A 96,184-nucleotide genomic window follows, 5' to 3' on the forward strand; every position below is an offset into this window, starting at 1 on the left:
GTAAGCTTCGCGAGCTGATGTGGTCGGAAGAGTACAAAGAAAAGAGCGAACTGCTCAGAACCATCCCCGGAGTAGGTCCGCTTACTGCCATGCTATTCCTGTTAGAAGTGGGTGATGTCTGTCGCTTTAAGTCTTTTGATGCCCTGAACCGCTTTGTAGGGCTGTGCCCAGACAGCCATAGCAGCGGAGAGACTGAAAGGCATACCGGTATCTCCACCAGAAGACATAAAACGCTCAGAAGTGCCCTGATAGAAAGTGCATGGCAACTGTTGCGCAGAGACATGGCTATGTTCAATTATTATAAACAACTGACCAAACGAATGAAGTCACAAAAAGCAATTATCCACATCACCAGAAAACTGCTCAGAAGGATGCGGGCGGTGATGTTAAGCCACAAAGTATATGTGAGCGGCACAGAGGGTGATGTTACCCGTGAGCAGATCAATGCACCGCAGCTACCTGCTGCTAAGCGTAAAGGCAGACCATCAAAGCAAAGCGCCACCGCGGGTATCACCGTGTGAGCTAACGGATTTTTGAGCAGCAGTACATGATGGAGCACCATCGGAAAATCCATTAGCTCCCCCAGTGAGCAAAAAAGAAATACAGAGTCATGCTTTTCACCAGTAAAGTAGAGTAACATACATTATAGCTATGGACTGCTCAACACATGGTGCATTTCGGATGCCAACAGCAAGTCTGCAGCCATAGCCTTTTATACAACCATTGATATAAACTTGCAGATTTACTGCTAATAGTAGCCTGCTCTAATTTATAAATGAAAAGAAAAAATCATTGTCAATGAAATGAAATAATCAACCATATAATTACTTTACTTCCTATGCAGCTAAATGCTTTACATAGTAGCTAAATGCTTTACATAGTAACCATGTGTTAGGCGCGATCCCATTCAAATACTCCTGCTTACAACCGATAAGTGTTCAAAACCTGCCGTAGTGCAATCTTACGCCACATCATTGCAAACGGAGCGAAGCAATGCTTCCCATCAGTTTGCAGCAGCTTACAGTCGCTTTCAATGGTGTGTTGGTTCTTTCATCCAGCCAGGGCAGCGCACCTGTTATTTTCATTACTTACCCCTTTAAGTTTTCGGCTTTTTATAACTTGTTCTAAATCGCAATTGGAAAAACTGTTGAACATTAAGGGTATATGTACCACAAACTTTGTAACCGGTTTTTATATGGATATTTGTATTATAAGCCTTAAAATAAAGCATCTGTCATGTACGAATTATTCTTCCAGAATTTTAATAAGAAAGTTCCCCTTACGCAGGAAGAAGAAGTATATATAAAGAACTATCTCTTACCAAAAAAACTGCGTAAAAAGCAGTACCTGCTGCAGGAAGGAGATGTATGTAAAACAATTGCTTTTATTGAAAAGGGAGCGCTTCGGGAATACTCTGTTGACGACAGTGGCAACGAACACATTATTCAGTTTGGCTTAGAAGGCTGGGTCATTTCAGACTTATATAGCTTTCTTACCGGAGAGCCGGCTACTTACAACATAGACGCGATAGAAGAGGCTGAACTGGCACTAATCAGCAAATCAGCACACGAAGAGTTGTTGCTAAAACTACCCAAATATGAAACATTTACCCGGTTAAATATCACTGGTGCGTATTTGGCAATGCAGAGGAGATTAACCTCCATTATTAGTACATCTTTAGAAGAACGTTATACATATTTTACTTCCCTTTACCCGAATATTGTGCAACGTGTACCACAGCACATGGTAGCCTCTTACATGGGTCTTACTCCAGAAACATTAAGCCGCATTCGGCGGCGGATTTCATCTAATAAGTAACTGTACTTACGTACCGAAAGGTTATGTATCAGGCTCAATCTTTTAAGGTTTTTTCAGGACAAGTATTTCAGTGTATAACTCGTCCAAAAAGCAGTTAAACAAAAAGTAAGAAAAACCAACAACTTTATTTCAGGTCAAATTCCTTTTTGAAGCGCTGTAACGGCTTGCACTTCACCACAGAAGACAGCAAAAATACTGCGTAAGTACAGTAAGCAACATACTTCATCTGAATAAAGCCTTGACTAAAATCAATGCTTTTTCTTGCTTGCACGCAATGGAACAGGGTGCACCTGCATCGTAGCTTTGCCATATCATAAAAACAAACAAAATGAAAATAAAGCAAATAATAACAATAATAGGAGCCACAGGCAACATGGGCTCAGCTATTTCAAAAAGTCTTTCAAAGGGTAATTACAGGCTGCTGCTATGCGCCAATGACCGGGATAAAGTTGAAGCATTGGCTCAGGACATTAAGAATGATAATCCTTCAGCCGATGTAGAAAGTATTGATTGTTCTGTTAATGCCAGTTATGAAGCTGATGTAATTATAGTTGCCGTTCCGTACGAGGCAGAGAAAGATGTGGCACAGAAGATTAAGGAAATGGCAAATCAAAAAATAGTTATTTCTATTGCTAATCCTTTAAACAGCACGTACAACGGATTGGTAACAGCACCAGATACAAGCGCCGCAGAAGTATTGCAAAAACTACTTCCCAATTCAAAAGTGGTAAAAGCATTCAATACAACTTTTGCCGCCGACTTTTCTACCCCTGTAATAGATGGCAAACAAGTAGATGCCTTTATTGCAGGTAATGATGAAGAAGCATTACAAACGGTTTCAGAACTGGTTAGTACGGCAGGTTTCAACCCGATCGTGGCAGGTGACTTATCATTCAGCAGAACACTTGAGAATATGCAGTTATTGCTTATTACTTTAGGTATGAAGTATAACTACAATTGGTTAGCAGGCTGGAAAATCTTACATAATTAATCAACTTATAAACACACGAAATAAATAAAGGAATGAAAAAATTATTAGCAACAAATCCGCAAAATAATACAGCATTAATAGCACGTCTTGCATTAGGCATCGTACTGTTTCCTCATGGTGCTCAAAAGCTATTGGGATGGTTTGGCGGTTATGGCTTTGATGGTACAATGGGTTTTTTAACAGGCGGTGCAGGATTACCTTATATCATTGCCTTACTGGTTATTCTGATAGAGTTCTTTGGTGCGTTATTCTTAATATTCGGTTTTGCAACCCGGTTAGCAGCAACAGGTGTAATTGGCAGCTTTACAGGAGTGGTGGCAACATCACACCTGAACAATGGGTTCTTTATGAACTGGTATGAGCAAGCAGGGCAGGGAGAAGGTCTTGAGTATTTCGTCTTACTTTTTGGTCTGGCAATAATTGCTCTGATTGCAGGCGGTGGCAGAGCAAGTGTAGATGCAGCAATCACTACCAAGAGTGTAGAAAAAAATCGGGCAAGTACTAACCAGGCTTTGGCATGAAAAGAAAGCAATTTATAAAAACATTCATAACAGGAGCAGCAAGTATGACAGCGTTAACAGCATTCAGAAGTTTTACTGGTGACCTAAAAGAACAGGAGCAGGTTATGCCTGTCCTGTTTATTGGTCATGGTTCACCAATGAATGGAATAGAAGATACAGCTTTTAGCCGCAGATGGACACAGATGGCAAAGGAAATCCCAACACCGAAAGCAGTATTGGTTGTATCCGCTCATTGGTTTACAAAAGGTACTAAGATTACTGCAATGGAATTTCCAAAAACCATTCATGATTTCGGCGGCTTTCCAAAAGAACTTTTTGAAGTGCAATACCCTGCACCGGGCTATCCGCTATTAGCAAAAAAGACAGCAGATTTATTGCATTCGGCTCATGTAGAGTTAGACCATGATTGGGGCTTAGACCACGGCACATGGACGATTGTAAGGCACATGTATCCCGATGCAGACATTCCTGTTTTGCAGTTAAGCATTGATTATACCAAAGGTCCGCAATACCATTATGACTTAGCAAAAGAATTGTATTCATTAAGAAAGAAAGGAGTACTGATTATTGGTAGTGGCAACATGGTGCACAATCTGCGTATGGCAGCATGGAACAGATTGAATGAAGAACAATACGGTTACGATTGGGCTTTACAGATGAATGATAAGTTTAAACAGCTAATTAGTAATGGCGATTACAAACCTTTGATAAATTATGAAAGCATGGGCAGAGAGGCAATGCTTGCCATTCCTACCCCGGAACACTACCTGCCGTTAATGTACACTCTAGGTTTAAAAGGTGATAAGGATGCTACATCATTTTTCAATGATAAAACTGTTGCAGGTTCACTGACCATGACCTCCGTAAAACTTGGATAATCGATTGCTGTTGAACAACCTGATATTTCTGCTGATACTATTTATGATAAACTCAGATAAGGACACTACAATGATATATTCAACGATTAAGGATGAAACTTCCGTACAAAATAATGAGCCCTCTCTTCAATATCTCATTAGAGAACCAAAGACGAATACAACAACTAAGAAAGCGATTGTATTGTTGCATGGCGTTGGAAGTAATGAGCACGATTTATTTAGCCTTGCAGACCAATTGCCTGATGAATATTTTATTATATCGCCTCAAGGTCAGTTTGCATTAGGTGCAGGGAGATATGCATGGTACCAGGTGGATTTTTCAACCGGTAAGCCTGTCATTAATGCGGAGCAGGAAGTATCTAGCAGAAAAGTCTTAATTGCCTTCATCAGTCAGCTAAAAAAGCAATACAATCTGGATGAAGTTTATTTGGGTGGCTTTAGTCAGGGCGCAATCATGAGTTACAGTATCGGATTAACACATCCCCAAAAAGTTGAGGGAATTATCTTATTAAGCGGCAGGTTGCTTAATGAAATAACACCGTTGATTAATAAAGAGGAGGACCTTCAACAACTGAAAGTATTTATGGCACATGGCATACAGGACAATATCCTACCCATCACTTATGCAAGAGAAGCAAAGACATACTTACAAACATTAAATGTTCAATTAAGCTATCATGAATACAACACCGGACATCAAATTAATAGTGCTATAATAAAAGACTTGAATGACTGGCTCAAATAACCGAAGGAAATTTTAATTACCATAAAACACAATAAAATAAAACAGAAACCTTTGGCTTTATCTTCCCGGCTGAGAATGTCAAGGCTTTTTGTAAAACGCCACGCTCCTGCTCCAACTTCCGGATACGTTTGAGCAGTGCCTGCTGACATTCCACGCTGCTTCCATTATGCCCTTACCAACTGTAACCGGCTGTTGGCTAATATTAGTAATTTCTTTGCTCCTGTTTATTAGCGCATTTCCTTTCTCCCTTTGTTAGAGTAGTAAAGATTTGAGGTTAATTGTGGATAGGTACATTAAAAAGTATAACGACAATATTGTTAGTATTTTTTAATCTGAAGCTTGTTTGGTTACCCTTCACTTTATTATCCTTTAAAATTAATTCTCCAACCGGTTCCACCAGGTTTTTTTTAGTATTAAAGTTATAATAACGAGTGTAATCGCTACTAATATCAAGGGCAGTTTTGACCATAATATAAGATACATGGGGAGTAATGCTAAACAACATTGACCAATTACGCCAATTACTACATTAAACATATCCAGCTTAAAGTCTTTATTCTTTGAATAAGAAGGGTTTTCAATCTTGACCAATTGGTAAACCGGCTGCCAGAATCCCCAGGGGCGAACAGTTGTATAAAAGGATTTTAATAAGCTTATTTCTGCAGGTGGCGCGGTATAAGTGCCTGCAATGCAACCTATGAGCGAAATAAAAAAGAGCAGCGGCCAATTGTATAAATCTAACTGAAAGAATACACCAGGAAACCACTCTTTACAATAAGGGAAAATCAATGCCGCTGCAATACCACTGGCCATGCCCCAAAAAAAACCATTAGCATTAAAGCGCCACCAGATCCACTTTAGCACATTAGCAGCTATATAACCACCATACAATGCATTGGCAATCCACTGCAAGGAAGTGTTTATGTTTTTTACAAAAAAGCCCAGGCAGATACTGGTTACAACAATCAGCGCACCAATGAGATAGTTCATGGTAATGACCTTTTTTGTTGGTGCCCCGGGGTTAATAAACTTAAGGTAAATATCGTTAATGATGTAAGCCTGTGCTGCATTCAGAGTGCCTGAAAATGTGCCCATAAAGGCACCTAATAAACTGGTTAATACTATCCCCAAAATGCCTACCGGCAGTAAATTGTTGATGGTTGCCGGTAAAATTTTTTCAAAGTCGGTACCTGTGGGTGTAGCAAGATTTAGTTGTTGATAATATAGCAAAGCCAATACGGTGACTCCCGTAATCATTGCATAACGGATAGGATATAAAAAGAGCGACATAAAGCCGGTCATTTTACTGGCTTCTTTGGGTGAGCGGGTGGATAATACTTTTTGCATATCATAGTTGGGCGTCGGTCCGGTTAAAGAAGCAATGATGCCTTTAAAAGTCATCATCATAAAAAAGATGCTGAAAAAAGAAAATCCATCCTCCCTTATTTTTTTATTAACATCCGGAATAATATACGACCAGTCTAACTGAAGCTTTTTGCCAAAGAAAGGACTGCTCCAGCCATCTGGTACCGGCAGTGTATTTCCATGCAAATGCAGCATTGCTATAATAGCTATAGCTATACAGGCAATAATCATAATAATGTACTTTACTACATCTCCGATAACAATGCCATGCATGCCACCCAATACAGAATAAAAAGCAGCAAATAGAGTAAATACAGTGCCATAGAAATGAGGCACATACAGCGGCTGAACAGTAAATGGAATAAACGGCTGAACGATACGCCAGGGAATGAATATTTCTACAAATTTTCCCAAACCAACAAAACCGTACGCTAAAAACCCAAAGCAGCTTAATAAGGCAAAAGCTACCACAATGTGGTGTGATGCTTTTACACCTTTACCCGAAGTGCCAAAGCGCGTTGCCAGCCATTCAGCACCAGTAGTGGCATTGCTTCTGCGTAGCCACTTGCTTAAAAACATCATCATGAATATGGTGTTGAAAGATGGCCACAACCAGGGTATCCAGATACTTTTCACACCATACACAAAACACAACGTTACCATCCACATGGTGCCGCTAATATCAAACATATCCGAAGCATTGCTCAAACTTAACAGGTACCAGGGAAGCGACTTCCCCCCTAACAAATAATTTTCTTTACTGATGCTTGCCTTTTTACGTAATAACCATCCGATGAGGAGTGTACCAATAAGATAGGTGACAACGATAGCAATATCAATCCATTGTAATTTCATGTATTTGCAGGTAACCCGTAAGTTGTTGGTTGTATGTTGATAATTGATAAACGTAATGCTTAAACAGAATCTCTGATAATGAACTCAGTGGCTATTACTTTAGTCATTTCTATTTTTTCTCCGTTTCCTGTTATCTGGTGCATTAGAAATTGCATGGCTGTTTCGGCTATTTCCTGTACGTTTTGCTTTACAGCCGTAATAGCAGGTTTATATAGTTTAAATAAATCATGATCATCAAAGCAAATAACGGCTATGTCATCCGGGATTTTCATACCTAATTGATTGATGCTGCCTAAGCCATGTATGCATAAATAGTTGGTGGTAAAAAAGATAGCGTCCAACTCAGCATTGCTTTTTATAAAGTCGGCTATCAACTGTGTAGCTTCGTGATGGAGTGCCGTATAAGGCACTTTATAAATGAATGAAGGATTCACCGGAATGTTATGCTTGATCAATGTTTGTGTGTAAGCCGATTCGCGCTGTTGCGGATGCATGAGCGGGAAATCAGAAGTTATCAAACCAATATTGCGGTGTCCTTTTGCAATAAAATATTCCAGTGCTTCCGAAGCGCCGGCAATATTATCTGATAGTACATAAGGCGCCGGAAGCGTAGGGAAATAACGGTCTATTAAAACCACAGGTTGTTTTGCCTTCAATAAGTCACTTATCCCATTTTCCATGCCTGCAGTCGGGCTAATTAAATAACCATCCACCTGCCTTTGAAAAAGAAGGTTAACCAGCTCATTGCCTCTTACCGTATTGTTTTCGGTACTGCAATACAACACTCTGTAGCCATACTTTTCGGCTTCATCTTCTATTGCTTTTGCAATACTGGCAAAGAATGCGTTTGATATATCTTCGATAATCAATCCAAGAATTTTAGAACTGCCGGTTCGCAAGCTAACGGCTACCTGATTGGGCTTGTAGCCATTTTCTCGCGCCAGAATTCTGATTTTTTCTGCAACTGCATCACTGATGCGCCCTTGTTTGGCTTTATCATTTAAAACAAGAGAAACCGTAGAGGGCGCTACACCAGCCAGCTTCGCTATATCTTTAATAGAAATCTCTTTCATTTAAAATCCTTACTGATAAAAATAGATGTTATAGATTTAATTTTTTGTGTGCTAAAAATGAAATTTAAACATATCAAAACTGCACAGCATTTTTGTTATTATTTTGATACAGAGCAAATAGCGGTTATTCATCAATAAAGTTACTTAAGAGGAAAATGATTTGCCTGCATTTGCTATTATTTAGTGGCGTAATTTTTCTTATAAATTATTGTTCGGATTATTAGAGGGTTTGTTATAATAAATTTGAATGGTTTCATTGCTGATTAAGTGTTTGTTCAAATGATCATTAATGCCAGTACAACGTTTTTTACAACGATGAGCCGAAGTTCTATCTACTTATCACTTTTCTCCGGCAAAACCTCTAGCGGATAAGAGAATTGTTTAAATAAAAGATGTTTTACAATTGCCTTAATTAACAATCATAGATAGCCAGGATTTAGTAGGTTTAAATGAATATTCTGTACGAAATAAAAATTATGCGAATGATTTTTTACACTTGTATTTTTAAGAAAACTATGAGAAAATACTGTTTTACAACCATTATTACGGTAGCTCTTTTGTGCACTGCACAAGCATTTGCCGCTACTGTAGATACGGCATTAACGTATAGTGCAGCTATGAAGAAAAATATCAAAGCGGTGGTTGTATTGCCGGATAAGTATTCTAAACAATCAATGTATCCGGTAGTTTATTTATTGCACGGGTACAGCGGTAACTATGCCGATTGGATAACAAAAGTTCCGGCAATTAAAAACCTATCCGACCAATATAACCTGATTATTGTTTGTCCGGACGGAAACTTTGGGAGTTGGTATTATGACAGCCCGGTAGATTCTGCCTGGCGTTATGAAACGTATGTATCTAAAGAGTTGGTCAATTATATAGATGAACATTATGCTACTCAAAAAGACCGTAAAGGCAGGGCAATCACCGGCTTAAGCATGGGCGGCCACGGTGCATTTTATCTTGCTTTTCGCCACCAGGATGTATTTGGTGCGGCCGGCAGCATGAGTGGCGGTGTGGATATTCGTCCGTTTCCTTTAAACTGGGACTTGAGCAAGCGGTTGGGGAGTTATAAAGATCATCCCGAAAACTGGGAAAAAAATACAGATATTAACCTGGTTTATTTACTGACGCCCGGTTCTTTGGCTATCACTTTTGACTGCGGCACCGAAGACTTTTTTTATGGCGTAAACAAAGCATTGCATGAGAAATTGTTAGAACGGAATATTCCGCACGATTTCACTACGCGTCCTGGCGGACATACGTGGGAGTATTGGGCGAATTCTATTCCTTATCAAATACTGTTCTTCAATAATTATTTTCATCCTGCAGTGAAGAACAAGCAGTAAAATCGGGCGTAGGTATCATTGGGTTTGTTAGTCCGAGATTTTAATGCGGTGTTATTAATTAAGCTCCATAGGAGCAATACGTTGGAGGAAATTATTGTACGCATTGCTCCTATGGAGCTTCGGTTTGTATTTATCATAAATTGATGCTACTAACATAACGCTCCTGTGGAGCTCTTTATCATCCCGTATTTACCTTTGTAAAATAATGTTGTTTATCTATTTAGTACATTGTTACATAGACTATCTTGAGTTTAGTTGGAAAGAAATATTGTAGTTCTCGCCAACACTTGTCAGCCAAGCCGTTCATCCAAAATAAAAATCCATCTTAGAGTAGGTGGTGCGAAGGCAAGGACGGATGCGCGGAGCGATCATGCCGTCCTTAATTTTTTGGTTCTTTTTAATCAAGCAAAAAGTAACAAACAACAACTGCCGTAAGCAGCCATACTTTCAAAATCTTCAATGTGTATACTTGATAATAAAATAATGAAACTTATCTAACACTGTATTTAATATGAGCATGTTTATGTATGTTAATGCTTCGCATTCACGAGTCTTATTGTTCTGATGCCGAAAAGCGGAATGGCGAGCCGGACGTTTGTTTTACCCGAAGCAAATATTTGTTGTAGCTGCTCTTTTACATCGCCATTCAATTCAACCAATTCTGCCTTATCAGCCTTACAGTCAAAGCTGATATCGTGAGCCTTGTTGTCACCTTGGGCATTATATAATCTTACCAGCAAATCATTGTTTTCGTAAGTCATTGACGTGATTTGCCAGCCGGCTGTACCGGCATCAACAAACGATTGGTGAGTGCCGGCTGGTTCATTGGTAAGTGTTGCGAATAAGGGCGTATTCCATTGCTCAGCCAGCCTATTTATAGCTGCTTTATTCCATGTGCCGGTATGAGGTATGAATGCATAATGCATGTTGGTGGCGCTATCGGTTGTATAATTTCTTCCCCAAAGCCCTACGCCGGCATATTGCACCGTTAAACCCAATGGAAAATCAGCCCCATGTATATAGCTCGTGGTATGATCGGTGAGTAAGGTAAAGCCGTATTTGCCGGCTTCATCCGTTACATCCACCCAGTTTAAAATGATATTATTTTTAATACTGTCCCAGCGGTTGAAGAAGGTATTGTTCAGCTTACTTTCCGTTACATCAAAAGGTGCATCTTTATATACTTTTTGATGCTGCAAGGCAAGTGGAAAAAGGGCTATCAGCTTGCTCGTATCATTATAAAAAGCTTTATGCAAATCAGTTGCTTCATAGCCCGAATCCTGCCTGTAATTTTCCCCAACACGAAGATTGCTGTCGTAATCAATATGCAATTGGCAATCGATGATGGATTCCCCTTGTGTTAATTGAATTGTTTGGATGTATTGATGGGAAGCAAGTGTTCCTTTTACCTGTAGTGTAACACGTAAAGGACCATTTTCAACAACAGAAACCGCCACTTTATTGTTCACACTCGAAAGTAAACCACCGCCTTTATAAAAATTGCCTCTTAATGTATTAAAGCCCTGGCTGGTAGTATCTACAAACTCTTTGTTGCCCAACTGCTTTGCAATCAGGCTGGTAATAGCACCGCCTTTCGCCGGGTCAACAACAATTTTATACAAATCAGTTTCTAACCGGTAAGTACCATCTTTTAATTGCTGCGCTTTTACTCTGTTTTTTATATTGTTTTGAATAGCAGCAGGATTATAAACTGCATAACCCATAGCCGGAACTTTTACTTTGAGCAAGCGTTGCTTTGTACCATTGTTACCTGTTACAACTTGTCCCTTAAACTTTTTATTGAGTACCGTGGTTACGGGAACACTTACTACTTCCTCCCTGTCGAAGCCCATTGTGTTATACACTGCTATTGAAGCAGATTGCTGAGATTGTTTAGTGGTTAATACCTTGGCTGACTGTTGTATAATATCAGCGCTTTTGCTATTAGTATATTCGGTCCATTGTTTCACATGGTCTGCCCATGTTTGCCCGGGTTTACCATTATACGGCACGATCCAGCAGTCGTGGTGCTGCGACAACAAGAGTGTGCGCCAGGCTGCATCAAGACTATCTTTCGGGTAAACTTTATCTGCATACAGTTTTGCAAGTGAAGCCATCTTTTCTGCCGAAATAATTTTATGCTCCGATGCTCGTACCTGTTGTGCAATGCGTTGCAATACCTGCGATCCCCAAACCAGACTTACCTGTACATCTTCCTGCGATAAGCGCCAGTTGTCACCAGTGTTTTTATTCGCAATGTTGGTGAAATAGTTGCGCCATGTGGTGTATGCAGTTCCCTTTTGTTGCGCATCGCCCAGCCATCTGCCATTGCGCCACCCGGCATCCTGCAGGCACATGCCAATGGGATGTTGAATGCCTTGTTGCAGTGCTGCATTAATATACTGCTTGGAGTTGTTCCAAGCGGTCGTTTGCCAGGTAGAATGGGGCTCCAGCGCTTCACTGGCATAGCGCGGCACAGTGGTTATAGTGGTGCCATCCGGACCAACCCAATTAACTGTTTCACCACCATACGCGCGGGTATAACCGCCCCAGCAGGTATTCGGATTTTTTAATACTGCATTTTTAAAACCAAATGATTTCAAAATTTGGGGTAGCGCGCTTGTGAAGCAAGGCTCTTCGGATGAATAAGTGGTAAAAACAGCAGTGGGAAAATGTTGTTTCAGCTTTTGCATGCCGTATTGAAACTGGCGAATAATGCTTTCGCCGCTTATTGGAAACAAATAGCTTTGCGCATAAGAAGGATTAGTGTATTCTATCCTGCCATCAACCGATTGATTTTCGAATACTTTCTTAAAAGCTTCATAACCCTGCGGGTCCTTTACCTGTACCGTATCCCAGGTTTCAGGCTCTATCTCCAGGTTAATCTTCCAATTTGGGTATTTGTTCAATGTGTCTGCCATAAACTGCGTAACCCATAATGGATAATGCCCGTAAATACCGCCATGAAAGCCATCTGCAAACCAGGTGGATTGTGCTGTTGCAGTTATATTTTTAAAACAAAAGATTAGCGCTATAATAATATAAAAGTTGAGTTTCAAAGTTTTCAATTTCATTATCTTTTCAGCTTTAGGTAAATGTAATAAAGGGGCAAGACTGCCCCTTCCTTCAATTGCTTGTTTATTCTGAACTCAATAGTGAATAACCATTAGACAATATGATGTACGCTTGTGGTTAATCAATTTGCTTTATTGAAATAAGGTGTGCAGTTGGCTGTGCCATTTTGTACATTTCATCGCGCATCTCATTCATTTGCTCCTGAATCTTTTCTCTTGTTTCCGGGGATCTTACTTCTGCATAAACATCTTTTTTACTGGCTACAAAAAAGTCTTTTTTAGCAGCACTCATTACAGAATCTAATGATGCCTGGCTATCATTAAAGAGCATGCCTTTACCATTGAGATAATCATAATTAATCCAATAGTAAGCGCGCATTTTATCTTCCAGCTCTTTTCTTTTTAATTGTAAATCCATGATGGCTTTTGCCTGCTGGTATTGCGGTGTATTGGGGAGTATGGCAAGGTTAATTCCATCGTTCAACTGCTGCGCAGTACATTGTGATATTGCTTTGCCATCTATGCTAATGCTATAGTGATTGCCTTTCAACCCTTTTACGGTAAGCATTTCCTGATCAAATTCTTTGATGAAAGGAATAACATCCAATGCATCGCTTTGTTTTTGCGAATTGCCCCATACTCTGGCTACCGTATCAATAGGAAACGGAAGTGATTTTGCGAGGTATGTAAATGAAATAGCATTGTTTGCCGTAGATACATTAGATATGGTACAATTGCCGGATTGCAATACTTTGTTTTTGGCGGCATCAATACGCACATCTGCAATGGGCTGATTATTCAACCCCTGTGCTTTCAAAAACAGATAAGCCATCACAAAATGCCCGGCATTACCCGGGTGAATTCTGTCTGGCCCGGTAAGAGTAAATGTAGAATCTTCTTTTTGTTTTTGCTGTTCCATGGCTGTCATTGGATAGAACAAATCCACATACGCCCAGCCATCTTTTATAGCCGCTGCTTTCTGGAAAGCAACAATCTCTTCCATTGTTTTCCATTTGCCCGGAAAATAATTTTTCTCATTTTTTACGGTTTCATCGTATGGCGAGGAAGTCATCATAATCTTCCGGATATCGGGCAATGCATTCAGCTTTTGTTCTATCATTTTAAAGCTGTTGTAAGAAGTATCCACGGCTGCTTTTCGCACGCTATCCACTTTGTCTTTGTGCATGCCATATTCAAAATACTTGCTGTCATTCATACCAAATGAAACTACCAATACATCTGGCTTTTTTGCCAGCAAATCGCCCTCTAAGCGGGTATAAATTTGCTTAGCCACATCGCCGCCAATGCCGCCATTCATCACTTCCATTTTGCGGTCGGGAAAATGCGTGATGTAATACAGCCATACATAGTTGGGATAAAATCCGGCTTCAGTAATGCTGTTGCCGGCAAATACAACACGGTCGCCATTCTTAAATGGCGCAGGTGCCTTTTGTGCAATGGCTGATAAGCCTGTGAGCAGCAGCAACAGGACAAAATTTCTTTTCATCATATTTAATTCAGATAACTCCAATTAATATGTGCAGATATACTGCATTTACCTCTATTCGCATTTAATAAATATTGTTTTAAATAACACGAGCATACTGCTTATTAAAAATTATTCATTTCAGTAGCGGTGATATGTTTAATAAGTGACATGTTAATTGGTTTAAAAGCATTAGGGCAAATACCTATTAAAAACAGCTATGCTTATTTTAATCATTGAAGTGGTGTGCAGAAAACAAACTTAAGATGTTCGGGAGCATTGCTGGGATAATTTCCATATAGTCAAATAATTAATGTTTGAGAACTTACATATAAGGCAATCAATTACTAACTATTAACCACCAGGCATTCTATGAAAAGATTTGTACTGCTTCTGCTTTTTGTTATTACCTGCATGCAATCTTTTGCCTACACCAGTCAGGGCAACTGGCGCTGGCGTAATAATAACGGCTCCGAAACAACAGCCACCTGGCGGGCAGACCAGAATCAAAGTATCCGTATTAATTCTATTGATAACATCATACGGCTGCGCATCCAGGTAAATAATAATACCGGCAATACAAAAGGTATAAATAGTAACCTGCAATATGCTTCTGCACCGGATGGGCCCTGGCGGTATATTACCAACTTCGAGGGCAATAATGCATTCAGGTTTAGCAATACCAATGCAAAGGTGACCGACCAGTCACCTACTACGCAACAACTATCAGGCTCATCCAACACCTTTATTCAGGGGAAACTGTTTGTGAAAACGAATGAACTGGATGTATCGATGACGGATGCAACCACTACGGAGTTTGAATATAGCCTGCAGCCAACTGATAATATTGAGCCGAATACAACCTATTATTTTCGTATTCCCGGCAACGATTACCCGGTGGCTTTGCCCGCACTAAAAACAACAGCTACCGTCAAAACCCAGCCTAAACTGCTAACCAACGGCAGCTTCGAAGAGCATGCAAAGGACTGGACTTTTAAAGTGTTATCCCCTGCAGCGGCTACAACATCCCTGGCCGACAGCATCCATAAGGATGGTATCCATTCATTGATTGTAAACGTAACCCAAACGGGTACTGCTACTGCTGTAAGACTTACCCACAAAGCGATTCCGTTGAATGTAGGACATACCTACATGGTGCGCTTCTGGGCGTATGCAACTAAAAATTCGGCTAAGTTGCAACTGGCTTTGAAGGGGAAAAAAACGCTGCCATACAGTTTTAAATTGTACACCGGCTGGCAGGAATACACATTTGCATTTAAAGCCGCTGATTCCAAAGCAGCCTTACATTTTTTGTTTCAGACAGCTACCTCGTATGTCATTGATAAAGTGGAGATACTCGATGAAAATAATGAAGAAGTAGATGTGTCCATGAACTATATGTGGCAGAATAACCGTCCTGAAAGTGAATATAGCTGGTTATCTGCCGATGGGGAAAACTCGGAGCAGTTGCCCGATGGCAGAACCGTTTGGACGTTCTCTGATGGCTGGTATGGTTACAACGATACTACTACCAATTCTATGAGCACACACCAGTTGCTGCGCAATACATTTGTAACGCAAAGCAAACCAAGACCAAATGGAGCACTGCATACCATTATTGGCGGCACTCTTGACCAGCCACAGGCATTGATGATACCGCCTGATAAAAGAGGTCATGATAATTTCTTCTGGCCCCGCGATATGACGGTTGAAAATGATTCGCTGAAAGTGTTATTGCCGGAAGTTATCCAATGGCACGAAAATGATCCTTTAACCGACGGACATCGCCAGGCAGTGGGCGTTTTTTCATTGCCTGATCTTAAACTGCAAAGCATTAAATGGATGCCCTGGTTAGACTCTGTCACCACCAATTACATCGCACTGTGCAAAGGGGATGATGGTTATACCTATGCTTACGGAAGCCGCCAGATAACCAGTACCGAAAATCATGCGGTGGTAGCACGCTTTCCTACCGGTCAATTATCTGCTACAACGCCCTGGCAGTTTTTAACGAACGATGGCTGGAGCAACGATCCTGCTAATAGCAAAGAAATTGCAGATGTTCAGTTATATAGCGTAGCAAGGCTGGGTTATCACAACTATATGTCCTTATTCTTAAATCCGCTAAGCGATAAAATTGAAGTGTTGTATGCCGAAAGTCCGGTTGGTCCCTGGGTGGGCAGAAGCATTGTTGGACAAATAGAAGGACAGCAGGATATTCTTTCTTATTTTGGTTTGCTGCACGAAGAAACAGCAAATAATGGCGTTTATACCTTCTCTTATTCCAATATCGGCAACATTGGGCAAATGCTGGATGATAAAACAGTTTATTGGCCTTCGTATTTGAAAGCAGATTTAAAGAGTTTATCACCCTTCAATAACAATGTAGCACCTGTTGATAAACTGGAATTTACGGCAAATCATAAAGGAAAGAGGGCACTGCTGCAATGGAAATGGGAAACCGTAGTAAATACCAATCGGTTTGAAATTGAAAGAAGTGCAGACGGCAGAAAAGACTGGACAACCATTGCAGTAGTAAGCGCAAAGGACAGAGCCAGCGCAGCAAACTATGAGTTGTTTGATAACAAGCCTTTTGATGGCAAAAATTATTATCGTTTGAAAAGGGTTGATATTACGGGCAACTCAGCCTTATCACCGGTCAAGCTGGTTACAGTGCAGTCCGCTGCTGTGGCTACCATTTTTCCCAATCCAACACATGGCGCTGTGAATGTTATTATCAACAGCAAGGTAAAGGATAATATAACGGCTGTTCTTACGGATATGAAAGGGACGGTTGTTCATCAGGAAATCATCCCGGTAACGGCGCATAGCAGCCAGTATGTGTTACATATTAATCAAAACCTTGCTCATGGCTTATATAGTCTTCAGTTAAAAGGGAAGGAACTGGATATTCAACTGAAAGTAGCGATACAATAAATTGCGAATAAAAGGATATTATGATTTTAAAAGTGTGGTTAATGATTGCTAAAATTAACCGGGTTGAAAAGCGGAAAATTCAAAAGCAATGCTGTAAATGGGTGGCTTTTGCCTGCTTGTTATTCATTATAAAAGATAATGGTGTAGCACAGACGGGTTCTTTAGCTAATTATGTTAATCCGTTCATCGGTGCCAGCACCAGTGCTGGTAAAGCCGGCATTTATCACGGCTTAGGCAAAACATTTCCGGGTGCTACTACGCCTTATGGAATGGTGCAGGTAAGCCCGAATACGATTACCGGCGGCGACAACGGCTCCGGCTATAGTTATGAGCACACAAGCATTGAAGGTTTCGCTTTTACACAAATGAGTGGCATTGGTTGGTATGGAGATTTAGGTAATTTTTTAGTGATGCCCACCACCGGCGCATTAAAAACTTCTTCCGGTAAGTTAAACGACGCACCGCGCACCGGCTATCGTTCACGGTATGATAAAAACAGCGAAAAAGCATCTGCCGGTTATTATTCCGTGAATCTTACAGATTATAACATTAAAGCAGAAATGACAGCAGCGCCACACAGTGGTATGTTACGTTTTACTTTTCCACAAAATGACCAATCACGCGTACAAATAGATTTAGCCAGGAGAGTGGGCGGTACCTCCACATCGCAATATGTAAAAGTGGTAGATAACCATACCATTGAAGGCTGGATGAGATGTACGCCTGATGGGGGCGGCTGGGGCAATGGTGATGGCCATGCAGACTATACCGTTTATTTCTATGTACAGTTCAGTAAGCCTTTCGTAAATACAGGTGTCTGGAGTGCCGATATACCCGCCACTGCCAGCCGCAAACTGGAAGCTGTAGAAAGTGCTTATTATCAGCAGTGGACAGCCAACGCGCAGGTATTAAAAAATGTAAAGGAAAAAGAAGGGAAACACTTAGGCTTCTATACCGAGTTTGGAACAAAAAAGGGCGAGCAGGTATTGATGAAAGCCGGGATTTCTTTTGTAAGTATAAACGGTGCTAAAAAGAATTTAGAAGCTGAAATTAAAGACTGGAACTTTGAACAGGTCCATAACCATGCTGTTGCTTTATGGAATAGCGCATTAAATAAAATACAAATTGCAGGTGCTACACCCGGGCAGGATACCGTATTTTATACCGCCCTATATCATACCATGATTGACCCGCGTGTAGTAACCGATGTTGATGGTAATTATACCGGAGGTGATAAAAAAATACATCAGGCAACGGGCTTTCAAAAGCGTACTATTTTTAGCGGCTGGGATGTGTTTCGCAGCCAGTTTCCACTGCAAACAATCATTAATCCTGCATTGGTAAATGACATGATTAATTCGCTTGTAACACTGGCAGATGAAAGTGGCAATCATTACCTTGAAAGATGGGAATTGCTGAATGCATACAGCGGTTGCATGTTGGGTAATCCTGCTGTAGTGGTATTGGCAGATGCTTATATGAAAGGCATTCGGGATTATGATGTTAACAAAGCATATCAATATGCTGTGAATACCAATGAAAAGTTTGGTAACGGCACCTTAGGTTATACCACCGATGTTTCCATCGCGAAAACATTGGAATATGCATTTGACGACTGGTGCTTATCACAAATGGCAGATGCCTTAGGAAAAAAAGAAGATGCCAAAAAATATGAAGCACGTAGTAAAGATTATAAAAATATCTGGGACTCTACACATCACTGGTTTCGTCCGCGCAAAGCAGATGGCAGTTGGGAACCGTGGCCCCAGGAAGGCAGGCTGGCAGACTGGTATGGCACGTTTGAAACCAATCCTTATCAGCAAGGTTGGTTTGTGCCACATGATGTGGATGGCATGGTGCAACTGATGGGCGGTAAAGAAAAAGTAATTGCAGATTTAGAATCTTTCTTTGATAAAACACCCAGGTCCTTTAGCTGGAATGCGTATTACAACCATGCCAATGAGCCGGTGCACCATGTACCGTTTTTATTCAATCGTTTGGGCGCTCCCTGGCTTACGCAAAAGTGGACACGTATCATTTGCGACAGTGCTTATCATAATTCAGTAGAAGGGTTGGTGGGCAATGAAGATGTAGGGCAAATGTCTGCGTGGTATGTACTTGCCTCTGTTGGTTTGCATCCGGTGTGCCCCGGCAGTACACGTTATGAAATTACCAGTCCTTTATTTGCTGCATCCAAATTGAAAGTGGTAAAGGATAAACAACAAAATACATTTACGGTGATTGCTAAAAATAATTCGCCCCGGAATATCTATATACAAGGTGCAACATTAAACGGAAAGCCTTATCCGTATTGCTATATAGACTATAACGATATTGCTGCCGGCGGCACCCTGGAATTAACAATGGGAGATCAACCCAACAAAAGCTGGGGCGTAAATTGATTCAATCATTTTTTTAGTTTTTTCTTATAATTTTTTTGCAAAAACGATTTTTCAACTACTTTTAGCACATAAAACGATTGATATATGCCCGAAACGATGTCCAGCTATTCTCATTATACCGAAGAAGAATTGCTGAAGCTTGCCAAGCAAAAAAATGACCAAAAAGCTTTTGATGAAATTTATTACCGATGCAAACCTGCCCTGATAGATAATGCTTACAAAAAACTGCAATCACGCGAGAGTGCTGAAGATCTGGTGCATGATATTTTCTTAAGCTTATATACCAAAACCGAAGTGCTCGAATTCACCGTTTCTTTAAAAGCTTATCTCCATACGGCGTTAAAATACAAGGTGCAAAATGAACTGCGCAACAAAATGGTACGGGAAAGGCATAAGCGGTTTCTTTTTTTTAGCCCCAATTGCAAAAACGATTTTGCATCTAATCTGGAATATTCGGAATGTAAAAAGAGAGTAGATTCTACCATTGCTTCCCTGCCGTATAAATGCCGCCAGGTATTTATGATGAGCCGGGAATATGACTACTCTTATAAGGATATTTCGGGCAATTTGGGAATCTCCGTCAGCACCGTTGAAAAGCATATATCCAAAGCATTAAAAGTGCTTCGGGATAATGTGCTGTAACAATGAAATATAATCAGTTGCAAACTCATTTTTTGCCTACTTAGCCGCCGCTTCCTTTTACTCATCATTGCCATATTTACATCATGAAATATCAAGTCAAATACAGCCTTCTTCTTGTCTGTTTAATTATCAACACAGCGCTTATATACGCTCAGCAACCCAATCTGGTAAAGTATGTAAACACCTTACAAGGTACCAACTCTAAGTTTGAGTTAAGCTGGGGCAATACCTATCCAACAGTTGCGCTTCCTTTTGGTATGAATACCTGGAGTGCACAAACCGGCAGGAATGGCGATGGCTGGAAGTACCAGTATTTCTTGGATTCCATTCGCGGCTTTCAGCAGGTACATCAATGCAGTTCCTGGACAAATGATTACAATGTTTTTTCCCTAATGCCGGTAACTGGTAAACTGGTAGTGAGTGATGTAGAAAGATCAGCCAGATTCAGTCATCAAAACGAGATTGCGAAACCCAATTATTATAGCGTAAAATTTAATAATGGCATTACCACCGAAATAGCACCTACAGAGCGCAGTGCACACCTGCGATTCTCTTTTCCTAAGAAACAGAATGCTTATGTTGTTTTGGATGGCTATACCAAAATGAGTAGTGTAAAAATCATCCCGGAAGAAAGAAAGATTGTGGGCTGGGTATATAATGGCTACTTTGTGGACAGCAGTTTGAAAAGCTATTTTGTTGTACAATTCGATCAGCCTATTGTTGCTTATGGCACCTGGGAAAATGTAAACAACGCCACCACTGCCAATAATCAGCAAGATGAGGGAAAAGGCATTGGCGCTTATATTCAATTCAAGCCCGGCAGTATTGTTCAGGCAAAAGTTACTTCCTCTTACATCAGTCCCGAACAAGCGCAAACTGCTTTGGATAATGAGTTGGGTAAATACAAAACGCTGGATGAAACCAAAGCTGCTGCTTACACAATATGGAATGACGTATTGAACAAAATTTTAGTAGAAGGCGGCACGGAAGAAGAAAAAGCTACTTTTTATTCTTGCCTCTTCAGAGCCTCGCTTTTTTCCAGAATGTTTTATGAAATAGATAAAAGCGGCAAGCCTTATTACCGCAGTCCTTACGACAGTAAAGTGCATGAGGGTTATATGTACACTGACAATGGCTTTTGGGATACTTTCCGTGGTGAACTTCCACTTCATAATATCTTATATCCTACCATGCAGGGTCGTTATATGCAAGCCCTGCTTGCTGCACAACAACAATGCGGCTGGTTGCCTTCCTGGTCTTTCCCACGCGAAACAGGCGGTATGCTGGGCAATCATGCGATCTCCATATTAACCGATGCCTGGGTAAAAGGCATCAGAACGTTTAGTCCGGATAGTGCGTTGAAGGCTTATTTACATGAAGCCACCAACAAAGGTCCGTGGGGTGGCGCTAATGGTCGCGCCGGCTGGAAAGACTATTATTCGCTGGGTTATGTGGCTTTTCCGCAAAGCTCCGGCTCTACTTCGCAAACCTTGGAATATGCGTATGACGACTGGTGTGGCTATCACCTGGCAGACCTTACCAACAACTCTTTTTATAAAGAAGTTTTTAGCAGGCAGCTATACAATTATAAAAATGTGTATGATAGTGTAACCGGCTTTATGCGTGGTCGTGGCGAAGATGGGAAATGGACAGCAGATTTTGACCCCTATAAATGGGGCGGGCCTTACACCGAAGGCAATGCATGGCATTGGCAATGGTCGGTTTTTCACGATATAGAAGGGCTGATGAAACTGATGGGTGGTGAAGAAAAATTCTCCCAAAAATTAGATGCTGTTTGGACTGAGCCTAATACCGTAAATGTTGGCTACTATGGCAGTATGATTCATGAGATGAAAGAAATGCAGCTCATTAATATGGGGCAGTATGCACATGGCAACCAACCCATCCAGCACATGATTTATCTGTATGATTATTGCCGTCAGCCATGGAAAACACAGCAGCATATTCGCGAAGTAATGGATAAAATTTACAACGCTACACCGAACGGTTTGCCCGGCGATGATGACCAGGGACAAACATCGAGCTGGTATGTGTTGAGTGCAATGGGCTTTTATAGTGTTTGCCCCGGTACCGATCAGTACGCAATAGGTAGTCCGGTGTTTAATAAAATAACGCTCACATTAGAGAATGGCAATAAGTTCATCATCGAAGCGACTCACAACAGCAAAAGCAATGTGTATATTCAATCTGCTTCACTAAATGGAAAAGAGTACACTCACAACTATATTACACATGCTGATATAACTAGTGGCGGCACACTGCATTTTGAAATGAGTAACACACCAAATAAAGAAAGAGGTATCGGGGATGAAGACAAGCCATTCTCTTTATCAAAATAATTTATAAAAATTAATAGGGGTTGTATCTCCTCTTAGTGACAACCTGTAGTACCGGCTACTGATACATACACGAATATCAAACCATTTTATAAACTGCTGTTATATGAAAAAAGTATTCTTTAGTGCTGCCATTATTGCCTGCTTTTTTGCTGCATGCACAAAGGAAAACTTTCTTGATCAGACTACTACTACAGATCTTAATGAAGAGACTGTGTTTAGTGATAGTGCACGGTCAATGGATTTCTTAGCTAATATCTATTCTGGTATTGGTTTTAGTTCCGATTTATCCCGTTTCAATGGCGCAGCCGGTTTAGATGCCTGCTCCGATGAAGCAGAAGGTCCGTTGTCTGCCAGTATTACTACTTACAACCAGTTTGCAACAGGTGCTGTAAGTGCTTATAGTATTGCTACTGATGCATGGAGTACATCTTACACACAAATACGGGCGGTTAACCAGTTTTTACATCATTTACCAACCATTCCTTTCAACGATTTATTGCGTAAAAGAACACAGGGAGAAGCCCTTTTTTTACGTGCATGGTATTACGATATTTTATTAAAACATTATGGTGGTATTCCATTGGTTGGTGATACTATTTATACCACAAAAGATAAGATAAGTACAGTAAGAAATACGTATGAAGAATGCGTCAATTATATCACTGCGCAATGCGATGCAGCGGCAGCACTGTTACCTACCAGTTACAGCGGTTTGGATTATGGCAGAATCACCAAAGGTGCCTGCCTGGCATTAAAAGCCCGTGTATTGTTGTATGCTGCCAGCCCGCTGTTTAACGGCGGTGGTAATACAGAAGACGCATCCTTAAAAGCGATTGTCGGTTATCCTGTTTACAATGCCAATCGCTGGAAGCTCGCAGCCGATGCCGCCAGGGCGGTAATGGATTTGGGTGCTTATAGTTTACATCAAAATGCGTCTAAGCCGGGCTATGGTTTTTACGAATTATTTCAGCTACGCAAAAACGAAGAATACATTTTAGCCCGCATGAATCCTAATAATAAAGACCTGGAAAATCTGTGGCGTCCGCCATCCCGTGGTGGCAGCACAACGAGTGGTTCTTTTCCGTATCAGAATCTGGTAGATGCTTTTGAAATGGGTAATGGTAAAGCCATCAGCGATCCCGAATCTGGTTATGATCCTGCAAATCCATACGCCAACAGAGATCCGCGCCTGAATTATACCGTTACGCATAATTTATCCAGTATTTATGTGGCCTATGGCGATTTATCGCCGGTTTATACCTATGATGGCGAGCCAAATGGTGATGGCTTTGGGGTGGGCACGCCAACCGGTTATTATGGTAATAAGATGTGCAGTGATGATGTGGTGCCTAATTATTTTTTTCATGATTCGCCACGTTGTTTACCCTTAATGCGCTTTGCAGATATTCTATTGATGTATGCCGAAGCAATGAATGAATGGGGCGGACCAACGCAGGAAGTATATGAAGCGGTAGAAGCTATTCGCCAGCGTGCCGGATTGAATCCCTATCAGTTGCCAACCGGCTTGTCACAGGATGCAATGCGCAACGTAATTCAGCATGAAAGAAGAGTAGAGTTTGCTTTTGAAACGCAGCGTTTTTGGGATGTGCGCCGCTGGAAAATTGCAGAGCAAACCGATACACAAATGATGACCGGCATGCGTGTAAAAAGGAATGCGGACGGTACTTATACTTACATGGTTGTGGACGTGCGTAAACACAGTTTCAGACCGGCAATGTATCTGTGGCCCATTCCGCAAAGTGAGACCGCAAAATCAACTGACTTAGTGCAAAACCCTGGTTATTAATCAAATCTTTTCCGATAAATAAAAGCTTATGAAAGCGGCTGTACAATATCTGCTCCTGTTGCTATTCAGCATTATCTTTTTTACATCGTGCAAAACAACAAAAGATGTACTGGTAGAACCACAAAAAGACCTGAATGGTACCTGGAAAATTGTAATGGTGACACGCAATACAGTTGACATTACCGAGTATATAGACTCTTCTGGTTTTCGCCTTACACTGGCAAATGATAATACGTACACGTTGCAAAGCAATAATATCCCATTCGTGGTAAACAGCAATGGCAAATGGTCGGTTGATGATCCGCAATATCCTTACAATCTTTCTTTCAATCCAACAGACAGTAGCAGCACATTCACCGGCAGTATCGGCACGCCTGCATCTAAAGGATTGCGCAATCTCGAGGTAACCTTCAGCCCCGGCTGCCGTGCCAATAGTTATGTATATACGTTCGAAAAAATTCAGTGATAAAAATTGATGTATGCAGGTATCTACACCAAAGAATAAAAAATCATTCAGGCATAAAATATATTTCGCGCTGTTCATCGTTTTTGCAGGGCTTGTTATTGCAGCCTGTGTATCTACTATAACCATCTTAAGCCAGGATTCATTAGTAACGCCGGGCGATACGGCTCATATGGTTATTAATCTTCAATGGGCTGCTACCAACTACGACCGTAATGACCGGCAAGTTGTAGGCATTTGCGTTCCTAAGGGCTGGAATGCTGCGCAGAATACCACGATGACTTATAAAAGCGATGTAGGCGATGGTAAGATGGTATTGATACCTGATGGTATTACCGATCCGGCAACCGGTTTATCTTATCCAGCCGCTTTTACAAAGAAGTTTGGAATTGGTCCTAATTACATCAATGATATGGAATGGGTTGCCTTTTGGTCTGATGTAAAATTGAGTGTAGCCAATCAGTCAACCGTTAATGGACAAATCTATATCAACATCAAAACAAGCACGGATAACCTAAGCTTTAAACCGGGCTATGCCATGTGCGAAGATGAGGACGGATTATCTGATGCTAACTCTGGTTATTATACCAGTTTATTTGGCGATTGTATGCTGGTGGCTACACCTGATGCAGATGACATACAGGACTTTTGTAATCCGCAGATTGGTGTTGCCGATCCTGCCAGTGCTACCGATAATGATATTGTTACCATCACTTACAACGGCAGTTTAGATACTTCCAGCCTATCGCACGCGACTGACATTTATTTCTGCGCTAAAGGTTATACTGCCACCGGCGAAGTGATAGATCTATGTCAGCAAACAGATGCTACAAAGCTTACACTTTCCGGCTTGCAGCAATGGCGCATAGATTTTTGGCCGAAGAAATTATTCAACCTGCAGCAAGGGCAAAGTCTTTCAAAGATTGAATACTATTTCACAAATAAAGAAGGGACTATTAAAACAGGATATGGTAATACCGCCGATCCTTTTAAATACATTTTTAAATGTAAATGATGCTTTGATATAAGGCTTATTTACTGCTGCTTACTTAACTACTTATACATATACAAAGGTTTGCTGTATGAAAAGATATTTAGTATTGCTTTTCTTAATTTCTATCACTGCTTTGCCTGCTTTTTGCCAGCAAATTACAATATCCGGGACAGTGCTGGATGAGTATGGACATCCTTTAGGAGGCGCTTCCATCAAAACAAAAAACAGCACTGCATTAGCTATCTCTGATGCGAATGGTCAGTTTCAGATGGATGCTGCTAAAGGAGATATATTAGTAATTTCATATCCGGATTTTAAGGAAAGTGAAGTAAAAGTTGCCAACCCGGTTGCAGCCTTATCCATAAGACTTACAAAACGCGATATTTCTCTAAGAGATACCGTGAATGTGTTGTATGAAACAAAAGATGCCAATAAAATATTGGGTGCTGTTTCTACTATCTATACCAATCAACTTACTACCACACCTTCACCAACTTATGCATATGCATTAGCCGGACGATTGCCGGGCTTGTACACCCAACAAACCAGAGGCTGGACAGCTACCAATAGTAATGCTTTAGTATCTCAGGATGTAGATGGCTTGTATTATCCGGCTGCAGGAACTATTGGTGCAAAAGGACCGAATGACAATATGGAAATCATGTTGAGATTGCGTGGTCAGGCACCGGTAACCATGATTGATGGCGTGCAAAGAGATATCTATACTATTGACCCGGAAAATATTGAATCGGTATCCCTTTTAAAAGATGCTTTGTCAACCATTCTTTTAGGTCAGCGCAGTTCAAGAGGTGTGCTATTGGTCACTACCAAAAAGCCGATAGCCGGTACGCCGCATGTATCCTTATCTGCACAAACCGGCATACAAACACCGCTTTCTTTACCCGATCCTTTGCCCGCTTATCAATATGCTTATCTGTATAATGAAGCGCAAACCAATGAAGGCAATCCATTAGCTTATACTTACCAGGATTTTGAAGCATACCGCAATGGTACCGATCCATACGGGCATCCTGATGTTGACTGGTTTAATACCATTCTGAAAAAGAATTCATTAATTAACCGCTATAGCCTGAATGTAACTGGCGGTGGCACTGCTGCACGCTATGCAGTGGGATTGAGCTATCTGGATCAGCAAGGTTTGTTTAAAGGCAGCAACCCGGCGTATGAAACTAATGCAACCATCAAGCGTTATTCCATCAATTCAACCATTGATGTGAATGTAACAAAAGAGTTTACCACCAAGCTGCAAATCTATGCCCGGGTGCAGGATGGCAACCAGCCGGGCGGCACAACGGATGGCATCATCAGCGGCATGTACAATACGCCCGGCAATGCTTATCCGGTATTCAATCCCAATGGTTCTTTTGGTGGCACACAGGCTTATTCCAGCAACCTGTATGCGCGGCTTACCAACTCCGGTTATCTGCAGGACTACACCAGGGACATCTTAGCCAACCTTGAATTGAATTACAATTTTGATAGTTTCATAAAGGGCTTATGGGCAAAGGCACAAACCAACCTTTCTGTGTATTCCTCCAACTCGGTAAACCGTACTGCCGGCGTGCCTTCTTATAAGTTATCTATTGATGCATCGGGCGATTCTATTTATAATCGGTATGGCGCTATATCCGACCAGACAAATGTGTTCAATCTTACTTATAGTGCGCAATATTGGTACCTGCAAACTGCGTTGGGCTATACAAGACAGTTTGGAAAACACAACATTAATGCAAAGCTGTTTTACGACCAGCACCAAAGTATATTCAACTACGACCTTCCCGAAACCAATCATAATATTGCGGCAACAGCTGCTTATAATTTTGGCGGAAAATACTTTGCAGAAGCAGCTATTAATTACAGCGGCAACGATCGCTATCCGCCCGGTCATCAGTTTGGCTGGTTTTATGCCGCCGGTTTAGGCTGGAATATTACGCAGGAGAATTTTATTAAAAACAACAGCAGTCTTAACTGGATTAATAATTTGAAACTGCGTGCCACTTACGGCAAAACAGGCAATGATAATGTAGGCTATTTTAGCTGGCGCGAATCTTTCCGGATAGATATTGTAAACCCAACTTATCCCATCAGCACCAGCCGCGCATCACAAGGGGTGGCACAGCAAACCATTCTTGCTAACCCCAACATTACATGGGAAAAAGCTGATAAGTTTAATGTAGGATTGGATGTTGCTTTGTTCAATAATCATTTCCATTTTACAGGCGATTATTACATTAACCGGTATTACGATTTGCTGCAGTTGCGTGGCAAGCAACCTGCTTTAATCGGGTTGGCGTATCCGCTCGAGAACTTAGGGATCAGCCGTTACGCAGGTGCTGAGTTTTCGGCTACGTACCAAAATAATTACCGCAATTTTCATTACTACCTAACCGGTAATGCTACTCTGGAGCAAACAAAGGTGTTGTTTAGCGATGAGATACAACAAAAATATGATTGGAACAAACGTACCGGGGCGCCTGTGGGAATGCAGTTTGGCTATGTGGCAGAAGGCTTGATACAAACTCAAAAAGAGGCAGAAAGCAGTGCGCATATTGCCGGTTATACGTTGCAGCCAGGCGATATCAAGTACAAAGATTTGAATGGAGATGGCACTATTAACCAATACGATCAAACAGCAATAGGAGAGCAAAAGCCTTTGTTTTATTATGGTGTAAATGCAGGTATTTCCTTTAAAGGATTTGATGCAAATATTTTACTCCAAGGCGTTGCTAACAGAACGTATTTATTGAATGATTATTCTTTCAGCTCCGGTTCGCAACAGGCTTACACGTACATTGTTGGACGCTGGACACCCGAAACTGCTGCCACCGCTACCTATCCAAGGTTAACACCGGGCATTAATATGAATAACGATGTTGCCAGTACCTTCTGGATGAAGAATGGAGAGTACTTCCGTATTAAGAATGCTGAAGTGGGTTATACGCTGCCATACCAGTTTACCAATCATATCAAAATATCGTCGGTACGCTTTTTTGTAAATGGGCTGAATCTCTTTACCCATGCTGCTTTCGACAGGGTGGACCCCGAAGTGTATGGACAGGTGTATCCTATTCAACGGGTTATCAATTTTGGTGTGAACGTGAAGTTTTAAAAACATAAAAAAGCACTTATACCATTATCCGTAGCAGTCTTTTAATAAAAGTAATTATGAATAAATTTTGCTTACTGTTTTTACTGGGAGTTACCGGCGTTGTACTGTTGGGCTCCTGTAAAAAATACTATGAAAGCGTGCCGGTAGAAGCGGTAACCAGCGATTATATCTGGGATACAAAAGACTCAAATGGCGTGTATGCCAGTGAGTTTCTTTTCTCCATTTATGCATCTTTACCTGATGGGCAAAACCGCATCAGCAGAGACTTTTTAGATGCCGGTAGCGACGATGCGGTTACCTCGCAAACAAGTGCAGCACCCATTACCTTGCTGGCAACAAACGGTATTACTATTTTTAATAACCCCGATGACTTATGGACAAACAGTTATGCATCCATCCGCAAGGCAACAGATTTTTTGAACAACTTCAGTAAAGTACCTTTAAAAAATACTTATGAAAGACGTTCCTGGTTTGGTGAAGCCCGGGTGATGAGAGCCTTCTTTTATTTTGAATTGGTAAAACGGTATGGCGGTGTGCCTATTGTTGGCGATTCGGTAAAGACATTGAAAGACGATGTGCAGATCCCGCGCAGTTCTTTTGAGCGTTGTATTAATTATATCGTAAGTGAATGCAACCAGGCAATCGACAGCCTTCGTGATGATCCGGTGAGTGCCGGCAATTATGGCCGCTGGACAAAAGATGGCGCTCGGGCTTTAAAGGCGCATGTGTTGTTATATGCAGCCAGTCCTTTGTATAATGGTGGTAATGTTGGTGACTCATTAAATGGCTATGCCAGCTATGATGCCAACCGCTGGAAACTGGCGGCAGATGCTGCCAAAGCCATTATGGATGAAGGACGTTACCAGTTGGAAACTGATTTTAAAAATATCTTTCTTGCTCAGCAAAGTGTAGAAGTAATTTTTGCCAAAACAAACACGCAGAACTATTTTTTAGAATCGCGAAACGGACCCATTAATTTTTCTACTGCGCCGGCTACCGGCAATACCAGCCCCACGCAGGAACTGGTAGATGCCTATGGCATGAGCAATGGCTTACCTATTAGCGATCCGGCTTCGGGCTATAATCCGCAAGATCCTTACAGCAATCGTGATCCCAGGTTGACTTACACGGTTTTGTACAATGGTGCCCAATGGCTCGGCACGCAGTTGCAAACATTTAATGGAGGTGTAAACCGTCCCGGAGGTACTACCACGCAAACGCAAACCGGCTATTACATGCGTAAGTTTCTGGGCAACTTTGAAAATGCCACCACTTATGAAAATCATTATACCGATTGGGTGTATTACCGCTATGGCGAAGTGCTGCTTAATTATGCAGAAGCCATGAATGAATTTGCTGGTCCTACAGAAGATGTATTTAATGCGGTAGAGGCAATAAGGCAACGTGCCGGTTTAAATCCATATGCATTAGACCACAGTATTTCGCAGGATTCTTTACGTACCATTATCCGTAATGAACGGCACAAAGAAATGGCTTTTGAAGAGCAGCGGTATTGGGATATAAGAAGATGGAAAATTGCAGGCGAAATATATAACAGTGCACCGTTGCATGGCATTAGTATTACCAAAACACCCACTGGTTTTTTATACAATATTGTTCCTGTACTCACCACCGCATTCGACGAAAGTAAAATGTACTTCTATCCAATACCATACAGCGAGGTAGTAAGCAATATAAACATGCGTCAAAACCCCGGTTGGGATTAAAATATTCAAAATCAGAGCAACGAACTATGAAGCAATTTTTAATTATACTGCAAGTGTTGTTGTGTTGGGCATTTACAACCAATGCACAAACAATCACAGGTACTGTTTCGGATGCCAATGGTCCGCTTTCTGCGGCTTCGGTAGTGGAAAAAGGTATTAAAACCAATGGTACGATAACCGATGAAAACGGCAATTTTAAACTTGCACTAAAAGGTACTTCCCGCACATTAACGGTAAGCAGTGTAGGGCATGCTACACAGGATGTAAAAGTGGGTAATCAAACAAATATCAATATTATTCTGCAACCCGATGAACAAGGTTTGAATGCAGTAGTGGTAGTAGGCTATGGTACCAAAAAACGTGTAACAAATACCGGTGCGGTAAGTGCTATTTCGGGCGACGCTATTCGTCGGGTTCCTACTTCCAGCGTGCAGAATACGCTGCAGGGAAAATTGCCTGGTTTCTTCTCGGTTCAGCGTGGTGGCCAGCCGGGCAGAGATGCTTCCGACTTTTTTATTCGTGGTGTGAGTTCATTAAACCCCGATGGTAACAAACCATTGATTATTGTGGATGATATTCAATATACCTATGAGCAGTTGGCACAGATCAATGTGAATGAAATAGAAAGCATTTCTATTTTAAAAGATGCTTCTACTACTGCCGTGTATGGTATTAAAGGTGCCAACGGCGTACTGATTGTAAAAACGCGCAGAGGTGCATCGGGCATACCGCAGGTGAATGTGCGCGTAGAGGCAGGTGCCAATTCGCCTACCCGGAAACCCAAATTTTTGAATGCATATCAGTCTGCTACTTTGGTAAATGAAGCGCTGAGGAATGATGGATTGCAGCCACAGTTCTCACAATATGAACTGGATATGTACCAATCGCATCAACAGCCTTATTTATACCCTGATGTAAACTGGTATGATGTAGTGTTTAAAGATTTTTCGATGCAGGCAAATACCAATGTAGATATATCTGGCGGTACCGATAATGTAAAGTATTTCATCTCTGCCGGAGCATTTACCCAAAACGGCAACCTGCATCATTTTGCCGATGCCCGTAATGAAAGTGTCAACAATCAATACTTTTATCACCGCTACAATTTCAGAAGCAACCTGGACATTCAGGCAACGAAATCTTTAAAGCTCCGCTTTGATGTATCGGGGCGTTTTGGCCAGATCAATAATCCGCTGGTGTATAGCAATACCACTGCCACAAGTATCATGTCTGAAATTTATAATTATGGTATTATTACACCATTTGCAGCGCCGGTATTAAATCCCGATGGCAGTTATGCCTATGCCTTTGGTCCCAATCTTACCAATGTGCCCACCATCAATGCACGCCTGGCTACGATGGGGTACACCCGTAACAGCAGAACCGATTTCAATACGCTCTTTGATGCTACTCAAAGGCTTGATTTTATTACCAAAGGATTATCGGTACAGGTGCGCTTTGCTTATGCAGGTACGAATGATATTACACGCACACAATCGCGCCGTTATACGCCGCCGGCTTATCATTATGATTCTTCCGGTACTTACACGCTCGATAAAAATGGCAAATACAATTTAGCGCCGTTTGCATTGAGCGGCAGCAATGATTTGTACGACAGGCGTATCAATATTCAGGGCTTTATTAATTACGACAGGACACTTGGTAGTAACCATTTTTATGCTTTAGGGCTCTTTAACCAGGAGAATTATACTACCAAAGTCTTTGGTGCTTACCGGTTGGATGTACCTCAAAAGTTAAGAGGATATACACTCAAGTTAGGGTACGATTATAAGAGCAAATATTTGGTTGATTTTAATGCCGGTTACAATGGCTCCGACCGCTTTGGCAGCGGGCATCGTTACGGCTTTTTCCCCGCAGGAAGTATCGGCTGGAACTTAGCCGGTGAAGATTTTTTCAAGAATGCATTCCCTATGTTCCAATTGTTTAAGATAAGGGCTTCTTACGGTTTGGTAGGTTCTGATGCCGTAGTTGATAACCGTTATTTGTATCAACAAATTTATGCAAGAGGTGGTTATTACTTTTTTGGAACAACGGCCAACACGGTGCAGGGACTTTATGAAGGCAGCTTAGGCAACTCCAATGTTACCTGGGAAAAGTCAAGAAAAAAGGACCTTGGTTTAGACATCAATATGCTGCAGGATAAACTATCCATTACTGCCGATTATTTTAATGAATACCGTTACGACCAGTTATTTTATCCTGGCTCAATTCCCAATATTATAGGCGTTGGTTTTGCCCGTGAAAACCTTGCTTCTGTACGCAATCACGGTTATGAAGGTTCTATCCGTTTTCAAAGCAAAATAGGTAATGTGGGATATGATATTACCGGTGTATTCTCTTATGCTAAAAACAAGATTGTGTACGAGGATGAGCCATCACCTGCTTACCCCTGGCTTGCCCGCACCGGTCATCCTATTAATCAGCCATTTGGTTATACTGCTATAGGTTTTTATGAGAGTGAAGAAGACATAGAAAAAAGTCCGAAACCCAATATTGACCCAAGCGCTATTAAACCCGGTGATTTAAAGTATGCCGATTTGAATGGAGATGGAGTAATTGATGAGCGTGACCAGGGACCAATTGGCAAACCTAATATCCCTAACACCAGCGCCGGCGTTACGTTTGGCGTGCATTACAAAGGGCTGGATGTAAGTATTTTATTCCAGGGTGCATTCAATTATAGCTTTGCTATTCAGGGTATTGGCATTCAGCCATTCCAGAGCCAGTGGCAGCCTATTCATGAATTGCGCTGGACAGCAGAAAACGCAGCTAACGCTAAATTCCCAAGATTGAGTTCCAGTGCTTCTTACGAAAGCAGTCCAACTGCTTATCCTTCGAGCTTCTGGTTGATTAATGCCATGTATGTCCGCATGAAAACCGTAGAAATAGGTTATCAGTTTCCAAAGCAGGCATTGCCTTTTAAAATCAATAGTGCACGATTGTATTTCAGTGGGTATAACTTATTTACCTGGACAAACTTCAAGTTGTACCAGCAAGACCCCGAAGTGGCATCCAATACCGCAGGTGATGCTTACCTGAATCAGCGGGTAATGAATATTGGCTTACAGGTTGGTTTTTAAGGTTTGAATAAAAATAAGCACACGAAAGCCTTGCCTTGTGCAAGGCTTTTTTATTTAAGAGATTCTTTAAATTTATAAGAATGTGAATCCATTAAGGCTCAATGAGCAGTGTTGCACTAAACACATTATATAGCTCTGTGTTCCTCTATCACAAACTCTAGCAACACTGTAGTTCAATTATTTATGAAACAGTCTCTAAGGTTTATTTTTGCTATACGGCTGATAGCAGAAAATACATAACACAAGTTAACCTGCAAAAATTATCACTTTATTTTTTGCTGCTTATTTGCATTGAGATAAGGCGCAATAAAATAAAGTGCTATGCCTGCAATAAATAAAAACACGGATAATATTTCTGCTTGTGTGGGATGAAAACCAGCCATAGAATAGCGGATATTTACCCTGATTTTTTCAATAAAAAAACGTTCGATGCCGCAGAGCATCAGGTAAAAGGCGGAAGTGCGGCCTGCCAGTGTTATATTCCTGCGAATCAATAATAACAGACCAAATAACAATAAGCCTGCTATCAATTCATACAGCGGTGTTGGATATACCGGAACTGCCAAATGATAGCAGTAATTATCCCAGGTGCAATCTTTCATATACACCCCAATATTTGCTACGTTGTGCGGATAATCATAAGCCCAAAGCCAATCCGGCAACCAGTGAAAAGGCTTGGGGTGTACATTGGTAATTCCCCAATCACCATCACCACCTATCTGGCAACCTAAACGTCCTAAAGCATAGCTAAGTAATAATGATGGAGCCAATGCATCTGCCATGCGCATGCGTTGAACGCCCCAGCTATAATGATACCACCACATGGCAAATGTGGCAACAATCAGTCCACCCAAAAAAGCAAATCCTTCCGAAGAAAAAAGATTATTCAGTGGTGCTTTTATAAACCAGTTCCAGTTCTCGGCAATGCCAAACAGCTTGGCGCCTATTACACCGGCAATGCCAGCTACGATGATGCCTTTTGCAACACATTCGTGTGGCCAAACTTTTATTTTATGTACTTCAGGTTGGGATAGCTCTTCCTGCTTACCATAGTACCACGTAATAATTACCCAAAAAGAACCAGCGATTAAACCACCCCAAAAACTGCCCTGCCACGAAAAGATATATGCAGATGTATTGACAACACTATTATGTTGCAAGAGCAAATACAGCAATTTATAACCTGCTACAAAACCGAGCATAAAATGTAGTAACAAGCGGCTGACAGGAGCAGCTTTACCTACAGTAATCGTAACCAAACGATAGGTTAACTCGCCTCTTTTTTCTTTGCGCTTTAGTTCATACCGCCACATCCATGCGCCAGGAATGAAAGCGATGGCAATAAAAAAGCCTACCGAATTAACCGCTTTTAAAACCGGGATGCTGATCCCGAATACATCTTTACACGCATAATACAGATTAGGATACATACCACAGTTTCTGAAAAGAAGATAATTTGGTTCTAATGACGCTCGATGAATAAAGAAACGACTTTATCAAAGCATACTACGGCTTGCTATATAATTCTTTAATAAGGCCTAAGATAATTGTTTGTACTACATCGGTATTGAAGTAAATCACAGTGTAGCAGTATAATAACCATAAGCGTTAGAAACATGCTGTATGGTAAGCCAGCATTTCGTCATTGCGAGCGCATGCGAAGCAATCTGTGCTATACTTTTAATCAATATAGATTGGCTTACTTAGAACTGAATAATTATCCCTTTCAGCAGGCTGACTTCGATTGTACCTCTATCCACAGATTGCTTCGCATGCGCTCGCAATGACGCATTTATGTTCAGAACACTTATGGTATAATAGCCTCTCAGTATTCCGATGTGTTCTTCATGTCTCTGTGGTTCAAAAAAATTTATTCTGTATAGCTGAATGTTTTACCACTAGTTATACCTTTCCAGTCATCAGTGCGGAAAGGTAATGCAGGCAAGCCTTCTTTATTATACAAGTCCAATTCATCGGGATTATTTGCCCAGGCATACCGCACAGCTATAGGTGTCTTTACTTTATCACTGTACACTACTACAGTATTATCATTGCGTATATACGCCTTTGCCCAATGAAACACACTATCTGCACCGGCAATGCTAAAGCCATGTACATAACCGTATTTATCTTTTGTGAGTATAGTGTCATCAAAATAAACAATAATACTATCACCGGATTTTTCCATGCTTTTATACACCGGACTTACATGCGTGGTGTCTTTTCCATAAGCCACTTTCAAGGCAGCCAACCCTAAGCGTTTACCAACATCCTGTTTATTTTTTGGATGAATATCGTTGGCCTCGCCAATGTCTATTGCTGTTGCTATACCTGTGTTGGGCAATGCTAAAGCCGAAGCCTGTGCTTCGCGCAAAGCAGCCCAGTCCTCACCTGGTCCGGCATTGTAGTTGGCCAATTGTACAAAGAGAAATGGAAGATCACCCTGGTTGAAATGCTTGCGCCAGTCCTGTATCATTGCCGGAAAAAGTTGTTTATATTCTTCAGCACGACTGCTGTTGCCTTCGCCCTGGTACCAGATAAAACCTTTAATGGCAAGCGGCGTAATCGGAGCAATATTGCCGTTATACAAAATGGTTGGCGAGCCAAAAATGTATGCATTGGGTACAAGTGGTTTTTTAAAGCTGGCAGCATTAATTTTTTCGCCGGGTTTATACAACCATTTCCCTGCCCAGCGCTGATCCCAAAACATATTGTACATGCCGCCATTATTGCCTGCATCAAATACGCGCACCACCAGCACATTGCCGGTTGGTTTTAACACAGAATCAGGTACACTGTAGCCACGCAGGTTTTGGTTACCGTATGTTTCGCCTACTTTTATGCCATTTACCCAGGCAATATCATAATCATCTGCCGGGCCTATGCCGAAGTGAAAATTGCCTTTAAAATCGGGCGGCAAATCAAAGGTTTTTCTGAACCATACCGAGCCATCATAATCCGGTAAACCTTTATCTTCCCAATAGCCGGGAAGGTTCATGGTTTGCCAATCGCTGGTATCTGTATCGGGCTTGTACCATTGTTGCTCCAGCCCTGGATCATTTACTAAATAATATTGTTTTTCCCAGGCAGGCTTTCCCCTTTCAAAATCCTGTTGTATTTGTTTGAAACTCTTACCTGGCGCGAGATAAGTATTATAATAAGCATCAAATTGTGGAAACTGGTGTACCGCTTCATTGCTCATCCATTCCTCCACAGCCGTTGCGCCGAGGTTATCGCTGATTAAACCAATGGGCACACCGATATGCTCCTGCACATAACGCCCAAAGAAGAAGCCTACCGCAGAAAAATTTTGGATGGTTTCTACAGAAGCGAATTTCCATTCGCCACCTTTAATGGTGTCTTGTGGTACATAATCGGTAGCAATACCTACTGTAAAAAGACGAATATTCGGATTATTATCTCTTGCAGAATCCATTTCTTTTTGCGCCAGTTCCCGTACAGGAAACTGCATATTGCTTTGCCCGCCGCAAACCCATACATCACCAAATAAAACGTTGTTTAGCACAACCGTATTCTTGCCCGAAATACTTATCTGGTAAGGACCACCGGCAGGTTGCGCGGGTAATATTATCTTCCATTTGCCATCTTTGCCAGCAGTCGTTTTGTAAGTACTGTTGTTGAATAACAGCAAAATTTTTTCGCCCTTTGTTGCTGTTCCCCATATAGGGCATGGTTTATCGCGCTGCAATACCATGTTGCTTTGAAATAAAGAAAACAGCGTGATATTGGCTTTTGTTATACCGGTAAATCCTAAGGAGAGCAGCAGGTAAAGTACTTTGTAAGATATTTTCATTGATTAATCATCTGTTTTTATTTGTTGTCACGCAAAAGTTCTTTCCCCTCAATTACGATCAGAAGCTGTATAAAGTAATGAAGTAAGTGATTCCCTTCTGTTTATCAGTTCCGATTGTGTGAGTTCAATACTTATAATTTTTAAATTCACCATTCATTAGTCCTATATCAAACTCATCTTACCGAAACTAATTTCTTAAATGCCAAAACATAAAGACATGAGTTGTTTGAAAACAATACATTTGACGCCAAGTTATAATTAATAACCAGTATAACAAGAAAAGTCAAAATGGCATTGATAACGATTACCATGAGAAAGATAACAGACTACTGTAGAAGCGGGTGTGCATTCTTAATGAGCATCCTCCTTATAACAAGCTGCAACAATGCAAAACAGGAAACCACTACAAGTACCCTTACCGACACCACAGCGGCAATGCTGCAATTACCACCAGGCTTTGCTGCTACTATTGTCGCCGATTCGTTGGGCGCATTACGCCACCTTGCCGTAAATAAAAAAGGGGACATTTATGTAAAGCTCAGTGTATTAAAAAACGGGAAGGGTATTTATTTTTTAAGTGATACCAACGGTGATGGAAAGATAGACAAGAGCACTGGCTTTGGTAATTACCCGGGCACCGGTATCCGCATCATAGGCAATGAATTGTATGCATCTTCTAATACCAGTGTGTATAAATATGAACTAAATGACAAGGGCGAAGTAGTAGATACCGGCCGTGCAGAAACAATAGTGCAAGGGCTTATAGATAAAGGCAGAGACAATGCAAAGGCAATAACGCTTGATGCTAATAACCACCTGTATGTTGCCATTGGATCTTATGACGAAACTTGCACCGATGCTGCAGGGCATGGTGTTTTGAATTGTCCACTGCTCGATTCGGTAGGTGGCATCTGGCAATTCAGTACCAACAAGCTTGCCCAGAGTTATGCTGATGCGGTCCATTATGCAAAAGGGTTGAAAAATGTAGTGGGATTGGATTGGAACAAAGCCACCAATACTTTATTTGCAACCCAGCATGGGCGCGGCGGACTGCACGATAAATTTCCAAAACTGTACACGCCGGAACAAGACAAAGCACTGCCTGCCGAAACTTTGTATGAGCTGAATAGAGGGGATAATGCCGGCTGGCCGTATGTGTACTACGATCCTTTTCAGCACAAAAAAATAGTAGCTCCCGAATACGGTGGCGACGGGAAAAAATCGGTTGATGATAAATACATTGATCCTGTTGCCGTTTTTCCGGCACATCTGGGGCCCAACGACCTGCTGTTTTACACAGGAAGCATGTTTCCGGAGAAATATAAAAACGGAGCTTTCATTGTTTTTCACAGCCAGTCGCAGCCATTAAAAAAAGGCTATCTGGTGGCGTTTGTACCTTTTAAAGATGGCAAGCCGGCGGGCGAATGGGAGATATTTGCTGATAATTTTACAGGCGTGGATCTGAGCAATCCCAATGGGTCTTACCAACACCGCCCTATTGGTATTGCGCAGGGACCTGATGGCGCTTTGTACGTAGCAGATGACCTGAAAGGCACCATCTTTAAAATTACTTATTCTGGTGATAAGAAATAGTGTTGAAGGTTGGTGAGAATAATAAATGCGTATAATTGTTTTGCTATTTTTCTCCGGTGCTGCGTAGTAACGCATACTGTCTTATCTGCTATGTTTTGCAAGGTATGGAGGTGTTAATGTGTATTCATTCATCCAATCAACTACAGAACAGTAACACATAAGAGATGTTTTATCTATGCTTGCAAAAAGAATTGTCCGATACGTACATACACGCACCGGACAATTCTTTTTGCAAGCAGAAAAGCGAAATTTCCTTTAATTAATTACTACTTACGGATAATTTGATTCTTTAAAGAATAACTGATAAACAGAATATCTTTTTGCGTGTCCCGGTCAATGTTGTGTTTTTGTAAGGTCTTCATAATATCATCTATCGCAGCAATATATTCCGTTTCGCTAATGTTCATGCCCTTGTGGGTTTCTACCATATCCCTCCCGGTATATTTTTCCATACCACCACTGCCGGCGCATAAGAACTGCACCAGCATTTCCTTCACATGATGCATTCGTTCAGGCGTATCTCTGTAAGGTAGAAAACGTGCTTTAATCACCGGATTATTCATGTGTGCTTCCACAATATCCTCTACCAGACGGCGAATACCTTCGGCTTCACCAAGTCTTTCGTACAAGGAAAGTGATTGTTCGGTTAAGATTTCCATATGGCTATTTTAAGGTGAAGAAATAATATTCAACAACATACAGGCTTTAAGCATAAAGAAGCAATGCTCACATGGTAGCCTTAGCATGTTTCACTCCGTGTCATCAATATCAGCCTTTGTTTATCCAGCTTGTGTTGTAAGATGCCGTTTTGTATTTCAAAATTACATTTGCAAGCTTAAGTAGAATGCAACTTTTGGTTCAAATAGTAGCAATTATGATTCACCCGAAAACAAACTATGCAACCAGGATAGCATAATGCGATGGCAATACACCAAACCTTTTTTGAAAGCACTTTGAAAAATAAGATGAACTTGTAAATCCTGTGGCATAAGCAACTTCAGCAATATGGCGCTCTCCCTTTTCCATTAAATGCAATGCCTGCTGCAAACGGAATTCTTTGATAAAATCGTTAGGTGCAAGCGAAGTTAGCGACACCATTTTTCGATATAATTGAGACTTGCTTGTGTGCATAGCTTTGGTTAACAAACGAATATTCAGTTCCGAATGGTGATATTGTTGTTCCATGAACGCTATTAACCTATTTAAAAACGTCTCATCTGTTGCACTTATCACTTTTACAGGCAACCTGCTTTTTGATAAGCTAAGCCCTTCGTCTCTGCACCAATCTTTTACCGATGACGTAACCAGGATATTGCCATCGTTGGCTGCCACGCTCAATCTTTTTGCAACCTTTAGCGCCTCACCAAATAAATCTTTGTTCTTTGTAACCGGCATACCTGCATTCAAAACAATCTGCAGTTGTAGTGCATTCGCTGATATGTCGTGCATGGCAATACTTTTCTGCACTTCAACGGCGCTGGTAATAGCTTTGGTTGGAGACACAAAAGAAAATAAAAAGCAACTACCCGTATGCTCTACCCCGGTGCCATCAAATCGCCCGGTTGTTATTCTTAACTGATTAGTCGCAATGTTTATCACTTTATTGGCATTAGCATCATTGCATTTTTCCAATACTACAGCAGCGCCTTTTAATGTCACCAGCATTAAGGTTCTAAACGCGGATTCCTGAATAGCAGGTAAGCCGGAACTATTATCTGCCTTTGCAATTTCCGGGTCTGTAACCCTGCCCAGAAACGATTCTACCAAGTGTGGATTTACTTCAATAATTTGATGGGGTACCAAGCCATGTGCATGGTTGTGCATTGCTTCTACCGAAGCTTCGTCCGGCGCTTCTACGAGGCAAAAAGCTGTTCTTCTACGCTCATCAAACCAATAGGTTAGGGCGCGGCATCCGTACTGATCTTGTATTTGCAAATCTTTTGCATGCGCTTCGGCAACATCCTTAGCTGTTACTTGTGGCAAATTGTGGCGGTCCATGTAGATAGGCATACAACCAGGTTTTGGGATTACTGCATGACTGTTTTGCTTTTGTATTTGGTGTTAAAGCGCGTACAATATATTCCTCTTTTGATAATAAGTAAAGTGCTAAGTATATAGCAATATACGAAAAATAAAATACCTGCTACTAACCACAAGATTTGGGCAACTGCCCGTATATAAATTAATAAAATAAAGCGCTTAACTAACAACTTACCCACTGCTGTACTTAGTCTTGTTTCACACAGGATAGTTTTATTGGAGAAGCATCAAGAAAGGCTTCAAATAAACCTTCATTAGGCATAAGGTATGTGCTGTGTTAATTTACCAATGAACTCAGCGAACTCTTCCAAATTTTGCCTGCTTTTCCGTAGAGTGTGAAGCCTCATTTATTATTAATTGCTCCAAGCACTCTCCGTGTCTCCATCACCGCACCCCAACTATTCCCCATTCTTCTTTCCCCATCCATACCAATCTTCCATTTGCTTAATTAATGCATCCATTTGTGCAGGTAAATTCGTTGGATCAAAATCTTCTTCGTAATACATTTCACCGGTGGCGTCTTCTGCAGAAATGGTGTTGGCATTCACATTAAAAGGTCCGGCACAGGCAAGTGAATAACTTGCATCATCTTCTTCGCCGTAAGTAACTTTGTAAAAGTAAAAACGGGCCTCCTTTCCTTTAAAATTAATCACTTTTTGCGTGAGATAAGTAAGATTGGATGGTTCATCATCATCGGAAGCAGCAGTGTACACATAACTCTCTGCAAAGTCTTTTTGTGTAAGATAGGCCTTTGGGTACAGCGCTTCTTTTTTATACGCACGCAAGGTGTCGTATAGTGCAGTGCGGGTTCCTTTTTCTGCTGCCAGATTTTGCAATGTGGATGGGTTAAGCACCTGTTTATTATGCAGGAGCTTGCAGGCCGCACTCATTTGCAGGTAAGGACTCTTCTTTAGTAAAGTCCAACTTTGCAGTGCCGCATTGGTAGCGGTATTATTTATATATCCCAACACATCCAACAACGCATAATCGGAATAATCATACGAGTCAGGATCACTCTTGATATTCTTATAATGTTGCTGCGCAAACCGGAGGATGCTTTGTTGATAAGGTTCTGTTACAGTAATATCCATCAGGCCGCTATCCAGCAATGGTCTTGCAATGCGGAGAATGGATGGCGCCATCACCGTATCATCCAGCAAAGGCAATAAATCGGCAAATATAGATGCCGTAAGCTGTAATGAATCTGTAAATGCACTCACAAATGAATAATCCGGTTGTTGCTTTGGTGGCTGCTGCAGCAGTGCCGTTTTTATATCCTGGTAATGTTCTTTTGTAGGAAAATGGAGCAGGATACCGAGCAATACGTTTTTGTCGTTCTCCGCAGCAGACAAATAATGATCCTTTGCAAAATAGTAAGATGAACTATCATCCATATTTATAATGGCGCGCTGCAATGCTTCTTTGGTGGTACCATATCCTTCTTCATCATCGGCATATTGCTTCAGCAGCGCTTCGTGCAGCAAAGGCAGTTCTTCTTTTGAAAAAGGAACGGTATTCAAAAAATCCTTTGCAGTAGCGCGGGTAGCGGAGTCTTTACTGGATAAATCGTGCAATAATAAGGTTGCTTTTGAATTAAAAAGCTGATCGTTGGGAGCTGCTTTCGCAAACCTGAAATCTTCAAAAAACTTGTTAGTATTATTGTTATAAATTTCGGATAAAGGTTGAATGGTAACCAGGTTATACAATTTGTTATCATTCAACAACAACCGCTTTCTTCTTACATTGGCAGCGCCTTCCTGCTGCACTACCATCTCCATGCCGCGAACGCCGCCGTTGCTTATAAATTTTTCAGAAAGGATGGTATCGTTATAATGAATATTGGTGTGTCCCAGCTTTTTCAGCAAAGTGGTGTCATCCTTTTGCCAGTAATATTTACTGAAGGGTTCTGTCGTTACCGTGTAACCATCCGCACGGAACTTATCAAAACTTTCATATTTGTACGTGGTATTGATGTCTGATGAATCGGAGACATCATCAGTTGTAAATTCACCTGGCGCCCAGGTTGAAAACAAGGTGTCGCCGGTGGTATATTGCTTCCATTCGGGTACCGTATAATCCAGCATTTTAAAAGAACCGAAGAACCTGTCCACAACGGGATTGTCTTTTTTAGGATCATACATCGCGACCAATGCATACCATCGGTTACCCCTGAATTCATAACGCGCTTTCATCATCACCGGTGCCTGTACCAGCATTCCCCCCATCTCCATTACCCGGTGCCCGTCTTTAAAATAAGTAGTATCAATACTCAGCTTCGAGAATTTATCTTTCTGCGATTCCTTCATACTTGCAAGCATTACGCTGTCATTCGGTATAAAGAAGCCCGGCGCAGCCTCATTGACACCAAAGAAAAGGTAGTCGCCGCTTTTAGGGTCAACTACTGTTTTCAGATCCCTGCTAATGGATTTGTCATCACTTGCAGATGCAAGATCATCGGTAGATTTTGGCTGCGCAGGAACATCTATGGAATATGCTTTTTCGGCATTGGTATAAGTAATATATTTTGTATCGTCTGTTTTGTTGTTATTCTCGGTTATTACATAAGAATGTAAAAATTGGTTGATAGCGTTTGCAACAGCCGTATCCTTCTTCATAGCCACAGCAATCGCCATATACATAACACCGTCTTTGTACAGCAGGTAGCCCCGGCTATACTTATCTTTATCCAAAATGAATTCTCGTCCCGATACATTACTCACAGTAACAGGCTTGCCTTTGTTGTAATCGCTTGTACCAAAATAATAAGAAGCCATCACGCCCATAACACTGTCTGCCATCTCTTTGGAATAAGGCGTTTGTAAAGCGGTGGTCATATACATGGTACTGTTGAAAACATCAAAGTACATTTTCATGTTCATTATGCCATAGAGCGTCATATTGCCGGCTTTGCCGGGCATAGAGGCTACATACAATCCGGCTTCATCTTTCACATCATACCACGGCAATGCTATTTCGGGCACTTTGTAAGCAGCCGGTTTGATTTTTTTTGATGAAAAAACCGGCGTTACCATAAATCCCTTTTTTGTAAGTAATGCTATCAAACCATCGCTGCCAGGCAGATGCGCCGCGCCTACCGCAAACACCATACTGCGCTCATGGCTTAAGCTATCCATACGCATTGCCATTTTTCTATTGCGTACCGTAAGCAGTTTATCCCTATATGCACTGTCATCAAAGTACGACAAGCGTTCTATAGCATTTAAATCATTCTTTACGTAAAAATTAATGAGCTGCTCGGTACCAGAAGTAGCTTTTGCTTTTCCTCCACTTTTACCATCATTTACTGCCAGCTCTTCAATATCCGATTCATCTACAGCGTAATTTATCAGGTTTTCCTGGTCTTGCATATCCTCCACGCCACCTGTCCATTTACCCTGGCGCCGCGCCACATCAAAGAGGTAAGCATCCAAAAAGGTCTGCATTTTGCCGGTTTTGTAGCTTTCTTCAATCCATTTATTTTTTTCTTTTAGTACATCGGCCGTTGTAATATCATCTTCATCTTTATTGAACTTTTTGGCTAATACTTTAGCATATTTTTTAAATTCCTTATCGCTCATCATGTCTTTCAAACGCTGACTTGCCAGAATGCTTTTCTTAGCTTCATCTATGATAAAAGGCGTAAAGTCATCGGGATTTATCTCGATGGCAAAACCTTCGGTATTTTCAATAGCTTTATACAGGGAATCTCCGAGGTTAAAAATCCGCTCATCGGTAAGGTGCATGGTACCATACAGGTAAGAAGGCTTTTGCAAACCATTACCACTTATTTTCCACAATAGCGTGGATGGTAATTGCTGCGCAAACAGGAAATTGCCGAAAAAAAGGGCTACAAATGCAACGATAATATGTACTTTTCTCATAAGAGGGTTTAAGCCGGACAAAAATAGTTGCTGCTAAAACATAATGCGATTAATTAAATATGAAAAAGAGCTTTAATGCAATTAAGAAATGAGAACAGTACTATGATGATTATTGCAAGCGAGTTATACTATAGAAGCGGCGAGCAGGAAGCCGGGAATATAGGATGCCGCTTAGTTAAAAACGATATACATATATTTTGTTCGGCAGAACACGAATACTGTTCGGAAGATTTTTTAGTGCTGATTAAATGAGTAAAGTATTGAAGAGTGATTACTTACATACACATTCTATCTTCCTTTTTTCTCCCCGACTTGTCGGGACAGGCATTGAAAGAAAAAGGTACAAAAAAGTTATGAATGTATTAATGTTTTTTCAATGGTATCCAAGACAACGCTTCGCTTAATTATTTCGGATAGTAAATATTTTCAATAGACTCAATGAACCACTCCGTGGGTTCAAGGACGGCATGATCGCTCCGCGCTAACGCCTCCACTTACTCTAAGATGGATTTCTAAGACTTAGACGATGATTTATCTGCCAGCAAATCTTCGAACAGTATTACAGTATTTGGCAGAACACCAACTGATAGATAAATATTGTTACTGCATTCTCCCTCTCTCCCAAAGCTTTGACCATAGCAAATGTTGGTGTAGGTTTGTAAAAATTATGAAAAACATGATGAAGTACCTTTTTACTGTTTTAGCAGCAACTACTTTATTGCTTACCAATGTTGTCGCGCAGGTTACTATGCCTCAGCCAAGTCCTACCCAATTTATACGACAGGATTTTGGAATGGGCACCATCGAGCTTACATACAGCCGGCCTTCTATTAGAGGTCGCCAGTTGTTTGAGGCAAATAGTGTGTTAGCACCTTTGGGTAAGCCGTGGAGAACAGGGGCCAATGCTGCTACCAAAATCCGTTTTACCGATAATGTAACTATTGGCGGCAAAACCCTCGATACGGGCAACTATGTTATTTATACCGTTCCAGGCAAAGGGCAATGGGATGTTGTTTTTAGTAAAGGCACAGCCTATCCTGGTCAGCAAGGTTTTACAGAAAGTGATGATGTAGCGCGGGTGAAAGCGCCCGTAACCACTATTAACGACAAAGTGGAAACCTTTACCATGCAATTTGGAAACCTGCGCAATGAAAGCTGCGAGTTGCAACTGCTATGGGGAAATGCGGCTGTAAAAGTGCCCATTACCACCAATATCAAAGATCGTTTGCGTGCACAAATTGAGGCCGCGTTGCAGAGTGATAACAAACCTTATCAGCAGGCAGCCAACTTTTATTATGAGTGGGATAAAGACTATACCAAAGCTTTGGAGAATGTAAACAAGGGTATTGAACAAAATCCAAAAGCATTCTGGCTGTACCTGCTGAAAGCAAGAATTCAAAAAACAGCAGGTGATAAAACCGGAGCCGTAGCCAGTGCCAATAAGACTATTGAGGTAGCCACGGAAGCTAACAATGACGATTATGTAAGGATGGCAAAAGAATTAATTGCTGGCAAATAATTTCCTTTTCTTATTCTCCGCAATGTTCTTCAGCACAGCTATTTAAGAGAAGGATATATTGCAGAGAAAAGAAAAGATGATTTTCAACACCCGCGCGTTTCCTGCACTGCCAATGATGTGCAATGAAGACCGCGGGTGTTGATTCTTTCACCCGTTTGCCCAATCAAAATTTCCTAATTAGTCTACCTCCTGCCCTATCCTCCAATTACTTGTGTACACTTTTATTATTGTACTTAATAAAAAACAATTTCGCCTGCAATACTTTCCTGTACAGATTCTTCCTTAAAGTTGAAAATCAAATCCAGCAGAATACGGGCTGCTTCTTCGCCCTGACGAAATGGAAATTGCTCAACGGAGACAACAGGCTTATTATCGAGATATTTGCAAAAAGGAAGATTTGCATAACTGGCAAAAGTGATGTCTTTATTTAGTTGCAGGTCGGTTTGTGTTTTAATGAATTGAATAGCATCCAACACTACCCAATCGTTAAAGACAACAATGGCGGTAGGTCTTTGCTTTTGCGATAGTAGTTTACTTACGGCATTCCAGGTTTGCTCTTTAGAAAAATCGGTTTCCACAATGTAAGCAGGATTCACTTTTAATCTCTTTTTTGCCATGCCATTAATAAAGCCTTTCATCCGTTCTGCATTAGCTGTTATTGATTGCGGCCCCAGCAACAGCGCAATCTTTCTGTGGTGCAGTTTATACAACACATCAATCAGTTTAATGGAAATATGGTAAAGGTCGCAGGTAACTTTATTAATATGTTGCTCATTGGGAACACGGTCAAAAAAAACAACCGGAATGTTATACTCCTTCAAAACATCAAAATGGCTGACCTGTTTGGTTTCTTTTGAAATGGATACGAGCAAACCATCTATTCGCCGGCGTGTAAAGGATTCTAATAATTGCTGCTCTCTTTCTATACTATCATGACTTTGTGCAACAAATACACTGAACTTATTTTCAAATGCAATCTGCTCAATACCGCTTACTGCCTTTGCAAAAAAATCTTCCGACAAAGTGGGAACGATAACACCAATGGTATAAGTTCTTCTTTCTTTAAAATAAATAGCCGTTTGTATAGGTTCATATTTCAGTTGTTTGGCAAGTTCTTTTACCGCATTCTTGGTGCGCAAACCAATGCTGGGATGATCGTGCAATGCCCTGGATACAGTGGATGCAGACACTTTTAATTGCTTTGCAATTTCCTTTATGGTAGGCAGGTTTTTCATAAACTATTATTATTCTCCTATCAACGCAAACGATTGCCATTATAATTTCGGGAATTTCATCTTACTTTTCGCTTTTATCACAGTACTATTTCGGCCTTATTCTATGATTTTGACTGTCTGCGAAAAATTCAATTTACCTGATATACAATCTGTAAAGCCGCTGGTGAGCGGGCTCATAAACAGCAGTTATAAAATTAGTTTAAATAACGGCAACTCCTATTTTCTGCAAAGAATAAATACAGGCATTTTTAAAAACCCGGCTGCTTTACAAAAAAACTATCAGCTTATACAGCAACATTTAACGTTTAACGGCGCAATGAAATTGCCAGAGCTGGTAAAAACTGCTACCGGCAATCTTTTGTATGACAACCATGGCGAGGTCTGGCGCTGCTTTGAATTTGTGAAAAATACCTATAGCCCCACTGCTGTTCACACACCCGAAAAAGCGTATGAAGTAGCACATTGTTTTGGTTCGTTTACTGCTGTTCTTCAAAGCTTCGATAGTACAAAATTAGAAGTCATTATCCCACATTTCCACGACCTGGATTTTCGTTACCAGCAATTTAAAACAGCTTTGCAAAATGCTCCGACAGAACGGATTGTGCAAGCAAAAGATTTAATACAACGCATAGAAGATTATGCTTCGCTGGTAAAGAAATTTATGATTATTAATGGCGATAAAAAAGCATTTCCCTTGCACATCATGCATCACGATTGCAAGATATCAAACATCCTTTTTGATGTGGATACAAATGCCATTCGTTGCCCTATAGACTTAGATACAACACAAGCCGGATTTTTCTTTTCTGATATGGGCGATATGGTTCGTACCATTGTCTCAAGTTTAGATGAAAATGATACTCGTTTTTCTGAGCTTGCCATTCGTACCGATTTTTTAAAGGCTGTAACGGAAGGCTATATGGATGCGATGGCGCCTTTTTTAACAGCAGAAGAAAGGAGCAATATTCCTTATGCAGGCAGTATTATGACTTATATGCAGGCAATGCGTTTCTTAACCGATCATCTAAATGGAAACATTTATTACAAGACAACTTATCCCGAACAAAACAAAGACAGAACAATCAACCAGTTGCGTTTACTTGATCTATTGCAGGAACATATAACAGGTAAAAAATATACTGTTGCTTAACAACGGGCGTGCCGGTATTATAAAAACTGTGCAGCTACTTTTTCAACACCTGTAGTGCGATTGAAATAATGGTTTTCCATATCCATTTTTAGTTTGTTTAATAGAGCTTCCTGCTTCTTTCTTTTTGCTGCGTCAACCGGAGTTTGCTTTAGCCTGGCTTCCAATTTCAACTGTTTGTTTAGCCGGTAATAATGTTCTATTTCGTGCAGCGGCAAAGCCTGAGATAATGCACCTGCATAATCCAGTGTGTAACCGAGTTGCTGCAAAGTGTCGCCGGCAACTCTTTCGAACAAAGCAATTTCACCGGCCGATAATTCTTTACGGTATTTATTGTAGTTATCAGCTAATACCTGTCGCTCCACGTTCTGCCACATGGCACCCGAGGAGGCTGTGCTTTTTGCTTCTTCAGAACGATAGTACAACAGGCAGTTGGCATCATATTCAGCACCGATAAATGCACCTATTTTACGCAACTCTTCTTCAGGATTTGCAATCAGTTGCTCATAACAAACCGATACACATCGTTCATTGCCTACATACTGTTGTAGTGCTATACACTTATCCTGCTCTTCTTTCCATTGCTTTGCAATATTATAAATGTGCTTTTCACCAACAACTGCTTTTTTAAAGGAGCAGGCAACATCTCTGCCATCGCGGTACAGGAAAATGTAAAGCGGTTGCAAAGAAGCTTCCAGTTCTTGGGCATAATGGATATTAGACATGCTCTTGCATATCCAGATACTTGCATTTTTGTCCCTCGCTTTTTCCTCATACATTACCCGTGCAATTTCAATGATTGTAGGCGCTTCACACCGTTGCACAATCCTGTCAACGTCCAACGCTGCATGCTGCCAGGGAACGGGGTTGCAAGCCACCAACTGACAAACATCTGTGACCAACTTTCTGAAATTAGGGGTATATAATAAATTGCCATACAGCGGCAGCAGTGGAACAAAACGTTCTAAGATATGCGGCGGGTGCGGCGCAGAAACCTGTGGCAATTGATTAAGCATCAGGCGCAATAAATTAGAGCCTGAACGCTGTGTGCCAATCATCTGAACGGCAGTTAATCTCATACACTGAATAGTAAAAAACTTTATTTACAAAATAGAAATTAAGAATAATTATACAAAAGCGCTATTTTAGCAAAAGGCCTGCTGCGCCTGCATTTCAGCACATCTTTAATGCAACTTTTTTATAAATATTATCTTTTCTAATACAAGATATATTTTCTCCTTATTATAAAACTTACGCAATCGTTTCCGTAAAAAAATAAACATATAACCGTTTAAGTTTAGCAAATTATTTTCTTTCTGCTAAACGAACCACACACATGAAAATGCTCAGACTATTGCTTTTGATAGCAACCTGCTTTCTGTTTTTTGATTCCATGGGGCAAGGTAATTCCCGGCTCATTTCAGGTGATATCACCGACTCTTCCGGCACTAAAATGCCGGGTGTTACAGTAAGCGTAAAGGGAACAACTATTGCCACAGTTACTGATGATGCCGGCCATTTTTCTATAAATGTCCCCAACAAAAGCAATACGTTGGTAGTTAGTTCTGTTGGTTATGCGCCACAGGAAGTTGCTATCGGCTCACAAACATCGTTGTCCATTACTTTACAAACTTCTACCAACAAGTTGGACGAAGTGGTAGTAGTGGGCTATGGCACCACAAAAAAGCGGGATGTTACCGGCGCCATTGCATCGGTAAGCAGTGATAACTTAACACTGGGGGGCGTAGTTGCTAATGTGGGGCAGGCATTGCAGGGACGTGCTGCCGGCGTGCAGGTGCAGCAAACAAATTTTGCTCCCGGCGCTCCTTTATCTATCGTTGTTCGTGGTGGAAATTCAATTAATACCACCAATGCACCTTTGTATGTGGTGGACGGATTTATTACGGATAACGGCAATATGATTAACCCCAATGATATTGCAGATATACAGATATTAAAAGATGCATCTGCGGCCGCCATTTATGGCGCGCGTGGTGCAAACGGTGTAGTGTTGATTACTACCAAGAAAGGTGCCGCCGGCAAAGTAACTATCGAAGGCAATATTTCTCATGGTACGCAATACCTCACCTATAAACCCGATTTAATTAATGGTGCTCAATACACCGAGGTAATGAACGCCATTGCTGTAGAAGATGGCAATCCGCCGCCATTTCCCTCCTCTTTTCCAACCACCAATACAGACTGGTGGAATTTAGCCACACAAAATGCTTCGGTAGATAACCAAGGTGTAAGCATTAGCAGCGGTGATAAAAATTCAAAACTATATACCTCTTTTAATCATCTTAAACAAACCGGCGTACTAAAACATACCGGCTACGAAAGGTATTCCGGCAGAATTGGTGCAGAGAAATCAATAGGTACCAAAATAAAAATGGGTGGTAATTTTTATGGCGCTTTCAGTAGCTCTACATTGCAATCCTATACAGGTGATATTACCGCACCTTTATTTGGTATTATGACAGCACCCACCAATATTCCCGTGTATAATGCAGATGGTTCTTACTACAAATATTTAGGTAAAAACAACGCACTCGCCAGCTTGCTGGAACCCACCAATAACTCGAGTAATAAGCTCGTAAATGCTAATATCTACTTAGATTATGATGTTGTAAAGAACCTTACTTATCACATAGATGGTGGTGCTGAGTTTTCGCAAACAACAGCCGGCCAGTACACGCCGAGGACATTGGTTGCTGGTGCTGCGAGCAATGGTATTGCTTCTGAACAAATGTTTAATTCTTCGCGCTGGCTGGTGCAGCAATATCTTACCTATAAATACAATAAAGGCGATCATTCCCTAACTGTTGTGGGTGGTTATTCCAATCAGCGTGACAGTTATGAAAGTTTACGTGGCGATAACAAAGGGTTTTCCACTGATAACTTTTTATATTACAACTTAGGTGCAGGTTCTTTGCCAACCAACCCTGCCAGCAGCAAAACAGAGCCATTGAAAGCTACCTCTTTCTTTGGCAGAATCAATTATGGTTTTCAGGATAAGATATTGGCAACCTTTACATTCAGAGAAGATGGTTCTTCCAAATTTCCGGGTGGCAATCGCTGGGGTGCATTTCCTTCCGGTGCTATTGCCTATCGGTTGTCCGATGAAAAATTCATCAAAAATCTTAATACTTTTTCCAGCCTGAAAGTAAGATTAGGTTATGGATTAACAGGTAATGACCGGGTAAATCCTTATCAATATTTAACTACTTTTTCCAACTACAGCACCGTGCTCGATGGAAGCGGTGTATTGCAGGTAGGCATCGAACCTTCTGTTTTATCAAATAACAGTTTAAGATGGGAAAGTACAGCGCAGTGGAATTTAGGCATTGATATGGGCTTTGTACAAGACCGTGTTACCGCTACCATTGATTTATACAGTAAGAAAACAACCGATCTGTTATTGAATGTGCCCATTGGTCAATGGTGGGGCTTTAGCACGCAGTTAATTAATGCCGGCTCTATCCAAAACCAGGGCATTGAATTGGGTATCAACACCAGCAATATTACCTCAAAAGATTTCTCCTGGAACAGTACTTTCAATATTGCATACAACAAACAAAAATGTATTGCTTTAGCACCCGGCGTCCCTGTTATCAGCACCAATACTGCCAATCCCAGCGGCGTGGTATCAGGACGTGAATTTACCCGTTTGGAACCCGGACATGAGCTGGGTGAGTTGTATGGCTTTGTATATCTCGGCGTCATTAAAACCGGTGAAAAATATGATGCAGAGCCTAATGCAAAACCCGGTGATCCAAAATATGCCGATTTGAATGGTGATGGTGTTATTACACCCGACGACAGGAAATATCTTGGCAATACCAATCCGCATTATACGGCTGGTTTTAGCAACCGCTTTACTTATAAGGGTTTTGATCTGAATATCTTTATTCAAAGCAGCTTTGGTTATAGCTTATATAACATGAACCGCCTGGTATTAGAGTCCACTACAGGTAAAGATATTCTGAACCGTTTTGTACCCGGCACTCACGAAAACACCGATGTGCCGAGAGAAGGTTACTTCTTAAGTGCGTATGGCAGTTATGTAAATTCCCGCTTTGTAGAGAATGCTTCTTACATCCGTTTAAAGCAGGTTTCCCTGGCGTATAATCTGCCGCAATCGCTGCTAAGACATCTGCGCATTGTGGAGAATTTACAGGTATTTGCCAATGTACAAAACCTCTTAACTATTACCAATTATTCAGGTACTGACCCCGAAGTAAATGTGCATACAGCGGCTAATAATTCGCCCAATACTACAACATTTAGCTCTATCAATAACCTTGGCGGCGGTTTGGATTTCGGTGTATTCCCTGCTTTCAAAACATTTGAATTTGGTGCAAGATTGAGCATTCATTAATCAATCATCATTGCTTCTTACGATAAAGAAATAATAATATGAGAAATATAAAATTGTTATGGATAGTTGTTGCAGCCGCTATTATCGGCTCCTGCAATAAAACATTAGATCCGAATGTGTACAGCAGTCTTACCAACACCAATGCTTTCAGCACCCTATCGGATGCAATGGCGGCTGTAAATGCGGTGTATGCGCGTTTAAAAGGTCCTGTTGTTGGAGATAATTTTGATTACTGGACAGTGCGTCACTTTGCACTTACCGATCTTACAACAGATGTGGGACATTGTAGCTATGGTGGCGACCCTGGACAGTTATCTTTAGCACAATGGAATTCCAGTAATGGCTTGCTGGCAGAAGACTGGCGGCAGATTTACAAGCTGATTGCTGATGCAAATAATGCTTTGTATAATCTGGGTAATATGACGGTTTTAACCGATGAACAAAAGAACCAGTTCTTTGCTGAAATTAAATTTCTGCGCAGCATTGCTTACATGGATTTAACGGATGCGTGGGGACCAGTACCCATGCTTACAGAAACAGATGTTGCCAATGCCACCTCTGCCTCTTACACCAGCCAGCCAAAGCCAGCTTCTGTTGCGAGCATTGATTCTTTGATGATTGCAGATCTCACTTTTGCGGCTGCCAACCTGCCCATCAATTATGAGAACAATGCCATCTATAACAGCAACGATTTTGGTCGTGCTACCAAAGGTGCAGCGCTTACTTTGTTGGGTAAATTATACCTGCGTGAACATGAATGGCAGAAGGCAGCAGATTATATGAAACAGGTGATGGATATGAATGTATATGCCTTGTATCCAAGCTATTTAGGGTTATTTACTGAAGCCAATAAATGGTGCGAAGAAAACATTTTCTCCGTGCTTTCTGATGCTAATGTAAATGGTACGGAGCTGATGAATCACTTTGGTCCGCAAAACCACCCGGTGGTGCAAAACAGATGGCAGTATTACGCGGTATCATGGGATTTTTATAACTCTTTTGAAGAGCAGGACGAACGCAAGCTTTGCTTCTATCCGCGTTATACCGGCGTTGATGGATTGATCTATGCAGAACCGCCATCGCTGGGTGCACCGCCTCCCGAGGGTTATAGCTATATGCCGGATATAGCTACAAAAAAGTATGCTGATTCTACCGGCTCGGTTACGTTGTATTATGATGGTCATAGTGTAGATATTTTGCGCTATGCAGATGTACTTTTAAGTCGTGCCGAAGCATTAAACGAACTGAACGGGCCAAGCGAAGAAGTGATCAATCTGATCAATCAGGTGAAAGGTCGTTCCAAGGCTGATCTGCTCAGTGGCACTTACACTCAGGAAGGAATAAGAGATATTCTGTTGCAGGAACGTGGCTGGGAATTTTTCTATGAAGGCAAGCGCCGTGCCGACCTTATTCGTTTTGGTAAATACGATACGATTGTAAATGCGTACCTTACACGCATTGGACAAACACCGGCTATTGTAATGCCAAAGAACAGGTATTTTCCATATCCTGAAAATCAGGTTACCATCAATTCGAATTTAGATAATTCCGACCGATAAAAACCATTTTGTAAAGGATATGCAGGCATCTTTGTTTGCATATCCTTTTATTTTATAAATATTATGTTCACTAAGCTTTCTTTCTTCCACTTTTTAGTCACTTTGGTTGTATTGATACTCGCATCCTGCAACAACTCAGCAAGTATTATCAAAGACATTAACATTGGCTTGCACAACAACAATAAGCTGCTCATACAAATTGATGTAAATACCATTAAACCGGCGCAGGTATATGCACAATATTGGGCAGATAGCGCAGAACATGAAAAGCTAACGTCGGACACTTCAAAAGCTGCTTTATCCAATTCGCTTGTTTTTACCAATATTCTACCCAATACCAAATACAGCTTTCAGTTATTTACATTAGATAATGGTAAGAAAGGCGAAAGCAAAACCTATCATTTTCAATCTGAACAATTGCCAATATGGCTGCAGGATCAGTTTAAAGCTACTGCGCCAATGCCGCAATTGCTTCCAAAGGTTTTTACAAATGGTTTCCTGGTGATGAACAAGCGCGAGTCGCCCGGCTTTACTTACATTGTTGATACCAAAGGCAGGCTGCGCTGGTATAACATGGCAGACAATATTGGTGTAAAAGTTACTCATTTTACCAAAGACAACACCATACTTTCCATACTCGGCACTAACGATGATCCAACGAGTTATGGAAGAGCCATTTTAGAGGTGAATTTGAAAGGAGATACGCTGGTACATCTCCAAAAAGGGCAGGGTGATTTTCAATATACCATTCACCATGAAATTATAAAAAATGATAAAAATCAACTGGTTACTTTATATGTTGATAAAAGAGTGATGGACCTGCGTGCTGTTGGTGGCAATGTAAAAGATACCGTTGCCGGCGATGGTATTTTGGTAATGAATAATAATGGTAAAAAAGTATGGCAATGGAGCGTATTTGATGCCGTTGATCCATTAAAAGATCCGAAGATTTTAAAGGATAAAGGGGATTGGATGCATGCCAACAGTCTGAGCTTTGATACGGATGGCAATTACCTCATGTCCTTCTATAACAATGGTCAAATATGGAAGATTAATGCAACAACCGGTGAAGTAATATGGAAGTTTGGTAAGGGTGGTACTTTTACGATGCCTGCCGATTGCCAGTTTTCGATGGCACATGCCGCGCACATCAATCAAAATGGCGACCTGATGTTTTTTAATAACGGCATTGACAAACATCAATCTGAAGTATATGCTGTAAAGCTGAATGAGGCGGCGAAAACAGCACAAACGGATATTCATATACAACTTCCGCAGGAAATATATAACGACCGCATGGGAAGCGCGTATATGGTAAATGATACAACAATTCTGGTATGCTGTTCCAAGCACCACATCGCTGTATTAACAAATAAAAAAGGCGTGCTGCTGTGGTCTTTGGATACAGCTATTCCACCTTACCGCGTTGAGTTTGTGGATGGCGAAACATTGCGTAAGTGGCTGTTACCTTAGCAGCATAATATACCGGATTAGTGCATTTGTAGTCATCAGGCTTTTATGTCCGATGAATGTGGCAACAACGATTAGTAATTAAATTCAAACAAACGATTGCACCAATAATCATAAGCATTATAGTGATAGATTCGCTTTCTACGATTGCATTGCCAAACGGTTGCCAATTGAATATACAGCTTTGTAAAAAACAGATAATGAAATATTGCTTTTCTATTCTCGCTTTTATACTCAGTAGCGCTTTACAGGCGCAGGATGTAAGCCTGGCGCTGCAAAAGAACTCACCATTGGATGCTACTGAAAAGACTGCGCAGTGGCAGGCACTTGAAAGTCCTGTTCAGGTGGGCTTTGTTAATAGCAATGTACGCTATAGTCAGGAGCGGGTGCCGCAAACCCTTCCGCAAAGCAGCTATACATTAGCAGCCTGGAAAGGCGAGAAAGTACATACGCAACTGGCGGTGTGGAGCAATAAAGACATTGCAACGGTAACTGTAACTGTTAGTGATTTAAAGTCGGGGAATAAGCAGATGATTCCAAAAGGAAATATCACCACTGGTTTTGTGGGTTATGTAATGACTGATGAATATAAAGACGGCTGTGGATACCGCAAGCCACAGGACTTCGATTCGTCGCTCGTTGCAGACCCTATTAATACGTTGGTCCAATCTGTTGTTTTGAACAAGAATACTGTACAGCCAGTATGGATAGGTGTGCAGGTGCCAGCTACTACGCCTGCCGGTGTGTACGATGGTACAGTAACCGTTAAGGCAGATAAAAATTATGTGCTCAACCTGTCGGTAAAGGTGTTGGATAAAGTGCTGCCACCACCTGCGCAGTGGGCATTTAATCTCGACCTCTGGCAACATCCTGCCGCCATTGCACGGGTGCACCATGTACCACTGTGGAGTGATGCACACTTTGCCTTAATGAAAAAATATTATACCCTGCTGGCCAGTGCCGGTCAAAAGAATATTACCGCCAGCATTGTCAACGAGCCCTGGGGGCACCAGACGTATGATGATTTTCCCAGCCTTATACAATGGATAAAAAAGAAAGACGGCAGTTGGCAGTACGATTATAGTTTGTTTGATAAATACATTGCCTTTGTAATGAGTTGCGGCATTAATCAGCGCATCAACTGTTACAGCATGGTACCCTGGAAAATTGCTTTCCGTTATTACGATGAAAGCATTGGTAAAGACACAGTTTTTACCGGCGATATTGGCACACCGGCTTACAATGAATTCTGGAAAATGATGCTAACCGATTTTACCAAACACCTGAAAGAAAAAGGCTGGTTTGGTAAAACAGCCATTGCTATGGACGAGCGGCCCATGCCCGCCATGCAGTCTGTTATTCAATTATTGAAAAAAATAGATAAAGATTGGAAGATTGCGTTAGCGGGCGATTATCATCCTGAAATTGAAAGTGATGTATATGACTACTGTATTGCTTCCCGCCTGCAGTTTCCGGCCAATACATTGCAACTGCGGCAGCAACAGGGCAAACTCAGTGCCTGGTACACCTGCTGCACCGAAAAATATCCCAATGGTTTTACATTTTCACCCGCAGCAGAGCATGTGTGGATCGGCTGGTACACGGCTGCAAAAAATATGGATGGCTACCTGCGCTGGGCGTACAACAGTTGGACAAAAGATCCGTTGCACGACAGCCGTTTTACTGCCTGGCCTGCCGGTGATACGTATCAGGTATATCCCGGTCCTATGACCTCTATCCGTTTTGAAAAGTTGATTGAAGGGGTACAGGATTTTGAAAAAATCCGCATGCTGAAGGAAAGGTATAAAAAAGAGGGAAATGGGGCAAAATTGAAGGAACTGGAAGAAGCGCTTGCCGCTTTTGATATTGAGGTATTACAGCACCGCACCGCCGAGGAAATGGTGTTGAAGGCAAAGGATCTGCTGAACAGATAGGCTCTTTTGTTTTTTATCTGATGCATGACGGATATAATAGGACATGGCTACGGTCCTTGCATGTATTTCGGTAGTCTTTTGGAATCTGTTTGATAATAAGATAATGTGTGAATCCTTAAAGCACAAGGAACACCAACCTTCCGGTCGGCAGACAGCGGTTCACAAAGATTAATAAAGAATACTTTGTGCAACTTGATTACTTTGAGTCTTTGTGATTCCTGTTCTGAAAGAATGTAAACTGTTTGGCTTTAAATTGTTATTTTATTGATTTAGACGGAGCACAACAAAAGAATAATAGAAGAATTATAATGAGAAAATTTGTTTGTCTTTTTGTAGTCATCTGTGTAGCACAAACATTGTTTGCACAGGAAACAAAATATACCATTGCAACAGAAAAAGAAAAATGGAATACCGATTCTTTAGGCAATCACCGGGCAGTAGTAATGGTAAATAGCAACGTACCTGTTGCAAAGGCATCCATTATTTGGCGCCGGAGAGATGATAACCCACAAGACAAACGCATTATTGTAGAAGACGCACAAACCCACCAAAAAGTAACCAATGTAAAAACGGGTAACATCACCAATTTAAGTGGCGATATTTATTTTCAACCGGTATCTGGCAAAGGCATTTACTACGTGTATTACATGCCTTATAAGAATGAAGGGCGCTCCAACTATCCAAAAGGCGTTTATCTAAAACCAGAAAATACAGCCGATGGCAACTGGTTGCAAGGAATAAACAGTTCCATCAAACCCAATGCAACAGTACAGGAAATTCAGGCTATTGATAGCCTGAATAGCTTTTACCCGATGGAAGTGATTGCTATTGGAAAAGAAACGGCTGCATTAACAGCAAAGAGTAAAAACAAAGATTATATCGTATTTCCCGAAGACAGAATCTATCCAATTAAAATGATGGATTATCTGCCTTACAAATGGGTACAAAAAGGGCTTAGTAATACCTTTAAAGGAACAGCAGATAAAGGCGAAAATTATTCTTTTCAGTTGGGCATTTATGCACTAAAAAATATCAATAATGTAAGCATTAGTTTCAGCAATCTGCAAGGTGCAAACGGACAGTCTATTCCGGCTGCTGCTATTAGTTGTTTAAACAACACAGGCATTAAATACGATGGCACTCCGTTTACCAATACAGTACATGTTGGTGCCGATAGCGTGCAGGCAATGTGGTGTTTGGTAGATATTCCGAAAAAAATTCCTGCAGGCGTGTATAAAGGGGAGGCAACGATTAACACCAACAGCGCTCCACAAACAATAAACATCGAAATCGCCATCAGCAACAAAGAAGCTTTTAATGGCAATATTGCCGAGCCGTGGAAAGGAACAAGGTTGAAGTGGCTTAATTCTGCGATGGCGCAGGAAAACAAGGTAATTGCGCCTTATACACCGTTGAAAGTAAACAACCATACCATTAGTTTATTAGGTAGAAAAATAGCAATAAATAATGATGGTTTTCCGGCACAGATACAAACCTTTTTTACTTCTGAAATGACGGAGTATAAAGATTCGCCTAATAACCTTCTTACAGAGCCAATACACTTTCATTTTACAACGGCTTCTGGCAGTAATATGCAACTGCAAAGCAAAGGATTGCAGTTTACGGAACAAACGGAAGGCACTGTAACCTGGAAAGCAACAAGCAGCAATGACACGTTGCAGATGGATGTTGCCGCTTCTATGGAATTTGATGGTTTCATCAGTTATACGGTGAAGCTGACTGCCTTGCAGAACGTATCTTTCAAAGACATCACTATGCACATCCCCTTTACCAAAGAAGTTGCTAAATACATGATGGGCTTGGGTGAGAAAGGTGGTTATAGAAAAGATAGTTTTGAATGGAAATGGGATGTTGCACACAAGAACCAGGATGGTGCCTGGATAGGTAATGTAAACGCCGGCTTGCAATATTCGCTGCGCGATGAGAAATATGTGCGTCCGCTCAACACCAACTTCTATTTGCAGAAGCCTTTATTATTGCCAACATCTTGGGGCAATGATAACAAAGGCGGCATTACCATTGGTGAAAAGGGAGCTTCCATATTAGCCAATAATTATAGTGGTGAACGCACGGTGCAAAAAGGTGATACGCTGTATTACAACTTCACCTTACTCATCACGCCGTTTCATACCATCAACACCGATTTTCAGTGGGCAAACCGTTTTTACCATAAGTATAATGCCATTGATTCTATCAAAGCTACCGGCGCAACCGTTATCAATATTCACCATGCCACACCTATTAATCCGTGGATTAATTATCCGTTTATTGCATGGCAAAAAATGAAGGCGTATATCGACAGTGCGCACCAAAATGGCTTAAAAGTAAAGATATATAACACGGTACGCGAGCTGTCTAATCATGCCTATGAAACCTTCCCGATGCGCAGCCTGGGACATGAAATTTATTCACCCGGCAAAGGTGGTGGTTATAGCTGGCTGCAGGAGCATATAGACAGCGATTATATAGCAGCCTGGTTTGTGCCGGATCTTAAAGATGCAGCTATTGTAAACAGCGGTATGAGCCGCTGGCACAACTATTATGTGGAAGGTATGAACTGGCTGGTGCAGAACGTAGGTATTGATGGTATTTACCTGGATGATGTTGCCTTTGACCGCGTTACCATGAAGCGCATCAAACGCGTGTTAACAGCAGATAATCATCCCGGTATTATTGATTTACATTCTGCCAATCAATACAACAAAAATGATGGATTTAATAACAGTGCCAACCTGTATATGGAGCATTTCCCTTATCTTAATCGCTTATGGTTCGGCGAATACTTTGACTATGAAAATAATAGCCCCGATTTCTTCTTAACCGAAGTGAGCGGCATCCCATTCGGCTTGATGGGCGAGATGCTGCAGGGCGGTGGTAATCCCTGGCGCGGCATGATTTACGGCATGACCAACCGTATGCCCTGGAGTGATAATGCCGACCCGCGCCCGATATGGAAAGTGTGGGATGACTTTGGTATGCAGGGCACAAAAATGCTTGGCTACTGGAGTGATAACTGCCCGGTGAAAACAAGCAATGATAAGGTGCTGGCAACGGTGTATAAGAAAGAAGGGAAGGCACTAATTTCTATTGCAAGCTGGGCGGATAGTGATACAACAGTGCAATTAAAAATTGACTGGAAAGCCTTAGGCATAGATGCATCTAAAGCAACGATTACTGCACCGGAAATAAAGAACTTTCAGCAGGGAAAAACATTTGGATTGAATGATGCTATTACGGTTGCAAAGAACAAAGGCTGGCTGTTGATTATTCAGTAAAAACGATTCTGCGTATGAAAAAACTATGGATGTTGCTTATTCTGCTTGCGCATTTTGGAAGTGCAACATCGCAGTATAGTGTTACAGTAAAGGAATATCTGAAAACATTTCCTACTTATCCGTTTTCCGATCCCAATCCTATACCGTTGCTCACACAAGTATATCCTTATTTCCGTTTTGATGGCTTTACCGATAAAGCAGTAAACAAGCAATGGAAAGTAGTAGAAATAGAAAATGCATACATCAAAATCTTAATTCTTCCCGAGATTGGTGGCAAGATTTGGGCAGCCATAGATAAGAAAACGAGCAAGCCTTTTTTGTATTACAATCATGCGGTAAAGTTTAGAGATGTTGCGATGCGTGGTCCCTGGACAAGCGGTGGTCTGGAATCTAATTTTGGCATTATTGGTCATACGCCCAACTGTGCAACGCCGGTGGATTATACCGTACAACATGAGGAAGATGGAAGCATTACCTGTACTATTGGCGCATTGGATTTATTAACGCGCAGCAACTGGCGCATGGAGATTAATGTACCAAAAGATAAAGCTTTTTTTACTACACAGGCTTTCTGGTACAACACAACCCCTGCTGAGCAGCCTTATTATCACTGGATGAATGCTGCCGCAAAAGCAAGCAACGATTTAGAGTTTATTTATCCCGGAAATAAATATCTGGGGCACAATGGCGAGTATGCATCCTGGCCCGTAAACAAGCAAAATGGTAAACGAATTTCGTGGTATAAAGAGAATGATTTTGGCGGCTACAAATCATATCATGTGTTTGGCAAATACACCAACTTTTTTGGTACGTATTATCATGATGAAGACATGGGGATGGCAAGGTACAGCACGCATGATGATAAAGCCGGTAAAAAGATCTGGATCTGGGGTTTATCGGGGCAGGGAATGATATGGGAAAAAGAGCTGACCGATACAGATGGGCAGTATGTAGAAGTGCAGTCAGGAAGGCTCTTTAACCAAAATGCAGAAGGCAGCAGTTATACGCCATTTAAGCACATTGCTTTTGAGCCGTATGCAAGCGATAGCTGGAAGGAATATTGGTATCCGGTAAATGGAACCAAAGGCTTTGTAGAGGCCAATCAATATGGTGCTTTCAACATGAAATACGAAGATGGCTGGCTGAAGCTGTATTACTTTCCGGTGCAGGCCTTACAAGATACTTTGGTGGTGAAAGAAAACGATAAAATTGCTTATAAAAAAGCATTGCATTTATTGCCCGAACAAGTGTTTAAAGATTCAATACAAGTTGCTGCAGATATAAATAAACTAACAGTAACAATAGGTATTGACAAGCTGCAATACAACGCTGATTCATCTGCAAATGCATTAAGCCGCCCGGTTGAAACCCCTACAAATTTCAACTGGAATAATGCGTATGGATTATACTTGTTAGGCAGCGAGTTGATGAATGAAAAGTTATATGCAAAAGCCGAAGAAAACCTGACCGCTTCATTGCAACAAGATTCTAATTTCTTACCAGCGTTAGTGAAGATGTCAGAATTAATGTATCGCAATATGCGGTATAAAGAAGCATTGCAATTAGCAACCCGTGCATTAAGCATCAACTCGGTGGCTGGCGATGCAAATTATTATTATGGATTGGTTAATGAGCAATCAGGAAATGTAGTTGATGCAAAAGATGGATTTGATATTGCAGCTTTAGACCCGGCTTACCGAAGTGCAGCTTACACCGAGCTGGCTTCTATTTATCATAAAGAAAAGACCGATGACAAGGCTTTGCATTATCTACAAAAAGCACTCGTTTATAATGCGCATAATATCGCTGCTTTGCAATTGCAGGCGGTTATATACAGGCAGCAACATAACCGGAATGATGCACAAAAAGTATTAGCTATCATACTGCAATTAGATCCACTAAGTCACTTTGCATTATTTGAAAAATACCAATGGAATAAAACTGAAAACAATAAGCAGGAATTTATACAATCCATCAAAAATGAATTGCCGGCAGAGACCTATGCAGAGCTGGCAATTTGGTATCATAAACAAGGTTGTATTGAGGAAGCAAAGCAATTATTTACGCTCTCCTTGCCATCGCCCGAAAGTGTGTACTGGCTGGCTTATCTGAATGGTGAAAAAGTAGATGTAAGTAAAATGGATGTATCCTTTTATTTTCCTTTCCGTTCTGAAACAGCAGGTGTGATAGCAACACTGATGAAACAACAAGAGGATTGGTTATTGAAGTATCACTTAGCGCTGATTTATCATGACAGAAATAGAATTGCGGAATGTAAACAACTATTGATGACTTGTGGAAATGATCCGCAATTTGCACCTTTTTATGCGGTAAGAGCCGCAATAGAGCGTGATAGCAATACAACGAGTGCAGCAACTGATCTGCAAACGGCACTATCGTTAAGTAAAGACTGGAGATACTATAAATTGTTAGCAGAGCATTATTTAGCAACTGCTCAAAACGATAAAGCACTGGCTGTTATTGAACCCTATGCAAAAGCACATCCAGGCAATTACATCATTGGTTTATTATACACCAAAGCTTTATTGTTTAATAACCGCCTGAGAGAAGCTGATAAAATAATATCCAAACTAAATATACTACCCTTTGAAGGGGCAACGGAAAGCCATGATGTTTACCGCGAAGTAAAGCTGCGGGAAGCGATGGATGCATTGATAAGTAAAGATTATAAAAAGAGTATTTCTTTTATTCAGCAGGCGCTGTTATATCCCGAAAACCTGGGTGTTGGAAAGCCTTATGAAGAAGACATAGACCACCGTTTGGAGAATTGGCTATTGTACCTCAACCATACTGCCCTTAATAATAAAACGGCTGCTGAAAAAGATTTACAAAACATCATCCATTTTGCAGTTTCGGATAATAACGAAAGAAATATTCAATCTTCTAATGCATTGGTGACCGTTTGGGCTTACGAAAAAATGAATGAAAAAGAAAAAGGCAATGAGTGGCTGAGTAATGAGATAGCACAACAATCAAATGACAAAGGGCTGTCCTGGGTAAAAGCCATGCTGGAGCATGGTACTACATCGGGCAATATACCACCGGGCAGTAATGAGCGGGTTTTGTATTACCTGATGAATAAAATAAAGTAAGTTTAACCTTTTAAGCCTGCTTACTTTTGACTATGCAAAGAGTCATTACGCTCCTCGAAATTATTACTGTCGTTTTGTTTACAGTACAGAGTGCCGCTGCACAAACCAATAAGCAATTGGCACAAACAATATTGCATGATAAAAAGCTGGATACGGTGCTGGCTAAGGCCAAAGAGGTATTAAGTAAAGGATTCAATGCAGGTGATGGTTATCCGCAGGTTTGGATACGCGATTTTAATACGTTTATTGAAACCTCCTGTGAGGTATATAGCCTGGATAGCATTCGTAAAAACCTGCTCACATTTTTGTATTTACAACAACCCAATGGCGAAATTGTAGATGGTTATGTGTTGAAAGGTCATGTAACCTGGGGTGATCCTAATATGTACTATTCAAGTATTGACACTACACATGTTGGTTTTAAAAACACGGTAGAAACCGACCAGGAAACATCGCTGATACAAGCTATTGGAAAATATATCAGCATTACAAAAGACACATCCATACTGTATGAAAAGATTGGTGGTAAAACAGCATTGGAACGCTTAGGCTTATCTATTGAATTCTTATTGAAGAACCGCTATTCGAACAAATACAATTTGCTTACCGGCGCTACCACTCAGGATTGGGGCGATGTTCAGATAGAAGGCGGTGCGGTAGTGGACATTGATAGTCTTACGCATTGGTCGGTAGATGTGTATGACAATGCCATGTTGATCATTGCTTTGAATAATATGATACGTTTTGCAAAAAAGGAAGGCGACAAACAGCAATGGACAGCTCTAAAAGAACGTACAGCAACCAACGCCAGGAAGTATTTGTGGGACGCTTCAAAACACAAGTTCATTCCACATCTATATGTAGATGGCTCCCCTTTTCCTAAATCCTTTGATGAAAATAAAATCTATTTTCATGGTGGTACGGCTGTAGCCATTGAAGCAGGTTTACTATCAAAAAAAGAAATAGCGGAAGTGAATGCGGATATGCTGAAAAATGTAAAGCTTTCCGGCGCACCATCTATCGGTTTAACGTTATATCCGCCTTATCCCGAAAACATTTACCCGGGTTCCCATTCCAATAAAGAGTACAACTACCAGAATGGTGGCGACTGGTCGTGGTTTGGTGGCAGAATGATACAGCAACTGGTTACCAACGGCTACGTGCAGGAGGCTTATGATGAAGTGCAGCCTATAATTGACCGCGTACTTAAAAATGAACGATTTTATGAGTGGTATGACAGAGATGGTAAGCCCCGCGGTTCTGATAATTTTAAAGGTTCAGCAGGTGTATTGGCAAAAGCAATAGTAATGTTGAGAGATTGGGCAAAGGAGCATCAATAAGTTTATTGGAAAACTTTGCTTTAATATGTTGGCTTGTGAACTATAGATTGCCCTTTGCAACATATTTTAAAATTGCCTATTGCTATTTACTAAGTCACTATTAAATCTTGCTAATTTATTCATACAGATCTTTATAAAACATCAAATTGGCAAGCCCATCAATAGCCATTTGTACTAATGAAAAACATACGGCTTGTATCCTTTTATCAGTTCAAATTTTTAGAGTGCCTTACTGGGGAGGTTCACATCATTCTAAACTAAACTGGTTAGTCTTATTTTATTTTGAGTTTTTGGTTGGTGGAAATATTATAGATGCTCATCTCACTTTTGTAAACTGAACAAGCAAGCTTCAGCTAAAATCCACCCTAGGCTAAGTGGTGGCGTTGGCCCGGACGGACGTGCGGAGCGATCATGCCGTCCTTGACCTTTTTGGTTACTTTTTGTGTCAATGCCTGCCCCGACTTGTCGGGGACAAAAAGTGACAAACAAGAACTGTATGTGGGAGATTTCACTTTTATATCCGGTAGTACATACACCCGTTAAAAACAAAATAAATTTATATAACACTATACTTTAACAGGCTGCATATATCCTTATAAGTTATTTACTTATTAAGATCCAGGACCGAAAACTACTCTTCTATCGCAGGCATTAAAAACGTACTCACTTCGGGTGTGTGATGTTCTTTTTTCATAATATTCTGCATCTTCTTTACAATATCAGGATGTTCATTTGCAACATCCTGTTGCTCCTGTATGTCTTTGCTTAAATCATACAACTGCATAGTGGTGTTATTATCCTTTTTTATGTTCAGAATTACCCCTTTCCAATTACCCATTCTTACAGCCTGCTGGCCACCATATTCAGGATATTCAAAGTATAAATAGGGGTGTTGCTGTTCTTGTTTTTTGCCTGTTATTTCGGGCAAAATACTAATGCCATCAATCCCTTTTGGAGCCGCTATATGCAGTAAATCACAAAATGTAGGCATCATGTCTATCGTTGCAGAAATCATATCGGAAGTGGAGCCTGCTTTTACTTTTCCAGGCCACGATACAATAAAAGGTTCACGTATGCCGCCTTCATGCACAAAGCCTTTGCCCCAGCCTGTTTCAGATTTAAACGGACCACCACTATTGAAGAATGGCCCATCTACGCCAACACCGCCAAACGATGGACCGTTATCGCTGCAAAACATAATGATAGTGTTCTCATACACCCCTTTCTTTTTCAGCTCCTGTACCAACTGTCCTACCTGTTCATCCAATGTGGAGATCATTGCTGCATAAGTCGCGCGTGGATAACGGCAGGGAAAATAACTGCCACCTAAATAAGGTTGTTCATCCCCAAACTTTTGATGATAATAATCTACCCATTTTTCGGGTGCCTGTAACGAAACGTGTGGTAATGGTGATGGATAATATAAAAAGAAAGGCTTGTCACTATTTTTATCTATAAAGTTCAAAGCCGCTTTTATTAAGAAATCGGGCGCATAATCTTTCTGTTGATATACTTCATAATTCTTTTCATCCAGCGGGTCTAAATTTTTGGGAAATGTGATTTGCGGATCCACAATTTTATTATTCAGCGGCACGCGGTTTTCATTCTCCCACAAATGCCCGCTATAATAAGTATGATCCTGCCGCTGGCAAATGAAACCATAGAAATAATCGAAACCTTGCTTGTTAGGCGTACCATTGGTGAATGGTGAGCCAAGTCCCCATTTACCAATCAAGCCTGTTGTGTAACCCTGGCCTTTCAACACCTCTGCTATCGTTAGTGTTGAATCAGGAATGGGTCGTTGTCCTTCCAAAAAAGGATTGGACTCCATCGTTTTAAAGTTCCATACATCGCCGCGCTCTTCCCATTCATCGTTGCCACGTATATAGGCTTTGCCGGAGTGAATGCCCGTCATTAATAAATAGCGCGATGGTGCACAAACCGGAAAAGCATAATGCTGCGTAAAGCGCATGCCGCTTTTTGCAAGCGCATCAATATTAGGTGTTTCTATCTTTTGCTGACCGTAGCAACCTACATCACCATAACCCATGTCATCGGCAAAAATGTATATAATGTTGGGCTTGCTGTTGCTGGCTGTTTGGGAAAAACTGGTAATGGCAATGGTCCACAATAGAATGAATGAGAAAGCTATTTTCATAATAAGTAATGCTATAATTATTGTTGTGGCAAATGTGCAAAATCAATTACCGGTTTGTTGCCTGATGCCTTGCGTGTAAATGATTGGTTAGGTTTTACAAAGCCATTAAAAAATCCATCGTTACGCAAAAAGAAATAATCGCCATCAGCACCGCCGGCATAATCTTTCCGGTAGCCACCTTTGGCAGTTGCATCGGCAGTAAAGATCGCATTGGTTAATTCGTGCCATTCGCCTTTACCATTTCTTATCCATTGATTTTTATAAAAGCCCGTTCTTGTTTCATTACCGGTTTCGGGTATAAAATTTTCGAGAAATGAATAGAGATGTGTAAGATAAGTAACCGTTTGTGGCCGCTTAAAAGCAGCAATTAAATACCACTCATTTGCACTTATATCTTTAAAGTAAGCCGTGTAAGTGGTAGTATGATGAGTTGAATCGGGCTGCGCACCCAAGAGGAATGCATAGGTTTTGCCAGCCTGCCAGTTAAAGCGCATAAAACTTTGTCCTCCGGAGCCTTCATTGCCAAAATCCTGCGCATGTACAGCAGTACCTTTTTTTGATAACACGATGCGCATACTATCCGGTATGTCCTTTGGATTTTCTGTTTCAAAAGGACTCCATACAGAAAATAAAACACGGCGTTCTGTATTGCTGTTTACCTGCATTCCAAAATAGCCTTCACCAAAGCCATCTGCCATAAAATAAGAGCCTACTTTATCGTTGCCTGCGGGTACTGTAATTTCATTATAAAACCAATGCACGTCACTCTTTAATTCATCCGGCGGCGGATAACGTAAATGCACCGAAGGACCCCTGCGACCAAAATGAAAGGAACTGCCCTTTTTTACATACACCAGCGTGCTATCCGGCTTGTCGTGCTGAAGAATTAAGTCAGAAATATTGGCAAATACAGCCCCGGCTTTGCTAATACCTTTCAAATCAACTTTTATATAACCGGGTTTTGAAACTACCAGTTTGCCTATATCAACAACATCAAAATCTTTATTTGCAATATGCTTATTAAAAATACGATTCCCCGATACAATGCTTATATCGCTTGCACCTTCGGGCACTTGCAATCGCAAAGCAAGATTAAAAGTTTGCGGCACATCGGTTCGAAAGTAAATGCTTGCCATAGAGGAGGCGTCAGACCAATTTATTAAGCCGCTATCGCTTATTACTGCCGGTTCATTTACCCACGCATTACCGCCGAGCGGAATAGTATCTGTATATATCTGTTGAGATAATACCGGCCTGCTGAAAAACACTATTACTAAAATGAAAATAATACCCGTAAATCTTTTTTCGCAATACATCATGGTACTTATATATCAACTGGCTTTAAAAAGAGCAAGCAAATAAGTAATTTTATTAAAGCCCCCATCACTCTATTTCAAAATTTAGCGCTTTTGGGTAAAGTACAACAGTTGTATTATTGCAGTGATTGTTCTCCGGCTAAAAGAAGATAAGCATGATGGCTTCACAAATTGATCTCTTGTTTAAAGAACCAAAATGCTAACCACCTTAAATGTACATAGCCGTTAAGCAAAACTTTTAATACGCATTTTCTTCCCCTATAATGATATTCCAAAAGGTTAAAACCATAATCTTAATATCGAACCAAAGAGACCAGTTTTCCATGTATTCAATATCGTATTCCACCCTTTTTTCCATAAGCATCAGATTAATTATTTCTCCCCTGTAGCCATTTACCTGCGCCCAGCCGGTAATACCGGGTTTTAGATAAAGCCGCCCCATGTAATGTTTTATTTGCTTGCTATATTCCTCGGTATGGCGCAGCATGTGCGGGCGTGGACCCACTATACTCATTTCGCCTTTCCATACATTTATAAATTGCGGAAATTCATCGAGACTTGTTTTACGGAGAAAAGCACCCACCTTGGTTATCCTGCTGTCTTTGTAAGTAGCTTGCTTACTATCGCTCTCCGCATTTACCCTCATGCTGCGAAATTTAAGACACACAAAAGAGTCGTTATCTCTGCCCGAGCGCAACTGTTTGAAGAAGACAGGACCTTTGCTCTCGAGTTTTATAAGTATGCCTATCACAGGGATAAGCCAGGATAAAACAAAAAAGATAACTAAGCTGCTTATGATGATATCTGCCGCCCGCTTGGTTATATAATTTATTGGCCGCCGTAATGGCTCATTATACCGCTGCCATACAGGCATTCCATTAATGTATCTAACATGGCACAACGGTCCTTCGGGCAAAGCTTCCAAATCTATAAAATTCACGCGGATGCAATGTTTTTCTGCTTCCTGAATGATTTCTTTTACGTCTAATGTATATGCAGAGGAAGCACTGATGTATAGTTCTTTTACCCCTTTTTCTTTTGTAAAATCGATAAACGAAAAAATAGATGTCGTACTATTTATATTTTGTACAGGCAGCCCTGGCTCATAATTATCAAAGTATTTGATATGAGAAAATTTATTTTTATGGTGCAGGTGGTTGGCCATCTGCAGGCTCTTCTCATTGGTTCCTATAATGCCAATACTATGGTGGTGACCGGATGCTTTATAAAGTAAAGCAATAATGTCGTTGCAAAACTTTTGTAACCCCTGTAAAAGAAGGGTCCATACAACCAGCAGCGCTAAAAAAACCGGCAGCGAAATAAGTTGAACAACGAAGATGATACTCAACGTTATAGAGCCCGCACACATCAGCATTATGAGGATGCGTTTTCTGCCTATAACTGAACGCTTTTTGTTAGGAGATTTTGCAGCAGGCCTTAACGCCAAATAAAAGGAAAGCACATAAAAAAGAAGGAAAAAAAGTAGAATAAAAGAAAAATTGAAGCCGGGAATTATATAATAAAATGCTCCCCCTATAGCTATAACAAAAAGATTGATGATTACAATCCTATTTAGAGAGACATACCTTCTCATGAGGTTTTTCATGAAAATTCTTATTAAGGGATAAAGGAAATATTCAACTTTTCAGAGCTTAAATGTAACAACAACAAACCAGTTATTAAAAAAAATTTAAAAAGTGTTTTTAAATACTGCTTTAACCACCTTATAAATATAAATTCTCACCTATAAACCTTGAATATAGCTTAAAAAATTATAATAAAAAAACTTGTTTTTTTAATCTCTTTTTATATCTTGCCTTTACATATAAAATCTGTGAACAGATGATTGTTTGAGGCGTTTACTATAGCTCTTAACCATGAATACTCCCAAGACTAATCATTTCTTTTTTAGGAAGGCTCTTAAAAGAAATGCACCATTAAAGAGCAAAATAACTGCTTACCATTCAATTGCATTTAGATTTTAAGTGAAAACCGGACTGTGTGGTGTGTTATTTTTATTAAAGTAAATAAGTGTCACTAACAACCAAAGAAAATTATATAACAAATTTCAACCTTGCATTAGTTTTCCTCGTATATAATAAATTAAAACACCTTGAATCACCAACTTTCTAAACCTCCTTTGACATGAAACCGAAACCTAAAGTTGCTATTGTAACAAATATTGCGTGGAACATTTATAATTTCAGAAGAGGGTTGGCAAATGCAATAAAGGAGGCTGGATATGAACCTATTTTAATGGCTGCCGATGATGAATATGCAGAAAAACTTAAAAGAGAAGGCTGGCACTTTATTCCTCTCAAAAATATGGAACGGGCTGGAATGAACCCGCTGGCAGATGTAAAGCTGATGCTTGACTTTATAAAGATTTATAAAGAAAATGACATTAAATGCGCTTTACACTACAATTCAAAACCTTTGATTTACGCAAGTTTATCTGCCTCTTTTTTAAAGATACCTTACCTTCCTACGATTACCGGGCTGGCAGGTCCTTTTTCGGGCAACAGAACCATTACAAGCAAAATAGTTACGCTGCTGTATAGGTATTCATTGAGAAACAGCTATAAAGTGTTGTTTCAAAATAATGAAGACCTGCGTTTCTTTTTAGACAAAAAAATTACTCAGTATGAAAAGACGATAGTAGTGCCAGGCTCAGGAGTCAATCTGGATGAGTATCAGTCAGCCCCCTTTAGCTTTCCGCCAGGTGATAAAATTGTTTTTTTAATGCTTGCACGCCTTTCAAGAGCAAAGGGTGTGGAGTATTATGTACATGCAGCAAGAGCAGTAAAAAAGAGATTTCCCAATGCCATTTTCAGGCTGGCAGGTCCGTTTGAATGTGATGAGCTGGCAATTAGCAGGCAGGAGGTGGACGGCTGGCAGCGCGAGGGAGCAATAGAATACGTAGGTGTTTCTGATGGTGTAAAAAAAGAAATCAGCGAGGCGCACGTTATTGTGTATCCATCGTATTATCGGGAGGGTATTCCAAAAGCACTTATCGAATCAGCAGCTATGTCTCGCCCAATCATTACCACAGATAATGTTGGATGCAGAGAAGTGGTACAGCATGGTGTAAACGGCTTTCTTGTTCCAATAAAAAATACGGAGGCCTTAGCAAAAGCATGTGAACGTTTTATATTGCTGAGCGAAGAAGAGAAAATTAAATTTAGTACAGCCTCCAGGAAAATCTCACAGCAATTTGATGAGAAAAAAGTGCTGCCGGAATATATATCGCTTATAGATAGCTGCCTGAATAAAGGCAATATAAGCGTTTCTGTTTTGAATTATGATCCGGTAGCCTTAACAGAAGTTCAATAACCCAATTTTTTATACAATTTTCCGGCAATAATCTTAAAAATCAACCGGTGATATACTGACAACCCTATCTTTTTAGAATTATACGATTTCTTAAATCTAATTTCTTTCTCCAACCGGAGCCTGTTGCCACCAACATTATGTTTCGGGCGAAAAGGAAGCCCGTTTTGTATCATCGCTATCACTTCAGATAAATCTGTATCTACAAACGCTCCTATTTTTTGTAAAACGCTTTCGGGCTGTGCAACAAGGTCTTCATACTTGATTTGTATATACCTATTTGCCGGCATTTTCGCTCCCAAACGTTGTGCAATAGCGTTTCCTAAAAACCAGCCTACCGAAGAACGCGCAGCTGCAAACCGGTCATTTTTGCCATAGCCTTCCAGTGCCCAGTTACGTCCTTTTTCTACGTACGATTCTACCACACTTAAACCGTTTTTTACTAAATGAATTACATACACATCAAAGCCGGTGTATTGATGCAAAGCATAAAAACGGCCAGCCATATCCCTGGAAGTTTTTGATGAATCAACGACTATATCTTTGCCTGAAGTTGTAAAAATGTAATCGTATAAAGCGGTTTGAATCAAGGTGTATTTCTGAATAATATCTGGAGCAATTTTCCCGTTTGTGAGTGCAGTAATATACTTGCGGTTTTCAACATGTTGTACTATTTCCCTTGCTCCTTGCAAGCTTAATCCCTGCGGTAGTTTTAAGTCTTTCCAAAAACTGCAATCTTTATAAACTGCTCCGCAAGTACAGGTACGTGTACCATTCAGCCAGTCTTCAAATAAATAAAACAGCTCACCAGTACCAAATATTTTAGTATGGCTACCCAACAAAATGTCCAGAATAGTGGAACCGCTTCTGCTGTATCCGGCTATATAAATGATTTTCCTTTTCACGATTATCGCACCTTAAGGTATTGATCTATGTATTGTTTGGCAGTACTTTCAATATCAAATAATTCAGCAGCTCTTTTAAAACTTTTTTCTCCTAATGCATCAATCGAAATTTGATCATAAGAAGCAAATTTTAAAATTGCTTTTTTTATTTCGTCAGGCGATTTGGGATGCACAAAGTAACCCACCTCCTCACCCACTACTTCGCGCAGGGTAACGATATCTGAGCATACCACCGGGCACTTTGCTACCATTGCTTCTACCACCGCATTACAAAAGCCCTCCCACAGGGAGAGCATTACAAAAAAATCAGCCGCATTTATTAATTTGAATACTTCTTCGCGCGGTAATATCCCTAAAAACTGTACTTTATTAAACTTGTCCCAGCTATTTTTTACCGCCAGCAAATCTTCGTACAAATTACCAGCGCCCGCTATCAGCAACCGGATATTTTGATTTTCGTACGAAGCAGCAGTAAACCCTTTTATTAAGTTTTCAATATTCTTCTGCTTTATCAATCGCGCAGCACAAACAAATAAGCGTTCCTTTGGAGCAACGCCGTATTTTTCTCTTAGCTGCCGGCGGTTTTCGTCGGTTGAAAAAGCTATAATTTTATTGATATTAATGCCATTATAAATTGGGATTGCTTTTTTTCCTGCTACCAGTTTCTCCAGTGAATTAAACGAATCTTTTGTACTCACCGAATTGCATATTACTATATCGGCTAAAGACAAAATTGGTATGTTCAAAATTTTTTGATGCCATTTTGCAAAACGATGGTCGTTGTGCTCTGTTTTAACCACCAGTTTTACTTTATTATACCTGGCAGCCAGCATAGCAATAAGTGCAGAAAAGTTGTGATGCACATGCAAAATATCCGGCTTGGTTTCCTTTATCAACTTATTTACTTTGCTAAATGCCCCTTTAATACTGGACTTAGGAATATTGAGATCTATTACATTTTTCGCAAAGCTCAACGGCTCGCCAGGTACTGCTCCATAAAAAGATACGATGTGCAAATTTATTCTGTCGCTTTTGCGCATATAGGTAGCCAGTTCCAAAGGAATGGAGGTGGTCGTATTTTCGCTGGTTATGTATAAAACCGTCAAACTATCTTTCATAGGTGTAGAGCCGTTGAAGAAAATGGCACTTATGTTTAAAGGGTAGTTATAAACCGATTGGTGTTTCCTGAACATTCGGGAATTCGCTCGTTAGTTCTTGTTTTCTTTTTTCTTTTACTTTTTTGTGAAACCGCAGTTCCTTGTTTAAGCCTAATATCATGCCGCAGGGAAGGATAACATATAACCAGGACAACGCTTTGCCTGCCAAAAAGAAATTAACAACAGATCCTAAAAAGAATAAAGCTATTGCAATACGTGCATAAAGGGCAATATGCGGAATCCTGTTTTTAGATAGTTTCCATAATTCAATAAAAATGAGCACCAGCGGCACCATAAAAAGAATGATTCCTATAATTCCATTTTCCGTTAGTATTTTCAAGTAAAAATTATGTGCATCATGCGATATGAACCCATGCGTATCCCTGATGATATAATCTTTGAACTCGTCAATTCCTATCCCCGTAATCGGATACTTCATAAAAAGCTGAATTCCATAATTAAACATGAAAATACGTTCTTCATCACTTTTGGATGCATAGGAGTCGTTGCCACCGGAGAATACGCTACCAATATCGGACAGGGAAGATAGCTGGCGATCTAAATAACGGAATTCCGGCAGGCTTACCAGCAACAAACCAGTAATAATAGCAACAACACCCACGATTGTAAAAAAAGTAACTATTCCATTGATGTTTTTTTTGCTTAAACTCGACTTGACCTGGAGGTAAGTGAAAAAACCGCCTCCAATTACAAACCCTGCCCATCCTTTTCGTTCGCCCGAAAGTAACAGCATCACCAAACCTAAAAAGACAAACCCCAGTTGCAACAGCGTTTTTTTATTACTGCTAAACAAGCGTATTACAGCCAGTAAAGCAAAGAATGCAAAGCTATGTTTGGGCGAATCTAAATCTTTATAATTGGCAAACCTCCCACCTGCAATATTATACATCATACTATAAAAGGCTATGCATCCTGTACCCCAAAAAAGTATATCAATAAATTCCTTTCGTTTTTGGGGCTCATTGGTAGCTTCTGCTATCAAGTGCATTAGAAAAAGATATTCTACCAGTTGGATCGTCTCCTTAATGATACTGCCGAATGTAACTTTGGTAATACCATTAACCAGAAGATATACTATTAAAATATACAAACCGGAAGTAGCAGGATTGTTGGAGATTTTCAATTTGCCTGTAGATAAAATCATTAATGCGACCAATCCCACAAGGAAAAAATCTATTATCCGCAGGCGGACAAAGGAAAGCTCATAATCAATGTCGAAAAACAAGGTTAAAATAAAAAAAGCCAACACATGGTGGAATCTGATTTTCATGAGCTTTTATAGGGTTAAGATATGCTCTTAATAAATATTTTAATATTAAAATATACGAACTATTGCCAGCAGGAAGCGTTTATTTTGTTTTAACGACATATCCTAATGGCTTTTTTCTCTGATCGAATACCCGAATGGATTTGGACAACCTGTCATTTAAGGCTGCTTTGTTCAGCGTATTCTCAGCCGATTGCATTTCAGCAGAAGCGGGATTACTTACATTTTTAAACTCGCAGTCAGTAACAGTAATTGCATTTCTCGATCTTTTAATTGCCGTAGTGCCGGTATTAAAATGACACTTACTCACCAAAGCAGCGGCATTTACAGCCACATCAAATAGCTGGAAGCTTGAGCCAGTAACGTATTTTGCTTTTACTCCATCTTCTTTTGTCCTTCCTTTAAAGATGCAATCCTTTACGTAAGTAGCATTCTGAATGAAAGCACGTAAGGTGGTGGAGTCTTCTTTACGGAGGGCATAAGATTCAAACTGGCAATCCTCTATTATCCCCAATTGCAAACTGGATGCATTGCGAAAATCTATTCTTCCATTCTTAAACTGAGAATTTTTAATGGCAGCAAGCTCGCAGTCGTTACTGATATGTATATCAGCATGATAATTGGCAGAATTATCTGCACCAATAGTGCTATTATATATGAATATTTTTCTGCAGCTTTCAAAGTGTATGGCATCTTGCCCCTGGTTATAAAAGTGGCAATTATTTATAACTGCCAGGCTACTGTCGCTTACAAAATTAGTAGAGTACTGCACGCCAATAGAGCCTTCTTTGCAATCAAGATTGATAAAATAAACCACCTGGCTATTTCTTCTTGTGCATTTAAAATAAGTGGACTGATGACCTTTGCCATGCGTAGTACGCAATTTGGAATAATTTAAGTTAGCTCCTCCCGAAGCTTTACTGTCTGCAATCACGCCCAGTTCACATTCAAATAATTCTACCCCATCATATACCGTATTGATTAGCGAAACATCTTTTACCAAAGCAAATTTTGCACTTCGTATAGTCAGCAAACCATAATTGCCTTGTGTGCGCACCCATTCGTTATTGCCGGTGGGCGAGCCAGGCCAAGACTGCTGATTCTTATTACCATCAAATAACCCACCCAGCCAAATAAGCTGGTTATTATATCCGTTGCCACTGCCTTCAAAAGCTATGGCATTATAGCCGGTATTATTAGCCATTTTAAATGTAGCACCATAGGCGTAAATAGTAATGTTTTTATTAAGCGGTACCCGGATGAGGTTTTGAATAAGAAAGATTTTTCCTTTTGGGAAAATTACCCCGCTGCCATCTTTACAAGCTGCAAAAGCCTTTGCAATAGCATCGTCATCAGCCTTAGTGCCATTGCCGGCAGCACCGTAGTCCATTACATTTACAAAAGAAGCCGTATTGATGTGTTGAAATTTTTCCTGCACTAACACCGGATAAGGAGTAGTATCGTTGGTGGTTAAATATTCATTCATCGGGAATACTACCTCAAAATTAGATATATTATCATTCGCTTTTTTCTTCTTTGCATTAGGGTTATTGCCTTGTGAAATACAGGATGGTAATAACAGTAATATGGATGCACTTAGTAATAAAAAGCTTTTGATCAGATTGTTCATCATAAAAAATTTAGCGCTATTTGGACTGGAAAGGTAGTGCTCTGTTTAATAATGACGACAATGCTTCTAAATCTTCACAATAATATTGCTGTAGTGCTACCGCATCGCTTTCAGGCATCTTCTCATATTGCTTTTCCACCGTATTCAGCTTTTTGATGCGATCTGAAAAGCCTTTGCGCTTCATCCAGTTAAGCACGCTGCTTAATGCCTTGCTCCTGCGCATCTTATGTACCAGATACATTTGTTTATTTAATAATGCGGCGCTTTTGTAAGCAGATGCCTCAAATACTTTTTCCTGTACCGAACTGTCGTTTTGGTAATATGCATCGTCAACTCCTAAAAAGCGGCAAACCTGAGCAAGCCAATATTCAGGATTTTTAAAAACCTCCTCCGAAAATAATATTAGTATTTGTTGCGGGTCAAATAATTCATAGTACGTTTTCAATTGTTTATAATACAATCCCCGCTCAATAAAACGCGGCTCTTTTTGTTCAATAACTTCTTTAAAGGAGGCGAGCGTAGTATGACTCTTTTGCTTTGCCATCCAGTAATGCGAGTAGGCACGCTGTACAGGATTACGCAACATGGCAATCAGTTTTACGTTGGGCAAGGTAGCTTTAATACGTGCAGGCGCTTCGGGGTCGCAGATGTACATAGGTGTAACTTCGCCAATGGCTTTTTGCCCGTTATATTCTTTAAAAAATTCCAGGTACCAGTCTAACCCAAACTGAAAATAATCATGCGCAATACCATTGGAATTGTACTTATTAAAAAAGTGTATTTCTTTGGTAGGCGGCAAAAATACGTCCGGGTGCTTTTTTAGTTGAGCATGCAGCCAGGTGGTACCACCTTTTTCCACACCAATAACCAGGAAATTTGGTAAAACAGAATTAGCCATTTCTTACAAAAACTATTAAGTCTGATATTTTTATTTAGCTGTTGCGCAATATTTTAAACCCGGAAAGTTGCTTAACAAATATTGCCAGCCACAATGCGTAAGCTTTGAATAATTTGACATCTTTTTTAAAAGATTGATTTACTTCCCTAAAGGCTTTTGCGTGTTCGCCTTTTTTATAAAAGTACAACCCCACCTTGTAATGTATCAGCGCATCGCGCTTACGGCGGTAAGGTGCAATAGCAGGCTCTAATTGCTGCATTTTGTCTAAGGCTATTTTATAGCCTTTGGCATTTTCGTAAGTATTGGCACCTAAGCTGTCTTTCAACTCTCTTTTTTTAAGCAGGCAGCCTTCTACATGCTGAAAAGCATAATGTCTTGCTATTCTCAGCCACATATCAATATCTTCTCCGCCTTCGAGGAGGGTTGTATCAAACAAACCTTCTTTTTCAAAACAAGCCTTTTTTACCAATACGGTAGAAGGTATAACGGGTGCACCTTTTGCCACAAATTTGAACAATAAGTCCTGTTCATCAGCCTGGTATGCGATTACTCTTACAGGAGTCAGTTTTTCCTGCTTGTAATCGTACTTAAACAGATCTGTATAGAACAATCCTACTTCAGGATGTTGCTCCAAAGCTTTGCATTGCCTTTCAATTTTATCAGGCAGCCACAAATCATCTGCATCCAGGAAAGCTATATAATCGCCTTGTGCATTACTGATGCCTGTATTTCTCGCAGCCGATACACCGCCGTTTTGCTGATATATATAGTTGATAACCGGATGCAATAAAGCTTTCTCTTTTATCACAGCAGCCGTACCATCAGTAGAACCATCATCCACCACTATTATTTCTTTGATTGCTTTACTATAGGTCTGCTGCAACACGCTGTCCAGCGCCTCCGCTATAAAAGATTCTTTATTGTAACAAGGTATAATTACCGAAATAAAATGTTCCACTATAGCCATTCTGTTTAGTGCTTATTGGTATTTAAGCCGTAAGCATTTGGTTATACAATTCAAGGTATTTTTTAGTAATAAATCCCATTTCATACTGCTCCCTTATTGTATTGAAAGCATTAATTCTGTAGCATTCTACAAGCTGCGGAGTGAGATTACCCGCACTTTTTATTGCCTGGCGCATAGATTCGTTAGAACCTACCTGTGCAAGAAAGCCATTGGTGCCGGGTGTTATCAAATCTTTACTTCCACTTACTTCATTGGAAATAGGGATCAATCCTACACTCATAGCCTCGAGCAATGCATTGGAGAGTCCTTCTGCTTTTGTAGAAAGTACAAAAAAGTCGGCAGCCAGTAAAAAAGGCCATACATTTTTCTGATAGCCTTTTAAGGAAATCACCTCGTTTAATCCTTTTTCATTTATCCTTTTTTCCACCTCTTTTCTCATCTCGCCATCGCCTAATAAAAGGAGAAAATAATTATTTTCTATAGGATTGTTACCGGCAAAACTATCAATAAGCCCAAGTATATCTTTTTGTTTTTCCAAACGCCCGGCAAACAGAAAAATTTTACGCTCCAATGGCAAATTCAACTGCTTACGATATTGCATTTTTCCTGCCGGCGAAAAGAGTTGCGTTATTTTAACTTCTACCCCGTTTGGCAAAAAAATAATTTTGTGTGCGGGAATTTTCTCTGCAAGTAATTCCTGTTGTATATCCCTGCTTATAGCAATTGCAATGTCAATATGTTGTACTACATAGCGGTGCAGCATTTTGCCTATAAAGGCTTTTCGTTTTAAGGTTAATAAATCAAAGCCATAACCCGAATTTCCGATTTTAACGATGGAGCGCTTCCGCAAAAGTTTACAGGCATACAATCCTGTAAATGCATTGAACTTTGCCTGGTGCATGTGAATCAGATCGTACTCATTTTTATGCTGCTTAAGCCAGCGAACACATTTATTGAACCAAATAAAGGAAGCGTGCAGGTATTTGAATGATAATAACTGTGGCGGACCATAACTCAATAACCGTATAACTTTAATGCCTTCCATCTCTTCATAAGCCGGAACTTTTTTATTTATTCTACTCGTAAGAATAGTTATAGAACATCCATACTGTTGTAATTGCTGCGAAAGCTTAAAACACTGCTGCTCTGCACCACCATTTGCTTCCGGCATAAACTGCGCAGTTAACATCACAATGCGAAAATTCTTCATTAGTCCTGATCTTGTTGTGCAGTGTTTTATTGAATGGCAGATAACTCTTTAGAATAACCCAGTAATTCAAAATCTTTCTCATAGATGGAAATTACTTTTTGAATCATAGCATCGCTGGTATAATATTGCTCATAAGGAAGCCTTTTGCTTTTGGTTACATTCAACTTTTGCAAAGGTTCGCCTGCACCAATTCTATTGCTGATGTATTCATAGTCTTTTTCAATGGTTTCAAACCGCCCCAAATAATCTGTTAGCAGCCTGTTATCCGAATCGCAAATGAAGTAGTGCTGCGGTCTGAAATAGCGGTTAGCTTTAGCGGTTGCCGGCGTAAGATAATTCAGTACAAAATTTTCCAGACTTTTATAGGGCTTTACTGTTTGGGCGATTTTCGCGTCTGCCGGGCCACCGCCTCCATCCTTCAAAAATTCATAAGCCGATATTAAGCGGGTAAAAGGGTTGCGAACAAAAGCAAATTTGAAGTAATTGTTGAAATCCTTTTTCCCAAACAAAATCTGATAGTACAAAGCCGACATATTGCCAATGCTTTTGCCCAGCAGCGATACAGAAATGGAAATACCGGCAGTTTTAGTGATATGTATAAAAATGCACTGATGCTTATATAATGTATTAAACCACGCTTTCTTCCGTTTAGCGTTTAAGGTTCTTTGGTTGAATATTCTCTTCAGGTAGTATAAGGATTCGTCTTTCAGGTTCATACGCTAACATCCGTTTTAGATTTAATAATTTTAAAAAGTTTATCGGAATACTTATATTCCTAACAAGCTTCAAAGCTGCCAGGAGCTTTTATCATAATACAAATCAGCTATCTCAGAAACGATATTATAAATCCTTTGCACCTGCTCCTTCGTAACCACTTGTTTCCAATATTCTTTCAAAGCAGAACTGTCTCTTTTGAAATCGTGCCATATATTGCCTTCTGCAAGGATTTTACCCTTGTTATAACTTGTTTCACTAATAAATTGTTCCATTTCTTTAGTGAATGAAATTTGCAATCTGTTACAAAGTGTCTGGAAAAAATCTATGGGTGAAGTTGAAATGTCTTCATGCTTAACCAGAAGCCATCCATCCTTGTCCCGGTGCTTATTTTCTACAGCAGTAAACACTTTATTAATACACTTCCAAAGCAGCGCTATCCTTTCTTCATAAGTTAAATTGTGGGCATTTTTTATTAACGCTACTTCATCTTTAAAGTAAACCTCAATAAGCTCTTTCTGTCCGAGGAAATTTTTAAAATCAAAGTCTGACTTTTTTTGTTTTAGTGAGCAGTAAAAAGCCATCGGATGCCTTACAACTGTTATAACTTTTGCATATTCCTTGCTAAAAATGTAATCGCTCAGAAAAGATGCAAAAGGATCTTTTAAAAGCAGGCTTTTAGATTGTTTCTTATCATTAAAGTAATTTCTGTATTTTATTTTGTCTCTGTTCCCAATCAGTTTTTTAATATAGTATTCCCAAATTGTATTTTTAGCATGTTTCTTAATGATGAATTTTGCATCACCATTAAAAAATTCATCAACGATTTCAGTATAATTAAAACTTTGAGCAAACGGAAACCTATGGTTGATACCATGCATACCATGGTTAGCTCTGAAGGGTTCATGAAAGTATATATAATTATTATTTTTTTCGAGCACTTTACCAATATAAGTAGTGCCGCTTCTGGGTGCACCTGTAATGAGAATATTTTTACTTGTATTCACTTGTATTCATACATTATATATATTCCAATTGCTCCATGCTTTTCTTTGCAAATTTTAAAAACAACTGCTGGTCCTTTTGACACATCCTGGCAATTTGATTTTGGTTAATATCCGGATTTACAAATTCAAAAAAATTATCAATATCAATCCAATATTTACTTCCCTCTTCCAACTTTGTATCGTGCACTCCGCTGGAGTTGATAAATTTTTTTGCTTTTAATCTTAAACTTATTTTATCGCCATAACGCAATCCTGCTTTATCATATAAGCTATGTACAAATTTTTTAGGATCGGCAAGCAAGTCCTCAAACTTAAGCAGGTGAAAATTGGGATATTTCGCCTCATACTCTAGCAGCTTTGTAACCATTTTATTATACACAATCCCAAACTTACCCGCATCCTTAAATGTTTTCCGGCGAAGGCGGCTTTCACACAATGCCAACCCGTTTCTAACTAATCCAAAATGTACACTATCAGGGTACATTTCCACTAAAGCCGGGGTCAAAAATATCAGGCCATTTACATGTTTGGGCACAAGCCGGGTGCGCTTCAACTCCTCCAAAGTATATATTTCCTCCGGCGTTTTGTATTTATTAAAAGGATGGTCAATATTTTTTAGTTTCCAGGTATATAACAGGTTATCAAGATAGTTTCTTGCAAAGCTGTTTAGCCGGCGTTCTGTATGATTATTGGCATGAAACAAGCCGTAATTTAACATCCAATAACCACTCTCCTTTTGTGGGTGCGGCAATGGATAACCGCCACGCAACGAAAGCCACATATTTACAGCACTTTTCCACTTACCGGCTTCCTGCCAGATGATTTTATCAGTTTCTTCTATGGGAGCACAGGCATCGGGATGGCTTTGCAATATTTCCCATACAATATTGCTGCCTCCACGTGCGAACGTATTTACAAAAATCGGTTGATGATTAAGCATTGTGTTGTTTCGACTGTTAGTAAAATTGCTTTTTTGAAATTGGAATAATTATACCAAACTGTAAGATTGCTTCCTCTTTTTGGTTGCAATTTTTACAGTTGAATAATCAGGTAAAAAACAATTCAGGCGCGTTAAAATGTTTTGCTGCTTTACGAAAGACGATATAGAGAATCAGCGATAAACCGATATAAATTCTATATTTCCTGTAATGCCACCATCCGCTTAAACCGCTCTGAAAACTCCAACATATCATCAAACTTTCCGGAAGCCGAAATTTTTCCTTTGTCCAGCAGGTATATTTTATCAGCGTTTTTAATAGTTGATAAACGATGCGCAATGATAATGATTGTATAATTGCCATGCAGTTTATCAATATTGGTGCGCACTACCCTTTCTGTTTCCGAATCCAAAGCCGAAGTTGCTTCATCCAAAATTAATATCTCTGCTTTTTTGTATAACTCCCTTGCTATAGATATTCTTTGCCTTTGGCCGCCGGATATTAATATGCCATTATCGCCTAATGGCGTAAATTCTTTTTCGGGTAACGACTCAATAAATTCATTCAGCGATACCAATTCTATAACTTTTGAAAAATGCTTTATATTTTCAGGTGATGGCTCATCCCAAAAGGTAATATTATTAAAGATGTTGTCATTAAAAATTACCGATTCCTGCGATATATATCCTATTTTATTTCGATAACTATCGAGATTATATTCGTGCAGGGAAACGCTATCTGCCAATATTTGTCCGCTATCCGGAGCAATCAAAGACGCGATTATATTGGCAAGCGTGGTTTTGCCCGATCCGCTTTCGCCTACCATTGCTATTGTTTGATTCTTGGGTATCCTGATATTAATACCATCCAGTACTTTATGAGCCCCATAAGAAAATACTACATCTTTTATATGCAGTTCGTGCTGAAAAGTGTGGAATAAAGTTGGGCGCTGCACTTCCTTTTGCTGTTCCATTTGCTCCGAAAGCTTAGACACGGCATTTATTGCGCCTACATTATTGATAAATTGTTGCCAGTTGTTTTGCAAGTCCACCAATAAAGCCAATGCACGGTAAAAAAGTAACAGACTCAATAGTATGGAACTTAAACTTGCGCCCATTAGGGTTAACTGTACCTTAATTACGATCAAAACAATAATAATAATGCTCGGCTCTTTCAAACTTTTGGTAATAGAATTATAAAACCCTATTTTTTTATATAAAGTTTCGGTTTGGGTTATCACCTCGCGCAGCTTAACAGAATACAAACTGAAATAATTGGTAGATTTCAGATATTTGAAATTTGAGATAGCTTGTATCAGGAAACTATTAAACTTATTTCCCTTTTTTGATAAAGACACCGAAGTTCTCTTGGTAGCTATATATACTTTTCGGTAAAAAAGATTAGATAGCGCTGCACCTGTTCCTACTAAAAGGGCAAACTGGTAGTTTGCCAAAAAAGCAAGGATAATATAAGTAAACAGCATTACAACCGATTGTGCAGCATTGAAATAGTAAAATATGCTCTGGTAGAGGCGCAGCATTTCGGTGGTGAAGATATTTTGTATTTTTCCGGAATCGAGCTGTAAAAAGCCCCGGTAGCTTAATTGCTGCAACTGTTTAGCCAGATTAAAACGGAGCCTTTTAACGAAGCTTTGTCTTAGAACTACCTGATAATTCAGTTGTACAAATTTTACCAGCCCTTTTACCAGGAACAGAATGAAAAGTATGCTCAGAACAGTATTAAGGTTTAATTCGAAGCCGAGACTTTTAATAGCATCTGTCAGGTAGTGTAGCTGCCCCAGCGATTTTCCGCCTGTTTTACCTCCGTTATCGCCTACGGCCTGCAGCAAGGGCATGAACATGGTAAGTCCCATGCCATCAAAAAAGCTAACCGTTATACACAAAAAGAAATTTACAAACAACCTATATCCGGTTCCTTTGTAAAAGAATTTAAAATAACCCCAAAAGTTATTTTTAAAAGCGACTTTCATTAAAATAAAATTTTAGAATATAGCCTTGCATTTTAAAATTCCTTTCACCTTATAAACTTCTGGTATATTAAATATTAAGCACACGGGGCTACATTTAATTACCATATAATAACTACCTGACTTTATATAAAACTTTCATTTCCCTGGAAGTCCTATACGCCCGATGTATTCCAGAACCAACGAATCTGAAACTGCAACAGCAATTATTATCCTTCTACTGCAGTCTCGTATGTATTTAATACCAACCAATCTGATAAATCTCTTCCTATTAAATCCTGCATTGCAAGGATATCCAGCTCCAGCATATTAATAATTACGCGCTTCAGATCTTCCGAAAGGACCGGCTTTTCAGTAAAATATCTGTTAGTTGGCACATACATCTTTCTCCATACCGCGGGAGATATTCTTTGAATCAGTTTTGGAAACAATTTTCCTTTGTATTTGCTATGTGGCCTTTCCATTCTCCCTTCATACGTTTTGTTGCTGTGTATTGAATCGGTAATTTCCGGCATAGCGCTAACATCTGCTCCAAGAAACGAGAGAATATTTTTTGTAACTGCTTCCTGGTTCTTTATAAAATCTTCAAAAAGCAGTATCATAACGTTTTCTCTGCCAAATTTTCTTATATACGGTATCACTTGAGTGTAATACCTGCTGAAATTTATGATGTCAGGGTTTCTTAATACAGTTTCTTCCAGAGACGTATCTATGTGTCCAAGCTGGTAAAGATGAACATATTGTGATACAGTTCTTGCAATTGGATTTCTGATCACATAAACAAACTTCATGTTATTATTATACTCATAAATATCATCCCAAATATGAAGGTTATAAGCAGGATATTTTGTGTAGCTGGTAGAACCTTCTCCGTACAGAATACCATTTTTAGGAAAATGAGAATGATACTCCTCCAGCCCATGCCTCCAGTTGATGTTCCTGCTGAAAAAGTGAGGTTCTTTGGGTTTGCTAAAAGAAATATCAGGATGTAAGGACAAGATTGTTGCAAGGCTTGATGTTCCACATTTCATTGCGCCTAAAATGATAAAATCTACTTTCATAACAGATAAATATTAACGAGCACTAATTAGAAATGTCCCTGGATAAGCTGCACCTGTTTTTACACGTATAGCAAACTGGTAATTTGCTAAGCAGGCAACGGTCCTACAAGCATTAAAACAATAATTACTTTATAATTCATACCCATATAGCTTAAGGTCTATATCAATCAACTCACTTGTTTTTCTATTGCTTTCCAAATAAAACCCACGGGCTACTTCATGAATTCTCTTCGCCTTCCTTGCATTTAGTTTTTTCTGAAAATCCTTTCCAAGTTGTTTCTCTAAAAAAGTAGTTACTCTAAACAAAGGCTGATTCATGCGGGTGGGCAATGAAAGCAAACCGTGTGGATTTTCTCTTGTTTTTGTAAATAATATATTATAGAGCCGTTTTGTTTCTAATGTCAAATTTAAATGTGATGTATTAAGTTGCTTTTTAAAATCAACCTTATTTATGCCTTCGCTATCCAGATTCAGAAATGTAAATAGTCGTACAAAATACGCTTCCGGATTTACTTTCATCAGTTCATAAGGCAATACAAGTACATTGGCTTTGCCAAATGTATTCATGTAGGTATTTATGATTTTATCATAGCAGAAAAGAAGTAAGTCGAATTCGGCAATGAAGCTGGGGCGTTTAAACCGGGTAAGATATCTTTTTAAATCTAAAGTACCGATAGTTTTAATGTACTGTTTGTAACCGGAAAGTATTATATCATTTTGCTCGCGTATGCCTATCAAAATTTTTGCATTAGGAAAAAGCTGCTTTATCTTTAAAAAATTATCGTAGCTATTGTAACCACCCGCGTGTGGGCTACCCAATAAGCCTTCATCAGATATTACATTTATACAATTGGGACGGAAATTTTCTGTTAGAATGGAACGGGTGTGATCTGAATCGAAAAAGAACAAATTTTTTCTAATAATTTCTTTGTGCACCAGCCCTCTTTCAATCAGATTAAAAGGTAAGGCAGGATTTTTAAAAACCTCTTTTTGCAAAAAAGTAGTCCCGGTTTTATGGTAACCAATATGTACTAATATATCATATTCCATGCGAGGATAGAAGGGTTTTAAACAATTTTGTAAACTACCGCTGCAACAATAAAATAAGCTTATTTGAATGCAGTACCGCTAAAGTTTAATTTACCTCCTTAACAGATACATATTAAGGAGAACTAATTATGAATGTTTCTCAAAGCATTTTAAAATGTTTTACGCCATTTTACATACAACATTCATCGAATAATCGTCATCATTTCATTTACAGAGTTATGAATATATTATGGTTACCTAAAGTCCCGAATACTATTGTATAGTTGTAAGAACTACACAATAGTATTTATCAGGTCATCGCCAGTTATTTACCAAGCATTCCGCTAAGCTTTTTCCTTTTGCTTTTTCCCTCTGTTTCAAAGTAGCCGTTACTGTTTCCATAACCATACCCATAGCCATAACTATAGCCGCCACCATATCCATAGCGGCTTTGCGACTTCACATCGTTTAAAATAATGTACAGATTATTAATCTTCTTATTTTCATACATATCCTGAACGATATATAATTGATTTTTTAAAGTAAATCTTTGGCGCACCACATATAAACAAACATCTGCAAACTTCGATAAGATTTGCGCATCACTAACCAAACCTACCGGCGCTGAATCAATAATAACATAGTCGAAGTGTTTTTTTACAAATGCAAAAAAATCATTCATTTTCGGGTTCATAAGCAATTCGGTTGGGTTGGGCGGAACAGTACCTGCACCCACCACAAAAAAGTTTTCTTGTACACCGGAAGGAATAATGATTTTTTCAACATCTATATCAGAAATCAGGTAATTAGTAATGCCCGCACCTTCAGGCAGATCCAGGTATTTAAAAACCTTTGGCTTTCTCAGGTCGAAATCAATAAGAAGTACTCTGTTATCCGCTAAGGAGAGCACATTGGCAAGGTTGAGGGAGGTAAAAGATTTTCCTTCGCCGCCCATGCTTGATGTAATCATTATAACATTCTGGTCTTTACCTCTGAGAACAAATTGCAGATTGGTTCTCAACGTTCTGAATTGCTCTGCAAGCAACGCGCGCGACGTGTTATGGGTTACAATCATATCGGGCGAAGTTCTATGACCTAATTCAGCCAGTACAGAAACCTTTGTCTTTTTAGTTACATCTTCCCTGGACAGTATCCTGGTATTTAAAATACTGCGTATATAAATAATCATTGCAGGAATAAATAACCCTAAAATAAGGGCAGCAATATAAACGATTGCTTTATTGGGTGAGACAGGCTCTGCAAGTGCTTTCGGTTCATCTATTACGGTTGCTTTTGCCATATTTGAAGACCGCGAAATAGCCACTTCCTCGCGCCGTTGTACTAAAAACAGGTACAATGCTTCTTTAATTTTTTGCTCTCTTGCAAGTTCCAGATACCCTTTCTCAACGTTGGGCGCAGTAAAAATCTGGGAATTGAGAGAGCGGTCATTGGTTTGCAGGTGCGATTTTGTTTCCGTTATACTTGCCTGCGAGCTCGAAAGATTATTGATCATATCCCTTCTGAGATTCGAAAGTTGCATATCAATATTCTGGAGTAATGGGTTTGTATCCGGATAGTTGAGGCTTACCCTGTCCCGCTCAATCATTAGAGTGTTGTACTTGCCAACGAGCTCTGTAAAAGTGGGATCGGAAGTTACCAGGTTAGAAGGAACTATTCTTTTATTGTTTCTTTCATCCTGAAGATACTCTTTAAGATTTTTAATAATGGCAAGTTGTAATTCTAATTGATTGCCAAGCTTAAAATTCTCATCATAAGTACTCGCCATTAATTGCGCCTGTACATCCGGGCTGATAATCTTGTTGTTACCTTTATATAATGCAATCTGTTTTTCTACGTTTCCCAATTCGCCGGTTACTATACCAAGCCTTTCATTAATAAAACTTAGGGTGCTATCTGCTATTTGGTTACGCTGCTCCAGGCTCGACCGCAGGTAACGCTGGATAAAGTAGTTTAAAATAAATTCTCCCTTCGAGGGTACCTTAGAGGTCATTGATAAATCAATAACATTGGCCTTATCATCCGGCACGGTTATCACCAGGTTCTTTTGATAAGCGGCTGTGGCATTGTCATAAGAGGTAATCTGGAAAAAAAACTTATCCTCATTGTCTTTATCAATTTTAATGTATTTATTTCTGTTTATATAAAAAACAAATTTATTATAGTGGACAGTATCACCGTATGTACCTGTTACAACCTGCTTATCTTTTGAATCAAATAAAGCATAAGAAGTAGGATTAACTTCTTTCCAGTGCAATGTAAAAGGTGCTATGGAATCGCGCATAGCAACCAGATGTACACTGTAAGGTGTTTTCTCAAACGTCTCAATCGTTCTGATATCTTCCTTCTTGTAATAGCTGACATTTAGTTGCAGGTCTTTTACAACTCTGTACATCAGGCTACGGGTTAGCAATATCTCTTCTTCGTTATTTACCGTGCTGGCCATGCTAAAGGCGCCGCCCAAATCCTGGAAAATACCCGAACTCGCCGATAAAGATGAGGAGCCCGAACTGCCTCCACTCTGGTCTTCTACCATAATGCCTGCATTTACCTGGTAAACAGGTTCGGTATACCGTACGTATAGAAACGCAAGCACAAGCATTAGTACCAATCCCAGCACAAAATAATACCAGTTGGCTATAATATTTCCGATTACCTTTTTTATATCAAAAATATCAGCATCATCTGTGTGTGAGATTGATCCGTTACTTGCAGCTCCGTTACCATTTAAATTGTATTCCATTTGGAGATTTTATAAAAGTTTAGTTCTGAAAAGTAAAACGAGGAGGAAAGAAAGTGTGGTTGTTAAAATAGCAAAATTCCTGGTTCTGTATGCATCCGTGTTTATCAGTTTAGCCCTGCTTGGTTCTACATATACCAGGTCGTTTTCTTTTAAATAGTAATATGGCGATTGTAAAATTTTTTCCGAATTCAGATTTAGTCTTACCAAATGCTTTTTGTTATCTGAAGAATCCCTTACCAATAATACGTTTTCTTTTTTACCATATATTGTTATATCACCTGCCAGGCTGATAGCATCAAAAATAGAAACCTGGTCTGTTTGAATAATATAACTACCCGGCTTTCCAACTTCGCCCAAAACAGTGACTTTATGGTTCAAAAAGGACAGATTGAGGGTAAACGTCTTATAAAATATAGCATATTTCTCGCGCAGCACTTCTTTAGCTTCATCTATTGTTAAATCAACCAGCCGTACTTTACCTATCAGCGGTGCTTCAATCGTACCGTTTTTATCTACGGTAAATGAAGTGCCACTTGGCGGAGGACTTAACTGAGCTGTTTGGCTGGAGAAGGGAACACCACCGGATACGGGCGACTGGTACAAACTACTTAACTGATCAAGCGGAACAACACTCAAAGACAACATATCGCCATACTTTACCTTTGGTACGTTGTATGGCGAAACGGTATTAACTACAGTATCAACAGTGTTAGGTACATCCATAAAATAAGAAGCCGTATAAACCCTGGCACACGAACAAAAAAGCAACATTGATAATATTACTGGTATAAAAGCTTTCAGGTTTAAAGAACGTTGAGAAAATTTTGTCATTAGAAATTTTTGATAAAGATGGAATTATTATTAATGCAGGTTGGTTATAATCAAAAAGTTCGTTTACTACTTTTTTACAGTGCGTTTTGCCATTGTGAAATTAGTATTCATTTGTATGGAGTATATAGAAATAATAAAAAATTATGATTTTCATTGTAGCCGGTAAATACATATATCAAGTTTATTGAATTATACAGCTTCGCTTCTCTCAGTTATATAGCTCCGCTTCCCTCAGTCACATGGAGAATGGCTAAGTTTGTTAATTAGTTTATAATACTCACCCCGGGCGACACCCATGCAGATCTTGTCTTCCGGCTGGCCAGCATATTTATCTTTCACTCTTATTTTCTTATGAAATTTGTAGTTAGTTTTTAGATGATGCATGTATTTTATTAGAACCTGAAAACTTAATATCGTTTTATAAATTCTTTTATTATGCTTTTACAAGATATAGTGTTTAGTGATTGAAAAAATCTTTTACCGAGCAGCATTTTGCCGTAAAAAATATAAAGTAAAATAAATACTAATTTTTTTAAATACAAAAAATAAATAAGTATCTGCATTTTCTCCTTAAAATAACTACTCCTTCTCTTTTCAACTTTCTCTTAATAGCATATTTTCTCTTTTCTACCAAAGCCATATCCTCATATTACATCAATATAAATAGGTATATTGTACCATTATATATAATCCATTATATTAATACAATCCACACAAATTTCGCTTCAAATGACAGGCTCATCATTTAAAATCCACTTTGATCAGCTTTTAAAAATATACCTCCAAAAGCTCTATCTCTTTATCAATTGCTTTATTAGTAGCAATATGAAGCATGTAATTGTTGTGAATGGCAATATTTTTAATAAACCAGCATTTTTTACCTGTTTTCGTTTTATTGTTATCAATATTAATATACTTCAAAGGCAAGCTCAATCCTCCGCCATCTGCCTTGATTACCGCCTCTTTTGCTGTCCAGTAATGATAAAACCAATAGCTTGAATTTTCAGAATTAATGATTTTATTCCATTCTGCAGCCGAAAATACTTCTCTAAAATCGCTGATAGATACAGGTTTCATTTCTTCTATATCCACTCCTATTTTGCCCTGAAAAGAAAGGGCACAAACTGCAAAACAACCCGAATGGGAGATGTTAAAGTCGGGCGTATTTGTGAGGTAAGGACGTCCGTAACCTGTATATTTCAATTGAAGTAAATCTGTACTTAATCCGGCCTCTCTTAAGCTCTTTATTAGCAAGAGCTTGCCGTAAAGACCCGCATGCTGGTCTTCCCATTTTTTAAACCGCATTATTTGTTGCTCAAGGGCTGGCGGTAACAGGTTGAGATATGCAGAAAAGGCTGAATGGCTCAACTTTTTGCTATAGCTTGAAAAATACACTTTAATCATTCGTTCTCAAAGGTCGCAATGTAAAAATAGCAATGTTGGGAATAGGGCTTCGCAATTTTTTTATTTTATAGAGATTATTACAACACCAATTTAAACAGCAGGAGCTTTTAGCTTTTCAGCAATTTGAACAGCGCCTGGCGCATGAAACATGGTTTTATGATCTCCTTCAATAGTGTACAACTCCACCTCACCGGTAAAATGATTTGACCAGCCCATGTAAGGATCGTCGCTTACTTCCGATGTTCGGATGTTTGACCGGAACAGTAAGACCTTGCCGTTGTAGGGCTTTGCCGTATACAGGTTTTTGCCTATCAGATAGCCAGTTGTTTCGGGCAGGTTTTTAAGTTTGCGGTCTATCGCTTTGGAGGTTCGCCTTTTTAGTTTTCTAATCTTCCGGTATATAAATCCATAAAACAAAGATGCTTTTTCTTTTACCGGGTAATTTTTCAACCCATCAAGGTAGTATTTAAGCCTTTCCTTATAATCAACAGGCTTGAAAGCTGTGGGGAAATAAAATTCAAATAAGGCTAAAAAAGTAACTTTATCACCTTTAGCAGTCAGTTGCTGAGCCATTTCCAATGCCACTTCTCCAAAGCCGCAATATCCGCCCAGGCAATAGGGACCTTCCGGCTGTATTTTTTTCATTTCCTGTACATAATAAGCAGCAATACTTTCAACACTTTTATATGGATAAGGTATAAAGAAATAAAACGGCTGATCTTTATCCAGTGCACAAACAACTTTATCGTAAACAGAAAACCCCGGCGACATAAAGAAGAAGGGGACTTTTGTTCCCCTGCTATTGATGGTTATAATAGATTGTGCTGTCCCGCTGGAGCCTGTTGCATTGTGCTGGCGTTTTGCCGTACCTGCAGCCAGGCGTTCGTTTATTACACCGGCTAATGCTTCAATAGTCTGATGAATGAAAAAATCGTTGGGTTGTAAGTTATATCCTGCACGCCGGGCCTGGCTAACTACCTGAATGGCTTGTATAGAAGTGCCGCCTAAATCAAAGAAATTATCGTGTATGCCCAGTTGTTTAATATGAAACAACTTCTGCCATATATTTACCAGTTTTTGCTCTATTGCTGTACGCGGCGCTGCATATTTGTTCAATACTTCGCTCATATCCGGCTCGGGCAAGGCTTTCTTGTCTATTTTTCCGTTGGAGGTCAATGGAAAAACTTCCACCTGTACCAGTATAGACGGCACCATGTAATCCGGCAGCTTTCCCTTTACATACGCTATAATTGCTTTACGGTCAAAAGTGCCGTTTGGTACAATATAAGCCACCAGCCGCTTATTACCATCCTTATCCTCCTTAGCCAGCACTACCGCCTGGCTCACCAATTCACATTGATGCAGTACATTCTCTATTTCTCCCAACTCAATCCGGTACCCTCTGATCTTCACCTGATCGTCGAACCTTCCTAAAAACTCTATATTTCCGTCGGTGCGCCACCTTCCCAGATCGCCGGTTTTATACATTCTTGCGCCTTGCTCACCTGCAAAAGGATCTTCAACAAACTTAGTTGCAGTAAGTTCAGGACGGTTTAAATAGCCCCGCGCCACCTGTACGCCACCTACACATATTTCCCCTGCTGTTCCCACAGGGCATAAATCACCTGCCTTGTCCAAAATATACACCTTTACATTGGAGATGGGCTTACCTATCACAACTACCTGATTATCCTTTATAGGATCGTCCGACATACTTACACATACCGTATTTTCAGTAGGGCCATATCCATTTATCAACCGTATTCCCTTTGTCTGTAAATATCTTCCTGTTGTTGCATTTAATGCTTCCCCGGCAGATATGATGGTCCTGATAGTTCCCAGGTTGTCTTTAACAAGAAGCTGGTAGGAAGGCGGCAGCGTAACCACTTCTACCTTATGCTTACAAACCAGCTTTTCAAATTCTTCTGCAGCTAAAAGATCTTTTTTTTGTGGCAAAACAAGGCAGCCGCCACTCAATAAGGTTGTAAATATTTCAGAGCAGGAAGCATCAAACCCAAAGGAAGCAAATTGAAGCATTTTCGTTCCCGGCTTTAATCCAAACCCTTCTGCCTGGCTCAAAGAGAGGTTTACCAATCCGCCATGCTCAATCATTACACCTTTGGGCTTACCGGTTGAGCCGGAAGTATAAATAATATAAACTAATTGATGAGCTTTGCTGCGGATGGTTATATTGGTGGCAGGCTGCTGCCGGATAACAGATAATTCTTCATCCAGTTCAATAATATCCATACTTCCCGAATACTGTAAACGCGATTTGGTTGTACTGCTGCTTACCGCTATTGCAGCCTTGGTATCTTCCAGCATAAACTGTATTCTTTCTGCCGGATAATCCGGATCAACAGGCACATAAGTACCGCCGGCTTTTAATATCCCCAAAATGCCTATAATCATTTGCGGAGACCGCTCTATACAAATAGGCACAAGGGCTTCCGCCGTTACACCTTTACTTCTTAAGTAATGTGCCAATTGGTTAGCATACTCATTAATGGCTTTATAGGTCAGTTGTTGCTCTTCAAACGTTACAGCCACTGCCTGTGGAGTAAGGGCTGCCTGATTTTCAAACAGATCTATAACTGTTTTATCAAGCGGATAATCAACTGTTGTATTATTAAATTCTTTCAGCAGCAAATGTTTCTCTTTCGCCGTTAATTCCGACAAAGCTTCGGGCAAATCGGTAGTAAGCGGATTGTCAAACATATCTTTCATAAGCAGATTTCAACTTTTACACACATTTTTACCAAATCTCCAGTATATACTGAAATAAAATCAGGTTTATGGCTATCTAACCACTTTAGTAACAATAAATATACAATATATTTTAGTGATTGATTTTTCAAGTCACTGCCTATTTCGCAGGCCTCAAAAAGGCTACTAAAATATTCATCTTTTTTTATTAACCAAATTTTGAATCTTGCCGAAAATTTTTGTCTTTTCCGACTTTTCTTTTAAATTTCGAATTTAAAATATTTGGTATATAAATTGGGTGTGTATGTTTGCAGGAACATCTCTAAGATAAATACGATAAATTTACATCTATTTTCAGCTAATGAACATACAGTATTGATCGGGTTAAGAGGAGAAGTGGATGTACAATAACTAAACTATAATAACCGATAATGGTTATATACTTGCCGGGTGTAAATCATGTTGCATAATAGTTATTTGGATACAAATACCTTAACACAATGTTAAATAACCAAAATGTTTGTAAAAGGCAAAGACTTTAAAAAAAATTCTATACTTTTAATAAGGCAGCGTTTTATATCAGCTAATCTGTTTATTTGCCATTTCAACAATAAACCATGAAAACTCTAAAAAGACCATTAGTAATAGTCTCCACCCTAATTACAGTAACACTGCTTTTATCCTGGAGGTATTTTGGCACTGAGGATGCAATGTCAGCCGCATCCCAATCTTACAGTAATGAGCTGACAGATGAAGCTTTGCTGGCGTTTATGGCGGAGAGCGGAGGTGATGGTGCCCTGCAGCAGTTGGATGTGCCGCCTGCTGCCGAGGACGTGCTGGTACA

Annotated in this window: 60 protein-coding genes; 29 read left to right on the forward strand and 31 right to left on the reverse strand. The window is 40.1% G+C overall.

All coding sequences use genetic code 11. The annotated features are described in order from the left end of the window. The 6 genes from FC093_RS12020 to FC093_RS12045 all read left to right on the forward strand — a co-directional run. Nucleotides 1-521: transposase (locus FC093_RS12020; RefSeq protein ID WP_137262038.1), on the forward strand; the 521-nt coding region annotated here is incomplete at its 5' end. A 715-nt stretch (nt 522-1,236) separates the two neighbouring features. Next, entirely contained in the window at nt 1,237-1,818 is a 582-nt protein-coding gene (locus tag FC093_RS12025; protein ID WP_137262039.1) for a Crp/Fnr family transcriptional regulator, read from the forward strand. A 328-nt stretch (nt 1,819-2,146) separates the two neighbouring features. Continuing rightward, nucleotides 2,147-2,809, forward strand: coding sequence for an NADPH-dependent F420 reductase (locus tag FC093_RS12030; protein ID WP_137262040.1), 663 nt, complete (start codon nt 2,147-2,149; stop codon nt 2,807-2,809). Between the two features lie 32 nt (nt 2,810-2,841). Continuing rightward, nucleotides 2,842-3,330, forward strand: a complete 489-nt coding sequence (locus tag FC093_RS12035; RefSeq protein ID WP_137262041.1) for a DoxX family protein — start codon at nt 2,842-2,844, stop codon at nt 3,328-3,330. Further along, nucleotides 3,327-4,208, forward strand: coding sequence for a 4,5-DOPA-extradiol-dioxygenase (ygiD, locus tag FC093_RS12040; protein WP_240743279.1), 882 nt, complete (start codon nt 3,327-3,329; stop codon nt 4,206-4,208). Before FC093_RS12035 ends, ygiD begins: the two co-directional genes overlap by 4 nt. Nucleotides 4,209-4,278: 70 nt before the next feature. Next, on the forward strand, nt 4,279-4,953 hold the full coding sequence (locus FC093_RS12045; RefSeq protein ID WP_137262042.1) for an alpha/beta hydrolase: 675 nt from the start codon (nt 4,279-4,281) through the stop codon (nt 4,951-4,953). A 375-nt stretch (nt 4,954-5,328) separates the two neighbouring features. Here the strand turns inward: FC093_RS12045 and FC093_RS12050 are convergent, their stop codons facing one another. Both FC093_RS12050 and FC093_RS12055 read right to left on the reverse strand, forming a co-directional pair. Further along, nucleotides 5,329-7,173: a sodium:solute symporter family protein gene (locus tag FC093_RS12050; RefSeq protein WP_137262043.1), complete on the reverse strand. Its 1,845-nt coding sequence runs from the start codon at nt 7,171-7,173 to the stop codon at nt 5,329-5,331. Between the two features lie 59 nt (nt 7,174-7,232). Continuing rightward, nucleotides 7,233-8,246 (reverse strand): LacI family DNA-binding transcriptional regulator, encoded by a 1,014-nt coding sequence (locus tag FC093_RS12055; RefSeq protein ID WP_137262044.1) that lies wholly within the window; start codon nt 8,244-8,246, stop codon nt 7,233-7,235. 515 nt (nt 8,247-8,761) lie between these two features. Here FC093_RS12055 and FC093_RS12060 point away from each other — a divergent pair. Then, entirely contained in the window at nt 8,762-9,598 is an 837-nt protein-coding gene (locus tag FC093_RS12060) for an alpha/beta hydrolase (RefSeq protein WP_137262045.1), read from the forward strand. A gap of 530 nt (nt 9,599-10,128) precedes the next feature. Here the strand turns inward: FC093_RS12060 and FC093_RS12065 are convergent. Both FC093_RS12065 and FC093_RS12070 read right to left on the reverse strand, forming a co-directional pair. Further along, the gene (locus tag FC093_RS12065; protein WP_137262046.1) at nt 10,129-12,672 is read right to left on the reverse strand and encodes a glycoside hydrolase family 38 N-terminal domain-containing protein; all 2,544 of its coding nucleotides are present in this window, start codon (nt 12,670-12,672) and stop codon (nt 10,129-10,131) included. Between the two features lie 118 nt (nt 12,673-12,790). Continuing rightward, on the reverse strand, nt 12,791-14,182 hold the full coding sequence (locus FC093_RS12070) for an SGNH/GDSL hydrolase family protein (RefSeq protein ID WP_137262047.1): 1,392 nt from the start codon (nt 14,180-14,182) through the stop codon (nt 12,791-12,793). Nucleotides 14,183-14,530: 348 nt separating this feature from the next. Here FC093_RS12070 and FC093_RS12075 point away from each other — a divergent pair, with 348 nt between their 5' ends. The 10 genes from FC093_RS12075 to FC093_RS12120 all read left to right on the forward strand — a co-directional run bounded on the left by FC093_RS12075 (nt 14,531) and on the right by FC093_RS12120 (nt 33,721). Then, on the forward strand, nt 14,531-17,095 hold the full coding sequence (locus tag FC093_RS12075) for a carbohydrate binding domain-containing protein (RefSeq protein WP_137262048.1): 2,565 nt from the start codon (nt 14,531-14,533) through the stop codon (nt 17,093-17,095). A 41-nt stretch (nt 17,096-17,136) separates the two neighbouring features. Then, nucleotides 17,137-19,497, forward strand: coding sequence for a GH92 family glycosyl hydrolase (locus tag FC093_RS12080; protein ID WP_137262049.1), 2,361 nt, complete (start codon nt 17,137-17,139; stop codon nt 19,495-19,497). A gap of 84 nt (nt 19,498-19,581) precedes the next feature. Next, entirely contained in the window at nt 19,582-20,139 is a 558-nt protein-coding gene (locus FC093_RS12085) for an RNA polymerase sigma-70 factor (RefSeq protein ID WP_137262050.1), read from the forward strand. Nucleotides 20,140-20,222: 83 nt separating this feature from the next. Continuing rightward, the gene (locus tag FC093_RS12090; protein WP_137262051.1) at nt 20,223-22,499 is read left to right on the forward strand and encodes a GH92 family glycosyl hydrolase; all 2,277 of its coding nucleotides are present in this window, start codon (nt 20,223-20,225) and stop codon (nt 22,497-22,499) included. Nucleotides 22,500-22,602: 103 nt separating this feature from the next. Beyond that, a complete protein-coding gene (locus tag FC093_RS12095) occupies nt 22,603-24,306 on the forward strand; it encodes a RagB/SusD family nutrient uptake outer membrane protein (RefSeq protein ID WP_137262052.1) in 1,704 nt (567 codons plus the stop codon). 28 nt (nt 24,307-24,334) lie between these two features. Continuing rightward, a complete protein-coding gene (locus FC093_RS12100; protein ID WP_137262053.1) occupies nt 24,335-24,772 on the forward strand; it encodes a DUF5004 domain-containing protein in 438 nt (145 codons plus the stop codon). A 13-nt stretch (nt 24,773-24,785) separates the two neighbouring features. Then, a complete protein-coding gene (locus FC093_RS12105; protein WP_137262054.1) occupies nt 24,786-25,784 on the forward strand; it encodes a DUF4961 domain-containing protein in 999 nt (332 codons plus the stop codon). 67 nt (nt 25,785-25,851) lie between these two features. Next, nucleotides 25,852-28,893: a SusC/RagA family TonB-linked outer membrane protein gene (locus tag FC093_RS12110; protein ID WP_137262055.1), complete on the forward strand. Its 3,042-nt coding sequence runs from the start codon at nt 25,852-25,854 to the stop codon at nt 28,891-28,893. Between the two features lie 56 nt (nt 28,894-28,949). Continuing rightward, entirely contained in the window at nt 28,950-30,620 is a 1,671-nt protein-coding gene (locus tag FC093_RS12115; protein WP_137262056.1) for a RagB/SusD family nutrient uptake outer membrane protein, read from the forward strand. A 26-nt stretch (nt 30,621-30,646) separates the two neighbouring features. Then, a complete protein-coding gene (locus tag FC093_RS12120; RefSeq protein WP_137262057.1) occupies nt 30,647-33,721 on the forward strand; it encodes a SusC/RagA family TonB-linked outer membrane protein in 3,075 nt (1,024 codons plus the stop codon). A 263-nt stretch (nt 33,722-33,984) separates the two neighbouring features. On the opposite strand, the gene FC093_RS12125 is transcribed toward FC093_RS12120, so the two are convergent. Continuing rightward, nucleotides 33,985-35,151 carry a prolipoprotein diacylglyceryl transferase gene (locus tag FC093_RS12125; protein ID WP_137262058.1) on the reverse strand — a complete coding sequence of 389 codons (1,167 nt, stop codon included), beginning with the start codon at nt 35,149-35,151 and terminating at the stop codon, nt 33,985-33,987. Between the two features lie 440 nt (nt 35,152-35,591). Further along, a complete protein-coding gene (locus FC093_RS12130) occupies nt 35,592-37,535 on the reverse strand; it encodes a sialate O-acetylesterase (protein ID WP_137262059.1) in 1,944 nt (647 codons plus the stop codon). A gap of 309 nt (nt 37,536-37,844) precedes the next feature. On the opposite strand from FC093_RS12130, the gene FC093_RS12135 reads away from it, so the two are divergent. After that, the gene (locus tag FC093_RS12135; protein WP_137262060.1) at nt 37,845-39,128 is read left to right on the forward strand and encodes a PQQ-dependent sugar dehydrogenase; all 1,284 of its coding nucleotides are present in this window, start codon (nt 37,845-37,847) and stop codon (nt 39,126-39,128) included. Between the two features lie 266 nt (nt 39,129-39,394). Here FC093_RS12135 and FC093_RS12140 read toward each other — a convergent pair whose 3' ends face one another. From FC093_RS12140 to FC093_RS12150, 3 genes are all read right to left on the reverse strand, one after another. Beyond that, the gene (locus tag FC093_RS12140; RefSeq protein ID WP_137262061.1) at nt 39,395-39,787 is read right to left on the reverse strand and encodes a group I truncated hemoglobin; all 393 of its coding nucleotides are present in this window, start codon (nt 39,785-39,787) and stop codon (nt 39,395-39,397) included. A gap of 235 nt (nt 39,788-40,022) precedes the next feature. Further along, nucleotides 40,023-41,138 carry a nickel-binding protein gene (locus tag FC093_RS12145; protein WP_137262062.1) on the reverse strand — a complete coding sequence of 372 codons (1,116 nt, stop codon included), beginning with the start codon at nt 41,136-41,138 and terminating at the stop codon, nt 40,023-40,025. A gap of 428 nt (nt 41,139-41,566) precedes the next feature. Continuing rightward, nucleotides 41,567-45,049 (reverse strand): TraB/GumN family protein, encoded by a 3,483-nt coding sequence (locus FC093_RS12150; protein ID WP_137262063.1) that lies wholly within the window; start codon nt 45,047-45,049, stop codon nt 41,567-41,569. A 676-nt stretch (nt 45,050-45,725) separates the two neighbouring features. Here FC093_RS12150 and FC093_RS12155 point away from each other — a divergent pair. Continuing rightward, on the forward strand, nt 45,726-46,568 hold the full coding sequence (locus FC093_RS12155; RefSeq protein WP_170971067.1) for a DUF2911 domain-containing protein: 843 nt from the start codon (nt 45,726-45,728) through the stop codon (nt 46,566-46,568). A gap of 233 nt (nt 46,569-46,801) precedes the next feature. On the opposite strand, the gene FC093_RS12160 is transcribed toward FC093_RS12155, so the two are convergent. Next, entirely contained in the window at nt 46,802-47,803 is a 1,002-nt protein-coding gene (locus FC093_RS12160) for a LacI family DNA-binding transcriptional regulator (RefSeq protein WP_137262065.1), read from the reverse strand. Between the two features lie 103 nt (nt 47,804-47,906). Between FC093_RS12160 and FC093_RS12165 the strand changes: the two genes are divergently transcribed. Further along, nucleotides 47,907-48,953: a phosphotransferase enzyme family protein gene (locus FC093_RS12165; protein WP_170971068.1), complete on the forward strand. Its 1,047-nt coding sequence runs from the start codon at nt 47,907-47,909 to the stop codon at nt 48,951-48,953. Nucleotides 48,954-48,970: 17 nt separating this feature from the next. Here FC093_RS12165 and FC093_RS12170 read toward each other — a convergent pair whose 3' ends face one another. After that, nucleotides 48,971-50,029 (reverse strand): sulfotransferase family protein, encoded by a 1,059-nt coding sequence (locus tag FC093_RS12170; RefSeq protein WP_137262067.1) that lies wholly within the window; start codon nt 50,027-50,029, stop codon nt 48,971-48,973. A 257-nt stretch (nt 50,030-50,286) separates the two neighbouring features. On the opposite strand from FC093_RS12170, the gene FC093_RS12175 reads away from it, so the two are divergent. The 7 genes from FC093_RS12175 to FC093_RS12205 all read left to right on the forward strand — a co-directional run bounded on the left by FC093_RS12175 (nt 50,287) and on the right by FC093_RS12205 (nt 66,043). Further along, nucleotides 50,287-53,331: a SusC/RagA family TonB-linked outer membrane protein gene (locus FC093_RS12175; RefSeq protein WP_137262068.1), complete on the forward strand. Its 3,045-nt coding sequence runs from the start codon at nt 50,287-50,289 to the stop codon at nt 53,329-53,331. A 38-nt stretch (nt 53,332-53,369) separates the two neighbouring features. Further along, nucleotides 53,370-54,890: a RagB/SusD family nutrient uptake outer membrane protein gene (locus FC093_RS12180; protein WP_137262069.1), complete on the forward strand. Its 1,521-nt coding sequence runs from the start codon at nt 53,370-53,372 to the stop codon at nt 54,888-54,890. 63 nt (nt 54,891-54,953) lie between these two features. Next, a complete protein-coding gene (locus FC093_RS12185; protein WP_137262070.1) occupies nt 54,954-56,363 on the forward strand; it encodes an aryl-sulfate sulfotransferase in 1,410 nt (469 codons plus the stop codon). A gap of 197 nt (nt 56,364-56,560) precedes the next feature. After that, complete coding sequence (locus FC093_RS12190; protein WP_240743280.1) at nt 56,561-58,294, forward strand: DUF4091 domain-containing protein; 1,734 nt, start codon at nt 56,561-56,563, stop codon at nt 58,292-58,294. A gap of 308 nt (nt 58,295-58,602) precedes the next feature. Continuing rightward, nucleotides 58,603-61,590: a glycoside hydrolase domain-containing protein gene (locus FC093_RS12195; RefSeq protein ID WP_137262071.1), complete on the forward strand. Its 2,988-nt coding sequence runs from the start codon at nt 58,603-58,605 to the stop codon at nt 61,588-61,590. Nucleotides 61,591-61,604: 14 nt separating this feature from the next. Further along, entirely contained in the window at nt 61,605-64,703 is a 3,099-nt protein-coding gene (locus FC093_RS12200; RefSeq protein ID WP_137262072.1) for a DUF5107 domain-containing protein, read from the forward strand. 32 nt (nt 64,704-64,735) lie between these two features. After that, a complete protein-coding gene (locus tag FC093_RS12205) occupies nt 64,736-66,043 on the forward strand; it encodes an amylo-alpha-1,6-glucosidase (protein ID WP_137262073.1) in 1,308 nt (435 codons plus the stop codon). Between the two features lie 631 nt (nt 66,044-66,674). Here the strand turns inward: FC093_RS12205 and FC093_RS12210 are convergent. The 3 genes from FC093_RS12210 to FC093_RS12220 all read right to left on the reverse strand — a co-directional run bounded on the left by FC093_RS12210 (nt 66,675) and on the right by FC093_RS12220 (nt 71,123). Continuing rightward, nucleotides 66,675-68,201 (reverse strand): arylsulfatase, encoded by a 1,527-nt coding sequence (locus tag FC093_RS12210; protein ID WP_137262074.1) that lies wholly within the window; start codon nt 68,199-68,201, stop codon nt 66,675-66,677. Nucleotides 68,202-68,218: 17 nt separating this feature from the next. After that, complete coding sequence (locus FC093_RS12215) at nt 68,219-69,520, reverse strand: DUF3472 domain-containing protein (protein ID WP_137262075.1); 1,302 nt, start codon at nt 69,518-69,520, stop codon at nt 68,219-68,221. 235 nt (nt 69,521-69,755) lie between these two features. Then, nucleotides 69,756-71,123: an exopolysaccharide biosynthesis polyprenyl glycosylphosphotransferase gene (locus FC093_RS12220; protein ID WP_206106559.1), complete on the reverse strand. Its 1,368-nt coding sequence runs from the start codon at nt 71,121-71,123 to the stop codon at nt 69,756-69,758. A gap of 539 nt (nt 71,124-71,662) precedes the next feature. Between FC093_RS12220 and FC093_RS12225 the strand changes: the two genes are divergently transcribed. Next, the gene (locus FC093_RS12225; RefSeq protein WP_137262076.1) at nt 71,663-72,850 is read left to right on the forward strand and encodes a glycosyltransferase family 4 protein; all 1,188 of its coding nucleotides are present in this window, start codon (nt 71,663-71,665) and stop codon (nt 72,848-72,850) included. Here the strand turns inward: FC093_RS12225 and FC093_RS12230 are convergent. The 17 genes from FC093_RS12230 to FC093_RS12310 form a co-directional block, all read right to left on the reverse strand. Continuing rightward, a complete protein-coding gene (locus tag FC093_RS12230) occupies nt 72,844-73,752 on the reverse strand; it encodes a sulfotransferase family protein (protein ID WP_170971069.1) in 909 nt (302 codons plus the stop codon). The genes FC093_RS12225 and FC093_RS12230 overlap by 7 nt on opposite strands. Before the next feature lie 2 nt (nt 73,753-73,754). Continuing rightward, nucleotides 73,755-74,945, reverse strand: coding sequence for a glycosyltransferase family 4 protein (locus tag FC093_RS12235; RefSeq protein ID WP_137262078.1), 1,191 nt, complete (start codon nt 74,943-74,945; stop codon nt 73,755-73,757). Beyond that, nucleotides 74,917-76,200: an O-antigen ligase family protein gene (locus FC093_RS12240; RefSeq protein WP_137262079.1), complete on the reverse strand. Its 1,284-nt coding sequence runs from the start codon at nt 76,198-76,200 to the stop codon at nt 74,917-74,919. The genes FC093_RS12235 and FC093_RS12240 overlap by 29 nt, the downstream gene beginning before the upstream one ends. Before the next feature lie 79 nt (nt 76,201-76,279). Further along, nucleotides 76,280-77,830 (reverse strand): hypothetical protein, encoded by a 1,551-nt coding sequence (locus FC093_RS12245; RefSeq protein ID WP_137262080.1) that lies wholly within the window; start codon nt 77,828-77,830, stop codon nt 76,280-76,282. A 13-nt stretch (nt 77,831-77,843) separates the two neighbouring features. Beyond that, nucleotides 77,844-78,725, reverse strand: coding sequence for a sulfotransferase domain-containing protein (locus tag FC093_RS12250; RefSeq protein WP_137262081.1), 882 nt, complete (start codon nt 78,723-78,725; stop codon nt 77,844-77,846). Between the two features lie 34 nt (nt 78,726-78,759). Beyond that, nucleotides 78,760-79,692, reverse strand: coding sequence for a glycosyltransferase family 2 protein (locus FC093_RS12255; RefSeq protein ID WP_137262082.1), 933 nt, complete (start codon nt 79,690-79,692; stop codon nt 78,760-78,762). A gap of 22 nt (nt 79,693-79,714) precedes the next feature. Continuing rightward, complete coding sequence (locus FC093_RS12260) at nt 79,715-80,902, reverse strand: glycosyltransferase (RefSeq protein WP_137262083.1); 1,188 nt, start codon at nt 80,900-80,902, stop codon at nt 79,715-79,717. Between the two features lie 26 nt (nt 80,903-80,928). Continuing rightward, the gene (locus tag FC093_RS12265) at nt 80,929-81,618 is read right to left on the reverse strand and encodes a sulfotransferase family 2 domain-containing protein (RefSeq protein ID WP_137262084.1); all 690 of its coding nucleotides are present in this window, start codon (nt 81,616-81,618) and stop codon (nt 80,929-80,931) included. Nucleotides 81,619-81,687: 69 nt separating this feature from the next. After that, complete coding sequence (locus FC093_RS12270) at nt 81,688-82,623, reverse strand: sulfotransferase (protein ID WP_170971070.1); 936 nt, start codon at nt 82,621-82,623, stop codon at nt 81,688-81,690. A gap of 13 nt (nt 82,624-82,636) precedes the next feature. Beyond that, on the reverse strand, nt 82,637-83,563 hold the full coding sequence (locus FC093_RS12275; RefSeq protein ID WP_137262086.1) for a sulfotransferase: 927 nt from the start codon (nt 83,561-83,563) through the stop codon (nt 82,637-82,639). A gap of 194 nt (nt 83,564-83,757) precedes the next feature. Continuing rightward, complete coding sequence (locus FC093_RS12280) at nt 83,758-85,551, reverse strand: ABC transporter ATP-binding protein (protein ID WP_137262087.1); 1,794 nt, start codon at nt 85,549-85,551, stop codon at nt 83,758-83,760. 206 nt (nt 85,552-85,757) lie between these two features. Further along, nucleotides 85,758-86,609, reverse strand: a complete 852-nt coding sequence (locus tag FC093_RS12285; RefSeq protein WP_137262088.1) for a sulfotransferase domain-containing protein — start codon at nt 86,607-86,609, stop codon at nt 85,758-85,760. A gap of 129 nt (nt 86,610-86,738) precedes the next feature. Beyond that, on the reverse strand, nt 86,739-87,659 hold the full coding sequence (locus FC093_RS12290; RefSeq protein ID WP_137262089.1) for a sulfotransferase domain-containing protein: 921 nt from the start codon (nt 87,657-87,659) through the stop codon (nt 86,739-86,741). A 304-nt stretch (nt 87,660-87,963) separates the two neighbouring features. Then, nucleotides 87,964-90,399, reverse strand: coding sequence for a GumC family protein (locus FC093_RS12295; RefSeq protein ID WP_137262090.1), 2,436 nt, complete (start codon nt 90,397-90,399; stop codon nt 87,964-87,966). 9 nt (nt 90,400-90,408) lie between these two features. Next, nucleotides 90,409-91,230, reverse strand: coding sequence for a polysaccharide biosynthesis/export family protein (locus tag FC093_RS12300; RefSeq protein ID WP_137262091.1), 822 nt, complete (start codon nt 91,228-91,230; stop codon nt 90,409-90,411). Between the two features lie 768 nt (nt 91,231-91,998). Beyond that, nucleotides 91,999-92,634: a 4'-phosphopantetheinyl transferase family protein gene (locus FC093_RS12305; protein WP_137262092.1), complete on the reverse strand. Its 636-nt coding sequence runs from the start codon at nt 92,632-92,634 to the stop codon at nt 91,999-92,001. A gap of 90 nt (nt 92,635-92,724) precedes the next feature. Next, a complete protein-coding gene (locus FC093_RS12310; RefSeq protein ID WP_137262093.1) occupies nt 92,725-95,361 on the reverse strand; it encodes a non-ribosomal peptide synthetase in 2,637 nt (878 codons plus the stop codon). A gap of 596 nt (nt 95,362-95,957) precedes the next feature. On the opposite strand from FC093_RS12310, the gene FC093_RS23770 reads away from it, so the two are divergent. After that, nucleotides 95,958-96,184: hypothetical protein (locus tag FC093_RS23770; RefSeq protein ID WP_170971072.1), on the forward strand; the 227-nt coding region annotated here is incomplete at its 3' end.

The sequence above is a fragment of the Ilyomonas limi genome (assembly GCF_005233845.1).
In the GTDB taxonomy this organism is placed as follows: domain Bacteria; phylum Bacteroidota; class Bacteroidia; order Chitinophagales; family Chitinophagaceae; genus Ilyomonas; species Ilyomonas limi.

Bases quoted from the DNA above. Each gene is read 5' to 3' on its own strand.
- FC093_RS12305 (WP_137262092.1), bottom strand. From the start codon at position 92,634: ATGATTAAAGTGTATTTTTCAAGCTATAGCAAAAAGTTGAGCCATTCA.
- FC093_RS12310 (WP_137262093.1), bottom strand. From the start codon at position 95,361: ATGAAAGATATGTTTGACAATCCGCTTACTACCGATTTGCCCGAAGCT.
- FC093_RS12105 (WP_137262054.1), top strand. From the start codon at position 24,786: ATGCAGGTATCTACACCAAAGAATAAAAAATCATTCAGGCATAAAATA.
- FC093_RS12290 (WP_137262089.1), bottom strand. From the start codon at position 87,659: ATGGAATATGATATATTAGTACATATTGGTTACCATAAAACCGGGACT.
- FC093_RS12260 (WP_137262083.1), bottom strand. From the start codon at position 80,902: ATGAAGAATTTTCGCATTGTGATGTTAACTGCGCAGTTTATGCCGGAA.
- FC093_RS12115 (WP_137262056.1), top strand. From the start codon at position 28,950: ATGAATAAATTTTGCTTACTGTTTTTACTGGGAGTTACCGGCGTTGTA.
- FC093_RS12055 (WP_137262044.1), bottom strand. From the start codon at position 8,246: ATGAAAGAGATTTCTATTAAAGATATAGCGAAGCTGGCTGGTGTAGCG.
- FC093_RS12245 (WP_137262080.1), bottom strand. From the start codon at position 77,830: ATGATGAACAATCTGATCAAAAGCTTTTTATTACTAAGTGCATCCATA.
- FC093_RS12235 (WP_137262078.1), bottom strand. From the start codon at position 74,945: ATGTTCAGGAAACACCAATCGGTTTATAACTACCCTTTAAACATAAGT.
- FC093_RS12165 (WP_170971068.1), top strand. From the start codon at position 47,907: ATGATTTTGACTGTCTGCGAAAAATTCAATTTACCTGATATACAATCT.
- FC093_RS12130 (WP_137262059.1), bottom strand. From the start codon at position 37,535: ATGAAAATATCTTACAAAGTACTTTACCTGCTGCTCTCCTTAGGATTT.
- FC093_RS12205 (WP_137262073.1), top strand. From the start codon at position 64,736: ATGCAAAGAGTCATTACGCTCCTCGAAATTATTACTGTCGTTTTGTTT.
- FC093_RS12215 (WP_137262075.1), bottom strand. From the start codon at position 69,520: ATGATGTATTGCGAAAAAAGATTTACGGGTATTATTTTCATTTTAGTA.
- FC093_RS12110 (WP_137262055.1), top strand. From the start codon at position 25,852: ATGAAAAGATATTTAGTATTGCTTTTCTTAATTTCTATCACTGCTTTG.
- FC093_RS12255 (WP_137262082.1), bottom strand. From the start codon at position 79,692: ATGGCTATAGTGGAACATTTTATTTCGGTAATTATACCTTGTTACAAT.
- FC093_RS12045 (WP_137262042.1), top strand. From the start codon at position 4,279: ATGATATATTCAACGATTAAGGATGAAACTTCCGTACAAAATAATGAG.
- FC093_RS12225 (WP_137262076.1), top strand. From the start codon at position 71,663: ATGAAACCGAAACCTAAAGTTGCTATTGTAACAAATATTGCGTGGAAC.
- FC093_RS12285 (WP_137262088.1), bottom strand. From the start codon at position 86,609: ATGAAAGTAGATTTTATCATTTTAGGCGCAATGAAATGTGGAACATCA.
- FC093_RS12120 (WP_137262057.1), top strand. From the start codon at position 30,647: ATGAAGCAATTTTTAATTATACTGCAAGTGTTGTTGTGTTGGGCATTT.
- FC093_RS12025 (WP_137262039.1), top strand. From the start codon at position 1,237: ATGTACGAATTATTCTTCCAGAATTTTAATAAGAAAGTTCCCCTTACG.
- FC093_RS12095 (WP_137262052.1), top strand. From the start codon at position 22,603: ATGAAAAAAGTATTCTTTAGTGCTGCCATTATTGCCTGCTTTTTTGCT.
- FC093_RS12200 (WP_137262072.1), top strand. From the start codon at position 61,605: ATGAAAAAACTATGGATGTTGCTTATTCTGCTTGCGCATTTTGGAAGT.
- FC093_RS12220 (WP_206106559.1), bottom strand. From the start codon at position 71,123: ATGAAAAACCTCATGAGAAGGTATGTCTCTCTAAATAGGATTGTAATC.
- FC093_RS12180 (WP_137262069.1), top strand. From the start codon at position 53,370: ATGAGAAATATAAAATTGTTATGGATAGTTGTTGCAGCCGCTATTATC.
- FC093_RS12060 (WP_137262045.1), top strand. From the start codon at position 8,762: ATGAGAAAATACTGTTTTACAACCATTATTACGGTAGCTCTTTTGTGC.
- FC093_RS12175 (WP_137262068.1), top strand. From the start codon at position 50,287: ATGAAAATGCTCAGACTATTGCTTTTGATAGCAACCTGCTTTCTGTTT.
- FC093_RS12075 (WP_137262048.1), top strand. From the start codon at position 14,531: ATGAAAAGATTTGTACTGCTTCTGCTTTTTGTTATTACCTGCATGCAA.
- FC093_RS12210 (WP_137262074.1), bottom strand. From the start codon at position 68,201: ATGAAAATAGCTTTCTCATTCATTCTATTGTGGACCATTGCCATTACC.
- FC093_RS12190 (WP_240743280.1), top strand. From the start codon at position 56,561: ATGAAATATTGCTTTTCTATTCTCGCTTTTATACTCAGTAGCGCTTTA.
- FC093_RS12240 (WP_137262079.1), bottom strand. From the start codon at position 76,200: ATGAAAATCAGATTCCACCATGTGTTGGCTTTTTTTATTTTAACCTTG.
- ygiD (WP_240743279.1), top strand. From the start codon at position 3,327: ATGAAAAGAAAGCAATTTATAAAAACATTCATAACAGGAGCAGCAAGT.
- FC093_RS12135 (WP_137262060.1), top strand. From the start codon at position 37,845: ATGAGAAAGATAACAGACTACTGTAGAAGCGGGTGTGCATTCTTAATG.
- FC093_RS12140 (WP_137262061.1), bottom strand. From the start codon at position 39,787: ATGGAAATCTTAACCGAACAATCACTTTCCTTGTACGAAAGACTTGGT.
- FC093_RS12155 (WP_170971067.1), top strand. From the start codon at position 45,726: ATGATGAAGTACCTTTTTACTGTTTTAGCAGCAACTACTTTATTGCTT.
- FC093_RS12250 (WP_137262081.1), bottom strand. From the start codon at position 78,725: ATGGCTAATTCTGTTTTACCAAATTTCCTGGTTATTGGTGTGGAAAAA.
- FC093_RS12275 (WP_137262086.1), bottom strand. From the start codon at position 83,563: ATGCTTAATCATCAACCGATTTTTGTAAATACGTTCGCACGTGGAGGC.
- FC093_RS12280 (WP_137262087.1), bottom strand. From the start codon at position 85,551: ATGAAAGTCGCTTTTAAAAATAACTTTTGGGGTTATTTTAAATTCTTT.
- FC093_RS12065 (WP_137262046.1), bottom strand. From the start codon at position 12,672: ATGAAATTGAAAACTTTGAAACTCAACTTTTATATTATTATAGCGCTA.
- FC093_RS12050 (WP_137262043.1), bottom strand. From the start codon at position 7,173: ATGAAATTACAATGGATTGATATTGCTATCGTTGTCACCTATCTTATT.
- FC093_RS12090 (WP_137262051.1), top strand. From the start codon at position 20,223: ATGAAATATCAAGTCAAATACAGCCTTCTTCTTGTCTGTTTAATTATC.
- FC093_RS12030 (WP_137262040.1), top strand. From the start codon at position 2,147: ATGAAAATAAAGCAAATAATAACAATAATAGGAGCCACAGGCAACATG.
- FC093_RS12265 (WP_137262084.1), bottom strand. From the start codon at position 81,618: ATGAACCTGAAAGACGAATCCTTATACTACCTGAAGAGAATATTCAAC.
- FC093_RS12150 (WP_137262063.1), bottom strand. From the start codon at position 45,049: ATGAGAAAAGTACATATTATCGTTGCATTTGTAGCCCTTTTTTTCGGC.
- FC093_RS12085 (WP_137262050.1), top strand. From the start codon at position 19,582: ATGCCCGAAACGATGTCCAGCTATTCTCATTATACCGAAGAAGAATTG.
- FC093_RS12295 (WP_137262090.1), bottom strand. From the start codon at position 90,399: ATGGAATACAATTTAAATGGTAACGGAGCTGCAAGTAACGGATCAATC.
- FC093_RS12145 (WP_137262062.1), bottom strand. From the start codon at position 41,138: ATGCCTATCTACATGGACCGCCACAATTTGCCACAAGTAACAGCTAAG.
- FC093_RS12080 (WP_137262049.1), top strand. From the start codon at position 17,137: ATGATTGCTAAAATTAACCGGGTTGAAAAGCGGAAAATTCAAAAGCAA.
- FC093_RS12125 (WP_137262058.1), bottom strand. From the start codon at position 35,151: ATGTATCCTAATCTGTATTATGCGTGTAAAGATGTATTCGGGATCAGC.
- FC093_RS12070 (WP_137262047.1), bottom strand. From the start codon at position 14,182: ATGATGAAAAGAAATTTTGTCCTGTTGCTGCTGCTCACAGGCTTATCA.
- FC093_RS12160 (WP_137262065.1), bottom strand. From the start codon at position 47,803: ATGAAAAACCTGCCTACCATAAAGGAAATTGCAAAGCAATTAAAAGTG.
- FC093_RS12100 (WP_137262053.1), top strand. From the start codon at position 24,335: ATGAAAGCGGCTGTACAATATCTGCTCCTGTTGCTATTCAGCATTATC.
- FC093_RS12170 (WP_137262067.1), bottom strand. From the start codon at position 50,029: ATGAGATTAACTGCCGTTCAGATGATTGGCACACAGCGTTCAGGCTCT.
- FC093_RS12185 (WP_137262070.1), top strand. From the start codon at position 54,954: ATGTTCACTAAGCTTTCTTTCTTCCACTTTTTAGTCACTTTGGTTGTA.
- FC093_RS12195 (WP_137262071.1), top strand. From the start codon at position 58,603: ATGAGAAAATTTGTTTGTCTTTTTGTAGTCATCTGTGTAGCACAAACA.
- FC093_RS12035 (WP_137262041.1), top strand. From the start codon at position 2,842: ATGAAAAAATTATTAGCAACAAATCCGCAAAATAATACAGCATTAATA.
- FC093_RS12300 (WP_137262091.1), bottom strand. From the start codon at position 91,230: ATGACAAAATTTTCTCAACGTTCTTTAAACCTGAAAGCTTTTATACCA.